This window comes from Streptomyces sp. NPDC057543 (assembly GCF_042801895.1).
Classification (GTDB): Bacteria; Actinomycetota; Actinomycetes; order Streptomycetales; family Streptomycetaceae; genus Streptomyces.
The window spans coordinates 1-91347 of sequence record NZ_JBHVFF010000002.1; the positions used below are offsets into that span (position 1 = coordinate 1).

At 70.2% G+C, this 91347-nt stretch carries 92 protein-coding genes and 4 pseudogenes; 53 read left to right on the top strand and 43 right to left on the bottom strand.

The annotated features are described in order from the left end of the window. Positions 1–351 precede the first annotated feature (351 nt). On the top strand, positions 352–2595 hold the full coding sequence (locus ACFU8Q_RS00555) for a PQQ-binding-like beta-propeller repeat protein (protein ID WP_384446244.1): 2244 nt from the start codon (positions 352–354) through the stop codon (positions 2593–2595). Positions 2596–2642: 47 nt separating this feature from the next. Here ACFU8Q_RS00555 and ACFU8Q_RS00560 read toward each other — a convergent pair whose 3' ends face one another. Together ACFU8Q_RS00560 and ACFU8Q_RS00565 are read right to left on the bottom strand one after the other, a co-directional pair. Then, on the bottom strand, positions 2643–2798 hold the full coding sequence (locus tag ACFU8Q_RS00560; RefSeq protein WP_384446245.1) for a hypothetical protein: 156 nt from the start codon (positions 2796–2798) through the stop codon (positions 2643–2645). 443 nt (positions 2799–3241) lie between these two features. Then, the gene (locus ACFU8Q_RS00565) at positions 3242–3802 is read right to left on the bottom strand and encodes a nucleoside-triphosphatase (RefSeq protein WP_384446247.1); all 561 of its coding nucleotides are present in this window, start codon (positions 3800–3802) and stop codon (positions 3242–3244) included. Positions 3803–3913: 111 nt separating this feature from the next. Here ACFU8Q_RS00565 and ACFU8Q_RS00570 point away from each other — a divergent pair, with 111 nt between their 5' ends. Further along, positions 3914–4366: a YbhB/YbcL family Raf kinase inhibitor-like protein gene (locus ACFU8Q_RS00570; protein WP_384446249.1), complete on the top strand. Its 453-nt coding sequence runs from the start codon at positions 3914–3916 to the stop codon at positions 4364–4366. Between the two features lie 4 nt (positions 4367–4370). On the opposite strand, the gene ACFU8Q_RS00575 is transcribed toward ACFU8Q_RS00570, so the two are convergent. From ACFU8Q_RS00575 to ACFU8Q_RS00585, 3 genes and pseudogenes are all read right to left on the bottom strand, one after another. Continuing rightward, positions 4371–5015, bottom strand: coding sequence for a protein-L-isoaspartate(D-aspartate) O-methyltransferase (locus tag ACFU8Q_RS00575; RefSeq protein ID WP_384446251.1), 645 nt, complete (start codon positions 5013–5015; stop codon positions 4371–4373). A gap of 10 nt (positions 5016–5025) precedes the next feature. After that, positions 5026–5457, bottom strand: a pseudogene (locus ACFU8Q_RS00580) (hypothetical protein); the annotation flags it as partial. 130 nt (positions 5458–5587) lie between these two features. Continuing rightward, positions 5588–6685, bottom strand: a complete 1098-nt coding sequence (locus ACFU8Q_RS00585; protein WP_384446252.1) for a hypothetical protein — start codon at positions 6683–6685, stop codon at positions 5588–5590. Positions 6686–6919: 234 nt separating this feature from the next. Between ACFU8Q_RS00585 and ACFU8Q_RS00590 the strand changes: the two genes are divergently transcribed. Both ACFU8Q_RS00590 and ACFU8Q_RS00595 read left to right on the top strand, forming a co-directional pair. Further along, a complete protein-coding gene (locus ACFU8Q_RS00590; protein ID WP_384446399.1) occupies positions 6920–7507 on the top strand; it encodes a GNAT family N-acetyltransferase in 588 nt (195 codons plus the stop codon). 330 nt (positions 7508–7837) lie between these two features. Further along, entirely contained in the window at positions 7838–9082 is a 1245-nt protein-coding gene (locus ACFU8Q_RS00595; RefSeq protein WP_384446254.1) for an MFS transporter, read from the top strand. Positions 9083–9252: 170 nt separating this feature from the next. Here the strand turns inward: ACFU8Q_RS00595 and ACFU8Q_RS00600 are convergent, their stop codons facing one another. From ACFU8Q_RS00600 to ACFU8Q_RS00610, 3 genes are all read right to left on the bottom strand, one after another. Beyond that, complete coding sequence (locus tag ACFU8Q_RS00600; protein ID WP_384446256.1) at positions 9253–9492, bottom strand: hypothetical protein; 240 nt, start codon at positions 9490–9492, stop codon at positions 9253–9255. Positions 9493–9653: 161 nt separating this feature from the next. Beyond that, positions 9654–10058, bottom strand: a complete 405-nt coding sequence (locus tag ACFU8Q_RS00605; RefSeq protein WP_384446258.1) for a MarR family winged helix-turn-helix transcriptional regulator — start codon at positions 10056–10058, stop codon at positions 9654–9656. 180 nt (positions 10059–10238) lie between these two features. After that, positions 10239–10439: a hypothetical protein gene (locus tag ACFU8Q_RS00610; RefSeq protein ID WP_384446260.1), complete on the bottom strand. Its 201-nt coding sequence runs from the start codon at positions 10437–10439 to the stop codon at positions 10239–10241. Between the two features lie 133 nt (positions 10440–10572). Here ACFU8Q_RS00610 and ACFU8Q_RS00615 point away from each other — a divergent pair, with 133 nt between their 5' ends. After that, positions 10573–11070, top strand: coding sequence for a MarR family winged helix-turn-helix transcriptional regulator (locus tag ACFU8Q_RS00615; protein WP_384446262.1), 498 nt, complete (start codon positions 10573–10575; stop codon positions 11068–11070). Positions 11071–11492: 422 nt separating this feature from the next. On the opposite strand, the gene ACFU8Q_RS00620 is transcribed toward ACFU8Q_RS00615, so the two are convergent. Both ACFU8Q_RS00620 and ACFU8Q_RS00625 read right to left on the bottom strand, forming a co-directional pair. Further along, positions 11493–12233, bottom strand: coding sequence for a class I SAM-dependent DNA methyltransferase (locus ACFU8Q_RS00620; RefSeq protein ID WP_384446263.1), 741 nt, complete (start codon positions 12231–12233; stop codon positions 11493–11495). A gap of 128 nt (positions 12234–12361) precedes the next feature. Further along, positions 12362–12967 carry a TetR/AcrR family transcriptional regulator gene (locus ACFU8Q_RS00625; RefSeq protein ID WP_384446265.1) on the bottom strand — a complete coding sequence of 202 codons (606 nt, stop codon included), beginning with the start codon at positions 12965–12967 and terminating at the stop codon, positions 12362–12364. A gap of 168 nt (positions 12968–13135) precedes the next feature. On the opposite strand from ACFU8Q_RS00625, the gene ACFU8Q_RS00630 reads away from it, so the two are divergent. The 3 genes from ACFU8Q_RS00630 to ACFU8Q_RS00640 all read left to right on the top strand — a co-directional run bounded on the left by ACFU8Q_RS00630 (position 13136) and on the right by ACFU8Q_RS00640 (position 16629). Beyond that, positions 13136–14551 carry a purine-cytosine permease family protein gene (locus ACFU8Q_RS00630; RefSeq protein ID WP_384446267.1) on the top strand — a complete coding sequence of 472 codons (1416 nt, stop codon included), beginning with the start codon at positions 13136–13138 and terminating at the stop codon, positions 14549–14551. A gap of 80 nt (positions 14552–14631) precedes the next feature. Then, entirely contained in the window at positions 14632–16284 is a 1653-nt protein-coding gene (locus ACFU8Q_RS00635) for an amidohydrolase (RefSeq protein WP_384446269.1), read from the top strand. 114 nt (positions 16285–16398) lie between these two features. Next, a complete protein-coding gene (locus ACFU8Q_RS00640) occupies positions 16399–16629 on the top strand; it encodes a hypothetical protein (protein WP_384446271.1) in 231 nt (76 codons plus the stop codon). Positions 16630–16887: 258 nt separating this feature from the next. Here ACFU8Q_RS00640 and ACFU8Q_RS00645 read toward each other — a convergent pair whose 3' ends face one another. After that, positions 16888–18198 (bottom strand): PP2C family protein-serine/threonine phosphatase, encoded by a 1311-nt coding sequence (locus tag ACFU8Q_RS00645; protein ID WP_384446401.1) that lies wholly within the window; start codon positions 18196–18198, stop codon positions 16888–16890. Positions 18199–18581: 383 nt separating this feature from the next. Here ACFU8Q_RS00645 and ACFU8Q_RS00650 point away from each other — a divergent pair, with 383 nt between their 5' ends. Next, positions 18582–19016 (top strand): transposase, encoded by a 435-nt coding sequence (locus ACFU8Q_RS00650; RefSeq protein ID WP_384446273.1) that lies wholly within the window; start codon positions 18582–18584, stop codon positions 19014–19016. Positions 19017–19065: 49 nt separating this feature from the next. Here ACFU8Q_RS00650 and ACFU8Q_RS00655 read toward each other — a convergent pair whose 3' ends face one another. Both ACFU8Q_RS00655 and ACFU8Q_RS00660 read right to left on the bottom strand, forming a co-directional pair. Next, the gene (locus tag ACFU8Q_RS00655) at positions 19066–19830 is read right to left on the bottom strand and encodes a GNAT family N-acetyltransferase (RefSeq protein ID WP_384446274.1); all 765 of its coding nucleotides are present in this window, start codon (positions 19828–19830) and stop codon (positions 19066–19068) included. 139 nt (positions 19831–19969) lie between these two features. Then, entirely contained in the window at positions 19970–20431 is a 462-nt protein-coding gene (locus ACFU8Q_RS00660; protein WP_384446276.1) for a hypothetical protein, read from the bottom strand. A gap of 215 nt (positions 20432–20646) precedes the next feature. Here ACFU8Q_RS00660 and ACFU8Q_RS00665 point away from each other — a divergent pair, with 215 nt between their 5' ends. Beyond that, a complete protein-coding gene (locus tag ACFU8Q_RS00665; protein ID WP_384446278.1) occupies positions 20647–21435 on the top strand; it encodes a hypothetical protein in 789 nt (262 codons plus the stop codon). Between the two features lie 141 nt (positions 21436–21576). On the opposite strand, the gene ACFU8Q_RS00670 is transcribed toward ACFU8Q_RS00665, so the two are convergent. Continuing rightward, complete coding sequence (locus ACFU8Q_RS00670; RefSeq protein ID WP_384446279.1) at positions 21577–22557, bottom strand: aldo/keto reductase; 981 nt, start codon at positions 22555–22557, stop codon at positions 21577–21579. Between the two features lie 91 nt (positions 22558–22648). Here ACFU8Q_RS00670 and ACFU8Q_RS00675 point away from each other — a divergent pair, with 91 nt between their 5' ends. The 4 genes from ACFU8Q_RS00675 (at position 22649) to ACFU8Q_RS00690 (ending at position 25604) form a co-directional block, all read left to right on the top strand. Further along, complete coding sequence (locus ACFU8Q_RS00675) at positions 22649–22825, top strand: hypothetical protein (protein ID WP_384446281.1); 177 nt, start codon at positions 22649–22651, stop codon at positions 22823–22825. A 101-nt stretch (positions 22826–22926) separates the two neighbouring features. Continuing rightward, positions 22927–23622 carry an esterase/lipase family protein gene (locus ACFU8Q_RS00680; RefSeq protein WP_384446283.1) on the top strand — a complete coding sequence of 232 codons (696 nt, stop codon included), beginning with the start codon at positions 22927–22929 and terminating at the stop codon, positions 23620–23622. A 323-nt stretch (positions 23623–23945) separates the two neighbouring features. After that, entirely contained in the window at positions 23946–24419 is a 474-nt protein-coding gene (locus ACFU8Q_RS00685; protein WP_384446285.1) for a carboxymuconolactone decarboxylase family protein, read from the top strand. Between the two features lie 261 nt (positions 24420–24680). Further along, a complete protein-coding gene (locus tag ACFU8Q_RS00690) occupies positions 24681–25604 on the top strand; it encodes an RNA polymerase sigma-70 factor (RefSeq protein ID WP_384446287.1) in 924 nt (307 codons plus the stop codon). 73 nt (positions 25605–25677) lie between these two features. Here the strand turns inward: ACFU8Q_RS00690 and ACFU8Q_RS00695 are convergent. Continuing rightward, positions 25678–25997: pseudogene (locus tag ACFU8Q_RS00695) on the bottom strand (IS5/IS1182 family transposase); the annotation flags it as partial. Positions 25998–26246: 249 nt separating this feature from the next. On the opposite strand from ACFU8Q_RS00695, the gene ACFU8Q_RS00700 reads away from it, so the two are divergent. From ACFU8Q_RS00700 to ACFU8Q_RS00715, 4 genes are all read left to right on the top strand, one after another. Next, positions 26247–27356, top strand: a complete 1110-nt coding sequence (locus ACFU8Q_RS00700; protein WP_384446289.1) for an alpha/beta hydrolase — start codon at positions 26247–26249, stop codon at positions 27354–27356. A 200-nt stretch (positions 27357–27556) separates the two neighbouring features. Continuing rightward, positions 27557–28795: a sensor histidine kinase gene (locus tag ACFU8Q_RS00705; protein ID WP_384446291.1), complete on the top strand. Its 1239-nt coding sequence runs from the start codon at positions 27557–27559 to the stop codon at positions 28793–28795. Then, positions 28767–29462: a response regulator gene (locus ACFU8Q_RS00710; protein ID WP_384446293.1), complete on the top strand. Its 696-nt coding sequence runs from the start codon at positions 28767–28769 to the stop codon at positions 29460–29462. The genes ACFU8Q_RS00705 and ACFU8Q_RS00710 overlap by 29 nt, the downstream gene beginning before the upstream one ends. Before the next feature lie 146 nt (positions 29463–29608). After that, positions 29609–29986, top strand: a complete 378-nt coding sequence (locus ACFU8Q_RS00715; RefSeq protein WP_384446295.1) for a zf-HC2 domain-containing protein — start codon at positions 29609–29611, stop codon at positions 29984–29986. A gap of 242 nt (positions 29987–30228) precedes the next feature. On the opposite strand, the gene ACFU8Q_RS00720 is transcribed toward ACFU8Q_RS00715, so the two are convergent. From ACFU8Q_RS00720 to ACFU8Q_RS00730, 3 genes are all read right to left on the bottom strand, one after another. After that, positions 30229–31335, bottom strand: coding sequence for a C45 family autoproteolytic acyltransferase/hydolase (locus ACFU8Q_RS00720; protein WP_384446296.1), 1107 nt, complete (start codon positions 31333–31335; stop codon positions 30229–30231). After that, entirely contained in the window at positions 31332–32963 is a 1632-nt protein-coding gene (locus ACFU8Q_RS00725) for an amidohydrolase (protein ID WP_384446298.1), read from the bottom strand. Before ACFU8Q_RS00725 ends, ACFU8Q_RS00720 begins: the two co-directional genes overlap by 4 nt. Positions 32964–33069: 106 nt before the next feature. Then, positions 33070–34503, bottom strand: a complete 1434-nt coding sequence (locus ACFU8Q_RS00730) for a purine-cytosine permease family protein (protein ID WP_384446299.1) — start codon at positions 34501–34503, stop codon at positions 33070–33072. An 87-nt stretch (positions 34504–34590) separates the two neighbouring features. Here ACFU8Q_RS00730 and ACFU8Q_RS00735 point away from each other — a divergent pair, with 87 nt between their 5' ends. Continuing rightward, on the top strand, positions 34591–35223 hold the full coding sequence (locus tag ACFU8Q_RS00735) for a TetR/AcrR family transcriptional regulator (RefSeq protein ID WP_384446301.1): 633 nt from the start codon (positions 34591–34593) through the stop codon (positions 35221–35223). Positions 35224–35351: 128 nt separating this feature from the next. On the opposite strand, the gene crcB is transcribed toward ACFU8Q_RS00735, so the two are convergent. From crcB to ACFU8Q_RS00750, 3 genes are read right to left on the bottom strand one after another with little or no spacing between them, the layout of a single operon-like run. After that, positions 35352–35726, bottom strand: a complete 375-nt coding sequence (gene crcB / locus ACFU8Q_RS00740; protein ID WP_384446303.1) for a fluoride efflux transporter CrcB — start codon at positions 35724–35726, stop codon at positions 35352–35354. Continuing rightward, the gene (locus tag ACFU8Q_RS00745) at positions 35723–36079 is read right to left on the bottom strand and encodes a DUF190 domain-containing protein (RefSeq protein WP_384446305.1); all 357 of its coding nucleotides are present in this window, start codon (positions 36077–36079) and stop codon (positions 35723–35725) included. The genes crcB and ACFU8Q_RS00745 overlap by 4 nt, the downstream gene beginning before the upstream one ends. Beyond that, positions 36076–36540 carry a fluoride efflux transporter FluC gene (locus ACFU8Q_RS00750; protein WP_384446307.1) on the bottom strand — a complete coding sequence of 155 codons (465 nt, stop codon included), beginning with the start codon at positions 36538–36540 and terminating at the stop codon, positions 36076–36078. Before ACFU8Q_RS00750 ends, ACFU8Q_RS00745 begins: the two co-directional genes overlap by 4 nt. 439 nt (positions 36541–36979) lie before the next feature. Here ACFU8Q_RS00750 and ACFU8Q_RS00755 point away from each other — a divergent pair, with 439 nt between their 5' ends. Further along, a complete protein-coding gene (locus ACFU8Q_RS00755) occupies positions 36980–37495 on the top strand; it encodes a SixA phosphatase family protein (RefSeq protein WP_384446309.1) in 516 nt (171 codons plus the stop codon). Between the two features lie 242 nt (positions 37496–37737). Here ACFU8Q_RS00755 and ACFU8Q_RS00760 read toward each other — a convergent pair whose 3' ends face one another. From ACFU8Q_RS00760 to ACFU8Q_RS00770, 3 genes are all read right to left on the bottom strand, one after another. Beyond that, positions 37738–38238, bottom strand: a complete 501-nt coding sequence (locus ACFU8Q_RS00760) for an inorganic diphosphatase (RefSeq protein WP_384446311.1) — start codon at positions 38236–38238, stop codon at positions 37738–37740. After that, positions 38223–38462, bottom strand: coding sequence for a hypothetical protein (locus tag ACFU8Q_RS00765; RefSeq protein ID WP_384446313.1), 240 nt, complete (start codon positions 38460–38462; stop codon positions 38223–38225). The genes ACFU8Q_RS00760 and ACFU8Q_RS00765 overlap by 16 nt, the downstream gene beginning before the upstream one ends. Positions 38463–38724: 262 nt before the next feature. Beyond that, positions 38725–39123: a DUF6221 family protein gene (locus tag ACFU8Q_RS00770; protein WP_384446314.1), complete on the bottom strand. Its 399-nt coding sequence runs from the start codon at positions 39121–39123 to the stop codon at positions 38725–38727. A 275-nt stretch (positions 39124–39398) separates the two neighbouring features. Here ACFU8Q_RS00770 and ACFU8Q_RS00775 point away from each other — a divergent pair, with 275 nt between their 5' ends. The 6 genes from ACFU8Q_RS00775 to ACFU8Q_RS00800 all read left to right on the top strand — a co-directional run bounded on the left by ACFU8Q_RS00775 (position 39399) and on the right by ACFU8Q_RS00800 (position 46536). Beyond that, entirely contained in the window at positions 39399–40169 is a 771-nt protein-coding gene (locus ACFU8Q_RS00775; RefSeq protein ID WP_384446316.1) for a dienelactone hydrolase family protein, read from the top strand. 227 nt (positions 40170–40396) lie between these two features. Next, entirely contained in the window at positions 40397–42274 is a 1878-nt protein-coding gene (locus ACFU8Q_RS00780; protein ID WP_384446318.1) for a transketolase, read from the top strand. Between the two features lie 206 nt (positions 42275–42480). Continuing rightward, positions 42481–43443 (top strand): alpha/beta hydrolase, encoded by a 963-nt coding sequence (locus tag ACFU8Q_RS00785; protein WP_384446320.1) that lies wholly within the window; start codon positions 42481–42483, stop codon positions 43441–43443. A 161-nt stretch (positions 43444–43604) separates the two neighbouring features. After that, a complete protein-coding gene (locus tag ACFU8Q_RS00790; protein ID WP_384446321.1) occupies positions 43605–44276 on the top strand; it encodes a response regulator in 672 nt (223 codons plus the stop codon). 354 nt (positions 44277–44630) lie between these two features. After that, on the top strand, positions 44631–45365 hold the full coding sequence (locus tag ACFU8Q_RS00795) for an FkbM family methyltransferase (protein ID WP_384446323.1): 735 nt from the start codon (positions 44631–44633) through the stop codon (positions 45363–45365). A 16-nt stretch (positions 45366–45381) separates the two neighbouring features. Next, positions 45382–46536 (top strand): glycosyltransferase family 4 protein, encoded by a 1155-nt coding sequence (locus ACFU8Q_RS00800; RefSeq protein WP_384446325.1) that lies wholly within the window; start codon positions 45382–45384, stop codon positions 46534–46536. 64 nt (positions 46537–46600) lie between these two features. Here the strand turns inward: ACFU8Q_RS00800 and ACFU8Q_RS00805 are convergent, their stop codons facing one another. Beyond that, entirely contained in the window at positions 46601–46999 is a 399-nt protein-coding gene (locus tag ACFU8Q_RS00805; protein ID WP_384446327.1) for a DUF5997 family protein, read from the bottom strand. A gap of 58 nt (positions 47000–47057) precedes the next feature. Between ACFU8Q_RS00805 and ACFU8Q_RS00810 the strand changes: the two genes are divergently transcribed. Then, complete coding sequence (locus ACFU8Q_RS00810; protein WP_384446329.1) at positions 47058–47858, top strand: LysR family substrate-binding domain-containing protein; 801 nt, start codon at positions 47058–47060, stop codon at positions 47856–47858. A gap of 32 nt (positions 47859–47890) precedes the next feature. Here the strand turns inward: ACFU8Q_RS00810 and ACFU8Q_RS00815 are convergent, their stop codons facing one another. From ACFU8Q_RS00815 to ACFU8Q_RS00825, 3 genes are all read right to left on the bottom strand, one after another. After that, on the bottom strand, positions 47891–49237 hold the full coding sequence (locus tag ACFU8Q_RS00815) for a geranylgeranyl reductase family protein (RefSeq protein ID WP_384446330.1): 1347 nt from the start codon (positions 49235–49237) through the stop codon (positions 47891–47893). A 786-nt stretch (positions 49238–50023) separates the two neighbouring features. Next, on the bottom strand, positions 50024–51235 hold the full coding sequence (locus ACFU8Q_RS00820; protein WP_384446403.1) for a serine/threonine-protein kinase: 1212 nt from the start codon (positions 51233–51235) through the stop codon (positions 50024–50026). Between the two features lie 477 nt (positions 51236–51712). Next, on the bottom strand, positions 51713–52198 hold the full coding sequence (locus ACFU8Q_RS00825; protein WP_384446331.1) for an Lrp/AsnC family transcriptional regulator: 486 nt from the start codon (positions 52196–52198) through the stop codon (positions 51713–51715). 296 nt (positions 52199–52494) lie between these two features. Here ACFU8Q_RS00825 and ACFU8Q_RS00830 point away from each other — a divergent pair, with 296 nt between their 5' ends. From ACFU8Q_RS00830 to ACFU8Q_RS00845, 4 genes are all read left to right on the top strand, one after another. After that, positions 52495–53658 (top strand): acyltransferase, encoded by a 1164-nt coding sequence (locus ACFU8Q_RS00830; RefSeq protein WP_384446333.1) that lies wholly within the window; start codon positions 52495–52497, stop codon positions 53656–53658. Positions 53659–53668: 10 nt separating this feature from the next. Then, on the top strand, positions 53669–54988 hold the full coding sequence (locus ACFU8Q_RS00835; RefSeq protein WP_384446335.1) for a sensor histidine kinase: 1320 nt from the start codon (positions 53669–53671) through the stop codon (positions 54986–54988). Between the two features lie 285 nt (positions 54989–55273). Continuing rightward, positions 55274–56779, top strand: a complete 1506-nt coding sequence (locus ACFU8Q_RS00840; protein WP_384446337.1) for an FUSC family protein — start codon at positions 55274–55276, stop codon at positions 56777–56779. A gap of 129 nt (positions 56780–56908) precedes the next feature. Next, positions 56909–57988 carry a lactonase family protein gene (locus tag ACFU8Q_RS00845; protein WP_384446339.1) on the top strand — a complete coding sequence of 360 codons (1080 nt, stop codon included), beginning with the start codon at positions 56909–56911 and terminating at the stop codon, positions 57986–57988. A 145-nt stretch (positions 57989–58133) separates the two neighbouring features. Here the strand turns inward: ACFU8Q_RS00845 and ACFU8Q_RS00850 are convergent, their stop codons facing one another. Beyond that, positions 58134–59057, bottom strand: coding sequence for a sirohydrochlorin chelatase (locus ACFU8Q_RS00850; protein ID WP_384446341.1), 924 nt, complete (start codon positions 59055–59057; stop codon positions 58134–58136). Between the two features lie 119 nt (positions 59058–59176). After that, the gene (locus ACFU8Q_RS00855; RefSeq protein ID WP_384446342.1) at positions 59177–60271 is read right to left on the bottom strand and encodes an N-acetylglucosamine kinase; all 1095 of its coding nucleotides are present in this window, start codon (positions 60269–60271) and stop codon (positions 59177–59179) included. Between the two features lie 133 nt (positions 60272–60404). On the opposite strand from ACFU8Q_RS00855, the gene ACFU8Q_RS00860 reads away from it, so the two are divergent. Then, positions 60405–61082, top strand: coding sequence for a uracil-DNA glycosylase (locus ACFU8Q_RS00860; protein WP_384446344.1), 678 nt, complete (start codon positions 60405–60407; stop codon positions 61080–61082). A gap of 147 nt (positions 61083–61229) precedes the next feature. On the opposite strand, the gene ACFU8Q_RS00865 is transcribed toward ACFU8Q_RS00860, so the two are convergent. Further along, positions 61230–62318: a WD40/YVTN/BNR-like repeat-containing protein gene (locus ACFU8Q_RS00865; RefSeq protein WP_384446346.1), complete on the bottom strand. Its 1089-nt coding sequence runs from the start codon at positions 62316–62318 to the stop codon at positions 61230–61232. 183 nt (positions 62319–62501) lie between these two features. On the opposite strand from ACFU8Q_RS00865, the gene ACFU8Q_RS00870 reads away from it, so the two are divergent. Next, complete coding sequence (locus tag ACFU8Q_RS00870; protein WP_384446348.1) at positions 62502–63218, top strand: cupin domain-containing protein; 717 nt, start codon at positions 62502–62504, stop codon at positions 63216–63218. Here ACFU8Q_RS00870 and ACFU8Q_RS00875 read toward each other — a convergent pair. Together ACFU8Q_RS00875 and ACFU8Q_RS00880 are read right to left on the bottom strand one after the other, a co-directional pair. Further along, the gene (locus tag ACFU8Q_RS00875; RefSeq protein ID WP_384446350.1) at positions 63206–63751 is read right to left on the bottom strand and encodes a GNAT family N-acetyltransferase; all 546 of its coding nucleotides are present in this window, start codon (positions 63749–63751) and stop codon (positions 63206–63208) included. The two genes, ACFU8Q_RS00870 and ACFU8Q_RS00875, sit on opposite strands and share 13 nt — an antisense overlap. A gap of 79 nt (positions 63752–63830) precedes the next feature. After that, the gene (locus ACFU8Q_RS00880; protein WP_384446351.1) at positions 63831–64889 is read right to left on the bottom strand and encodes a LacI family DNA-binding transcriptional regulator; all 1059 of its coding nucleotides are present in this window, start codon (positions 64887–64889) and stop codon (positions 63831–63833) included. Positions 64890–65102: 213 nt separating this feature from the next. Here ACFU8Q_RS00880 and ACFU8Q_RS00885 point away from each other — a divergent pair, with 213 nt between their 5' ends. The 9 genes and pseudogenes from ACFU8Q_RS00885 to ACFU8Q_RS00925 all read left to right on the top strand — a co-directional run bounded on the left by ACFU8Q_RS00885 (position 65103) and on the right by ACFU8Q_RS00925 (position 73635). Continuing rightward, positions 65103–66350, top strand: coding sequence for an extracellular solute-binding protein (locus tag ACFU8Q_RS00885; protein WP_384446353.1), 1248 nt, complete (start codon positions 65103–65105; stop codon positions 66348–66350). Between the two features lie 2 nt (positions 66351–66352). Next, positions 66353–67285 (top strand): carbohydrate ABC transporter permease, encoded by a 933-nt coding sequence (locus ACFU8Q_RS00890; RefSeq protein ID WP_384446355.1) that lies wholly within the window; start codon positions 66353–66355, stop codon positions 67283–67285. A 4-nt stretch (positions 67286–67289) separates the two neighbouring features. After that, a complete protein-coding gene (locus ACFU8Q_RS00895) occupies positions 67290–68189 on the top strand; it encodes a carbohydrate ABC transporter permease (RefSeq protein WP_384446357.1) in 900 nt (299 codons plus the stop codon). 52 nt (positions 68190–68241) lie between these two features. Further along, the gene (locus tag ACFU8Q_RS00900; RefSeq protein WP_384446359.1) at positions 68242–70623 is read left to right on the top strand and encodes a glycoside hydrolase family 3 N-terminal domain-containing protein; all 2382 of its coding nucleotides are present in this window, start codon (positions 68242–68244) and stop codon (positions 70621–70623) included. A 166-nt stretch (positions 70624–70789) separates the two neighbouring features. After that, a pseudogene (locus ACFU8Q_RS00905) lies at positions 70790–70933 on the top strand (hypothetical protein); the annotation flags it as partial. A gap of 55 nt (positions 70934–70988) precedes the next feature. Then, entirely contained in the window at positions 70989–71408 is a 420-nt protein-coding gene (locus ACFU8Q_RS00910) for a hypothetical protein (protein ID WP_384446361.1), read from the top strand. A gap of 71 nt (positions 71409–71479) precedes the next feature. After that, positions 71480–72577 (top strand): NADH:flavin oxidoreductase/NADH oxidase, encoded by a 1098-nt coding sequence (locus tag ACFU8Q_RS00915; RefSeq protein ID WP_384446363.1) that lies wholly within the window; start codon positions 71480–71482, stop codon positions 72575–72577. Positions 72578–72756: 179 nt separating this feature from the next. Beyond that, a complete protein-coding gene (locus tag ACFU8Q_RS00920; RefSeq protein WP_384446365.1) occupies positions 72757–73173 on the top strand; it encodes an acyl-CoA thioesterase in 417 nt (138 codons plus the stop codon). 90 nt (positions 73174–73263) lie between these two features. After that, positions 73264–73635 carry an ArsR/SmtB family transcription factor gene (locus ACFU8Q_RS00925; protein ID WP_384446366.1) on the top strand — a complete coding sequence of 124 codons (372 nt, stop codon included), beginning with the start codon at positions 73264–73266 and terminating at the stop codon, positions 73633–73635. Between the two features lie 215 nt (positions 73636–73850). On the opposite strand, the gene ACFU8Q_RS00930 is transcribed toward ACFU8Q_RS00925, so the two are convergent. Beyond that, a complete protein-coding gene (locus tag ACFU8Q_RS00930) occupies positions 73851–75275 on the bottom strand; it encodes an FAD-dependent oxidoreductase (protein ID WP_384446367.1) in 1425 nt (474 codons plus the stop codon). 77 nt (positions 75276–75352) lie between these two features. Next, a complete protein-coding gene (locus tag ACFU8Q_RS00935; RefSeq protein ID WP_384446369.1) occupies positions 75353–76039 on the bottom strand; it encodes a DUF305 domain-containing protein in 687 nt (228 codons plus the stop codon). 158 nt (positions 76040–76197) lie between these two features. Here ACFU8Q_RS00935 and ACFU8Q_RS00940 point away from each other — a divergent pair, with 158 nt between their 5' ends. Next, the gene (locus ACFU8Q_RS00940; RefSeq protein ID WP_384446370.1) at positions 76198–77688 is read left to right on the top strand and encodes an LVIVD repeat-containing protein; all 1491 of its coding nucleotides are present in this window, start codon (positions 76198–76200) and stop codon (positions 77686–77688) included. 134 nt (positions 77689–77822) lie between these two features. Here ACFU8Q_RS00940 and ACFU8Q_RS00945 read toward each other — a convergent pair whose 3' ends face one another. From ACFU8Q_RS00945 to ACFU8Q_RS00970, 6 genes are all read right to left on the bottom strand, one after another. Further along, entirely contained in the window at positions 77823–78002 is a 180-nt protein-coding gene (locus ACFU8Q_RS00945) for a hypothetical protein (protein WP_384446372.1), read from the bottom strand. Positions 78003–78071: 69 nt separating this feature from the next. Further along, entirely contained in the window at positions 78072–78773 is a 702-nt protein-coding gene (locus tag ACFU8Q_RS00950) for an HAD family hydrolase (protein WP_384446374.1), read from the bottom strand. Between the two features lie 19 nt (positions 78774–78792). Further along, entirely contained in the window at positions 78793–79491 is a 699-nt protein-coding gene (locus ACFU8Q_RS00955; protein ID WP_384446376.1) for a phosphatase PAP2 family protein, read from the bottom strand. A gap of 33 nt (positions 79492–79524) precedes the next feature. After that, positions 79525–80460, bottom strand: a complete 936-nt coding sequence (locus ACFU8Q_RS00960; RefSeq protein WP_384446378.1) for a M56 family metallopeptidase — start codon at positions 80458–80460, stop codon at positions 79525–79527. A gap of 106 nt (positions 80461–80566) precedes the next feature. After that, the gene (locus ACFU8Q_RS00965) at positions 80567–81145 is read right to left on the bottom strand and encodes a DUF5134 domain-containing protein (RefSeq protein WP_384446380.1); all 579 of its coding nucleotides are present in this window, start codon (positions 81143–81145) and stop codon (positions 80567–80569) included. 387 nt (positions 81146–81532) lie between these two features. Next, the gene (locus ACFU8Q_RS00970) at positions 81533–81919 is read right to left on the bottom strand and encodes a VOC family protein (RefSeq protein WP_384446381.1); all 387 of its coding nucleotides are present in this window, start codon (positions 81917–81919) and stop codon (positions 81533–81535) included. A gap of 78 nt (positions 81920–81997) precedes the next feature. Between ACFU8Q_RS00970 and ACFU8Q_RS00975 the strand changes: the two genes are divergently transcribed. Further along, on the top strand, positions 81998–82582 hold the full coding sequence (locus ACFU8Q_RS00975; protein WP_384446383.1) for a GNAT family N-acetyltransferase: 585 nt from the start codon (positions 81998–82000) through the stop codon (positions 82580–82582). Positions 82583–82624: 42 nt separating this feature from the next. On the opposite strand, the gene ACFU8Q_RS00980 is transcribed toward ACFU8Q_RS00975, so the two are convergent. Next, positions 82625–83308: a glycerophosphodiester phosphodiesterase gene (locus ACFU8Q_RS00980; RefSeq protein WP_384446385.1), complete on the bottom strand. Its 684-nt coding sequence runs from the start codon at positions 83306–83308 to the stop codon at positions 82625–82627. Between the two features lie 270 nt (positions 83309–83578). Here ACFU8Q_RS00980 and ACFU8Q_RS00985 point away from each other — a divergent pair, with 270 nt between their 5' ends. The 5 genes and pseudogenes from ACFU8Q_RS00985 (at position 83579) to ACFU8Q_RS01005 (ending at position 88235) form a co-directional block, all read left to right on the top strand. Then, entirely contained in the window at positions 83579–84976 is a 1398-nt protein-coding gene (locus ACFU8Q_RS00985) for a DUF6421 family protein (RefSeq protein WP_384446386.1), read from the top strand. A 26-nt stretch (positions 84977–85002) separates the two neighbouring features. Then, positions 85003–85770, top strand: coding sequence for an SDR family NAD(P)-dependent oxidoreductase (locus ACFU8Q_RS00990; protein ID WP_384446388.1), 768 nt, complete (start codon positions 85003–85005; stop codon positions 85768–85770). Then, complete coding sequence (locus tag ACFU8Q_RS00995; RefSeq protein ID WP_384446390.1) at positions 85749–86828, top strand: threonine aldolase family protein; 1080 nt, start codon at positions 85749–85751, stop codon at positions 86826–86828. The genes ACFU8Q_RS00990 and ACFU8Q_RS00995 overlap by 22 nt, the downstream gene beginning before the upstream one ends. An 85-nt stretch (positions 86829–86913) precedes the next feature. Continuing rightward, positions 86914–87513, top strand: coding sequence for a transglutaminase domain-containing protein (locus ACFU8Q_RS01000; RefSeq protein ID WP_384446391.1), 600 nt, complete (start codon positions 86914–86916; stop codon positions 87511–87513). Positions 87514–87539: 26 nt separating this feature from the next. Beyond that, positions 87540–88235, top strand: a pseudogene (locus ACFU8Q_RS01005) (B3/4 domain-containing protein). Between the two features lie 62 nt (positions 88236–88297). Here the strand turns inward: ACFU8Q_RS01005 and ACFU8Q_RS01010 are convergent. Beyond that, positions 88298–89020, bottom strand: coding sequence for a lysophospholipid acyltransferase family protein (locus ACFU8Q_RS01010; RefSeq protein WP_384446393.1), 723 nt, complete (start codon positions 89018–89020; stop codon positions 88298–88300). A gap of 218 nt (positions 89021–89238) precedes the next feature. On the opposite strand from ACFU8Q_RS01010, the gene ACFU8Q_RS01015 reads away from it, so the two are divergent. The 4 genes from ACFU8Q_RS01015 to ACFU8Q_RS01030 all read left to right on the top strand — a co-directional run bounded on the left by ACFU8Q_RS01015 (position 89239) and on the right by ACFU8Q_RS01030 (position 91257). Beyond that, entirely contained in the window at positions 89239–89565 is a 327-nt protein-coding gene (locus ACFU8Q_RS01015) for a thioredoxin family protein (protein ID WP_266744700.1), read from the top strand. Between the two features lie 72 nt (positions 89566–89637). Continuing rightward, positions 89638–89718, top strand: a complete 81-nt coding sequence (locus ACFU8Q_RS01020; protein ID WP_384446404.1) for a putative leader peptide — start codon at positions 89638–89640, stop codon at positions 89716–89718. A gap of 44 nt (positions 89719–89762) precedes the next feature. Next, positions 89763–90269 carry a flavin reductase family protein gene (locus ACFU8Q_RS01025; RefSeq protein WP_384446395.1) on the top strand — a complete coding sequence of 169 codons (507 nt, stop codon included), beginning with the start codon at positions 89763–89765 and terminating at the stop codon, positions 90267–90269. Positions 90270–90471: 202 nt separating this feature from the next. Further along, positions 90472–91257 carry an electron transfer flavoprotein subunit beta/FixA family protein gene (locus ACFU8Q_RS01030; protein ID WP_384446397.1) on the top strand — a complete coding sequence of 262 codons (786 nt, stop codon included), beginning with the start codon at positions 90472–90474 and terminating at the stop codon, positions 91255–91257. The last annotated feature ends 90 nt before the right edge of the window (positions 91258–91347 follow it).

Below are 91347 nucleotides of genomic sequence, written 5' to 3' on the forward strand. Positions count from 1 at the left end.
GAAGCGACGCGGAGCGTCGTTGACCGACGACAACGCCGGAGGCGGAGTCGCAGGGCGTCGGGAGCCCGCTCTCTATCGCGGGTGAGGTCGTTAGAGGCCACGAACCCCCTCGGCTTGTGCGGACGGGGTTCTGCGTGTGGCGATGGGCCGCACCGTGCGGTGTTCCACGGCACGACCAAGCCCCGCCATGCTCCTGGCGGGGCTTCGTCGTGTGCGGCACGGGAGCAGCCCTGGGCTCCCTGTTCGTCACCCGCTTTACTCTGCCGTACTGCTCAGCGGCTAGTTTGTGCGCAGGACAGGTACGCAGGCCCGTGGCGGCAGAGGTGCACGGGGGACGGGAGGTCGGGAAGAGTGTCGCTACGCGGAGGTGATCCAGCCGAGATCGGCGGCTATCCGCTTGAGGCGCGGCTCGGCTCGGGGGGCATGGGCACGGTCTTTCTGGCCCGTACGAGCTCGGGGCGACCTGTCGCGATCAAACTGATCCATCAGCAGTTCGCGGGGGACGACGAGTTCCGCATCCGTTTCCGGCAGGAGGTGGCGGCGGCGAGGCGGGTGAGCGGAGCGTTCACCGCCGCCGTGGTCGACGCTGCCCCTGAGGCCGAGCAGCCGTGGATGGCGACGACCTATATCGAGGGGCACACGCTCGCCCAACGCATCGCGACGAAAGGCCCGCTGAACGGAGCGGAGCTGAGGAGGCTCGCCATCGGGCTGGCGGAGGCGCTGCGCGACATCCACCGGGTGGGGGTCGTCCACCGTGACCTGAAGCCCTCGAACGTCGTGCTCTCGCCCGAGGGCCCGCGCGTCATCGACTTCGGCATTTCGCGCGCCGTGGACCAGCAGACGCTGACGATGACAGGGCGGGTCATCGGTACGCCGCCCTTCATGTCGCCGGAGCAGTTGCAGGCGCCGCGTGGTGTGGGGCCGCGGTCCGATGTCTTCTCGCTGGGGACGCTGCTGGTGTACGCGGCGACGGGCCGCGGGCCCTTCGACGCGGATAGCCCATACATGACGGCGTATCAGGTGGTGCATGAGGAGCCGTCGCTGGATGCCGTGCCGACGGCCTTGCGCGCGGTCGTCGAGTCGTGCCTGGCCAAGGAGCCGAAGGGGCGCCCCTCGGCGGACGAACTCCTCGTGCTGCTGCGGGACCTGCCGGCCGACCTCGGCGGGACCGACGCGAACGGGGTTGGCGCGGGCCGCACCCGCGACATGATCACCCAGCATCACTTCGCGACGCGGGCCACCCCGGCGCCGACTGCTTCGACCACCGCCCCGGCCGGTCCCGATACAGGGAGCACCGGCACCCCCATCGGCCGCCGTCTGCGTCGCCGATGGCGTCCCGTGCTCGCGGCCGCGGTCGCGGTGGCAGCGATCGGCGGGGGAGTCGCCGTGCTGAAGGCGGGCGGCTTTGGGGGGAACAGCGGCGGCGGCAAGGGCAACAGCGTAGCGGCGCCGGGTGCCGCACTTCCGGACGGCTTCGAGCCGTGGCGCAAGACCGTGCAGGGCGGTCGCGAGGACATCCCCGACGAGTTGCGTTGCGTCGCGCGCGGCGACGCGCTGTTCTGCGGGGGCGGCAGTGTTGTCGCGACCCGTATCAGGGCCTCGGACGGCTCGCGGGTGTGGACGGCGAAGAGCCCGGGCGTCCCCGTCCAGGGCATGCACATGGTGGGCGCCACCGATGACACGGTGCTCGGTTACCGCTTCGCCGCCCAGGACGCCCCGCAGGACCCTCCCAGCGAGGTGGTGGCCATCGACGCGGACAACGGCCGGGAGTTGTGGTCCGTGCCGTCCGGCGCCCAGTCGAAGGCCGTCACGGGTCGGACTCAGGACGCCGTCGTGGTCGGCTCCGCCGTCGTGACGGTCGACGCTTCCAATTCCCGCTTCGAGGCCCGGGACGCGCACAGCGGTGAGGTCACCTGGACGACGTCGTTCCCCGCGGGTACGCAGTGCGCTCCCGTCCCGGCGGGCCCACAGCTCCTCGCGATGTGCGCGGCGGACACGGAGGTGGATGCCTTGGAGGTGCGCCACCCCACCCTCTACACGGTCGACCGAGCCTCGGGGACACTGGGCAGGCCCATCGCGGTTGACGGCCCCGCCGTGCCGATGGGCGTTGCCGACGGCAGGCTCGTACTCCTTCAGGTACGCATGGAGGGACCGGCGCTGGCCGGGTACGACGGGGTGGCGCAGGCCGACCCGGCCTCGCGGAAGGTCACGTACTCCCGACTGGCCAAGACGTACGCGGGGACGCCCGGCATGGCGGACGGCACCGTCTACGTGAGCAGGCAGACCGGTCTCGTCACAGCGCTCGACCCCGCGACCGGCCGGGAGAAGTGGTCGCGGCAGACTGGCGTGGAGGGTGCGTCGGGCCCCGTGGCGGGAGCCGACGCGCTGTATTTCAGCTCGGCCACCGGCCGGGTGGTCGCGCTGTCGCCGTACGATGGCAAACCCCTGTGGACAACAGATCCGCAGGCCGATGGTTTGACGGGCGAGCAGGGCGCAAGTCCGCGCGTGACCGTTGCGGGGCGTGCGGTGTTCGTGGCTGCGGCCAAGAACACTCTCTTCGCCTTCGACGCGCAGAAGCCGCCGAAGTCGGGCTGACCCGGGCGGCACCGGACGCCGGCCGCTTTCCTTGCCATGCGGACACCTCAGCGGCTCACGCGGTCGCCTACGCAGCCGGCGACGAGGTGCCCTTCCACCTTCCACAGACCCACCTGGATGAGGTCGATGTGGAGGTCCTGCCTCCTGCGCGACAGGAAGTCGCGGTGCGCCTGGGCCAGGGTGCCGAGGCCGAACCGGGACACCGGAGCGGCGAGGCGGATTCCGTAGCGCCGGCGCCGATTTCACATCAGTGACGCATCCTCACCTTCACCCGGCTTCTTCGGCGTACGAACTCCGGTGGTGCGTCCCACGCGTTGCGATGCGTGCGCAGCCACCAGACGAACAGGTAGTTGCGGAAGGTCCGGAACCGGGTGGAGTTTCCGGCAGGGTTCGTCGGCCGGGCATACCTGGCGCAGGGCATCGCCGCAGTCCCTGCGACGCCCCCTAATGCCTCCGGGAGCGTCGGGCGGCACAGCGGGGCGGCCGGGGAGGGACCGGCGCCGAACCGGGTGGTGAAGGCGATGCCGGCCGCGTACTCGGTGGGCAGGCGCCGACCCTTGGTAGTGGGCGCCGCCGGTCGCAACGACCGGGCGATTTCGCATCCTGTCGCCCCGGCTCTGCTTTCAGCGGGTCGGAGGCCGTTCCCTCATCCGTGAGAGGGAGGCCTCCCGTCCTGCCGGGGCTGCTGCAGCCGGGCCGCGAGCTCCCTGGGCAGGACGTCCCGGTTTGTCGGAGTGAGCTGGACGACCTCGATGTCGGTGCGCCGCTTGAGGACGTCGGTGAACGGATCGCGGTGCGTGTGGACCGTGGCGACGACGTCGATCTCCGCGACGAACAGCTCGTCGATCGCGTGCCGGAACGCCGTGCACGCCAGTTCCATCCGCCCCAGCTCGTCGATGAGCACCAGCTGCCCCGTTGCCTCCTCGGTTGCCGCCGGCCGAAGCGACGGCAGCGCCAGTCGTTCCATGACGCCCAGGTCGACGCCGTATTTTCCTACCCGTGGCGGACCGGGCAGGTCGACATGGGCGAGCACCTCCCGGCGGCCTGCCAGGGTTTCCAGAGCGAAACCGACGCGGGCGCCGGATTGCCGGATCTCCTCCGTGGTGAAGCCAGTGGCCGCGTGGGTGGGCAGCAGCGCGGCCAACCGGCGGAGAGCGGTCGTCTTGCCTGCGCCGGGGCGGCCCTCGAGCAGGATCCTTGTCGGCACACTGCCATCTTCACCCCGGCTTCCGGAGGTGGCCCGGGTGGGCTCGGCCGAACGGGGGGTTTTCAGGTGCGGACCGGTGCCGGTGCCGCCATTGCGGGTAGGGCGGCGCGCATGAGCGGAATTGAAATCAGCAGCACCGCGTTCGACGACAAAACGGTGATCCCCCGTCGGTACAGTGGCGAGGGCGAGAACATCTCACCGCCGCTGACCTGGTCGGGGGTGCCCCACGAGGCCACGGAGCTGGTGCTCCTGTGCGAGGATCCGGACGCGCCGGGGACGACCTTCCTGCACTGGCTGGTGACCGGCATCGATCCGAGGACCACCGGGGCGGCGGAGGGCCAGAAGCCCACGGGGGGCCTGCCGTGGCCCAACGGCTTCGGCCACGTGGGCTGGGGAGGGCCGATGCCTCCACCGGGGCACGGGCCGCACCGCTACTTCTTCCGCCTGTATGCCCTGTCCGAGCCGCTGCCGCTGCACGACCACCCGGGCGCCGAGGACGTGCACCGTGCCCTGAAGGGTAGGGAGCTGGCCTCCGGCACCCTGGTCGGGACCTATCAGCGCTGACGCGTCACCGCTGGTCGTAGCCGTGGGCGCCGTACAGCCGGACGAACCGGGCCGCGGTGACCGTCCTGCGGTGCACCAGGCCGCGGACCTGCCGCTCGTACAGCTCGACGCGCTCCTGCCCGCCCTGCCCGATCGGCTGGACGAGCCGGCCACCGGTGCGGAGCTGATCCACGAGCGGCTCAGGCACCCGCGGGAAGGCCGCGCAGACGATGACGGCGTCGTACGGGGCGCGGGACGGCATCCCGAGGGTCCCGTCGCCGAGTACGACCTCGGCATTGCCGACGCCCTGCCCGGCCAGCCGGAGGCGAGCCTCGTCGACCAGGTCGGGCCAGCGCTCGACGCTGACGACGTACGCGGCCGAGCGGGCCAGCAGCGCGGTCTGCCAGCCGTATCCGGTCCCGACCTCCAGGACCTGTTCGTTTCCGGTGAGTCCGAGAGCGGAGACCATCATGGCGATCAGCGAGGGCTGGGTGGTCACCTGCCCGTGGGGGAGCGGAACGGGCGTGTCCCGGTACGCGGACGCCACCTCGTCCGCGGGGACGAATTCCGCCCGGGGGATGCTCCGCACGGCCTCCAGGAGACGGTCGTCGGTCACGCCCACGGCGTGGGCCGCGCGGACCAGGTCCTCGGGAGTGCGTTCACGAGCCATCGGACCGCGGGGCCGCGTCCCAGCCGATGGGCTCGTAGTGGTCCGAGCCGGGCCGCTCGACCATCGGCAAGGTGAGCCGGCCCTGCTGGTTGAGCCACCGGGTGGATCGTTCGGCCGGCTCGGAGACCGGGTGCTCCCGGAAGAACCCGGCCGTGATCCGTCGTGACGTCGCCTCGTCGCTCACGTGCTTGGCGGCGTTCTCGCAGTACTCGTTGCGGTGCCGGTGAGCGGGGTCCGGTTCCGGCCGGGCGCAGCCCGGGCAGTCGAAGCCCTTGGTCTGGTCGAGGTTGATCAGCGCCAGTGTCGGCGCAGTACGACGGACCGTCGTTTGTTCCGGCGGGTACCACAGCGCGTTGGCCATCGCCGGCACGTCTACGGCCCAGGTCTTGGGCGGGGTGATCGAGACATCCGTCTCCTCCGCGCCGCTCCTGTTCCCGTCCATGTGCCCCATCCGCCGTTCATCCGCCGTGCTGCCGCCCCGGTCCAGTGTCGACACGTTCCGCGCGCGGCGCGATCCGGGGCGGTCGGGCGCAAGGGGTGACCCGTGATCCGCCAGGCGCAGCGCGTCGGCGTCACGACAGGGTCCCCGGGTCGGTGTACCGCAGCAGAGCGCCCACGCCCTCGTGCAGCCTCAGCCGGCTCTCCGGTACGGCGACCAGTTCGGCACCGGTGCCGACGAGGGCCCGGACGAGGGCCTCGTCGGCACGTTCCTCGTGCGGGGCCCGCACGCCGAAGGACATCAGCTCCACCTCGGTCAGGGCGAGCTGAGTGGGCTGGGAGCCCGCCCAGAGCCGTAGCGAAGACCCTGGCGGCCGGTTCAGCAGCAGTGCCGCGACCTGGCCGCGTTGGAGGGCGGCGACGGTGGCGGCCAGCCCCTCCGTCATGGGTCCGTCCAGGGCACGCCGGCCGATGAAGATGTCCACGAGCTCCCGGTCGTGCGCGGCCATGTGGCCGCGGAAGACGCTGTCGAGCTGAGGCTCCAACAGGGCGCGTCCGGTGTTGGTGGGGGTCCGGCCGCCCACGCGTACGACCTTGTCCCGCAGGGTGTGCGGCAGGCGGCGGATCAGCACGTTGCACGCCCACTCGTCCCCGCCCACGACGACGGCGTCGGCATGGGCGCGCCGCGCCCGTTCGTCCAGCCGGTGGCCGAGCCGGACGGAGGTGCGGTGCCAGGTCGCCACCGCGACCCTGCGGTGCAGCCGCTCACCCGGCGTGACGGTGGACGCGGGCCAGGTGCCGGTCTCCGCCTCCAGAGTCACCCAGCCGTGGGTCTCGGCGGTCGGAAGGCCGCCGTAGTGGACGACTACGGCCATGTAGGGGATCTCCGGAACGTGCTGGGTGACCAGGGGCATTGCGTCCGGGAGGGTGCTGTAGCGCGCGGAGTCGTGCTCGGGCGGCCTGGGTAGCTCCCCGTCCAGGACGAGCGTGCCGTGGGCGGCGAAGATGGCCTGACCGTGCACCCCCGGCACCGCGTTGTCGGCGCCGACCGCCTCCTCCAATACGTTCAGCAACGCCTGGTCCGAGCCCTGACGGGACAGACTCTCGCGCAGCCGCCGCCAGCGCAGCGCGATCGCCCGCTCGGGATGCTCGACGTCCCGGGAGGTGTCCAGGTACACGGAGGCGAACGGGCCCGGCTCCGCGTAGAGGTGTTCAAGGAACGACAACCTCATCGCCACTCCTCGTCCATGGTTTCCCCTCCTTCATGATGCGCGCCCCCGCGGCGATGGAGCTCGACGAGCGCAAAGCGGTGCGGAACGCGGGGCGGTCAGGCGCCGGCCCGGCAGCAGCCGGCCCATCGTGAGCGCAGGCCCGGGACCGCGGCCTCCATCGTCGCCATGGATCACCCATCGGGGCTGCGGCAGGTCTATCGGTAGGGTCGGGGTCGTCTTTGCGGAGGTTGCCTGATACGAACAGGTGGGCCGCCGACGGCATTTGGGAACGGAACTCCGCCGCCGTCCTGGCCGCGGCAGACAGGTGAGCGGACTCACCAGCATGCGGCCGGAGCCAGGAAGGGGGCGCCCGGCCGGTCCGAACCCGGTGATCACGCACTCGGACGCTCTCGCTCCCTCACCGCGACGCGCGAGCGTATCGAACGCGACAGTGACGACGGCGATCGCGACGACTTCCTCGTCCTGCTCCCTGACAGCACTCCTATCGGCCATATTGCACTGAGCGGCCAGAACATCGTCAAGGGCACAGCACAGGTCGAACTGATGCTGGCTCCTGAGCATCGCGGGCACGGCCACGGCACCGACGCCTTCGAGGCCCTGGTGGACCTGGCGTTCGGCGAACTCCCGATGCACCGCCTCACGGCAGAAACTCACACCGACAATGCCGCCGCCCGCGCCGTCCTCGCCAAATCCGGCTTCGTGCACGAAGGCTTCAGCCGCGCCGCCTGTCTCCATCGCGGCCGCCGCCACGACCTCGCCGTGTTCTCACTGCTCCGCCCCGAATGGGAAGAGCTGAACCGCCCTCGCGCCTGGGATGCCTGACCAGACGGAAAGCACTTGCCCAGTTCCCAGCCCAATCCGGCGCGCACCCCGCAGAGCAGGCAAGTCGACGATCGCCCGCCGAGTCAACCGACCGCTGTTCGCTGCCAGAGAGGCATTGTTTCGCGCTGGGAAGTTCGCCAATGACCGACCCGGGGCCACGCGTAGCTGATCTCCCGACGTTGGACGACAAGCTTGATGGCATGTGGGCACCTCGAGTCCCGAAGGCCGTACCGGGCCGACGGTCTGAGCCGCCGAAGCCGAGCATCAGCCGCCGGCCCGTGGCCACCGGAGCCTTCGATGCCCACGACGTTTCGGCATACCATCTGCCGAATGCTGGATGGACGGATCAACGATGTGAGAGGCCGCACCTCCGGTGCCTCGTCGGTCTGGCGGGCGCCGGGAATGCCGGCCCTGCTCGGTTCGACCGCGCTCGGTTTCGCCGGCACAGCGCTGCTGATGCCGGTCGCTCCCCTCTGGGTGCTCGACGGCGGGGCCGACGAGCTGGGCGCGGGCGCGGTCAACGCCGTGATGATGCTCTGCACGGTGATCGCCCAGTTGCTCGTGGGACGAGTGCTTGGACGCCTCGGCTGGCGCTGGACGCTCACGCTCGGGGCATGCCTGCTCGGAGCTCCCGCACCGGCGCACCTTCTCACCGACGACGTGTGGGCGGTGACGGCACTCGCGGCGGTGCGCGGCCTCGGTTTCGGGATCGTCACCGTCTGCGGCGCCATGGGGGTCGCCGTGCTCGTCGAGCCCGCGCGTCGCGGCCGCGCCGTCGGAGCCTACGGACTGGCGATCGCGGCCCCGCAGTTCCTGCTCATCCCCATCGCGCCCTGGCTTGCCGAGCGGGTCGGGTACTGGCTGGTGTTCATGCTCGCCGTCGTTCCGCTGCTCGCGATTCCGCTCGCCCTGCCCGTGGCCCGGGCCCTGCGCACCTCGGACCGGCCGACCGCCGACCCTGCCCGACCCGGCAAGCGGCGCGATGCCGCCGGACTCCGCCGTGTCCTGGCGGGGCCGATCGCAGCGTTGCTCGCGATCACCTCGGCAGGCGGCGCCGTGCTCACGTTCACGCCGCGTCTGGATCCCGACCCGACCACGGTGTATCTGGCGCTCCTGGTGTTCACCGGGACCTCGGCACTGTGCCGCTGGGCCTTCGGAGGTTTCGCGGATCGCCGGGGCGCCGCCCCGGCGATCGCACCGCTCCTCTTCGTCGGCGCCGCCGGACTCGCTGCCATCGGCGTGGGGACGGCGCGCGGTCCTGACATGGCCGGGAGAGTCCTTCTGATCGCCGGCATGCTCGTCGTGGGCGTCGCGTACGGCGGTCTGCAGAACCTGACCCTCGTGCACGCCTTCGCCGCCGCGGGGGAGGAGTCGAGATCGTCCGTCGGCACGGCGTGGAACGTCGGCTTCGACGCGGGCACGGGGCTCGGTGCCCTGGCGGTCGGTGCGGTCGCCACCTCGACCTCCTACCCGGTCTCGTACGCCGTTCTCGCAGTCGTCACCGCGCTGGTGGGTCTCGGGTGGGCGGGCTCCCGTTGGCGGGGCGCAAAGGGATGCCGGGAGTCTTCCGGTTGATGATCCGGGAGACGACGCCCAGCTAGCGCCTGCTGTCATCTGCTGCCGGGCGGGCCCACCGGAGGGTGGACCCGCTCCGCTGTTCAGCCTCCCCGCATCTGACTGGCCCGCAGGGCGCCTCGTTCTTACGATCCGTTGCCTTCACCACCGCAGCCCTTCGGATGCTCTGCTCAGCCGTGAGGCCCGGGCCAGTGCGCCAGGCCATCGAGCGACGGTGCCTGGCATGTCGCCTGCTGTGGTGAGTTGTAGAACTCGTACGCCTTGCCGAGACCGCCAAGTTCAATGAACTTCATCATCCGGGCGGAGGGGTTCGCGATCCGCAGAGATCCTTCGTGCTCCCGACCGGTCCAGCCGTTCACCGTGCCGTAACCGATGGCGACGTGCTCGGTACGGATGATGGCCGTTCGCATGGCCAGGGCCCTTCGCGGCTCCGAACAGCACAGGAAGCCCCGGCGACGCATGGCAAGGCTGCCCAGGCGTGGCTGAACTGCCTGCAGTTGCCGCCCGATTCCAGCGGCACCGGTCGGTGCATCCGTGATTGTTTCCGGCACCGGCGATTCCGATCTTCCGGTCAGTGGTTCTCGAGGTTTGCGGTCATCCGTTCGAGCACATTGACCGCCGTGCGGTAGTCCTCAATGGTGATGCCGGCTGTGGACAGCTCGCGAAAGGTGCCCACGCGCTCGGCAACGGAGTTGAGGCGCCGTCGGCCTTGCGGTGTGAGGGTGAGGCGGTCGGGCGCTGGGCGGGTCGCCCAGCCGTCCGCGAGGACGGCGTCGATGGCGGTGGCCAGGGTGCAGGCGTCGGCGTTGGCCGCGAGGACCGAGAGGACCTCGGCGTCGCGGATGCCGGGGGTGTCGCGGATGGTATTGAGAACCTGCCAGGCGATGCGAGTGAGGCCGAACTCGGCGAGCAGGCCGTCCATGTACTGCGTGAGGGCTCGGTCGGTGCGGTTGAGCCAGTAGCCGATGGGCTTCATGATGATGATCCTTCAGCGCGTGAGGAAGGCGGCGGAGTTCTCGGACGCCCACTGCCGGAAGCTGCGGGCGGGCCGGCCGAGCAGGGGCTCGGTGGGTGTCGGCGACGGCGGCGGGACCGGCGGTCGCGGCGGCCCACAGGGCGAGCAGCGAGCCGGCCGTCGGAGTCGGCATGAACTGGCTCATCTGCCGCTCGGCCTCCGCGTGGCTGATCCTCTCGACGCGGATTTGCGACCGAGGACATCGGCGATCTCGACCCCCGCGGGGACGGTCGGCTCGGCCGGGTTGGTGCCGGCCGCGCGGACCGGTGGCACGGCGGCGTGCGGGCGATCGGCGACAGCGCGGCCGACCTTGCCGCGTGCACCGGTGATGAGGATGGTCATGACGTTCCCCCTGGGGCTGATGAGCTGTGAGCTCTGCGCTTCCCGGCGTGTCATTCGCATATGCATGCTTGCATGCACGTAATTTCATGTCAACACATGCTTTCTCGAAGTCATGGAACTACACTCTGGCGGCATGACGACGAATGGGCCGCATACGGCCGAGGACCTGCTGAACGCCGTGGGCCCGGCGTTCTCGAAGCTGCGCCGCACCTCGCTGCTGGAGGTCGCGAACCCCATCTCGGCCAAGGATCTGAGCCGGACCCTGGTCCTGAACATCGTCCAGGAGCACACCCGCGAGTCCGGGGCCGAAATCACCGTAGGCGCGGTTGCCGAGCTGCTCGGCGTGGACCCATCGGTGGCCAGTCGGATGGTCAGCGACAACATCAAGGCCGGCTACCTGGTCCGGGCTGCCTCCCAACAGGACGGCCGTCGCACGGTTTTGCGGCTCGGCCCGGAGGGCACCGAGCTCATGAGTCGCCTCAGGCGCCACCAGCGTGAGGCATTCGACTACATCACCGACGACTGGGCCGACGAGGACCGCCTCGAATTCGCCCGCCTCATGCTCAAGTACGTCGACTCGCTGGCCCGGCTCCGGGACCGCGACCCGGCCGGGGACGCCAAGCGCCCTTGAATCGGGGCGGTGGGGCGACAACCTGCAGGCCGAACGATCACCGGCCGTCGCTGCGGATGGGCCGGGTCGACCGTCGGGCGCGCGGGCAGCAGCGCCGCGAACTGGTCCCGGAGTGGGTCAGTCAGCCATGATGGCGGCACGGGAGCACAGGTTCCCCCGGTGATCACAGAGCGTCGCAACTCCGTGATCACCGACCAGGGCCTCAGTGAACGGACAGGAGATCCTGAGGGCGTCGCCCACCCGCAGATCCACCACACGCCCCCTGCCGTTGTACCCGACGTCGCGGGAGGTGACCGTAGCGCCCGGTTACGACAGCCGAGGCGCCGATGCAGCGTTTGGAATGATCAAGTGCGGTTCGGTTCAGTGTGTCTGGGCCCATGGTTCCGGGTCCGGCCCACGGGTGGGGCGGGGAGGGGCTCGCCTCAGGCCGGCTTGCGCCACACGGAGATGTGCTGTGCGGAGTCTTGGGTGAATGGCGCCCTGTCCCAGTCCGCGACGCGTAGTTCGAGCTCCAGCCCCGCGATCCGTGCCATGAGGTCGAGCTCTGCCGGCCATGCGTACCGGTGCCGGGAGTTCGTGCGGCGGTAGTGGCCGTCGTCGGCGCCGCGCGCGAAGTGGTGCGAGACGAGGATCTGTTCGACCAGGTCGAAGGTGTCGAAGCCGAGATGCCGCTCGGAGACGTCGAACGGCACCGCGACCTGCCCGGGCGGCAGAAACCGCAGCGGCGGCACGCCCAGCTCGATGACGAACCGGCCGCCAGGTGCCAGGTGCCGTGCGGCGTTGCGGAAGCACTCGACCTGCTCGTCCTGCGTGAGCAGATTCGTGATGGTGTTGTAGACGAGATACACCAGGGCGAACTTGCCGGGGACGACGGTCGTCGCCATGTCCCCGATGGCGACCGGGAGCGTGTCCTCGTCGATCTTGCGCCGCAGGACCGCTGCCATGTGTTCGGACAGTTCGATGCCCACCACTGGCACGCCGCGTTCCCGGAGCGGGATCCCCACTCGTCCGGTTCCGATGGCGAATTCCAGGGCCCGGCCGTCTCCGGCGAGTCCTGCGAGGAAGCCGAGAGTCGGTCCGAGAAAGGTGGCCGAGGACTTTTCGCTCTCCTCGGCGTCGTAGCGGTCGGCGGTCGCCCGGGTCCACAGCTCGCTGCTCGTCATGGGCGGTCACTCTGCAGGGCGCGGCGCGGCGCTGTCGACGTATTTACCTTCCACCGCCTCCGGTCGAGGCCCCCGCCCGGTGGGAAGTCTCCCGGCCAAGGCCCTCCGGACCGACGTGAGCAGTCGGCTCAGCTCCGCTCCACCAGCCGCTCGGACACGGACAGTGCCATGCGCAGCGCACTGTCCCGGTCCGCGCCGTGCTGGCCGAGGACGACGCGCGTACTCAACCCGTCGAGCAGGGCGAGGAGTTCGGAAGCACGCGCTGACGCGTCCAGGTCCGCGGCGAAGCGGCCCTGTCGCACACCCTTGGCGAGGAGTGACTCGAGGTCCTCCTGCCAGCCGCGATCGATCTCGGCCTGGGCCTGGCGCAGTGGCTCGTTCGACGCCGTGCGTGCCCATAGTTCGATCCACAGGGTCCAGCGCGGGTCCCGCGGTCCATGGGGGAGGTACAGCTCCAGGAAGAGGCGGAGCTTGCGTTCGGTGCCGACCCGACCTGCCAGCAGTGCCCGGCGTTCATCGGTGAGCGCGCTCTCGCTCCACCGCAACGCCTCCAGGAGCAGGCGGTCCTTGCTGCCGAAGTAGTAGAGGATGTGGCCGCCGCTGGTGCCGAGGCGCTTGGCGAGCGCCGACATGGTGAGCGTGGCCAGGCCGTCCTCGGCGATGGCCGCCATCGCCTCTTCCAGCATCCGTTCCTGGGTCAGGTGCCCGTCACGCCGTCGCGCCGTCGCTGCCACGCCGCGCCTCCTCCTCCGTGTGCCCAGTGATGACCTTAGCGGCCGATTTCCGCAGAGGTCTTGACGGGGCACCGGAGACGCATCTTGAATGCCGTTCTAACTCTTAGAACGGCATTCAAAGTAACGTGCCCGGGCTTCCGGGACACACACGGACGAGGGGTGGGTCGCATGACGCAGCAGGACACGACCGCGAGAGCGCCCGGCGGAACGATGGCCGCCGACCAGGTCTTCCAGGTGGAGACGCACGGCATCGACCCGATTCCCGACGAGGATCGCCATGGCAGCGCGAAGGACTTGTTCTGGCTGTGGTTCGGCTCCAACCTCACCTTCACCTACGTCATCAACGGCGCCCTGGCCGTCGCCTTCGGCCTGTCCTTCTGGCAGGCGACCGGTGTCGTGGTCCTCGGTGGCCTGTCGTTCTTCGCCATCAGCGCCGCCGGACTGAGCGGTGTCCGTACCGGCACCGCCACTCTGGTGATCTCCCGCGCCCCCTTCGGTGTGCGCGGCAACTGGCCTGCCGGAATGCTCAACTGGGTGGTCAGCATCGGCTACACGATCCTCAATACGGTCGTCGGCACGCTCGCCCTCGAAGCGTTCTTCATCGATCTGGGATGGGAGTCCGGCCGCGCAGGGCGGGCTCTCGCGCTCCTGATCACACTCGCGCTGACCTTCGTCGTCGCCCTGTGGGGCCACGCCACCGTCCAGTTCGCCGAGCGGTGGATCGCGTACGTTCTCGCCATCGGCTTCGCCGTGCTCCTGGTGTTCCTGCTGCCGGGCGCCGAAACGGGCCAAGTGGCCGCCCTGCCCGGTGTGTCCGGGTGGAGCCTGGCATTCGTCGTGATGCTGGCCGGTCCGTTCAGTTACGTTCCGATGCCCGCCGACTACACGCGCTACCTTCCGAAGACGACCTCGCTGCGGTCGCTCACCTGGTACGGAGCCCTCGGCGGCTTCGTGTCGTCGGTCGCTCTGGGCGTGGCGGGGGTGGCCGCCGCCACGCAGACGGACATGACCGACGCCGTGGCGGGCACCGAGAAGCTGCTGCCGGGATGGTTCCAGCCTCTCTTCCTCGCCCTCGTCCTCGGTGGCTCGGTCACCAACTCGATCGTCACCCTCTACTCGTCGAGCCTGAACCTTCAGGTGCTCGGCATCCCCTGGAGCCGCTCCAAGGCCATCATCATCAGCGCGGCCGTCACTGCGGCGGGCTCGCTCTGCGCGCTCTTCCTCACCGACTTCACCAGCTCACTGCTGTCCTTCCTCTCCCTGCTGATCATCGTCTTCGCGCCCTGGGGCGGCGTGTTCCTCACCGACATGCTGATGCGCCGCTGCCACTACGACCCACCGGCCCTGCACGCCGGCCCGGACGGCGCCTACTGGTACCGGTCCGGCTACCACCCCGCCGGTGTCGCAGCGCTCCTCGTCGGCATGGCCTTTGCCGCGCTCACCTGCGACTCGGAGCTGTGGACCGGCCCGCTGGTCGCGCCGCTGGGCGGCTCCGACCTGACCCTGCTCGGCTCGCTCGTCTCGGGGCTCGTCTACTGGCTGCTCGCCCGACGGACCGTCGTCCCGCACACCGACCTTTCCTGAACGGCTTCCACGCGGCGTCCACATCGGGCCCGCGTGGCAACGCCCTGCCGAAATACCCGAACCATCAGGAGTTGCCTCACATGGCCATCGCCGCTCACCCCGCCCACCTCGTCCTGCGCAACGCCCGTATCCATACTGTCGACCCGGTGCTGCCCGAGGCACAGGCCATGGCAGTGGTCGACGGCCGTATCGCCTGGCTCGGCTCCGACAAGGACGCACAGGGGTGGACGGGGCCCGACACACGGGTGATCGATGCCGGCGGGAAGCTGGTCCTTCCCGGTTTCATCGATGCCCACAACCATGTCCGGCTGGGCTCGGACGATGCCTGCGTCCAGCTGTCCGGCGCCCGTACACTTGACGAAATCCACGCCCGCATCCATGCCTGGCGCACGGCCCACCCCGACGCGGAGTGGATCGAGGCGGAAGCCTTCGATTACTCGGCCATCCCGGGGGGTCGGATGCCGGCCGCCGGCGACCTCGACCAGGTCACCGGCGATGTGCCCGCCTTCGTGTTGAGCTACGACGTGCACACCGCCTGGGTGAACACCGCGGCGATGCGCCGGCTCGGCATCGACCGCGACCACATCCGTCCGCCCTTCGGTGAAGCCGCCATCGACCCGGCCACAGGCGAACCCACCGGTTTCATCACGGACTTCGCCGTTAAGGGCCTCTCCCGTGACGGCCACCGGGCCCTGCAGAAGCTGGGCCTGCCATGGGCCTCGCCCGACCGGCAGTACGGACGCCTCACCAAGTCCCTGGACGATGCCATCGGCTTCGGCATCACCACAGTGGTCGAGCCCCAGAACTCGCTCGACGACCTGGCCCTCTTCGAACGCGCACGCGCCGAAGGGCGGCTCCGGTCCCGGATCGTCGCGGCCCTCTTCCACCCGCGCGGCACCACGGCCTCCGACCTCGACGACTTCGCCGCCGCCGCGCGCCGGTACGCCGACGACCGGCTGCGGGTCGGACCGCTCAAGCTCTACATCGACGACGTCGTCGAGCCGCGTACCGCAGCCCTCCTCGAACCCTACGCCGGCTGCCGTCACCACCGCGGAGACACCTTCTACCCGCCTGAGGAGTTCGCGAGCCTGCTGACGAGGCTGGACGCCCGCGGCTTCCAGTGCTTCGTCCACGCGACCGGCGACAGGGGGATCCGTACCGTCCTCGACGCCGTCGAGCACGCCCGTGACGCCAACGGGCCGCGGGACGCCCGCCACCAGGTCGTCCACGTCGAGTGCCTCGACCCCGACGACACACCGCGCTTCGCCGCACTGGGCGTGGTTGCGTGCATGCAGCCCCGTCACAGCGCCCCGGAAGTAGCGGGACCCGGCAAGGACTGGGCGGAGAACATCGGCGCCGATCGCTGGCACAAGGCATGGCCCCTGCGCAGCCTGCACACGGCCGGGGCGGTGCTGGCGCTCTCCAGCGACTGGAACGTGGCCGAGATGGACCCGATGGTCGGCATCTACACCGCCGTCACCCGGCGCCCCCTGGGCGGCGGTGAGCCCTGGATGCCGCAGGAGACGATCAGCGTGGAGGACGCCGTCCACGGATACACGATGGGTTCGGCGTACGCCAACTTCCTTGAATACGAACGCGGTTCGCTGACGGTCGGCAAAGCCGCCGACTTCGTGGTCCTGTCCCGTGACATCCTGCGCGCAGCACCGGAGGACATCCCCGGCACCGTGGCGGAGACCGTAGTGGTCGCAGGCCTTGTCGAGCACGGCGGCTGACCGCGGATGACGTCGCGCAGCGCCATGTGCCGTAACGGTGGCAGCAACACCTTTAGAATGCTGGTGACTTGGACGGGTGTCGGCGGCAGGCGCAGTGAACCATGCCCGCCGGCCATGGCGTTGGCGAGGGCGTGCGAGACCACCGACGACCACAGCGAGCCGACGACCTCGACCGTGCGCGCCACACTGGCGGTGCCTCGAGGTGCCCGCGGCACCTACCGAGTGGGCCTGGCCCTGCCCGACCCGCGCTTCCCCGGGGCCGCCGACGCGGTGCGCTGTGCGAATGCGACGGTCGACTGGGTGAGCGGCGTCAACATCGTGGCCGGCGTACGGATCGGTCGCTGACCGCGGTACGCCGGGCGATCGCAACGTTCACCCGACGGGGAGTGGCGACCACCGCGTCGCCACGCATGACCCAAGTCCGGTCGGCAGGCGTCGGATCCCGAGGCCTGCTGCACCGCTGTCGCAGCTCTCGCAGGGCCCTGGCCTTGCATTCCTGCTCGCCAGTGAATGGTGGTGGTCCACGATGGCGTACGGCTCGTTCCGGGCCTGTGAGAATGCGTAAGGGCCGACTGCGGGCGGAGTGGTCGCGGTCTTGAGGTGTCATGAGCGGGCGTAGCCCGTGAGGGGTGGGGTGCGCAGGGCGATGACCGCTATGTCGTCGTGGCCGTCGCTGGGGTGGTGGTCGGCGAGTGCCCGGCACAGCTCCTCCGGGGGTCGGCCCGCGTGCTGGGAGGCGGTGACCGCCAGTGCGTCCAGGCCCTGGTCCAGCGGCTGGCCGGGGGATTCCACCAGGCCGTCGGTGTAGAGGATGACGGTGCTGTCGACGGGCAGCACCTGGCAGTGGTCGGGACGAGGCAGCTCGGTCGCAACCCCGAGGGGAACCCCGGGATCGGTGTCCAGGTAGCGCACGCGGCCGTCGGGTAGCAGCAACAGCGGCGGCGGGTGTCCGGCGCTGCTCCAGTGCAGCCGCCAGCCGCCGTCGGCGGGTTCCAGGCGGGCTACCAGGACGGTGGTGATGGGGGCGTCGCCCCAAGCGTCCATAATGCGGTCGAGCCTGGTGAGGACGGTGCTGGGCGCGGTGCGCCCGTCGTGGCACAGGGCCCGCAGCATGCTGCGGATCTGCGACATGTTCGCCGCGGCCCGCAGGTCGTGCCCGATAACATCCCCGATCAGCACCGCGCAGGCGCCGTCGGGCAGCAGCACGGCGTCGTACCAGTCCCCGCCCAGTGCGGCGGGGGCGCTGGCGGGGCGGTAGACCGCTCCCGCCGTAAAGGGGTGCAGGTCCGGCAGATGGGGCAGCAGCAGCCGCTGGAACTGTTCGGCGCTGTGGCGGACCTGCTGGTAGAGACGGGCGTTCTCGATGGCCACCCCGGCTGTGCCGGCGAGTGCCAGGATCACGCCCTCGTCGTGCCGGTCGAAGGGCCGCCCGTCCTTGCGTTCGGAGAGGTAGAGGTTGCCGTAGATCCGTCCGCGTACGCTGATGGCGACGCCGAGCAGGGAGTGCATGGACGGGTGGCCGGGCGGAAAGCCGGCCGATTCCGGGTGCGTGGCGATGTCCTTCACCCGCAGCGGCTCGGGGTGGTGGATCAGGTGGCCCAGCAGGCCCCGCCCGCGGGGGAGCTCGACTCCTTCCAGGTGCGCCAGCTCATTCGCTGTGAGTCCTAGCGGGATGAACTCGGCCAGGAACCTGCCCTCCTCGTCGAGCACTCCCATGGCGCCGTAGCGGGCGCCCGCCAGGTCCATCGCGGTGCTGACGATGCGGCGCAGGACCGCGGCCAGTTCCAGTTCGCCGGTGATGCTCAGCACAGCCTGAAGCAACCCCTGAAGGGTGCCCTGAGCGCGAGCCAAGGCGTGCAGTTGTTCGCCGATGCGGTCGAGGTCAGAGCTGAGCGGCAGGTTGAGCAGAGACATGTAGGACGCCCCGGCCGGTGTCTCCTCCCGGGCGGCGTCCCGGTCCTGCGGGGCGTCGTCATCCCGGCCTCCCGGTTCCTGCCGGTCCTCCGCCATCGCCACCGCCTCGCTTCCGCGTCCACTCCGGGTATCCCCGTTCCTCATCTGAACCGCGGACCAGCCCCACCGGCCATCGACTGGCCGCACAGTGTCCGCAGACACCCATTCGGCGCAGATGCCTCCCCCGCCGGGCTCAGCGCTCCTGGCTCACCGGTCTTGAAGCCGAGGAGCATCGACCGAAGGGTCTGACGAACTCATTCGCTCCCCCTGGCGGCCGTATCACCGTCGAGCCCGACGACCACGGCCTCGGTCGCTCGCGCGGCGGCCTGACGACCAAGCTGCACTTGGCCGTCGAGCAGGGGCAATGGCCCATGTCCATCGTGATCAACGCCGGACAGCACGGCGACTGCCCTCAGCTCGAGTTCGTTTTGAAGAAGGTCCGTGTCGCGCGCCCGGGTTCGGGGCGTCCGCGGACCCGGCCCGACCGGCTCCGCGCCGACAAAGCGCATGCGTCCCGAAAGAACCGCGCCTACCTGTGCCGACGCGGTATCCGCTGCACCATCCCGGACAAGGCCGACCGGGCCCGCAACCGCAGGAATCTCGGCTCGCGTGGTGGCCGGCCGCCCAAGTTCGACGCCGAGGACTACAAGGCTCGGCACGCGGTCGAGTGTGGCCTTGATCGCCTCAAAAGGCACCGCGCTGTGGCCACGGGATACGACAGGCTCGCGGTCCGCTACGAGGCCACTGTCCTCGTAGCGGCCATCAACGAGTGGCTGTGACCAGCACCGTCAGGAAACGCGGGCGGAGGGCCAGTGGAGTTTAGGTCGTTCAGGGGTTGATGGTGTGTTCGGTGAACTGGCCACAGGAGCGGAACCCCAGGCGGCGGTAGACGGGCTCGCCGTCGGCTGACGCCTGCAAGACCGCGATGCGGTGATCTCGGTCGCGGGCCGTGCGGAGTGCCGCGAGCGTGATGGCACCGCCGTAGCCACGTCGGCGGTGGGCGGCCAGGGTGGAGATGTTGTAGATGCCGGCGACCCCCGCGTGATGAAACACTTCAGCCGAACAGACCGGACGGCTCTCCACGTAGCCGACCAGGTACCGGGCCGGGCAGTGCGCGGCCAGTGCCTGCGGGGCGGCCTGGGCGAAGAAGCGGCGGACGGTGTCGGCAGGCGGGTCCCAGTTCGCGGCGAGAACCGTGGCGTAGTCGGCAAGCTGTTCGGGTGTGGCCACCGTCTGGATGTCCAGTCCTTGGGCGGCGGGCAGTGGCAGGGTGTCGTCCAGCTCGGCCCACATGGCCGTCTCGCGTTCGGACGCCGACAGACCGGCCGCCGTCAGCCGGGCGGTGAGGTCCAGTGGTGTCGAGGCAGGCCCCACCCACCAGGAGAAACGGCGTCCGGTGCGAGCCAGCGTCCGAGCGGTCTCGGTGATACGTGCCGGGGCGGTGGCAGCGGTGAAGCGGGCCGCGGCAACGATGTTGAAAGTGTCGTCGTCCAGGCCACTGTCGGCGACCAGGAGGTCACCAGCCTCTGTGACGGCCGCACCAGTCATGCTCCGATGCAGGTGACAAGCATGTTCCGCCAGGTTCCGTTCCATCCTGTCCATCAAGTCGGCTTCATTGAGGAAATGATCATTCATAGCGATTGATCCCAGCATCACCGGGCGAAGATCGCACGCGAGTTTGGGTTGTCCGCCGACAGTGTCGCGCCGGCGACCAGCACATTCGATACACGGCCTAGCTGTGCATCGCGGTGCTGTAGACGTACAGGGCGATCACACCGGCGACACAGGCGAGGATCACCCATGAACCGAAACTGGTGTGTTTCCCAGTGCCTTTGGGTCGCGTGGCCTTCCCGGAGTGCTTGGACCGCCCGGGCGCTGCCCGTCGCGGCACGCCCGGCGCCGCATCGGCCGCCGCCTCGGCGAGCAGGCGACGGCAGGTCGCGGCAAGCACGCCTGTACCGGCGGAGAGGGGCACCACGGCCTCCGAACGCGCCGGAGCGGTGGTGCCGCCGTCCAGGATGCGCCCCGCGCGTACGAGGACCTCGTCCCGGCCGCCCGCCGGAGCGAGGCTGATCCACCGCCGTACATGCTCACCCCGGATGACCACACCGCCGGACCGCTCCCGGTACACGGTGTGTTCCCGCCACAAGATCTCCGCCAACTCTCCGGCGACGTCTCTCAGTTGTGCGCTCACAACCCCTCCCCCTCCGCCTCGCGGCGAATCGAACAAGCATCGCACTCTAGCGGTAGGCGCAGAGCGGGGGTCCAGCAGTACCCCCAGCGGCCGTGCCCGCCCCCGGGCCAGGTCGCAGAGGCAGCCGGCGACCAGGAGGCGGCGGCCCGGCGCATCGCCGCGCGATGGGGCCGCACTACTGTCGAACAAAGCCAACCAAGTGAACAGAAGGCACGATGACACGCATCCCCGGACCGTCGCCTGAAGCGATACTCGCCGCGCTGCCCGAACTCGCTCCGTACGCACGCGACGCGGTCGTGCTGCACCCCGAGCGCGGAAAGCCGGAGGCGGGCAGCAGTTCGATCGGCGGCCCGCTGCTTTGGCCGGGCGACGAGGCGTGGCCCGAGTGCTCCTGGCCCGACGAAGAATGCCCTGCAGGCGTGCCTGCCACCCCCATGGTGCCGGTTGCCCAGATCTACCGACGCGACATACCGGGGCCCTGGTGGCCCGCCGACACCGACCTCCTGCAGATCCTTTGGTGCCCCAATGAACACTGGGATCCTCCGGCCCAGCAGGCCGACGGCAGCCCCGTGCTGGAGGTGCGCTGGCGGCGGGCCGCCGACGTGACAAGCCGGTTGACGACCCGGCCTGCGCCCTTGCGGTTCGAGGAGGACGGATACCTGCCCCAGTCATGCTCCGTCACTGCTGAGTACCTGACCGACTTCCCCTTCCGAGACGAATTGCCGCCGGAGCTTCGGCCGCGGCTGGAGGAACTGGTCCGACGGACCGGCGACGGCGGCGATGCCATTACCCGTCTCGCGGGCTGGAAACTGGGCGGCTGGCCAACCTGGCACCTGTCGCACCCCACCGTGTTTCGATGCGGAGAGTGCGGCGAGGGCATGACGCTGCTGTTCACCGTGGCCAGCGACGACGAGACAGGGGTCGTCGTCGGCAGATGGGGCGACCTGCGAATCTTCACCTGCCCCGTCGACCACCGGCACGATTTTCAGGCAGACCTGCACTGACGCGGACTCACCACCCGCGCCACCCGCCCTGACGGCGCCCCGCTCCGACCGTTCCGGCGCCGTGGGTCAGGATCTCAGTCAGCAGGACCGCCGGTCACTTGATCCGGGCGGCGCGAGCGGCACGGAACTCGGCCTGACCTCTCACTGCAGCAGCTCAGCGACCTCGGAGAGTTGGGCCTTGGACAGGGGGCCGCGCTGGAGGGCCATGGCATTCTCCTCGGCCTGGGCGACGCTACGGAAACCGGGGATCGGCACCGTCCGCGGGCTGCGTGCCCACAGCCACGCGAGGGCACCCTGTGCAAGCGTGCGGCCGTCGGCGGTGAGCACGTCCCGTACGGCATCGACGCGCGCCCTCCATTGGGGTGCGGGCACGCCGCCTTCGTCGAACCAGCGCAGCCACGCGGGCGGCAGCGAACGGATGTCGCCCGCTGAGCCTCGGTCGGGAGATGCCTGCTTTCCGGTGAGCAGGCCCATAGCGAGCGGGCTGCGCACGATGGACGCGAGTCCACGCTGCTCGCACAACGCCAGCATCTCAGGCGCATCCACCAGCACATTGCACGCGTGCTGGACGCCCGCACAGTGCTCCCCCTGCGCGAAGAGCGCCGCTCGCCCGGGATCGTCGGTACTCCAGGCGTACGTACGGATGAGCCCCTCTCGTACGAACTCCTCGCATACTTCGCGCAGTTCAGCCACCACGACCAATGGTGCGTCGCCCAGATGCAGCTGGTACACGTCAATCCAATCGGTACCCAGCCGCCGCAACGACGCGGTCAGTGCCCGGCGCGCGTATGCGGCCGTCGTGTCCTCACCGATCAGCCTGCGCGTCGCCTCGTTGAAGACATTGCCCCACTTGGTGGCGATGACCACCTCGTTCCGCCGCCCCGCGAGCGCCCGCCCCAGCACCCGCTCGCTACGGCCGGTGCCGTACACGTCCGCAGTGTCGAAGAAGGTAACCCCGAGTTCCGTCGCCCGCCGGATCGCCGCGACGGACTCCTCGTCATCCACAGTGCCCCATCCAAGGGGGTTTCCGTCGGTGTCCTGCCACTCACCGCCGATGGCCCAGCAGCCGAATCCCAGTGCACTGACCGCGATCTCGCTGTCTCCCAGCGTCCTGTTCTCCATGCCTGGGGACACTACGAGTTGGAGTGCACACGACGGCAAGGCCGACGAGTGCTCCAGAAGATCCATGGCCCGCCCGTCCTGAACAAGGTCCGTGTCCCGCGTTGTCGGCCGGGCAGGCCGCGCACCCGGCCGGATCGCGTGCGCGCCGACACGCGTACGCCTCCTCGATCGCTTCGAGGGGCACCGGGCTGTGGCCACGCGATACGACAAGCTCGCCGTCCGCTACGAAGCCGCCGTTCTCATCGCCGCCATCAACGCGTGGTTGTGAACGGCCGTGATGTGACGGCGCGTGAGCCTCTTCGAAGTGAACCGTTCTGCTGTCGGCTGACACTGGCGCTCCTGCGACGGTACGGGCGACAGGATCGTCACATGCAACCGATCTTCGTTCTCGTGCACAGTCCGTCCGTAGGTCCCTCGACGTGGCACCCTGTGGCCGAACGCCTGACGGCGGCGGGATACCAGGTACGGGTGCCATCCCTGCTGCACGTAGGCGCCGGTGCTCCGCCCTTCTGGCCCCGCATCGCCGACGCCGTCCGCGACGACCTCAGGCAGGTCTTGGCCGGCAGCCCCGTCACATTGGTGGCACACAGCAACGCAGGCTTGTTTCTCCCGGCGATCCGCTCGGGCCTCGACCATCCGGTGACCAGCTCGATCTTCGTCGATGCCGCGCTGCCGGCCCGGACCGGACCGACCCCTGTCGCCTCAACCGAATTGCTGGAGTTCCTGCGCCCAATGGCGGTGAACGGCAGGCTGCCGCGCTGGACCGACTGGTGGGACGAGGCAGACGTCGCACCCATGTTCTCCGATCCGGCGGTGCGTCAGACAGTCATCGAGGAGCAGCCCACCCTGCCGCTGTCCTACTACGAGCAGCACATCCCGGTCCCCGACGGCTGGGACGACCACCCCTGCTCCTACTTGCTGTTCGGCCCTCCGTATGAAGACCTTTCCGCCGAGGCGCGCGAACGCGGCTGGCGCGTGGCACACCTGCCCGGCGCACACCTCCATCAGATCGTCGATCCTGCCGGTACAGCCCGGCACCTCGTCGAACTAGCCAGTACGACTTGATCCACCTCCGAGTGATGTCCCGCCAGTGATATGCGATGGTCTTGTGTTGCGGCTGGTGTGATCACAGCGTCGAGCCGTCATGGACAGCCCCTTTCACCGGGCTGAGCCCGCGTACCTTCGGCAGGTTGTCGACTCGGTTGGCCGGTACGGGCGCCGACGCGCCGGGCCGGGACCGTCCCTGGAAGCTCCGTGGACGGCCAGTGATTCGACGGCCGGCGGGCGCCGACGGCGGGGAGATGCGGGTCACATTCGTCCATGTCACAGGAGGTCGGGCTACCTCGTCTCAGGGGGTGTAGCCACTGACGACCGCAGAGGAGCACACCATGGACGCGCGACTGAACTACTTCGCCGGCCCGACCGCCGGCAAGGCCCTCAAGTACTTCATGTCGGTGGGCAAGGCGCTCAAGGACTCGCCGCTGCCGGCCGCGACGCAGGAGCTTGTGGCGCTGCGTGTGAGCCAGATCAACGGCTGCGCCGCCTGCATCGACATGCACACCAAGGAGGCCGCCGCTGCCGGTGAGGCCCCGGTGCGGCTGAGCCTGGTCGCGGCGTGGCGGGAGGCCACGGTCTTCACCGCTGCCGAGCGTGCCGCGCTCGAACTGGCCGAGGAGGGGACCCGGGTCGCGGATGCGGCCCGTGGGGTCAGCGACGAGGTGTGGGCGCACGCCGTCAAGCACTACGACGAGGAGCAGCTCACTGCCCTGGTGGTCCTGGTCTCCTTCATGAACTCAGTGAATCGGCTGAACATCATCACCCAGCAGCCGGCCGGCAACTACGAGGTCGGGCAGTTCCACTGAGAGGTGGAGGACCGATGTCGGACGCCAGGAATGTGACCTCATGAACGTTGCGCTGTGGATCGGTGCCGGACTGCCGGCTGGGTCCTGCTGATGGTCGGCGAGATGATCACCACGGCCGACGCGGTGGCTCGGGCCCGGCCGCGGGCTCCGAGCTGCCGGGTTCGGGGGCGATACTCTGCCCTGCCGTCGGACGATCACCAGAAGATGCCCGCGCCGACGGGTGCGGCCGGATATGGGGCGTAACGAGAAGGGGGAGGCGGCGTGAGCAAGGCCGAGGAGTTCCAGGAACTGCGGCCGCTACTGTTTTCGATCTCATATCGGATTCTGGGCAGCGTGGGCGAGGCCGAGGACGCGGTGCAGGAGACATGGCTGCGCTTTGACGGCTCGTCGACCCGGCCCACGTCGACCAAGGCCTTCTTGTCGACCGCGGTGACACGGATCTCGATCGATGTGCTGCGCTCCGCACGGGTACGGCGGGAGGAGTACGTGGGGCCGTGGTTTCCCGAGCCGCTGCTGAGCGATCCGTATCAGGATCCGGTGCAGGCGGTGGAGCTGGCCGACTCGGTATCGATGGCGGCGCTGCTGCTGCTGGAGCGGCTCAGCCCGCTGGAGCGGGCGGTGTTCGTGCTGCGGGAGGTCTTCGCCTTCGAGTTCGACGAGGTCGCCGCGGCGGTGGGGCGTTCGGAGGCGGCATGCCGGCAACTGCTCGTGCGGGCGCGGCGGCACATGGAGGCCGGGCGGCCGCGGTTCGAAGCGGACCGGCAGGAGCGGCACGAGCTGGCGGCGCGGTTTTTCGACGCGCTGAGGAGTGGTGATGTGGGCGGGCTGCAGAATCTGCTGGCCGCCGACGTGCAACTGGCCGGGGACGGTGGCGGAAAGGCCCCGCAGCTGGCCAAGGCTGTCATGGGCGCGGAGAACGTGGCCCGGGTGCTGGGCACAGTCTTCCCCTTGATGAGCCGGATCGACGTAACGTTCGAGCCGCACGAGGTCAATGGCCAGCCCGGCGCGATCTTCCGGGACCGGGACGGCAAGGTGCTCCACACGCTGGCCCTCGATGTGCTCGACGGGCAGATTCAAACCATCCGCGCGGTGATCAACCCCGACAAGCTCGGCCACATCGGGCCGGTCGCCGACGCCTGGGCCATCGACCGCGAGGTGAAGCAGGCCCGCCGACGGACGAGCTGACCTCGGAAGTCGTGTGGACCGGCTCGTTCACCGGCAGCTCATGGCAGCGCCCGCCGGGTGGCCAGTTCGCCCATCGGGCGAGGTTGAGGTTGTGCAGATGGGCGACGCCGGGCAGGGCGTGGTGGACGCCGTCGCCGTGGAGGCGGCAGAGCGCGAGATCTTCCGGGTCTGCATGTGCGCGACGACCTGCTCGACGCGGGCCCGGACCTGCTTGTGCAGTCGGGGAGTTCTTCGTCCGCGTTGCGCGGGGGTGAGGGATGACCGGTCCCGTTCCACGGTAGCCGCCATCGGTAACTGCTTCGGACTTCCGCCTGCATCCTTCGCGCCGGACCCGGCCCAGGCCCGGCAGTCGTTGCGGTTGCCCGGAAGCGGCCGGCCGACCACGACCGTCAGGAGTTATGGACTGAGCGATTGATGTCTACCAGGACTTCCACCGCTCTGATGGCGACATTCGGAATTCCCTACGGCTTGATCGGGTCACGGCCTTGGCGTGTGGTCTGGGCGGCGGTGCTGCCTGACGTTGTGATTGGCTACGTGTATGGGTCTCAGGCGAGTGTTCCCGGTTTGTATGTGTGTGCAGCCGAGCTGTTTCAGCGGGACCGCCGGTCGGTATCCCGCCGTTCGACCGGGGGAGGGGAGGCGATGAGTGTCCGCCGTACGCCGTCGGAGTCCGGCCCTGTCCCGACACCGAAGGCAGTGCCCCCGTTCGACCCCGAACTGAGCGTTGTGCTGACTGCGTTGGGTAAGGAGTCGAGGGAGCCCATCACCCCGGGCAACCTTGAGGCCCGGCAAGAGCGGGACGTCGTCAGCCGGCCCAGGCCGACGGCCGAGGATCTCCGCGCCGACGGCCGTTTCGAGGTGGCGGAGCTCTGTGTGCCGGGACCGCCGGACGGACCGGACGTCACTCTCGTGAGCGCGCGGCCGGCCGGGCTCGTCGGGCCACTGCCCCTGCTGTACTACATGCACGGAGGCGCAATGGTCATGGGCAACGCGTGGTCCGTGCTTCCGCGAATTCTTCGCGAGTGGGCGCTCCCGCTGGAACTGGCTGTCATCTCGGTCGAGTACCGGCTGGCGCCGCGGACGCAGTACCCGGGACCACTGGAGGACTGCTACGCCGGACTCGTCTGGGCGGCGGGGCACGCGGCCGAACTGGACATCGACACGGACCGCGTCGTCATCGGCGGGAAGAGCGCCGGCGGCGGGCTCGCCGCCGCCCTCGCCCTGCTGGCCCGTGACCGCGGCGGTCCTGAGGCACTGGGGCAACTGCTGCTGTGCCCGATGCTCGACGACCGCGGCAGCACCTTCTCCAGCCATCAGATGACGGGCGTCGACCTGTGGGACTCCACCTCCAACACGACGGTGTGGAAGGCACTGCTGGGCGACCGCTACGGCGCTGCGGACCTGCCGCCCTACGCGGCTCCCTCCCGCGCCACGGATCTTTCCGGACTCCCCCCGGCCTATATCGATGTCGGGTCGGCCGAGATGTTCCGGGACGAGGACGTGGCCTACGCGAACGCGATCTGGCAGGCCGGCGGCCAGGCTGAACTGCATGTATGGCCCGGTGCTTACCACGGCTTCGACGGCTTGGCACCGCGGGCGGCCCTCAGCCAGGACGCACGCAACGCCCGTACCCGCTGGCTCCAGCGCCTCCTCGCGCAGTCCAGGACGAGGGCCCCGAGGCGTTCGACACCGCGCATGTCGCCGGAGAAACCCTCCTCCAGCTCGACGGTGTCCGGGTCGGCTCCGAGGTAGACCGGAATCACCTCGTGCCGCGGACGGAAGATCACCGAGGAGCTGTCGAACCCGAATCCCGTTCCGCCGCCTCAGCGAGGCGTTTGATGTTCGCCAACCGCCGCCCGGGGGATCTTCGCAGCGACCCACCGCGTTCCCGGGGGCACATCCTGCCGTGGCGAGACGATGCCTGATTCGGCCATCGACCCTACGGTGGGGGTATGGCGGTGATCAACGGTTGGAAACCGGGAGCACAAGCCCGGATTCGCGTGGTGGACGCGGTGGGCGCGTTCGTGCTGTTCGTGCTGTCGGTCGTGGCTGCCTCGGTCGTACCGCACGAGCGTGAGTTCTTGTTGCGTTGGCCCGCAGTGCTGGTGGCAGCCGTCGGCTGCTCCGCGCTGGTGTGGCGTCATCGTCACCCGTTCGGCGTACTGGTCGTCACCATTGGCTGCGGGGTGATCTTTCAGGCACTCGGGATTCGGGACAGCCCGCTGGTGGCCAGCCCGGTTCTGGTGTCCGTCTACAACGTGGCCGTGCGGACCGACCGGCGTACCGCCTGGACCGCGGCATCTGTCTCGGCTTCCGTTTTGATATGCGCCGCCAAGGTGTTCACCTCGAATTCGTGGCTGGACCCGGACACGGTTGCGATGCTGGCCTGGACGGCTCTGCCGGTCGCAGTCGGGGACGGGGTGCGCTCACGCCGCGCCTATGTGGCGGCCGTGGAGGAACGGGCGGAGCACGCGGAGCGCACCCGCGAGCAGGAGGCACAGCAGCGAGTGGCGGCCGAACGTGTCCGGATCGCCCGCGAACTGCACGACATCGTCGCGCATCACATCGCCTTGATCAATGCGCAGGCAGGCGTCGCCGTCCATCTGGTGGACCAGCGGCCGGATCAAATCCTCACGGCTCTGGAGGACATCCGGGACACCAGCCGCTCCGTCCTGGACGAACTACGGGTGACCGTAGGCCTGCTCCGGCAGTCCGACGATCCGGTGGCGCTGCGCGATCCGATGCCGGGCCTTGCGCAGGTGCCGGCCCTGCTGGCGTCGTTCGAACGCGCCGGGCTGGCCGTGAGCCACACCCGGTGCGGCGACACCGAACCGCTGGAGCCGGCGGTCGACCTGGCCGCGTACCGCATCGTGCAGGAGTCCTTGACCAATGTGCGCAAGCACGCCGGAGCCGACCATGCCCGGCTGTCCCTGCACTACCACCGTGAACGGCTTACGATCACCGTCGAGGACGACGGGACCGCCGGAGCGCACCATCCTCCCCCAGGGGTCGGTCACGGGCTCATCGGCATGCGTGAGCGGGCTGCCACGATCGGGGGCAGCCTGCACGCGGGACCACGCCCCGAGGGCGGATTCACCGTGACGGCCGAACTGCCGCTGCGCTCCAGCCGCCCCGGCCCGGCATGGGATCGGAGAGATGGGCATGACGATTCGCGTACTGCTTGCCGATGATCAGGCCCTGCTACGGGGCACCTTCAGAATGCTGTTCGACGCCACGGATGACATGGAGACCGTGGCGGAGGCGTCCAACGGACGCGAGGCCGTCGAGCTGGCCGGCGCAGAGCGCCCGGATGTGGTCCTGATGGACATCCGTATGCCGGAGATGGACGGCCTGGAGGCGACACAGCTCATCAGTGAGTCCGAGGACCTCGCAGGTGTGAAGGTGCTCATCCTGACGACCTTCGAGAACGACGAGCATGTCGCCGAGGCGCTGCGTGCGGGTGCGAGTGGCTTTCTCGGCAAGGGTGCGCGACCCGAGGAGCTTCTCGAAGCCGTCCGCACGGTCGCCGGCGGCGAGGCGTTGCTGTCCCCGACGGCGACACGGGCGTTGATCACTCGGTTTCTGGCCCAGCCGGATCCATGCCCCGTGGCCGTGCACGAGCGGCTGGAGTGCTTGACTCCGCGGGAGCGCGACGTCACGAGCCTCGTCGCACTGGGCCTGTCGAACGACGAGATCGCCGATCGCCTGTTCGTCAGCCCGCTGACCGCCAAGACCCACGTCAATCGGGCGATGACCAAGCTGGCGGCGCGTGACCGTGCCCAGCTCGTGGTCGTCGCCTATCAGTGCGGGCTGGTCAGTCCGTCGGCCGAGCCAAATCCTCCAGAGGTGCCCGCGTAAGCGTCTGCACGCTGTTCTGCGTGGGGTTCCAGCAGTAGTCGGGCGTACCGGATACCGCAGCCGTGGTAGTCGGGAATCACTGTGGGGGGACGACGCGCCAGGGGCCGTCGCTGGGCGAAGGTGAGACCAGGAACGGAGGTTTCGCCATGAACGAAGCCCACTGCTTGACCAAGATGTCCGTCGAGAAGCCCGTCGTCGAGGAATGCCGCAGGATCCGTGGACTACTGGCCGGATACGCACTCGAGATCCTCGCACCCGATGAGGCGAGCGCCGTGGCGGCTCACCTGGCGGCTTGCGACACGTGCCGGGACGAGCGCGACTGCCGTGCAGCTGTGCCCGCACACCTGACCCTTCTGCGTGACGCCCTGGCTAGCGGCCAGGGCCGAAACAGGCGGGCGTCCGCGGCCACCGGGGCCGATGGCGGCCAGGCATCCTCCCGTCACCGCAGGCCGGGCGGGGCCGCCCCGACGACGCAGATCACCCTGTCCCAGTGGGTCAGCAAGACCACGTCGTACGTCAGGTGAACCGACCTGGTGGAGGCGGCGACGTGCCCTGGGGCACAACGGCACCGGCCCTGACGGGTCCCTTCGCGGGCCTGGACGGGCCGGCCGCGCCGGCCGCCGTCAACGCCCTCGCGGGCCACGAAATGACGCCGGGAACCGGGCCGACAGGCTCACGGGGCAGCGCCTGGCAGACCTTGACCAACTGGGTGCGCGCGGGTTTGCGGCAGCCCGCCCATGCCGTCCACGGGCGGGCTGCGTCCGGATCAGCCGGCGGTGAGGATGCGCCAGTCGCGCGAGCCGATGTCGGCGGGTGTGCCGTCGAGGATTCTGGCGGTGCGTGTCGCTGGTTCGAGGGTGACGGTCGCCAGGCTCGCCCAGCGCTGGCCGAGCGGTTTGTCCAGGTCGGGCAGGCAGGTCACCGGCGGCTCACCGTCCCCGGTCACGAGGTGGCCCGTGAGGTCGTCGAGCGTGGCCGGCGATTGTGGACGCGTGAGACGTGCGCGGACGAAGTCGTAGCGCTCGCCCGAATCGGGCTGGTAGAGCCACGCCTTCTCGTCCGCGGCGGGGATCGGCGTCAGGAAATGGTTGGTGCGGACGAGCGTGTCGTGTTCCGGCTGCATCGAGAACACGCCGACCGGACTCAGGTCGAGGAGGACCGCGTCCGTCTCGTCGAAGAGGGCGAACGAACAGGACGACGTGAGGGGCGCGCTGCGGACGATTTCGACGGCCTCGGCCACGCTGCCCGCCTCTTCCAGGACGATCGCCGCGAGCACGTGCACCGGGATGCCGCCGATGCTGTCGCGGACGTGCCCGAGGATGTTGAAGTGGAGGGCGAGTCCGGCACTGTTGATGCCGATCTTGCCGAGGATGCCGTCCTCGGTGAGGCCGACGAAGTCGTGCCGGCCGCCGCGTACCTCCAGCGTGTGCCACAGGGCGCTCAGTTCGATGTGCCAGTCCCATGTCTGGACGCCGAACGTGCGTGGCGCCGACGCGCCGGCGCCGGTGATGCGGCGCACGATCGTGGTGCATTCGCCGGGCGGCACGGTGGCGCTGCGTGCCAGGATCTCGGTGCGCGCGTTGAGGGCGGCGACGTGCCACGGCTCGGTGCCGGACCCGAGGGCGATGCCTTCGATCTCGGCACGCGTTCCCGGGCGGAACCGTCCGATGATGTCGAGGGCGCGCTCGGCGTCCTCACGTACCTGGGCGGGGGCGATGGAGCCGAGGGCGAAGAGCCGGTCGTATGCGTCGATCGCGGCGGGGATGCCGTCGCGCAGTTGCTCGCCGCGCGCGACACCGCGGGCGTGCGGGTCGGCGTCGGCGACCTCGACGTGGCGGCGGTGTTCGGGGCGGGGGATCGACGTCGCGGTCACGAGCGTCCTTTCGCGGTGTTCGTGTGGAGCTGCACGGCACCGCCGACGATCGTCGCGAGGACGGCGTTGCCGGGCTGTGCTTCGGGGGCGAGGTCGAGTGGGTTGGCCGCGAACACGGTGAGGTCGGCGAGACAGCCGGGCGCGATCCGCCCGAGTTCGGCGGACGCGCCGGCGGCATACGCCGCGGCGGCGGTCATGCCGGTGTACGCCTCGCGCGCGGTGACTGCCTGGCCGGGCTGCACGGGCGCCGCGTCGGACTCCTCGACCGGGCGGCGCAACTGGCAGTCGGCCAGGCCGATGCGCGGATCGCCGGGGCCGATGGGCCAGTCGGAGCCGAGCGCCACGACGGCGCCGTGGTCCAGGAGATCGCGTGTACGCCAGCCGTGGGCGACGCGGTCGGGCCCGATGCGCCGCGACCAGTTGTCGGTGCCGTCGGCGCGCGTGTGCCGGGTCGCGTGCACGGGTTGGAGACTTGCCACGACGTCGAGTTCGGCGAACCTGCCCAGCAGATCGTCGGGGATGGACTCGATGTGCTCGATGCGGTGCGGGGCGCGGGCGGCCGGGCCGGCTTCCTCGATGACGTCGAGGGCGAACCGGACGGCCTGGTCGCCGATCGCATGGGTGGCGGTCGGGATGCCGCGCTCGGTGAAGAAGCGGATCGCGTCGCGGTACGCGTCGATGTCGCGCCACAGCGGCTCGCGGTTCTCGCCCTGGATGTCCGGGCGATCGAACCATGCCGTGCCGTTGTCCGCCGTACCGTCGAGCATGAACTTCGCACCCTCGACGTGCCAGCGCCGCCCGTGCCGGCCCTGGAGATCGGCGACGTGCTGCCAGACTTCCGGCGGCGAGTCGGCCGGCACCAGCGGAGAGCAGCGGATGCGCAGCGGCAGGTCCCCGTGTTCCTCGATGCGCTCGTACACCGCCTCGGAGGGGTCGGAGAAGTCGAGTGCGTGCAGGCCGGTGAGTCCGCTGCGCGCGAGCTGTTCGAGCTGGTGGCGTACGTACGAGGCGGCCGTGTCCACGGGGACTTCGGGATAGTGGTCGAAGACCAGGTCCATGGCCTGGAGTTCGACCACGAAACCGGTCGGGCGGCCGTCCGGGCCGACCTCGATCGACGAGGCGTCGGTGAACGTCTCATGGCCCGTCAGGCCGACGAGTTCCACGACGCGGGGGCTCACGACGAGAGCGTGCGCGTCGCGGGTCATCAGCGAGATCGGCCTGCCGGGGAAGCGCTCCGCGAACACGATGCCGGTCGGGTCGCCGTCGAACACGTTCACATCGAGGTCGTATCCGGTGATCCACTCGCCCGTCGCCCGTGCGTCCGCAGCCCCGGTCAGGCAAGTGAACACCTGTTCGAGGGTCGATGCGCCGGACAGGTCCACGCCGCTGCCGATCGAGATCGACCCCCACACCGGGTGCGCGTGGACATCGGTGAGGCCGGGCAGGATCGTGGCGCCCGGGAAGTCGTGTACGGCCGTTCCGGGACCCCGCAGCGGTTCGAGGCCAGGCGCGTCGCCGACGGCGATGATACGACCGCCCGCGATCGCGACCGCGTTCGCGGACGGGTCGACGGTCTCCCCGGCCAGATGTTCGATGTGGCGGGCGAGCACTATGACGTCGGCGTGCACAGGTTCCTTTTCCTTCTGTTCTGCTGCGTTCGATGTACGGGGTATAGGGGGAATGGGAATACGGGGGCGTTTCATGCGCACAGGGCTGCTCGATCGGGAGCATGCGTCAGTTGCGCGGGATGCTCCGAAGGGCGCGGGTCGTCGCCCAGTAGACGGTGGCAGCGGCGATCATGCCGGACGGGATCGCCAGGTCGACGTCGCCCAGGGCCTCGGCGACCGGGCCGGTCCAGAAGCTGGTGTTCACCCACATCGCGGACGTGAGGCCGCCGGCAACGAGTGCGAGGAATCCGGCCCAGTGGACGCCGCGGTGGTACCAGAACGGGCCGCCGCGCCGCTGCTCGAGAAGATCGGCCCCGTTGTAGCGGTTGCGCCGCAGGACCAGGTCGGTCACGGCCACGGCCATGGCCGGGCCGGTCACGACGACCACGAGCTGGAGCATGGTGTTGACGCTGGTCAGGAAGTCGAAGACCAGGATCGCGTACAGCGTCGTGATCGTGCCGAGCACACCGATGATCAGGACGGCCGGGATGCGCGCGAGACGGACGCCGACCGACTGGATGGACAGACTGGCGCTGTAGGCCGTCATGCCGTTGTTCGTCATGGTGTTGACGACGACCGCGATGACGAAGACGGGGATGAACCAGCCCGGCAGGATGCTCTCCAGCGCGGCTTCCGGGTCGCTCATGTCGAGGCTGGTGGCCGCGAGCGCGCCGACCATGGTGAAGATGGTGCTCGGCAGGTACGCGCCGAGCGCCGTCCACCCGGCGATGGCGACCGGGCTGCTGTCGCGGGGCAGGTAGCGGGCCAGGTCAGGGCTGTTGCTGTACGAGAGCGGAGTGGACGCGATGATGGTGAAACCCGTGCCGAGTGCCATGGCGAGCGCGGTCCCCTTGAGCGGCTCGGCCGGAGCGTAGGACCAGTCGGTTCCGGCGAGCACGTACCCCGTGACGACGATGAACACCACGGTCAGGAGAACGCTGAGCGCGGTGTAGAGGCGGACGATCGTCGCGTATCCGTAGATCGCGATCAGCAGCGTTCCCCCTGCGATGACGCAGATGACGGCCGCGTCCACGGCCGAGTTGTCCGGCAGGCCGAACCGCCCTGCGAGTCCGATGCCCGCGACCGAGGCGGCCGACCAGTTCAGGGCGAGGTAGGCGGCGGCTATGAGCCAGCCGGTCAGGACGAGCACGATCTTGTTCCCCACGACGCCGTACATGGCGCGAGAAATGACCGACCCGCTCGTGCCGGCGGCCGGACCGCTCGCCGCGACGACGCCCGTACAGATCCACAGCAGGTTTCCGGCGAGGATCACGCCGAAGGTCTGCGGGAGCGTGAGGCCCATGAGGATCAGCGTGGCACCGACGACGAAGCTCAGGTAGCTCACGTTCGGCGCCGCCCAGACCGCGAACAGCCGGCGCGGTCGCCCACCGCGCTCGTCCGCAGGAACCAGGTCGATACCCCTTGTTTCCACATGCCCCGTGCGCTCGGAGCCGTGTTGGTCGAGCGGGCTCGCGGAGGAGCTGGGATTCGTCGTCGTCATCGGGGCCTCTCGGGTCCGCCGGCCGTGAGCCACTATTGGGCAAATGGCCAACTGCATGTTGGGCACACATCCAATAGCGTGTCCTCCATGACGTCAAGACCTCAGCCGACACGAACCCGGAAGCTGCCCGGCGAGCGTCGCGCGGAAATCGTGCAGACCGCAGCGAGCATCGCGCTGGAAGAGGGGCTGGAGCGCATCACGCTCCGGCGCGTCGCCGACGAGCTGGGCGTCCGCCCCGGGCTCATCGGCCACTACTTCCCGGCCGCGGACAACCTCGTGAGCGAGGCGTTCTCCCACGCCGCGACGCAGGAACGCGAATCGCTCCTGCCACGGGACGAACACGGGCTTCCGCCGGACGAGCGGCTCGCGCGCTTCCTCGTGCGCCTCACCGACGGCGAATACCGCGACCTCAGCCGACTGTGGCTCAACGCGCGGCACGTCAGCAGATTCAAGACGGGGCTGCGCGCGGCGGTGAGCGCGCAGGAGTCCGAGACGCGTACCGCCCTCGTGGACCTCATCGAGGAAGGCCGTCGCACCGGGGACTTCACGACCGACGACGCACTCGGAGCGGCCCTGTACATCCTGGTCACCGTCGACGGTCTCGGTGCGTACGCCAACGACGACACACAGGTGGACCATCCGGTGCTCGAAGACATGGCCATCGCAACGGCCGAACGTCTGCTCGGCCTCACGAGAGGCACCCTCCGTACCCGCGCCTGACACACCCGGACCGGGTCCGGGCCCCGAGCGCCCCCGACCACCCTTCGTGGCCTGCTGCGCGACGCCAACCACCGTGCCGGTTGCGGGCGTTGGCGTCGTCGCGCAGCAGTGTCCTGCGCGAGGAGCGGCTATCCCCAGATGGCCTGGGCGAGTGCCGTGCCGGTGAACGCGGCTCCGAGCCCGGCCACCACACTTCCCGCGATGTTCGCCGCGGCGTAGAACCGGGCACCGTCCTCCGCAAGGCGCAGCGTTTCGTAGGAGAAGGTGGAGTACGTCGAGAGCGCCCCGCACAGGCCGGTGCCGACGAGCAGTTGTACGTCGGAGGAGGCCGCTCCGGCCGTGGCCATGCCGGTGAGCAGACCGAGGACAAGACAGCCGACGACGTTGACCGTGAAGGTGCCCCACGGGAAGAGGCTGTCGTGCCTGGACTGGACCGTGCGGTCGGTGAGATAGCGCAGCGGGGCTCCGACCATGGCGCCCACGAGCACGAGCAGCCAGTTCACTGCCCCTCCTCGGCGCGGACGTGCCGGCCCGTGTAGCGGATGACTTCGCAGTCGTCGAGGACGACGAGCCCCTCGGTGACGAGTTCGTCCAGTTGCGGCAGGAAGGCCCGGATCCGGTCATCGGTGTCGACGATCACGATCGCGACCGGCAGGTCCTCGCTCAGGGACAGCAACCGCGTCGTGTGGATCAGGGAGGAGGCGCCGAAGCCTTCGATACCGCGGAAGACGGATGCGCCGGCCAGGCCGGCCTTGTGGGCCCGGTGGACGATCTCGGTGAACACGGGTTTGTGGTGCCACATGTCGTTCTCGCCGATGAAGATGGTGGCGCGCAGCGCGGAACCGGTGAGCCTCATGGCTGCCTCCATTCGATGACACGTCGCGTCGCGGTGACCGCGATCCACACGGAGGCCATGGCGGCGAGCAGCGTGAGGGCCAGGTACGCCAGGCCGGTGCGTGCTTCGTGCCCGTCGACCAGGCGTTGGATGTCGGTGGCGTAGGTGGAGAAGGTGGTGAAGCCACCGAGAACGCCGGTGCCGAAGAAGGGGCGTACGAGCCGGTGGGCCGCCCAGACATCGGTGATCACGACCATGAAGACGCCGATGACCGCGCAGCCGACCGCGTTGACGGCCAAGGTCGTCCATGGGAAGGCATCGGCCGCGGTGGGCCACAGGAGCGAGGCCCCGTACCGTGCGGCCGTCCCCACCGCGCCGCCGAGCGCGACAGCGGCCACCACGGGGCCTTGGCGCAGCCGGAGTTCTCTGTGCTGCGCGGGACTGTGGAGATCGACATCGGGGTCGACGGGTTCGTTCACCATCGGGGGGACAGGTCTCCGGGACTCTTCCACGTACGTCTCCTACTCGCCGGGCACGGGCATGCGTGAAGTGCGCGTCGCAAGTAGGGACCGTTGGCGGCGTTGTTGCCGCGGTTCGGATACGGCGGGCCCCACCGCCGTGCGGTGCGTACTGGACCACCGCCTCGGCAAGTTTAGCGGGTGCCGGGGACGTTCTCCTGTCCGGGCGGGGGTGGGGGAGAGGTGCGGCGGTTGTCGTGCCCGCACCCGCGCGGGACACTGGACATCCGGCGATGAGGCTCGCCGAAACGGCGCCGCATGGTGCCGATGGCCACTGCGTGATCCAGCCCGTATCCGACATGTCGCCTCGCCCCGGAGGCCGGCCCGCAGGCAGGGGGTGCGTACGGCTTTGGCTGTCCGGACCGTATCCCGGCCTGTAACGCCGCCGTCGGCGAGGCTGATCGTGCTGCGGCACGCCAAGTCGGCCTGGCCGGAGGGCGTACCCGATCATGAACGTCCGCTCGCGGGCCGGGGCCGTCGGGATGCCCCGGCGGCCGGACGGTGGCTGTACGAGGCGCAGTGCGTACCCGACCTGGTCATCTGCTCGACCGCCCGGCGTACCCGACAGACCTGGGATCTGGTCGCGGCGGAACTGGGCGCCGCGCCGGAGGTGGTGTTCGAGCCGCGGGTGTACGAAGCGAGCGCGTCCGCCCTGGTCTCCGTCGTGCGCGAGGTCCCGGAGCGGCGGCGCACCGTGCTGTTGATCGGCCACCAGCCGGGAGTGCAGGACATGGTCCTGGCCCTGGCGGAAGACGGGGACGACGAGGCACTCACACGGGCCCGCGTGAAGTTCCCGACCGCCGCGCTCGCGGTGCTGATGCTGCCCGGCACGTGGGCCCGGCTCGCTCCGCGCACGGCGACGCTCACCGATTTCGCGGTACCGCGCGGCGTCCACGGCAGACGTTCGAACGACGCGTAAGGGCTGTCCCGTAGTCCCTGGTGGATCAGCGCGCGGCGTCAGATGCGGTGCATCGCAAGGCGGAGGGGACTGGCTGTATTCGGGCGTTCCGACAACGCGGCGAGGTGCCGTAGCTGTCGTCGTGCGCCCGCCAGGGATGACGGGACAGCCCTTAGGCTGCCGCGCGGATCAGCTCAATGCCGGCGCGCCGCCTGCTGCTCGCTGCGACGTCAGGATCAGCGCGCCCGCAGGGCGCGCAGTGGTCACGAGGGCTCTCCGGTGCTCCCACCGACGGCGCGTACGCGGGATGCCTCGATCTCCGCGTACGCCGGTTCCCGTCCTTCCCAGTGGGATCCTTCGACGGATTTGCCGGGTTCGAGGTCCTTGTAGACCTCGAAGAAGTGGGTGATCTCCAGCTTGTCGAAGGTGGGAATGTCGTCGATGTCCTGCATGGCGGCGTAGCGCGGATCATGGGCGGGCACGCAGAGGACCTTCTCGTCGGGCCCCTTCTCGTCCTTCATGACGTACATGCCGACAGCCCGGCACTCGATGGTGCAACCGGGAAACGTCGGCTCTCCGACCAGTACGAGAGCGTCGAGCGGATCACCGTCGCGGCCCAGCGTTCCCTCGATGTAGCCGTAGTCCGCCGGGTACTTGGTGGACGTGAAGAGCATCCGGTCCAGGCGCATGCGGTGCAGTGTGTGGTCCATCTCGTACTTGTTGCGGGACCCCCGAGGGATCTCCACCATCACGTCGAACTCCACAGCTGCCTCCTGGCGACGGGGTGTTGGTTCTTCGGCGCGTCACCGGAGCGCCCCGGGACACCTTCGCGCGGGGTCGGCGGTCCGCCGCGGGCCCGTCCGTCGAACACGGTGGGTGCGCGTCGGCCCACGCCGCTCCCGGCGCTCTCGGCCTCGTGACGGGAGCGCCGGCCCTGCTTGCGCAGCAGGGCAAGGACGTGGTGCAGGCAGATGCCTTGCGGGCACATGAGCCGCGGGTGCGGCGCGGGTCGCGGCGTATGCGGACATGATCACCGGCACGACCGACGCACGATTCAAGTGTGCGCCTGCCCCATGCATCCAGCAGCGCGGAAGGGCGGTGGTGCGGCCGAGCGGGGACGAAACAGCCGTACAGGACCCCGGTCAGGGCTTTGCCCGCCGGGCGGCGGCGTCACGGAACGCCCCCGGCAGTCGCTGCCGCGGGCGTTCCGGGATCCGGCAGCGTCTGACGTCCGCGGCAGGCGTCGGACGCTACTGGATGAACCGCGGCAGCCACTTGGCCCGGTAGTCGGGGTGGCCGGCGTGCTCTGCGGCCATCTGTCGGACGGCGAAGCCGAGTCCGACGGCACGGCCGGATGAGAAGTCGTGCTCCGGGCGGTCGGCGTCCTTGTCGGCGACCTCCGCATACTCATTGAGCAGGACCCTGCTCGTCTCGATGCGGCGGCATGTGTGCGCAGGGTCCTGGTGAGCGATGTGCTGGTCGAACCCGCGATTCCGCACGATGAACGCGATGGCGCCGGACCGGTCGTGGACCTCGCCGGGCACGCCGGCCGGACACCGCCAGTTCTCTTCGCCCGCCGCTCGCGCGATCTGTTCCTCCTCGGCGAGGCGCGCCCGAACAAAGTCGATCATGTCGGAGTTCTCTGTCATCGGGATTGCGAGTCCTTCACCGTCTTGGCTCCCTGCCGGGAACTGCACCTACTGTCCGCGTGAGTGCTGTTCGTTCGTGTCGTACGCCTCGTTCACCGGGGCTGCCGGACGACGATACCGAGTCGGAAGACCGGTACAACGTCCCAGACGACGTGCCCCGGCCACGGCCGGACAATCGGCCGAACGATCACCGACCGTCTACGATCGCTGACCGCAACCGCACACCTCCTGCCACCGGGCACGGAGGAGCGTCCGACGAGAGAAGAGAACCGCCCATGTCCTCAGTGCGCGGAACATCCGTGGACATTCCCACACAGGACGGCACTGCCGATGCCTACCTGGCCCATCCCGATGACAGCGGTCCGCACCCCGCGGTCCTGCTCTACATGGACGCCTTCGGACTCCGTCCCCAGCTGAAGAAGATGGCCGACCGCCTTGCCGGATTCGGTTACACCGTCCTGGTCCCCAACGTCTTCTACCGCCATGGGCGGGCGCCGGTGGTCGAGCTGCCCGAATTCATCGATACGGCCCGACGGCCGGACATCTTCGAGCGTCTCGGCCCGATCCTGCGCTCACTGACACCCGATCCGGCGATGCGGGATGCCGACGCCTATCTGAACTGGCTCGCGGACTGCCCCCTGGCCGCCGACGGGCCGGTCGCTGTGACGGGCTACTGCATGGGTGCCGGCCTCGCTCTGCGCACCGCAGGCACGTACCCGGAGCGGATCGCGGCCGCGGCCGGCTTCCATGGCGCGAACCTGGCCACCGACTCCGCGGACAGCCCGCACCTGCTCGCCGACCGGATCACCGCGGAGCTGTACCTCGGTCACGCAGACCAGGATCCTTCGATGCCCCCCGAGCAGGTCGACCGCCTCGACGAGGCGCTCACCGCATCGGGCGTGCGCCACCACAGTGAGGTCTACACCGGGGCGCACCACGGTTTCACCCAGGCGGACACCGTCAGGTACGACAGCGCAGCGGACGATCGCCACTGGACGGCGCTGACCGCACTCCTGGACCGCACCATCGGGCCGGCACGCGTGTGAACCGCGGCCCTCGCCGCCTTCCGGCCGCCGCCTTGCGGCCGCCGCCGACTCCCGACCCGCCGATTCCCGGCCCCCGCTGAATCGCGGCCCCCGCGCCATGGACATACCGTCGGCAGGGGGCCGCAGACGCCGCGTTTGGTTCCTGCGCCCGCTCCGCGAGCCGGCGGCCGCCGAACGCCCGGGTCGGAACGCCCGGATCAGAAGGCAGGACGAGAGAGGAAACCGCGATGACGGCCCAGAACACCCACACTGTCTCCCTCGGGCCGGACAGCGGCCTCGACCAGGTCTTCCAGCTGGCTCAGCAGCTGCGAGTGGACTCCGTCCGCGCCAGCACCGCCGTCGGTTCGGGCCACCCCACCTCCAGTCTGTCCGCCGCGGATCTGATGGCCGTCCTCATGACGCGCCAGTTGCGCTACGACTGGCAGAACCCGAAGAACCCGGCCAACGATCACCTGATCTTCTCCAAGGGCCACGCCTCCCCCTTGTTGTACGCGATGTTCCTGGCCGCCGGTGCGATCGGCGAAGAGGAACTGATGACCACCTACCGCCGAAATGGCGCTCGACTGCAGGGTCACCCGACTCCGGTCCTGCCCTGGGTGGACGTGGCCACCGGTTCGCTGGGCCAGGGCATCGCGTACGGCGTCGGCATCGCGCTCGCCGGACGCGACCTGGAACACCTGCCGTACCGGGTATGGGTGCTGTGCGGCGACAGCGAAATGACCGAAGGGTCGGTGTGGGAGGCCTTGGACAAGGCGGGCCGCCACCGCTTGGCCAACTTCGTCGCGATCATCGACGTGAACCGTCTCGGCCAGCGGGGACCCACGGAGCTGGGCTGGGACACCGGCGCCTACGCCCGCCGGGCCGAAGCCTTCGGCTGTCGCGCCCTCGTCGTCGACGGCCACGATCTCGCGGACGTCGAGCGTGCTCTGGCCGTCGCGGGAGACGGGCAGGCCCCCACGGTCGTCGTCGCCAGGACGGTCAAGGGCCAGGGCGTCTCCGAGGTCGCGGACGCCGAGGGCTGGCACGGCAAGGCGCTGCCCGAGGACCTTGCCGCGCGCGCCATCGCCGAACTGGGCGGCGTACGCCACCTCACCGTTCGCGGCCACCGGCCGCCCGCCGCCCCCGCCGCCGCCCCGGCCGCCCCCGTGCAGGTGACGCTGCCGCAATTCCGGATCGGCGAATCCGTCGCCACCCGCGTCGCCTTCGGCAAGGCGCTCGCCGCGATCGGCGCCAGGCCCGACATCGTGGCCCTGGACGCCGAGGTGGGCAATTCCACCCACGCGGAGGACTTCGGCAAGGCCCACCCCGAGCGGTACTTCCAGACCTACATCGCCGAGCAGCAGATGATCGCCAGCGCCGTCGGTATGGCCGTGCGCGGCTACCGCCCGTACGCCACCACCTTCGCGGCCTTCCTCACCCGAGCCCATGACTTCATCCGCATGGCGGCCGTCTCCCAGATCTCCATGAGCCTGTGCGGGACCCATTGCGGTGTCGAGATCGGTGCGGACGGACCGTCCCAGATGGGCCTGGAGGACCTTTCCATGATGCGGGCCGTCCACGGTTCCACCGTGCTCTGCCCCAGCGACGCCACATCCGCCGCCGCCCTGACCGCCGCCATGGCCTACCTGGACGGCATTTCCTACCTCCGCACGACCCGGGGCGCCTACCCCGTCCTCTACGGCCCCGACGAGACGTTCCCCGTCGGCGGGTCCAAGACCTTGCGCGCGAGCGACCGTGACCGGGTCACTCTCATCGGCGCCGGCGTCACCGTCCACGAATGTCTCGCAGCTGCCGACCAGCTGGCCGCCGACGGCATCCCCGCCCGGGTGGTCGACCTGTACTCGGTCAAGCCGCTGGACCTCGACACGCTCGCCCACGCCGCCCAGGAGACGGGCGCGCTGATCGTCGTCGAGGACCACCACCCCGAAGGCGGCATCGGTGAGGCCGTGCTGTCCGCACTCGCCGCACAGCGACTCGCTCCCGCATGCGCCCACCTCGCCGTACGCAATCTTCCGGGCTCCGGAACCACCTCGGAACTCCTCGACGCCGCAGGCATCTCACGCACCCACATCATCCGAACCGCCCACGACCTCGTCGGCCGCTGAGCGCTGCCGATCCGGGGCCCGTGCGTCCTTGCGAGTGGGGCCCGGATCGGCAGCGCGCGAGCCGGCGGTCGACCCAATCAGCCTCGTACCCCCGTACTTCAGAACTACGCGCAAGGTTCACTCCCCGGCGGGACGCCGACTACGAGGTGTGATCCATAGCTTCGTACCGGAATCGAGAATGACATCCGGTACGGAAGGAACCACCTGTGGCGTCCCGCCCACGCAGAAGACGTCTGTGCCGCGCCCTGCTCACCGCACTGGTCGTCGCGTCGGTGGCCGTACCGGTCTCGGGTGCGGTCAGGCCCACCGACGTACCGGCGCCCGCACCCACCGTCCCGGGCACGCTGCCCGCCGCCACCCCGAGCGCCCTCACCGCGCGGTACGCCGCGACCCGCGCGGACATCGGAGCGGCCGCGCGGGCGGCCCACGACCACGGCGACGACAAGCGCGCCGAGGCGCTGCGCGTGCTGGCCGGCCCCGCGCGCCACCTCCTCTCCTTCGACGGACGCCACGGAGGCCGCGCCGTCGAGGTGGTCGGCGATCTGTCCCGGGCCGACCGGATCGCCGTGCTGGTCCCGGGCGCGGGCATGAGCGTCGACAACTACTGGCGCCTGAAGGGGGGCGCCAGGGCGCTGCGGAGGCAGTTGGGCGACCGGGCCGCCGTCGTCGCCTGGCTCGGATACGAGACGCCGGCCACGGTGAGCCTGGCCGCCGCGACCTCACGCCGAGCCCAGGACGCCGCTCCGGAACTAAGGGAATTCATAGGGGAGTTGAGAAGGGTCAAGCCCGCCGCCCGAACCTCCCTGCTCTGCCACTCCTACGGTTCCGTCGTCTGCGCACGGGCCGCGGCCGGACTGCGGATCGCGGATCTCGTCCTGTACGGCAGCCCCGGCGTCGGAGTCGATGACGTGGCCGGCCTGCATACCCCGGCCGCTGTCTGGGCGGGCCGGGGCGGCGACGACTGGATCGCCGACGTGCCGCACCTGCGCCTGCAACTCCCTTACACAGAAGTCGGTTTCGGTACGGACCCGGCGTCCGAAGGCTTCGGCGCCCGGATCTTCGACGCGGGCTCCGGTGGGCACAGCGATTATCTCGAGCCCGGTTCCGTACCCCTGAAGAACATCGCCCGGATCGTGGACGGACAGATCCCTGATGCCCCTCGTGCCTGATCCGGTGGCTGCGCGAGGATCCTCTGCAGGGGGCCGTTGACGCAGGGCCCGCACGGGCGCCCAGGTACATGGCACCCTGGCTTTCGGCGCCACCCCGACGGAGGATACGAAGTGATCGCGATGCTGCCCGCCGAACCCGCCGACCTTGCCGAGGACAACCAGTGACGACCACCCGCGTGCTGATCGCCGACGACCAGATGATGGTTCGCCAGGGCTTCACGGTGCTGCTCGACGCCGAACCCGGCATCGAGGTCGTCGGCCAGGCCGTGGACGGCATCGACGCCGTCGCCAAGGTCGCCGAACTGACCCCCGACGTCGTACTGATGGACATCAGGATGCCCGGGGTCGGCGGCATCGAGGCGACACGCCGCATCGTGGCGTCACCCGCCGACACCACCAAGGTCCTCGTCCTGACCACGTTCGACCTCGACGAGTATGTCTACGAGGCGCTGCGCGCCGGTGCGTCCGGGTTTCTGCTGAAGGATGCGTCCGCGGCCGAACTCGCCCATGCGGTAAGGGTGGTGGCGGCCGGTGAGGCCCTGCTCGCCCCGAACATCACCAAGCGCCTCATAGCCGAGTTCTCGCGGATGGCCGACGTCCCCCGCAGCCCGGTCAAGGGCCGCAGCGGCAATCTCACGGAGCGCGAGACCGAGGTCCTGTCGCTGATCGCGCAGGGCCTGTCGAACGCGGAGATCGCCGAGCGGCTGGTGGTGGCGGAACAGACCGTCAAGACCCATGTGAGCCGGATCCTGGTGAAGCTGAGCCTGCGCGACCGCACCCAGGCAGCCATCCACGCGTACGAGACGGGCCTGGTGCGCCCCGGCGGATACTGATGCCTCTGAGGGGGGCGGCGACCGTTGTGCTCGTCGAAGCAGAAGGAAGTGCTTGCTCGCCCGGCCAGGGTGTGAAGCCATGGTCTGTGTTCCTTCATGACGGTTTCGGACCTGCGGTTCCAGACCTGAGATGTACATCTCAGGTCTGATGCGCGGGCCAATCTGCTTCTGAAGAAGGATGGGATCACCCCGCATCCGATGATGCGATGGAACGCCGACCGCGTGTGGCGTCGCTCCGGCAACAGAACCCGTGCGCCCGTGCAGGCTGAAAGGCGTTTGATGAGCGGCAGGTTGACCCGTCGGCCGGATCCCTCGGCCCCCCGGTCCGGCGCTCGCCCACAGCCGGGACTGCGCGTGGTGTCGGTCGCGCTCGCGTTGCGCTGGGCATCCCCGCGCTGGGAATTCGTGGAAGACGAAGTGGCGGGACTGCGGCCGTTGGTGCGGCCGGGCGCTGTCTGCCTCGACATCGGGGCCGAGTACGGCCTCTACACCTGGAGCCTGTCCGCGCTGGCCGGACCGTCGGGGAAGGTGCACAGCGTCGAACCGCTGCACGGCCCCGCGCAGTGGCTCAGGACCGTGGCCGCCGCCCTCGGCTGCGACAACGTCACCGTGCACCGCATGGCGCTCGGCGAGCGCGCGCACGAAGGAACGATGAGTCTGCCCCGGCGTCGCCTGCTGCCCGTCCACGGCCGCGCCTACCTCACCGACGGCGCCTCGGGACCCGGTCCCAACGTCGAATTCGCCACCTCCCGCCCCGTGCCCACGCCGGTGCGGACGGTGGACGGGCTCTGCCACCACATGGGCCTGGACCGGGTCGACTTCATCAAGGCCGATGTCGAAGGGGCCGAGGCAGCCGTGCTGTCCGGCGCCCGGCGCACACTGCTGCGCCACCGGCCCGCCCTCCTGCTGGAGATCGAGGACCGGCACCTCGAGAAGTACGACATGAAGGCGGCCCACCTCGTCGGCCGGCTCGCCGCGCTCGACTACGCCATGTATCGCTGGCAGAAACGGAGTTGGGTACGTGTGGCCGACGTGACCGACGACTGCCGCAACTACCTCTTCACGGCTCGCTCGACCCCATCCAGTTGAAGGATCCAACACGTTCATGGGCTCCACCCTTGTCATCACCAACGATTTCCCGCCGCGTCAGGGAGGCATCGAGACCTTCGTGCACGCGATGGCGACGCGGATACCGGACGACGACGTGGTGGTCTACACGTCGCGCGAGCCCGGTGACGCCGCCTACGACGCGGCTCTCCCCTTCCCTGTCGTACGTGACACCAGCGGCACGCTGCTGCCGACCGGGCGGGTCACCCGCAGGGCGGTCGAGATAGCCAGAGCCCATGACTGCGACCGGGTCTGGTTCGGGGCCGCCGCGCCGCTCGCCCTGATGGCGCCGGCGCTGCGCCGCAGTGGCATACGGCGCATGGTGGCGACCACCCACGGCCATGAGATCTGGTGGGCCAGGACGCCCGGTGCACGCCGGATGATGCGCCGCATCGGTGAGGGCGTGGATGTCGTCACGTATCTCGGCCAGTACACGCGGGCTCGGATCGAGCCGTCCCTCGGTCCGCGTGCGCGGATGAGCCGTCTGGTACCGGGGGTCGACGCGGAGGTGTACCGGCCCGACGCGGACGCCGGGTCCGCCCTGCGGGCCGAGCTCGGTCTGCAGGGCAAGCGGGTGATTCTGTGTGTGGCCCGGCTGGTCCCGCGCAAGGGCCAGGACATGCTGATCCGGGCTCTGCCACTGATCCGCCGGGAGGTGCCCGACGCGGTGCTCGTCGTGGTCGGACGCGGCCCGGACGAGGCACGGCTACGGAAGCTGGCGCTGCGCCACGGCGAGGGGGCGGTCCGCTTCGTGGGCGGGAAGTCGCACACCGAGACGCCGGCGTACTACGCGGCGGCGGACGTCTTCGCGATGCCGTGCCGCACCCGGAAGGCGGGACTGGAGGCGGAGGGGCTGGGGATCGTGTTCCTGGAGGCGGCGGCGAGCGGTCTGCCGGTGGTCGTCGGCGACTCGGGCGGTGCTCCGGACACGGTGCTCGACGGCCGGACCGGCCGCGTCGTCGACGGCACCGACACCACGGCGGTCGCCGGTGCGCTGACCCGGATACTCCTCGACGCCGACCTGGCCGCAGAGATGGGAGCCGCGGGCCGCGACTGGGCGCGGGAATCCTGGTCCTGGGACGCCTCGGCCCGCCATCTGACCCGGCTGCTGAACCCCGAGAACATCCCGGCGGTCACGCCGGGGCAGGAGTAGGCCCGGCGAACGGCGACGGCCCCCCGTACCGCAACCCTCTTGGAGGGGGGCCAGGAGCCAGAAGTCAGGAGCGCGCTCCGCGGGCCGCGTCCTTCTCCTTCTTCTCCTTGATGCGCACCGCTTCCTTCCGGACCTCGGCCTGGGTGGTGCGCTCCTGCTGCAGCCAGTCGGGGTTGTCCGTCTTCAGCGCTTCGATCTGCTCCGTGGTGAGGGCGTCCGTGATTCCGCCCCGGGCGAGACCCGAGATGGAGACGCCCAGCTTGGCCGCGACCACCGGCCGGGGGTGCGGGCCGGTGCGTCGCAGTTCCCGCAGCCACTCGGGCGGATCGGACTGCAGTGCGTTCAGCTCGGTGCGCGTGACGACACCCTCCTGGAACTCGGCGGGGGTGGCCTCTAGGTACACACCCAGCTTCTTTGCCGCGGTCGCGGGCTTCATTGTCTGGGCGGTCTTGTGCGACGTCATGGTGTCAAGGGTATCGAGCATGTGCGCTACCTCTGACCAGGGCCGGTAACCTGGCGGAGTGACAAGCTCGGATGAAACCCCTTCGTTCCGGCTCGCGTATGTCCCGGGGGTGACACCCACCAAGTGGGTGCGGATCTGGAGCGAGCGGCTGCCCGGCGTCCCCCTGACCCTCATCGGGGTGTCGGCCGCCGAGGCGTCCGACGTGCTGCGGGGTGGTGGCGCCGACGCGGGTCTCGTACGGCTGCCGATCGACCGGACGGGCCTCAGCGCGATCCCCCTCTACACCGAGACGACGGTCGTGGTGGTCCCGAAGGACCATGCCGTCACGGCGGTCGACGAGGTCCGTGCCGAGGATCTCGCCGATGACATCGTGCTCCACCCGCTCGACGACACCCTCGTCTGGGAGCACCGGCCGGGACGGCCCGCGATCGAGCGACCCGCCACGACGGCGGACGCCATCGAGCTGGTGGCGGCGGGAGTGGGCCTCCTCGTCGTCCCGCAGTCGCTCGCCCGCCTGCACCACCGCAAGGACCTCACGTACCGGCCGGTGTCGGACGCCCCCGAGTCGCGCGTCGCGCTGTCGTGGCTGGAGGACGAGACGACGGACCTGGTGGAGGACTTCATCGGGATCGTCCGGGGCCGGACCGTCAACAGTTCCCGGGGTCGCCCCAAGTCCCCGGCACAAACGAAGGAATCGAAGACCGATCGCCCCGGTACGGGCACCACACGGCGCAAGCCCGGCACCGGGAAGGCCGCCGGGAAGACAGCCGGCAAGGCGTCCGGGAAGAGCCCGCGGAGCGGTTCCGGCGGTGTCGCCAAGGGCGGCGGCAGGCGCGGGAAGCCCCGCCGCCGGTCGTAGCCACGGGCACCCGCATGGGCCCGCCGGGCCCGTCAGCGCCTGCGTCGCACCTTCGGTTCCGGGACGAGGCGCACGACCCCGTTGAGCAGATGGTCGATCAGGTCGTGCGAGGGCTTGTCCGTGAGGTTGGTGAGCAGTCGGGCCAGGGTGTCGAGCAGGAACGGCGACCCCATGACGTAACGGTTGAGGACCGGCTGGAAGCCGGAACGGCTGAAGACGAGGTCGGCGGCCGTGTTCCCCAGCCGGTAGTAACGCCCCCAGCGGCGGTTCATCTCGACGGGGTAGCCGTGCAGCGCCCGCTCCCGGCCGGGTCCCCTGGGGAGCGCGAGGGCGAGCGTGGCGGTCTCGGCCGCGACTTCACCGGCTTCCATGGCCTGGCCGATGCCCTCGCCGTTCCAGGGGCTGATCATGCCTCCGGAGTCGCCGACGAGGAGGAGCCCCCGGGCGTAGAGGGGATGACGGTTGAAGCCCAGCGGAAGGGCCGCGCTCCGGACGGGGCCCTCGGCGTTCTCCTCGCGCAGTCCCCAGGCGTGCGGGGTACGGGCCAGCCACTCGTCCAACGTGGCGCGCAGGTCCGCCTTCCCGTGCCGTCGGTGCGGCAGCGCACCGAGACCGACGTTGACGCGGCCGTCGCCCATGGGGAAGATCCACCCGTATCCGGGCAGGTAGTGATCACTGCCCGGGAAGCGGAGGTCGGCCCACAGCTCCAGGTACTCCTCCCGGGAGCGCTCCGGGCTGCGGTAGTAGCGGCGGGCGGCAGTCGCGATCTGCCTCTTCCGGTCCCGCTGCAGGCCCATGGCGAGTGCGAGGCGGGCGGAGGCACCGTCGGCGGCGATGACGATCGGTGCGTGGAAGGCGACCGGCTCCTTCGCTTCGGTCGTGGCACCGACGCCGGTGATACGACCGGTGCGGTCGGTCAGGGGCTGGGTCACCTTGACGCCGGTGCGCAGCCGGGCTCCGGCGGCGACGGCGTGCCGGGCCAGGATGTCGTCGAAGTCGTGTCGGCTGCGCGAGAGCCCGAAATCCGGGTACCGCCCGAGCGCGGGCCAGTCGATGTGCACCTGATGGTCCCCGGCCACCCATCGCATCCCGCGCGAACGCGTCCACCCCGGAGCCTTGATGTCGACGCCCATCCGGATGAGCTGATACACGGCCCGTGGAGTCAAGCCGTCCCCGCACACCTTTTCCCGGGGAAAGCGGGACTTCTCCAGGAGCAGGACATCGACGCCCGCCCTGGCGAGGTGGAAGGCCGCGGCCGAGCCCGCCGGCCCTGCTCCCACCACGATCACCTGGGCATCCTCGTCCGAGCCGTGGACGGTCGGACCGTCCGACGGAGACCGGTCGTCCGACGGAGACCGGTCCGGCGTCGTTTCCCGCATGGCGAACCTCTTCCTGTACCCGGGACAGCAGGTGCCGTACCGAGAACGACGGCCCCGGGCATCATCATCGATCAAGGAGAGCCGGTACGGAACCAGGCCCGGACACCGGGCTCCGGCCTGACGCGTGGTCAACCGCTGTGCGCTGAAAGCCGGGTGCGCCGGTTTCGAGATGCGACAGGGCGGAGATCGCGACAATTCCTTCCCCGCGCCGAGATCATCCTGATGGGCGTGGAGGAACGGCCGGTGCCTCATCCACGCGCCCGACGAAAGCGTCGACCCCACCGAGATCCAGCACATGGCCCATGTCGAGGTCCTGTTCCGGCGGCGGTACGCCGAGGCGCTGCGGGGCCGGGTCAGTACGGCAGCGGGCGGCCGGACGGGGTCCGCAGATCGAGGGGCGGCGGCTGCGACGGCCGCTGTGGGCGTCGGACGATCCTGATGCGGCCCATTGCCACCACCCCCCTGACGGTTACCCGTCATATGCCCGGTGGGCCGCCCCTTCATGCGGTTTCGACCGTCCAACCGGCCTGCCGGACAAGGGGGTTGCGCGAACCGGGCCCACAGTACGCGGCGAACCGCGGCAGGGCGGGGGAAGTCGCCGTCTTCCCGCCGCATCGGGGACAGCGCGCGCACGCGCTCGTGCTGCGCCGCCCACCTGACATCGACGCAGCCGGTCTCCTTGCCGGAGGCGATTTCGGTCAAGCCGTGGTGGTGGGATCGCGCAACGATCCCGGATCGCGGAAGGGCTGCTTCAGGCCGGAGGGCCGGGCGGCGCCGGAGCGGAACTCAGTCCTGTTCGTCGCCCCCGCTGTCCCCGTTGCCCTCGTCGTTCCCGTTGTCCTGCGCCGGCTGGCCGGGCGCAGGTGCATCGGGGCCGGTGGTCGCGGTGGAGCCGGTGTCCGGCGTGCCGGCCGAGCTGGAATCCGGCGAGAACAGGTTCATCCCCAGGTACACGGCCGCGAGGAAGGCGACCGTACCGGCGATGGCGCTCGCCACTCTGGGCCGACGTCTGATGGCCTCGCGGGCACCGGTGCGCCGTACAGTCGGCGCGGCCCGCTCCGCCGCACGCCGTCTGTGCCCACCGGCCTGAGGTATGCGGTACGTCGTCGAGCCCTCGGCCTGCTGCGTGGCAGCCGGCGCCGGGGCCCCGCCGAACGCGGCGGCGGATGAAGGGGGACGGGGGACGCCGGGCGCCATCGGAGGAGGGGCGGGGGCGTACCTCGGCAGGGGCTCCGGCTGTCCCCGCCACGCGTCGCTCTGGAACCAGTCGGCGACCTGCTGGGCGGTGGGCCGGTCCTCGGGCTGCTTCGCCAGCAGCCCCAGCAGATAGGAGTCGAAGGCCGGGGACAGGGCGACGCCGCGCTGCCCGAGCGGCACGGGCGCGGTATCGACATGCTGATAGAGCGTGGCGGTGGCCGTGTCGGAGCGGAACGGTGGCTCGCCCAGCAGGAGTTGGTAGATCACACAGCCGAGGGAGTACATGTCTGACGCCGCACCGGCCGTACGGCCCAGGGCGCGTTCCGGGGCGAGATAGAGGCTGGTGCCGACAATCTGTCCCGTGGTGGTCAGCGCGGCGGAAGGGTCGTCGACGAACTGGGCGATGCCGAAGTCGCCGATCTTGACGGAACCTTCGGCGTCCAGCATCAGGTTCCCGGGTTTGATGTCGCGGTGCACGATGCCCTGCCGATGGGCGGCGGCGAGCCCCGCGGCGGCCTGACCGGCGATCTGGGCGACCTGCTCGGCGCCGAGCCGCTCCTCGGCCGCGAGCAGATCGCCCAGGCTTCTGCCTTCGACGAGCTCCATCACGAGGAAGAAACGGTTCTCCCAGGAACCGAAGTCGAACACGGCCACCAGATGAGGGTGGCTCAGGCGGGCCGCCGTCTGCGCCTCCAGGCGGAACCGGGCCGTCGCCGACTCGTCCGCGTGGTCGCCCAGCAGCAGCTTCACGGCCACCGCCCGGCCGAGCACTTCGTCGGAGGCTCGCCACACCTCACCCATGCCGCCGCGGCCGATGGGGGACGTCAAGCGGTACCGACCAGCTACCAGCACCTGTGCACCAATCTCGAATTGTGGGCCGTTCGACTGCCACGACTGCGTCCCGACGGGGGTCGGGGCGGGTAGGGACGCGCGGCATGATCAGGATATCGGGCCGTCGGACCTCGATGGCACGCCGCGTGGCCATCCCGCTGCTCTCAGGTGCTCCACAGGGCCGTGGCACCGCGGATTCCGCACTTTGGGTATGGCGTTCGGCCCCGTACAAGATCCTCCGGAGCGAGGGTCTTTCGCTGGAATGAGGCCGGATCAGGCCGGATCAGGACGCCGGAACCGGCCGGTGCGCAGGACCGTCAGCGCCTCACGGTTGCTGAGCCGAGGAACAGGGTGCTCTGCGTCACCAGCGTGCCGTCGAGGTCGAAAGAGGCCGAAGAGGCCGGAATGTGTGGTGAGTTCAGGGAATCCGGCGGGCCGGCGCGGTGATCACTTCGGGCCGCCGGGGACCGAGCGGCCCACCGATTCGACCAGCGGCAGCAGCCGGTGCGGCACCCGCTCGCGCAGCGCCACCTCGGTACGCGTCCTGACCACGCCGGGCAGCCGGATCAGCCGCTGGATGACATCCTCCAGATGCCCGTTGTCGCGGGCCACCACCCGGGCCAGCAGATCGCCGCCGCCCGTGGTCGAGAAGGCCTCGACGATCTCCGGGACCGCGGCGAGCGCCGCACCGACCTCGTCCAGATGCCCCTGGGTGACCTCCAGATGAACGAAGGCCAGCACCGGGTGACCCAGCGCGGCGGGGGACAGGACCGGTCCCGTACCGGTGATCACGCCGTCCCGCTCCAGCCGGTCGATCCGGGCCTGGAGAGTGCCCCGGGCGACGGAGAGGATGCGCGCGTACTCACGGACGCTGGTACGCGGTTGCTCGATGAGCAACCGCAGGATGCGGGTGTCGAGGGCGTCCACCGCCATGGTCCGTTGGTCACTTCCTGGTAGGCCGATCCGGGCTGCGACTGTACCAACGGCCCGTCGGCCGCCCGTTCACACCGATCCGGCGCAGCCCCGGCTCCGGTCCCGTGCCCGTCTCATACCCGTAGTCCTCCAGACCTACGAAACAGGTTCACACCCCGGCGTGACGCGGACTACGAGGCCCCGTCCATAGCTTCTGTACCCGAATCACCGCAAGCCGTCCGGTACGGAAGGAACCCTCGCCATGGTCCGGATTGTGGCCGGAACGGCCATGCCCGCAGAGCCCTCGGGAGAGCGTCATGCGTGACTTCGTCCGGCGGATCGAATCCGCCACTCCCGCCGACCGCGACCGTGCCGTCGACGCCCTGCGCGCCCTCGCCATCCTCGGCGTCATCCTCGGCCACTGGATGGTGACCGCGCTGGTCGTCGACAGCGGCACCATGCACGGTTCGAGCCCGCTGCACTACATGCCCCGATTCACCCCGGTCTCCTGGGCGTTCCAGACCCTTGCCGTCTTCTTCCTGGTCGGTGGACAGGTCGGTGCGAAGAGCTACGCATCCGCCCGGGCCCGGGGCGAGAACTACGGCCGGTGGCTCCGCACGCGGATGGCCCGGCTGCTGCGGCCGGTCGTCGTCGTGCTGCTCGTATGGACCGTGGCGGCGGGCACGATGCTCGCCTCGGGAGCGGACCAGGACACCGTGCGCGCGCTGTGCAAGCTCGTGTGGTCCCCGCTCTGGTTCCTGGTGGTCTTCGCGGTGCTGACCGCGGCGACCCCGCTCGTGGCGAGGCTGCATCCACTGTGGCCGTTCGCCGTCGTGCTGATCAACGATCTCTGCCGGTTCGGCCTGGACGCCCCCGGCGGGTTCGCTTCGGTCAACGTGCTGGCCGGCTGGCTGGTTCCGTACTGCCTGGGCGCGGCCTGGGCCCGGGGCGACCTGTGCGGCCGCAGGACCGGCTGGGTGCTGCTGATCGGCGGAGCCGCCGCCACCGCCGGACTCGTGCTCCGGGCCGGCTACCCCGCGGCGATGGTGGGAGTGCCCGGCGTGAGGATCTCCAACCTCGACCCGCCGACGCTCGCCGTGGTCACCTTCGGCCTCGCCCAGTGCGGAGCGGCGCTGCTGCTGCTCGGCCCGCTGCGCCGGGCGCTGCGACGCCCGGCCCTCTGGGCGGCGGTGGCGACGGTGAACCTCTCCGCGATGACGATCTTCCTGTGGCACCAGACAGCGCTGATCGCGGTCACCGCCACCGGCCTCCTGGTGGGCGGGACCCTGCAGGGCCTGCACACCGTCCCCGACGACCCCGGCTGGGTACTCGCCCGGCTGGGCTGGCTGCTCGCGTTCGCCGGGGCGCTGTTGATCTGCTGCGCGGCGTTCCGCGGTCACGAGCGGGGCCGGGCGCGGAGCAACAGCCTGGTCGTCCGCGAACGGCGTCCCGCACGGGCGGAGGCGGCGCCGCATGTCTAAGGTGCGGTCCATGAAACGGGGAGACATGGCCAAGCGGTCGGCACAGATGCTGCGGGCGGTGCCCCGTACCCTGCGCGCGGATCTCCTGACGTCGTCGGCCGACCCGAACGGGCAGCCGGGGCAACCGCGTTGGCTGGACTGGCGGCCGGTGATCGCGGTGCCGCTCGGCATGGCCGCAGTGGGCATGTTCATCGTCCAGACCAACCAGTTCGCCTTCCGCTACGGGACGGGCATACAGCTCGGCATCCTGTTCGCCGGGATCCAGTCGGCGGCGGTCGTCGCCGCGCTGTTCCGCCCGGTCCAGGCCTGGTGGGCTTCATTGCTCGTCATGGTCGTGGTCACCCCGTTCGCCGCGGCTTCCACCCCCGGTCCGGTCGCCGCGGTCGCCGTGCCCGGCGGCATGACGTACCCCTGGGACGCGGCCGGGATCGTGCTGCAGACCGCGGTGCTGTTCCTGCTCGCCCTGCGGGTCCGACCCCGGATCGCGGCCGAGACCCTGACGATCACCCTGCTGGTCGGACTCGCCTGCGGCGCGAGCAGACGCTGGCCCGACCTCGGCAACGTGCGTCTCGCCCTAGGGGTCCTCATCATCTCGGTGGTCGTCGGGGCCGCGCTCCGCGGTCTCGGAGTGGCCCGTACGCAGTTGGTCGTACAGGAGGAACTCACCGCGGGGGAGCGCGCGCGGCGCACCCTTCTGGAGGAACGCAGCCGGATCGCCCGCGAACTGCACGATGTGGTCGCCCACCACATGTCGGTCATCTCCATCCAGGCGCAGGTCGTTCCACACCTGGTCGAGAACCCGTCCGACGAGCTGAAGGAGAACGTCGAGGGCATTCGTAAGAACGCGGTCGACGCGCTCACCGAACTGCGCCGGGTGCTCGGCGTGCTGCGGTCCGAGGACCCCACGCCGCAGGCCGCCCGGCACGCCCCCCAGCCCACCCTCGACCGGCTGGACGAACTGATCGCCAATGCGCGCGGCGCCGGGCTCACCGTCGCCACCGAGACCACCGGAGAGCCTCGCCCCCTGTCACCGGGCGTCGAGCTTTCGGCATTCCGCATCGTGCAGGAGGCCCTCAGCAACGCCCTGCGTCATGCCCCGGGTGCGCAGGTGCGGGTGGGGATCGACCACCACGCGTCAGGCGTCACGGTCCGGGTCACCAACAGCCCGCCGGACCGGGCCGCCCCGCCCTCGGCGGGCGCGGGCCACGGCCTGCTCGGCATGCGCGAGCGCACCGCGATGCTGGGCGGAGAACTCGCCGCGGGAGCCACCCCCGACGGCGGCTACGAAGTGACCGCGATACTGCCCGCGCAGCCCTCTGTCCAGTACTGATGGGCACCCGCCCGGCCGAGGTGGCATCGAGTCGTGCGCCACGCGACGGCCACATACATGCATGCCGGGGTGTTACGGGTGGTGTTCGGTCCCGTTCCGGTCCGTTGGCCTATCCGTGGCGCAGACAATTGCCTGGAATCTGGGCCAATGGTCCAGTGATCTCCTGTCGGGTTGAGCCACAGGTCGCAGAGATGTTGTGATGGACCCGTCGATGGCGCTGCGGATCCCCGCGGCGCCTTTTTCATGCCGGTGCGCAGGACCGGTGTGCAGAAGCGGGAGCATGCGGTGCTGAAGAGGATGTTCGTTTCCCCGGACCCGGGCCGACTGCGGCTGCGCAGCGGTGTCCGGGCCGTCCTCGGCATCGGGTCGGCCGTCGCGGTGTGCGGCCTGGCCGGTCACTCGCTCGTCGGGGCGATCACCGGCGGTCTCGCCGCGCTGCTGGCCCTGTTCACGGTGCTGGACACCACGGTGCGCGCCCAGGCGATCACCACCGCCCTGCTGCCGGCCGCCGGTTTCCCCGTGCTCGCTCTCGCCGCCGTACTGCACGACCACCCCCTGGCGCGGGACACGGCGTTCCTCGCCGTCATGGGCCTGGGCGTGTACGCCAGGCGATGGGGGCCACGCGGTCACTCGCTGGGCGTCTTCGCGTTCATGGCCTTCTTCACCACGCAGTTCCTCCACACACTGCCCGGACAGCTGCCCGAGCTCTACTCCGCGGTCGCCGTCTCCCTGCTCGCCTCGTCGACCGTACGCTTCGGACTGTGGTGCTACGAGCGACGGCTGCCCGCCGCCCCCGTACCCGTCCCGGTGACCGGTAAGGGGCTGGCCCGCGCGACCACACGCCAGGCGATTCAGGCGACCACCGGGGGAGCCCTGGCGCTCGTGGCGGGGCTGCTCCTGTCCGAGCAGCGCTGGTACTGGGCCGTGGGCGCCACCTGGTGGGTCTTTGTGAACACCGCCTCGCGAGGCGAGACGCTGGTACGCGGCTTCCGCAGGATCCTGGGAACACTGATCGGCATCCCCGTCGGCCTGGCCGTCGTCGTTCCGCTGCACGGATCGGGCGTGCCCAGCGCGGTCCTCGTCGCGATCGGTGTCTTCGGGATCTTCTACACCGCCGCGGTCTCCCACACCTGGATGGTGTTCTCGGTGACGGTGATGGCCGGGGCGCTCTACGGTCTCCTCGGCGTGCTGGACCCGGCCCTGCTCGTGCTGCGGCTCACCGAGACCGCAGCCGGAGCGCTCGGCGCGATGCTCGCGGTGCTCCTCGTGCTGCCGGTCACCACACACGCGACGACCGACGCGTGGATCCAGCGGGCCCTGCGCTGCGTACACACCTGTACGGCCGAGGGCGCGGCGCGGCTCTCGGGCTCGCCGACCGCCGATCCCGCGCCCCGGATCGCCGAGTTGGAGGCGCTCCTCGGACGGGTGCGGCTGTCCCTGGCCCCGCTGGTGCACCCGCTGAGTCCGCTGCGCGCCCGCAAGGCCCGTGCCCGGCAGGTACTCGCCCTACTGGACACCTGCGCCCGGGAGGTGCGGGGACTGGCCTCCGTCGCCGCGGACCCGGAAGCGTCCCACGACGCCCGCCTCGCCGCCGCCTGCTGGCGCGTCGAGGCCGCCGTGGAGGCACTGACGGACTCGGACCGGTCGCACCGGGCGAGCTCACCGAGCGTCCCGGACCACCGGGCCGTCGCGGAACCCGCGCTCGCCCACCTGCACGGTCTGGAGCGGGCCCTCGCCGAACTCGCCACCCCGCTGCGCAGCGATCCGCGCGCCCCACTGATCAGTGTGTGAGGCCGCCCGAGGACCCCGCCGGCAGTCGAGTTCGTGGTCTAGACCTCGAAGGACCGACTGCTACCGTCGCCCCCGGAAGATCACGACGGCGAGAACCGCCGTGGTCACTCGGCGAAGAGGGGCAGTGCGATGACAAGCAGTGCGGCGGGCAACGGCGCGGGGCGGGCATTCATCGGGTCGTTCACCTCGGCGGGCGGGCGGGGAATCACCGTCGCTGCCGTGGACCAGGAGACCGGGGCGCTGACGGCCCTCGGCGCGACGGACACCGTCCCCGATCCCTCGTATCTCCTCCTGGGGCATGGGCCGGGGCCGGGCGGCAGGGTGCTCTACACGGTCAGTGAGACCGAACGCGGCGCGGCCGCCGCCCTTGACATCACCGGCGATGTGCCGCAGCCGATCGGTGAGATCCGACCGGTCGAAGGCAGCGGTCCGACCCACCTCGCGCTCGCGTGCGGGCATCTGCTCACCGCCAACTACGGCTCCGGCAGCGTGAGCGCCCTGTCCGTGCGGGCCGACGGCTCCCTCGGCGAGGTCACCACCGTGCTCCGGCACGAGGGCAGTGGTCCGCACCCCGGCCGCCAGCACGCCCCGCACGCCCACCAGGTGCTGCCGGACCCCTCCGGGAACTGGGTGCTCAGCGTGGACCTCGGCACCGACTCCGTACGGATCTGCGCACTCGACCCGACCAGCGGGGTGCTGCGGAAACACGGCGAGACGGCCCTGCGGCCGGGCACCGGCCCACGCCATCTGGCCTTCCACCCCGCGGGCGGTCATGCCTACGTCCTGAACGAACTCGAACCGACCGTCACCGCATGCAGGTGGGACGCCCCCACGGGAGTCCTCGAACCGGTCGGTGAAACCTTCCTGCTGCCCGAGGCACCGGCCGGCGGCACGGCCCCGGTGACGTACCCGTCGGAGGTGGTCGTCTCGCGCGACGGACGGTTCCTCTGGACCGCCAACCGGGGGCACGACAGCATCTCCGTTCTCGCGCTCGACGCGACGGGTGAGCAGGCGACCCTGGTCACGACAGTGGGCTGCGGCGGGCACTGGCCGCGCGACCTCGCGCTCGACCCCACCGGCCGATGGCTGTACGCGGCCAACGAGCGGTCCGGGAACGTCAGCTGGTTCGCCGTCGACCCGGCGACCGGCGTTCCGCACCACGAGGGCGCACTGGAGGTCCCTGCCGCGTCCTGCGTGATCTTCGCCTGAGCTCGCGACACCACTGCGCCGCGCACCGTGCGATCGCCGGACGGGTCAGGAGATTCCTGTCTGTCCGGCGATCGAGGCACACGCACCGCCAGGGTCCGCGAGCCCGGCACATCCGGACGAGGGGCCCGGACGCACCGGCACCGGGTCAGTGCGCCTGCGCACCCTGCGGCGCAGCCGGCGCGATGCCGAGCGTCGTCGTGTACATCGACAGCACGAGCTTGCCGATCGCCGGATACGCGCCGAGCGGCTCGGCCGTCGCGCAGCCCGCCTCCTTCGCGGCGGCGTCCAGCAGCCCCTCGGGCACCTCGGGGCCGACGAGGTACGGAGCGAGCGCGAGCTGCGCCGAGCCGGAGCCCGTCAACTGCTCGGCGATCGAAGCGACGGAACCCTCCACGTCGAGTGCGGCGGCCATCACCGGTACGGCGAGCCGGGCGGCGAGCAGCATGCCGGTGATCCCGGCGGCCTGCACGGCCTCCTCGCCCCCCACCGTGGCCAGCACGATGCCGTCGGCGGCCGTCGCCACGGTGAAGAGCCTGGCACGGTCGGCGCGGGCCAGACCGGCCTCGGAGAGCCGTACGTGCAGCGCCTCGGCGAGCAGCGGGTGGGGGCCGAGCACATCGGTCAGCTCGACCTGCGTACCGCTGTCCATCACGGCCTGCCGTATGCGCCGGATCAGAGCGCTGTCCGGCCCCGCGAGCAGCGGCACCACGACGGCGGACGGCCCCTCGGGCTCGGCGACCTCACGGCCGACGGCCAGCGCCTGTTCGTAGCGCGCGACGCGCTCGGCGGCGCTGTGGGTGAGTACGGACGACAGCGTGGGGTACTCGGCATCGTCGCCGTCGAGGTAGCCGATCCGGGCATTGAGGCCGGGCAGCTCGGAACGGGCGATGCTGATCACCTCTTCGGCCAGGCTCCGCGTGGCCGAAGAGGGGGTACCGGGAACGGCGAGAACGAGCGCGGCAGCGCCCTCGGGTGCGACCACGGGCTCCGGGCGGCGGTGCCGTCCGGACTGGCGAGGTCGCGGCATTCGTACAGGCAGGCCGGAAGCGGGCCCAGTGGGGGTGCTCATGGCGCCGCATGCTACTGGTTTTGGGTACCCCTCCGTTCGGGGAGGGGGCAGTCGGGCGTCATCTGTCCACTTTTATCCGTTGAGCGGCTTACTGGCTGACTATCCTGCTCTGTCGGTACCTATCCGGGCGCCTGTCCCGGCTCCTTCCCGGGCCCTTCACCGGGTACGTGGAGCAGCGTCGGGTGGCGGGGCAGTCGCAGATCGCCGGTGGCCAACGCCTGGGCGATGGACAGCGCCCCGGCCAGTGGATCACCCGAACCGGGGACCGGCCGTGCCTGCGGGACCTGCCGGGACAGTTCCTCGCGCAGCGGTACGAGCAGCGGATCGCCCATCCGGAACAGGCCGCCCGTCAGGGCCACTTCGCATGGTTCGTCGTCGGCCCCGGCCTTGGGGCACACCGCGGCGGCCGCCGCCGCGATATGTCCGGCGGCTTCGCGCAGAATGCCCGCGGAGACCGGATCGTGCCCGGCACACACGGCCACTTCGGGCGCGAACGAGGCCAGCACGGCAGCCCGGTCGGTACGCGGATAGAGCAGCCCCGGCAGCTCCTGCGCAGGCCCGAACACGGCCTCCAGCCGGGCCAGCAGCGGGGCGGACCCACCGCGCCGCCCGTCATGGGCGCGCATGGCCGCATCGAGACCGGCCCGCCCGATCCAGGCGCCGCCACCGCTGTCACCCAGCAGATGACCCCAGCCATCGGCCCGGCGCCAGCTCGTCAGATCCGTACCCAGCGCGATCATGCCCGTGCCGCCGGCGACGACCGCCCCCGGACGCTGACCGACCGCACCCGCGTACGCGGTCACGGCATCGGCGGCGAGAGCCAGCAGGCGCACCCCGAGTGCCTGCTCCAGGGCCGAGGGCAGTTCGGCGCGCAACTGCCCGCCGAGCGTCGCCATACCGGCGGCGCCGATCGCCACGGAGCTGATCGTGAAGCCCTCGGCGCTGCCGCTGCCGTGCCGCTCCAGCAGAAGGCGCGCGGCGGGCAGCAGTTGTTCCAGCAGATGGTCCGCGTCGATGCCCGCAGGTCCGGTACGTACCGGCTCGGCGCAGACCGTCGTACCCACTGCCGCAGACCTGTTGAGGACGCCCAGCGCCACCCGCAGACCGGAACCGCCCGAGTCCACGCCGAGCACGAACGGCCCCGACGCACCCGACTCCGCGCCCGGACGCACCCCGGCACCGCTGCTTTCCGGCGAATGCCTGCGTGAGCTCATGGACCGGCTCCAGGGAGAAGAGGAATGACGGCGGCAGCCTATCCCTAGCTCCGCGGGCCCGGACCTGGGGTGTGGATGACCTGCGGGACCGCCCGTCGGGGGCGGGGCGTGTACGCCGGTAGAGTGATGTTTTGTGGCACCACGACCGTTGAACGAAGTAGTCGAGTCCGGATGGGCCGAGGCGCTTGCCCCGGTGGCCGGACGCATCGCCGCGATGGGCGATTTCCTGCGTGCGGAGGTCGCGGCCGGCCGCACCTATCTGCCCGCCGGAGCGAACGTCCTGCGCGCGTTCCAGCAACCCTTCGACGAGGTACGCGTCCTGATCGTCGGTCAGGACCCGTACCCGACACCCGGGATGGCGGTGGGCCTGAGCTTCTCGGTGGCCCCCGATGTGCGTCAGCTGCCCGGCAGTCTGGAGAACATCTTCCGCGAACTGCACACGGACCTGGGGCTTTTGCGACCGTCCAACGGCGATCTGACACCGTGGACGCGCCAGGGCGTGCTGCTGCTGAACAGGGCGCTCACGACGGCACCCCGCAAGCCGGGCGCGCACCGAGGCAAGGGCTGGGAGGAAGTGACCGAGCAGGCCATCCGGGCGCTGGCCGCGCGCGGCAAGCCGCTGGTGTCCGTGCTGTGGGGGCGTGACGCCCGTAACCTGCGTCCGTTCCTCGACGGCTTCCCGGCGATCGAGTCCGCGCACCCCTCGCCCATGTCGGCGGACCGCGGTTTCTTCGGCTCGCGCCCCTTCAGCCGTACCAATGAACTCCTGCTCCGCCAGGGCGCCCAGCCGGTGGACTGGCAGTTGCCGTAGCAGCCGGATCTCCACCTCGACGTGGCACCGGCCCCGAGAGGAGCAGGTGCCACGTCCTCGGATCACCCCGCGGCGCGTCCCGTGTCACGGCGTGTCCCGCACGGTGGCGCCCCGGCGACGTTCGCCGCGTGGATCAACCGCCGGCGGTCACGAACCGATGACCGCCGCCCGGACGCAGAGGACATCCGGCAGATGCGCGGCGAGTCGCTGCCAGCTGTCGCCGTCGTCCGCGCTCGCGTACAACTCGCCGTTGCGATTGCCGAAGTAGATGCCCGCCGGGTCGGCGTCGTCCGTACGGAGCGCGTCGCGCAGCACCGTGCCGTAGTGCGTCTCCTCGGGCAGGCCTGCCGACAACGGCTCCCAGGTACGGCCCGCGTCCTCGGTGCGGAACACCCGGCAGCGGTGTTCGGCCGGGACACGGTCGGCGTCGGCGTTGATCGGGAAGATGTACGCCGTGTCCGCGCGGTGCGGGTGCGCGGCTACGGCGAAACCGAAATCGGAGGGGAGGTCCCGGCCGATGTCCGTCCAGTTGTCCCCGGAGTCGTCACTCCGGAAAACCCCCCAGTGGTTCTGGAGGTAGAGCCGGTCGAGATCGACCGCGTCCCTGGCCACCTTGTGGACGCACTGGCCGAACTCCGGGTTCGGGTCGGGGAGGAACACCGCCGACACGCCCTTGTTCGCCGGGGCCCAGCTGGCGCCGCCGTCCTTGGTGCGGAACACCCCGGCCGTGGAGACCGCGACCGTCACCTCCCGAGCGTCCCTCGGGTCCGTGAGGATGGTGTGCAGACCCTCACCGCCGCCGCCCGGCACCCACTTCGAACGCGTCGGATGCTCCCACAGCGGGCGGACCAGCTCGAAGGACTCCCCGCCGTCCTCGGAACGGAACAGCGCTGCCGGCTCCGTCCCCGCGTACACGACATCGGGCGCCTCGGGGCCCGCCGGGTGCAGCTGCCAGACCCGCTCCAACGATGTCCCGGTGAACTCCGGGAACTTCACGGCCGGTTGCTTCGGCTCGACCCAGGTGGCGCCCAGGTCGTCGGAGTGGAAGACCGACGGGCCCCAGTGGGCGCTGTCCCCGCCGACCAGCAGCCGGGGAACCTCCCGGCGGGTGTCGATGGCGATCGAATAGATCGCCTGGGCATTGAAATGCGGGCCGTCGAACTCCCACGCGCCGCCGCGCCTGCGGCCGATGAAGAGTCCCTTGCGGGTGCCTACGGTGAGAAGTACGTCGGTCATGGCCGAACCTCCCGATACGCCGTTGTGCCGGATACGCGCCAGTCTGCACCCCACCACTGACAGAGGCCCGCAGGGCGGCCCCGGAGATCCGGACCCTGTTGCTTCCACGGTCGGCGGCGGTACGGTGCAGCACATGTGGAAAGCGCTTGCCGAACGCTTTCGCGGAGCGATCTGGGAGCACCTGTGCCGACCTTCGAAGGGCTGCCCGGCGCCGTCGCCGTGTCCCACCTGCGGGTCTACGACTGGCCCGCCGTGGACGGCCTGCGCGGCGGGACACCCCATCTCCACCTCACCTGCTCCGAGGGGTATGTGGTGATCGGGGGCTCGGGCTCGGTGCAGACCCTCACCACGTCCGGGTTCCGGCAGACGCCACTGGCCCCCGGGGCACTGGTCTGGTTCACGCCGGGCACGATCCACCGCCTCGTCAACGAGGATGGGCTGCGCATCATCGTCCTCATGGAGAACAGCGGACTGCCCGAGGCCGGTGACGCCGTCCTCACTCTGCCGCCCCGCCACCTGGCGGACCCCGAGGCCTACCGGGCGGCCGTCGTCCTTCCCGCCGACGGTTTTGAAGCGGAACAGGAACGGGCCGCCCGCGCCCGCCGGGACCTCGCCGTCGAGGGTTTCCTCGCGCTGCGCCGGGCCACCGAGGCGGGCGACCCCGAACCGCTCGCCGCCTTCCACCGGGCCGCCGCCGCACTCGTACGCCCGAGGGTCGAGGACTGGCGGGAGCGCTGGCGGAAGGGGGCCGCTGCCGCGTCCGAGGTGACCAGTAGCCAGCTCGACGCCCTGACCCGTGGTGACGGCGGACACCTCGCCGATGCCCGCGTACACGCCGAACAGCCCTTCGCGCTGGGGAAGTTCGGCATGTGCGGGCGCCTGGACGTCTACCGCGGCTGACCGGCCCCGGCGCCGTCACCACCGGCGGAGCAGCTCAGGACCCGGGTCGTGCTGCCGTCGTCCTCCACCGCGTCCCGGACGTGCCGGAAGCCGATCCGGCCCAGCAGCGCCAGCGAGGCGTCGTTCTCGGCGGCCACCGTCGCGTGCACTTCGGTGAGCCCGAGGGCGCCGAACCCGTACGAGGTCAGCGCCTTCGCGACCTCGGTGCCGAACCCCTGCCCCCATGCGGCCGGAGCCAGGGCGTAGACGATCTCGTGACCGTCCACATCCGGGGACGGGGAGGGCTTGATCTCGGCGTGGCCGACCAGACGGCCGCCATGGCGTACGGCCCATACGTCGAAGAGTTCCTGGGCGTACACCTTGCTGAAGATCCGCCCGAACAGGGCGCGGTCCTCGGCCTCGGTCTGCGGACCGTCACCGATCCACCGGGACACCCGGGTGTCCTGGAAGAGCGCCACGAAGCCTTCCTCGTCCGCGGGTGTGTACGGCTCCAGGAGGAGCCGCTCGGTGTGCAGGGTGGGAGTGGTCGTCATGACGGGGGACGGTACGCGGGGCCGGCCCGGCCCACAACGGAAATAAGTGCAGGCCGGGCCGGGTGAGCTGGGTGCGGGGTCAGCGACCGGGCGCGGCGGTGCTGCTGCGGACCACCAGCTTGGTGGCCAGGTCGACGCGAGTGGTCGCGGGCCGATCACCCCGGGCGAGGTCGAGGACCAGGCGGGTGGCGGTCTCGGCCATCTCGATGAGCGGCTGGCGCACCGTGGTGAGCGGCGGGCCGATCCACCGGGTGAGGGGCAGATCGTCGAAGCCGACGACGCTCAGGTCCTCCGGGATGCGCAGCCCCAGTTCGCGGGCGGCCTCGTAGACGCCGAGGGCCTGGAGATCGTCGCCCGCGAACAGGGCGGTGGGCGGGTCGGGCAACCGCAGCAGTCCGAGGGCCGCCGCGTAGCCTGCCTCGTGGCGGAACTCGCCTTCCCGGATCAGTTCCGGATCGATGGGTAGTCCCGCGGTCTCCAGCGCCGCCCGATAGCCGTCGACGCGGGCGCGGCTGCACATCATGCGGGACGGGCCGCTGATGACGCCGATCCGGCGGTGTCCGAGCCCGGTCAGGTGGCGGGTGGCGGCCAGGCCGCCCTGCCAGTTGGTGGTCCCGACCGAAGGTACGTCGTCACCCGGGTCGCCCGCCGGGTCGACCACGGCGTACGGGATGTTGCGGCTGGTCAGCTGGGCGCGCTGGGCGGCCGTCAGGTCCGAGAGCACCAGGATCACCCCGACCGGCCGACGGGCCAGCACGCCGTCCACCCAGGTCTGCCCGGGGGTCGGCCGGCCGGCGCTCTCGGAGAGCACCAGGCTCAGCCCCTCCTCCCGGGCGACGTTCTCGACGCCTCGGACGACCTCCATGGCCCAGGAGCTGTCCAGCTCGTGGAAGACGAGGTCGATCAGCTGGGACCGGGCCGTGGAGCCACGCCTGCGGCGGTAGCCGTGGCGCAGCAGCAACTCCTCCACCTTGGTGCGGGTACCCGGGGCGACGTCGGCGCGTCCGTTCAGCACCTTCGAAACTGTCGGAGCCGATACTCCGGCGGCCCGGGCGATTTCCGCCAGCGTGGCGTTGCCTTCCGACGGCTCGCCGATCGGCGTTTTCTCCTGTTGGGGGTGGGCATTTGCGGGGCTCATACGGGAATCGTAGCCTCCCGCCGCCGCGATCGGGTGGGCCGCTCCTCCTGTGTGAATGCCTCGCCACACCTCTTGACGGCCCCAAAACGCGACCGTACGGTTCCGGCAACATTCGAGGCGTTCTTCGAAACATTCGACAGAGGTGTGGTCATGCGGTCGGGCATATTCACTCAGGGGACGCGAGCAGCGAGATGGACCGCGGCAGGTGCGGCCATGGTCATGGCCGGACTGCTGACCGGCTGCGGTTCCGGCGGTATCAGCGGCAGCGGCGGCGGAACGATCACCGCCTATGTGTACGGCGACGACTCGGTCAAGATCCAACAGGCCGCCGTGAACGAGTTCAACAAGACCTCCGAGGTCAAGGTCAAGCTGGTGTCGGTCCCCGGCACCGACTACGTGAACAAGCTGCGCAGTTCCATGGGCTCGCCCAGCGCCCCGGACGTCTTCTTCAACTGGGGCGGCGGATCCATCAAGCCCTACGTCGACGCCGAGCAGTTGGTCGACCTCAGCGAGACGGTCAAGAACGACGCCACGCTGAAGGACGGGTTCCTGCCGTCGATCATGACGGCGGGCGGTCTCGACGGGAAGATCTACGGGGTGCCGATGCGCGGCATGCAACCCGTGATGCTCTTCTACAACAAGTCCCTCTTCGCCGAGAACGGCGTGGCGGCCCCCAAGACCTGGGAGGACCTGCAGAAGGTCATCACCACCTTCAAGAGCAAGGGCATCACACCCTTCGCGCTCGGCGGCTCCGACAAGTGGCCCGAGCTGATGTGGATGGAGTACCTGCTGGACCGGATCGGCGGCCCCGACGTCTTCCGGAAGATCCAGAACGGCGACACTTCCGGCTGGGGCGACCCGGCGGTGCTCAAGGCGGCACAGACCGTCAAGGAGCTCGTGGACCAGGGCGCGTTCGGCAAGAACTTCAACTCGGTCGACTACGGCAACGGCGGCGCCCCCACCCTGCTCAACAAGGGCAAGGCCGCCATGCACCTGATGGGCTCGTGGGAGTACTCGACGCAGCTGGGCAAGGCGCCCGGGTTCGCCAAGAAGGACCTCGGCTGGACCGCCTTCCCGACGGTGGCCGGAGGCGCCGGTGACCCGGCGAACGTGGTGGGCAACCCCACCAACTACTGGTCCGTCAACGCCGTTACGAAGCACAAGGACGCCGCCATCGCGTTCCTGAAGACGATGGCGTCCCAGAAGTACGCCAAGTCCCTGGTGGACAACGGCGACATCCCCACCACCTCCGACGCGTCGTCGATGCTGAGCTCCTCGCCCAACCCGCAGTTCGCCGCCGACCAGTACCAGATGGTCCGGAAGGCCCCCAGTTTCACGCTCTCCTGGGACCAGGCGCTGGAGTCCCGGTACGCCACCCCCCTCCTCACCGAGATCAGCAAGCTGTTCGCCGGCCAGACCACGCCCGAGCAGTTCGTCGCAGCGATGAAGGCCGTCAAGTAGAGATGTCGCACCACACTCCGCACCCGAGGACGCGCGGACGGGGGAAGGGGACGGCCGCCGGCAACGTCGGCCGTCCGCCGGTCGGCTGGGCCGCCCCGGGCATCCTGTTCTTCGCCGTCTTCGCGATCGTCCCGCTGGCGATCGCCGTGTACCTCTCCTTCTGCCAGTGGGACGGCCTCAACTCCCCGGCTCTGACCGGCGTGGGCAACTGGACGCGGCTGTTCAAGGACCCCGAATTCCGCCAAGCCGCCTGGCTGAGCCTGCTGCTCACCACGATCAGCTGGGCCTTCCAGACCCCCGTGGCCCTGCTGCTCGGCGTCTGGGCGGCGGGCCGGCAGCGCAGCCGGACCGTGCTCTCCGCGGTCTTCTTCATCCCGCTGCTGCTCTCCACCACCGCGATCGCGATGCTCTTCCACGCGCTGCTGGACCCCAATTTCGGGGTGATCAAGGAGATCGGGCCCTGGTTCGGGATCGACCCGAACATCATGGGCTCGTCCACCGGGGCGCTGCTCACCGTGGCGTTCGTCGGCGGCTGGCAGTTCATGCCCTTCCACACCCTGATCTACCAGGGCGGAACGCGCCAGATCCCGGAGGTCCTCCACCAGGCGGCGGCCATCGACGGCGCGGGCATGGTGCGGCAGTTCTTCCACATCACGCTGCCGCAGCTGCGCAACACCGTGACGACCTCGTCGGTCCTGATGATCGTCGGCTCGCTGACCTACTTCGACACCGTACTGATCATGACCAAGGGCGGTCCCGGCACGGACACCACGGTCCTGCCCTACCTGATGTACCGGACCGGATTCCAGACCTACGACCTGGGCTACGCCGCGGCCATCGCCACGGCCCTGGTCGTCGTGGCCACCGGCCTGTCGCTGATTCTCGTCCGCTTCAGCGGCTTCGGGAACATGCGCTCCACCCGGGAAGGTATGTGACGCCATGTCATACGACACCCGCTCGGCGACGACGACGCGCCCCGTACGCCGCACCGCACACCGTCCCGCAGGCTCCGCCCGCCGCTGGAGGCCGCGCGGCAACCCGCTGGCCGGACTGGGCTCGCTGGTCTGGCTGGTCATCGTGATCGTGCCGGTCTACACGCTGATCTCCTCGTCGCTGATGCACCAGGACCAGGCACTCAACGGCGATCCGCTGGCCTTCCCGGCACACCCGACGCTCGACAACTACAACACCGTGCTGCACAGCGGCTTCATCTCGATGCTGGCCAACACCGCGATCGTCGCGGTGGCCACCGTGGCCATCGTGCTGGTGCTCTCCGTGCCGGTGGCCTACGTGGCGGTACGCACCCGTGGCCGGCTCTCGTCGCTCGCGTTCCGGACCTTCCTGCTCGGCGTGGCGATCCCGGCGCAGGCCGTGATCGTGCCGCTCTATCTGCTGATCGGCAGGATGGGGCTCTACGACACCCTGCCCGCGATCATCCTGCCGACCGCGGCCTTCTCGATGCCCGTCGCGGTGCTGGTGCTCAGCGGCACCATGCGCGACGTGTCCGAGGAGATGTACGAGGCGATGGCGCTCGACGGCGCCACGCCGGTGCGCATGCTGCTGCAACTGGCCGTCCCGATGTCCCGGGCGGGCATCAGCACGGTGGCGATCTACACGGCGATCCAGGCATGGAACGGCTTCCTCTTCCCGCTGATCCTGACCCAGTCGGAGGAGAACCGGGTCCTGACCCTTGGCCTGTTCAACTTCATGACCCAGTTCGGAGTGAACATCCCCGCCACCTTGGCAGCGATCGTCCTCTCCGTGGTGCCCATCTTCGCCGTCTACCTCGTGGCACGGCGGGCGCTGATCAACGGCCTGATGGGAGTGGGCGGCAAGTAGCTCTCCCACGCCGCCCCGTACCACCGCATTCACGAGAGGAACCGCTGCCGCCATGGCAACCCAACCCGTCCCGCACGTCCGCAGGGCCGACCCCGATCCCGCGGTCGACGGCCCCTGGCGCGACCCTTCGCTCACCCCCGAGGAGCGAGTGGCCGACCTCGTGCCCCGGATGACCCTGGAGGAGAAGGCCGCCCAGCTGTACGGAGTCTGGGTGGGCGCCGACGCCGACGGCGACGGAGTCGCGCCGCACCAGAACGACATGGACCCCGTCGACTGGGAGGACGTCACCGCCCACGGACTCGGCCAGCTGACCCGGCCGTTCGGCACCGCACCGGTCGACCCCGGCGTCGGCGCGGTCGCACTGGCCCGCGCACAGCGCCGGATCACCGAGTCCGGCAGGTTCGCCATCCCCGCCCTCGCCCACGAGGAGTGCCTGGCGGGCTTCACCGCGTGGGGCGCCACCGCCTACCCCGTGCCGCTGTCGTGGGGCGCCTCCTGGGACCCGGAGCTGGTGACCGAGATGGCCGGCCGGATCGGCCGCGACATGCGGTCGGTCGGAATCCACCAGGGCCTCGCTCCCGTCCTCGACGTGGTGCGCGATCTGCGCTGGGGGCGCGTCGAGGAGACCATCGGCGAGGACCCTTACCTCGTCGCCACCATCGGCACCGCCTATGTCCGCGGCCTGGAGTCCGCCGGAATCGTCGCCACCCTCAAACACTTCGCCGGATACGCCGCGTCGGCGGGCGCCCGCAACCACGCGCCGGTCCGGGCCGGGGCACGCGAGATGGCCGACATCGTCCTCCCGCCCTTCGAGATGGCGCTGCGCGAAGGCGGCGCCCGCTCGGTGATGCACTCCTACGCGGAGATCGACGGACTGCCCGCGGCCGCCGACCCGGCCCTGCTCACCGGACTCCTCCGGGACACCTGGGGCTTCACCGGCACCGTCGTCGCCGACTACTTCGGTATCGGCTTCCTGGAGACCCTGCACAAGATCGCCGCCGACCGCGCCGATGCGGCCCGCCTCGCACTGGGCGCCGGGGTCGACGTGGAGCTGCCGACCGTCCGCAGCTACGGCGAGGTGCTCGTGACCGCCGTACGGGACGGCGCCGTGGCCGAGGAACTGGTCGACCGGGCGCTGCGCCGGGTACTGCTCCAGAAGTGCGAGCTCGGACTGCTCGACCCGGACTGGACCCCGCTGCCCGCCGTGCTCCTCGGCACCGACCCCGAACAGGTCCGCGCGACGGTGGACCTCGACCCGCCGGAGAACCGGGCCCTGGCCCGGAAGCTGGCGGAAGAGGCGTGTGTCCTGCTCGCCAACCCCGCCGGCGCGCTGCCGCTGCGCGGCGACGGCCGGATCGCGGTCGTCGGCCCGCGCGCCGACGACGCGCTCGCCATGCTCGGCTGCTACTCCTTCCCCAGCCACGTCGGCGTCTCGCACCCCGAGGTGCCGATGGGGATCGACATCCCGACCGTGCTCCAGTCGCTGCGCGCGGAGTTCCCCGCGGCGCAGCTGTCCTCGGCGCGGGGCTGCGACGTGGACGGTACGGACACCACGGGCATCGCCGCCGCCGCGGAGCTCGCCCGGGACGCAGACGTCTGCATCGCGGTGCTCGGCGACCGGGCCGGACTCTTCGGTCGCGGCACGTCCGGCGAGGGCTGCGACGCCGCCGACCTGTCCCTGCCCGGCGTCCAGGGCGAACTGCTGGACGCGCTGCTGGCGACCGGAACCCCGGTGGCCCTGGTCCTGCTGACGGGACGTCCGTACGCGCTGGGCCGCTGGGCGAGCCGGACGGCCGCGACCGTCCAGGCGTTCTTCCCCGGCGAGGAGGGCGGTCCGGCGCTGGCCGGTGTGCTGTCCGGCCGGGTCAACCCCTCCGGGCGGCTGCCCGTCGGCATCCCGCACGGCCCGGGCGGTCAGCCGTGGACGTACCTCCAGCCGCCACTCGGCCTGGCGAACGAGGTCAGCAACCTGGACCCGACACCGCTGCACCCCTTCGGGCACGGCCTGTCGTACACCACCTTCGACTGGGAGCCCGGCGAGCCCGCACCGGGCGAGATCCGCACCGACGGATCCGCCGACATCGAGGTCACCGTACGCAACACCGGAGACCGCGAAGGGGCAGAGGTCGTGCAGCTCTACGTCCACGACCCGGTCGCCCAGACCACCCGCCCGCAGGCCCGGCTGATCGGCTACACCCGGGTGGAACTCGCGGCCGGACAAGCCCGGAAGGTCACCTTCCGGTTCCATGCCGATCTGGTCTCCTTCACCGGCATCGGTGGCAGGCGGATCGTCGAACCCGGCGACCTGGAACTGCGGCTCGCCGCATCGAGTGCCGTTCGCGACATCCGGCAGACGGTACGGCTGCGGCTCACCGGCCCCGAGCGCACGGTCGATCACCGGCGTCGGCTGGTCTGCGAAACCACCGTCGAGTAGGCGGCGCAGTTCCCGGCCGCGACCGGGAACTGACCTGGCGCCCTCTTCCCCGTTCCGAGAACCTCCCCGCACAGGAGCCCCGCCTTCCCGCCGGCTGTGCGGGGAGCTTCTCGAAACTTTCGAAATCTCCCCGTCGCGCCTTCATCGACCCTGGTAGGGACCGGCCGACGTCAATGTCACCGGTACGGTGCACCGGATCGGTCGAACCGGCGTCCACGTGTTCAAATTCTGGATGGTCGACCCGACGGTGGTGCTGTGGAACCCGGTGGTCGACACCGGCGGCCTCTGGCCCAGCTACCTGGGCCCGCCGGGAGCCTCCGGCCGAACCGGGCCGAAGGGTGTACGGGCAAGGGGAGAACAGAACGATGACGCATGGGATCGAGGACCACGACGGACACGCCGCGTCCCTGGAGGTGACCTCCGTCGGGGCGGGGGTCCGGATCCGGGGCGTGGCGCCGTCGGGTGAGATCGCTGTGATCTGCACCCCGACCCGCGCCCGGGAGCTGGCGGCGGCTCTCGCCCGCGCGGCGGACGAGGCCGAGAGCGCGCAGTCGGCGCAGCCCGTCACCGTGAAGGCGGGCGAGCTGCGCCGCGGGGACGTACGGGACGGCGACCGGGTCATGACGGTGGAGAGCGTCAGGGTCGACGGCGCCACCGCCCGGGTCACCTGGAAGTCGGGCGCCGGACGCAGCTGGACCCAGGAGTACGACGCGGAGGCCGCGATCACGCTCGCACGGCGCGGGTGGACCGGGAACGGCGGCTCGCTTGTACGAGGAACGTCGTAATTTGACGGGTGTCGTAGTACGAAGAGTATCGTACTAGCGATTCTTCCGTACCCGTCGAAACGGAGTCCGACGTGAGTGCCCTCTTCGAGCCCTACACCCTGCGGTCGCTCGTCATTCCCAACCGGGTGTGGATGGCGCCCATGTGCCAGTACAGCGCCGAACCGGTCGGGCCGAACGCGGGTGTCCCGGGCGACTGGCACTTCGCCCACCTCGCGGCGCGCGCCATCGGCGGAACCGGGCTCATCCTCACCGAGGCGACGGCCGTCAGCCCCGAGGGCCGGATCAGCCCGGCGGACCTCGGCATCTGGAACGACACCCAGGCCGCCGCCTTCCGGCGGATCACGGACTTCGTCAAGGCGCAGGGATCGGTTCCCGGCATCCAACTCGCCCACGCCGGACGCAAGGCGTCGACTGCGGCCCCCTGGCTGGGCGGCGGCCCCGTCGGTCCGGACGCGCACGGCTGGACGCCCGTCGCCCCCAGCCCGCTGCCGTTCGACGACGATCACCCCGTGCCGCACGAGCTGACGGTGGACGAGATCCAGGGCATCGTCGGCAGGTTCCGGGAGGCGGCCCGCCGCGCCCTCGACGCGGGTTTCGAGGTCGCCGAGGTGCACGGAGCCCACGGATACCTCATCGGCCAATTCCTCTCCCCGCACAGCAACCGGCGGGCGGACGAGTACGGCGGCAGCTTCGAGAACCGCGTCCGCTTCGCGCTGCAGGTCGTCGACGCCGTGCGGGAGGTCTGGCCGGACGAACTGCCCGTCCTCTTCCGGATCTCCGCCACGGACTGGCTCACGGAGAACGACGAGGACGAGCGCGAGGGCTGGACCGTCGACGAGACCGTGCGGCTGGCCAAGGAGCTGCGGGCCCACGGTGTCGACCTGCTGGACGTCTCCAGCGGCGGGAACGCCCCGCGCGCCCGCATCGAGACCGGGCCGGGCTACCAGGTTCCCTTCGCCGAGCGGGTCAGGGCGGAGGCCGCGCTACCCGTGGCCGCCGTCGGCCTGATCACTGAACCGCAGCAGGCCGAGAAGATCATCACCGAGGGCCGGGCGGACGCCGTCCTCCTCGGCCGCGAGCTGCTGCGGAGCCCGTCGTGGGCCCAGTACGCGGCCCGCGAACTGGGCGGCGATGTCCGTACGCCGGAGCAGTACCTCCGCGCGGTCTGACGCACGGTCCGACCATGCGGTCCTCGCCGGGACGCGCCCCGCACCGAGCCGCGCCCCGGCGAAGTCGCCCGCAGCCGCGCCGAGTTCGGGTCTCCCCACCTCACCCCGAACCCGGTCCCAGCCCGGATGCCGCGACCGCCGGACGGGAATGCCGGAATACGCGGTGATGTTGGTACGGCATGACCTTTTCTGTGGACGTGACCGTCCGGGGCTACGAGCTCGACACGCAGGGGCACCTGAACCAGGCCGTCTACCTGCAGTACGCAGAGCACGCGCGCTGGGAACTGCTGCGCGCGGCCGGCCTGCCGCAGGAGAAGCTGCTGGCCAGTGGCGTCGGGCCGGTGGCCCTTGAGACGACGGTGAAGTTCCTGCGGGAACTGCGCGGCGGCGATCGGGTTCGGGTGACCTGTCGGTTCGTATACGGCAAGGGGAAGACGTTCGAGGTCGCGCAGCAGATCCTCAAGGAGGACGGCACGGTCGCGGCGCAGGTCACGGGTGTGGCGGGACTGCTCGACCTGACGGCCCGCAAACTGATCGCCGACCCGGCGGGACACCTCGCCTCACTCGCCGGGAACCCGGACCTGCTGAGCGGCTGACCGGCTGCTCACCCCGGCACACGGCGGATCCCGAACTACGATGGGTCTCGTATTATGGGATGCCGGACCGGACCAGGAAGCGGAGCCATCATGACCCCAGCCAGCGCCCCCGCCACAAGCGCCGCTGCGGTCGGTGGCCGCGCGCTCGACCACCCCACGCGCGACGAGATCCGCATCGAGGGAGTGCTCCACGCGCTCTCCGATCCGATGCGGCTGCGTGTGGTCCGCGAGCTGGCAGCCTCCGAATCCGAGCTCAGCTGTTCCTGCTTCGACCTGCCGGTGTCCAAGTCGACGTCCACACACCATTTCCGGGTGCTGCGCGAGAGCGGCATCGTCGAGCAGATCTACCGCGGTACGGCCAAGATGAACGGGCTGCGCCGCGATGATCTGGAAGCGCTGTTCCCGGGCCTGCTCGACAGCGTCCTCGACGCCGCGAACCGGCAGGCGCGGCGCGACGGCTAGTGCCTGTCCGGCGGATCAGGTCGGACAGGGCGCGGCGTCCGGTGCGGGTGCATCGCAAGGCGCCGGAGCGTCCTGAGGTGGGGTCTCCCCTGCTCGAACGGAGTTGAGAGCTTGGCGAAGGAGCTGTTCGGGCGTTTCGGCAACGCCGCGAGGTGCCGTGCCAGGTGTCGCGACCCAGGCCATGATCCGCCGGACAGGCACTGGGGCCGGTAGCTTCACGATCCGCCCGGGGCGCCACCCTGCGCGGCGCTCAGCAGTCCCGCCCAGTCCGGGATCTTCACCGGTCCCCGGCCCAGCGACCTGCCCAGCGCCGCCTCAGCCCGCTCGATGGACAGCCAGCCCTCCCATTCCACCGGACGCAGCCCCCACGCCCGCAGCGCGGCCACGGGGTCGGGCGCCGACGGGCGCGCGGCGAGCAGCGGGGCGTCGTCGAGCAATGACCCCACCGTCTCCTTCGCGCACGACCGGTTCGAACCGATCACCCCGGTGGGCCCGCGCTTGATCCACCCGGCGACGTACTCCCCGGGCGACGGCACCCCGTCCCGCAGCACCCGCCCCGCCAGATGCGGCACCGTTCCGCGCACCATGTCGAACGGCAGGCCGGACGGCGGCATCCCGCGGTAGCCGACGGCCCGCAGCACGAGCTGGGCGCGAATGTCCTCGTACGTACCGGAGTCGCGTACGCCTCCGCTGCCGTCCGGCACGGTACGGGCGAACCGCACCCCGGCCACCCGGCCGTCCCGCTCCAGCAGCTCGACGGGACGCAGAAAGAACCGCAGCCGGATCGTGCGCACGGGACTTCCTTCCGTGGCTCCCGCCGCGCCGACACCCGAGGCCCCCGCCGCGGCCCAACCGCGCAGGACCTCGACATTGCGCCGCGCCGCCGCGGTCAAGGGCGGCGCGTTCGGCGGTGCGGAACGGGCCGAGGGGGGAGACGGATCGACGTACGCCGGGTCGAGAGCCAGCTCCGCCTCGTCCACTACCACCCGTGCCTGCGGCAGCGCGCCCAGCTCCCGCAGCTCCTTGGTGGTGAACCTGGCCTGCGAGGGGCCGCGCCTGCCCGCCATGTGGACCTCGTGAACCCGGCTCCCGGCCAGTATCCCGAGCGCGGCGTGCGGTACGTCGGTGGGGTGCAGCTCCGGCGCGCTCCGCGCGAGGATCCGTGTCACGTCCACCGCCACATTGCCGGCCCCGATCACCACGACCGAACGGGCCCGCAGCGCAAAGCTGTTGGCGGCGGCGTCCGGGTGCGCGCTGTACCAGGAGACGAACTCGGTCGCGGAGAAACTGCCGGGCAGGTCCTCGCCGGGGATCGCGAGGCCGCGGTCGGTCGCCGCCCCGACGCAGTAGACCACCGCCTGGTAGAGCTCGCCGAGCCGTTCGGGCGGGATCCCGTCGCCGCCCACCTCGACATTGCCGAGAAAGGTGATCCGCTCGTGCTCCAGGACGGCCCGCAGACCGTTCTGCAACGACTTGATCTTCTCGTGGTCGGGGGCGACGCCATAGCGCACCAGGCCGTACGGGCAGGGGAGCCGGTCCAGCACATGGACCCGGACACCGGGCACCTGGTCCTGCCCGACCAGGGCCTGGGCGGTGTAGACCCCGCTGGGACCGGAGCCGACGACGGCGACACGGAGCACGGCGCACCTCTTCCCACAGGCTCAGTCCAGCATGACACCGGCGGCCGGTGCGGGGGAGAGGCGCGCCCGGGACGCGCTCAGGACGACATCGCGCGCATTCGGTCGATCTCCGCCGTCTGCTGGGCGACGACGTCCCCGGCCATCTCCTCGACCTGCACGTCGTTGCCCTGCGAGAGCACGTCGGTCGCCATAGTGATCGCCCCCTGGTGGTGGGTGGTCATCAACTTCAGGAAGAGCTTGTCGAAGGCCGCGCCGTCCGCCGCCCGCAACTGCTCCAGCTGCGCCTGGGTCGCCATTCCCGGCATCGCCGAGTGATCGTGGCCGGTGGTGCGCTTCTCTCCGCCGTTGTGCGTGAGCCATCCTTCCATCGCGCCGATCTCAGGCTTCTGGCCCGCGGTGATGCGTTCGGCGAGGCGCTTGACCGCGGCGGAGTCGGAGCGGGCGGCGACGAGGCCGGTCAACTCCAGTGCCTGGGCGTGGTGTTGGATCATCATCTGCACGTACCGGAAGTCGGCCGAATTAGGGGCATTGTTTCCGGCGGCCTTCACGGCCTCCTCCGCGGACAGGGTCCGTGCGGGCTCTCCCGGTTTGCCGGGCGCAACCACCGAAGGCCCGCCGCCCGACTGCGCGTTCGTGCCAGTGTCACCACTTCCCGCATCGCACGCGCCCAGTGCGAAAGCGGCGGCCACTACGGCCACGACGAGCACGGATCTGCGTACACACATGGTCTGACGGCGAATCAGCAAGTGGACCTCCATTGCCATATGGGGCGGTTGTCAACCGTCTTAACACGCTTCCGCACGACAGTGATCAGAAACTTTCATTACGTCTCTGTTGCCATCTGTTGGGACAGCCGTGGGAAGGACGATACTGCCGGGGTCCGTGAACCGTTCAACTACGTTCGGATACATGGGAGGACGCAGTGATTTCGTTGCACACGAGCCCGGTGCGGCGCAGACGCCTGGGCGTGGCGGCAGCAGCCGCCGGCCTGCTGGCCACTCTGCTGATGGCCGGTCCCGCAGCCGCGACGCCCGAACCGGATGACGCGAGCGCCGCCCGTACCGATGTCTCCGCCGCCCAGGAAGCCGCAGCCGCGGCCGCCATCACGAGCGGCGAAATACCCGGCGTGGACGAGATCGTCCACAGTGGCAACATCACCCATCTGGCCAACGTCCCGAAGGACGCGCTCAAGGGGCTGAACACGGACCTGGCCTTCCAGGGGACGTACGCCTACGCCGGAAACTACGACGGCTTCCGGATCTTCGACATCAGAGATCCGAAGGCCCCGAAGACGGTCGCGCAGGTCCTCTGCCCCGGCTCGCAGAACGACATCTCGGTCTCGGGGAACCTCCTCTTCCTGTCCACCGACTCCTCGCGCAGCGACAACTCCTGCACCAGCACCACCCAGCCCGCCACGGAGAAGTCCTCCTGGGAGGGCATGAAGGTCTTCGACATCAGTGACAAGCGCAACCCGAAGTACGTCGCCGCAGTCGAGACCGCCTGCGGATCGCACACGCACACGCTGGTCCCCGACGGCAAGAACGTCTACGTGTACGTCTCCTCGTACTCGCCGAGCGAAGCCTTCCCCGACTGCCAGCCGCCGCACGACGGGATCTCCATCATCAAGGTGCCGCGCAACGCACCCGAGAAGGCCGCGGTCGTGAACTTCCCGGTGCTCTTCCCGGACGGCGGTAATCCGGGCGCTCCGACCAATCCGGGTGTCTCCAAGACCACCGGCTGCCACGACATCACCGTGCTGCCCTCGAAGGACCTGGCGGCCGGTGCCTGCATGGGTGACGGCCTGCTGTTCTCCATCAAGGACCCGGAGAACCCGAAGATCATCGACCGGGTGCAGGACAATGTGAACTTCGCGTTCTGGCACTCCGCGACCTTCAACCAGAAGGCGGACAAGGTCGTCTTCACCGATGAGCTCGGCGGTGGTGGCGCGGCCACCTGCAACGAGGAGATCGGCCCGAAGCGCGGCGCCGACGGCATCTACGACATCGTCGGCAAGGGAGACCACCGCAGGCTGGTCTTCCGCAGCTACTTCAAGATCGACCGCCCGCAGGCCGACACCGAGGTCTGCGTCGCACACAACGGTTCGATCATCCCGGTCAAGGGCCGCGACGTGATGGTCCAGGCCTGGTACCAGGGCGGGGTCTCGGTGTGGGACTTCACCGACTCCTCGAAGCCGAAGGAGATCGGCTACTTCGAGCGCGGCCCCGTCAGCACGGATGCGGTCACCACGGCCGGCTCCTGGTCGGCGTACTACTACAACGGCTACATCTACTCCAACGACATCGCCAAGGGCTTCGACGTCCTGAAGCTCGACGACCGGCGGACCGACCCGGCGAAGCGGGTGCGGCTGAACGAGCTCAATGTCCAGACGCAGCCGGACTACTTCGACCGCTGATCCCGCCCGGTCAACCGCTCGACCCGCACCGTCCTGCTCCACCGCGCGCTGCATGTGTCCCGCCGGGCCGGTCCCACGGTCCGGCGGGACGCGCCGCAGCCGACGGCGCAGGGGTACGGCATCCGGCACCCGGGTCAGGCGGCGGACCTTGCGTTCCCGCCGGTCGCTTCCGCCCATTCCACGAGCAACCGCTGGTACTGCTCCTCGTCCTCCGGGGACAGGCAGCCGCCTGAGCGCTCCCACAGGTCACGGATCTCTTTGTTCACCACGGCGGCGGTACGCATGGAATCGGAGGAGCCGGGTCGACGGGGCATACATACAGGCTAAGGCCACGATGTGATAATCCGACCCATTGCGCGTCAGGGACATCTCTCACATGTCTCTCAGGCAACGCCCGGCACCAGTCCGAGCGTCCGCAGCCCGTCGGGCCGCTGCTCCACCGGTAGATGGTGGACAAAGCGTACGTCGCAGCCCAGCGCCGCCGCTCCGCCGTCCGCGTGCCGGTCGTCGCCGACCATCACCACATTCGCCGGATCCTGTCCGAGAAGTGTGCAGGCTCTGTGGAAGAGGCGTGTGTCCGGCTTCTGGATGCCGTGCTCGTACGACAGGACGTAGGCGTCGATGAGGGCGTCCAGACCGTGCGCACGGAAGACCGGCCGCAGGTCCCAGCCGATGTTGCTGACGACGCCGATGCGGATGCCGCTGTCGCGCAGTGCGCCGAGCACCTCCGCCGCGTCCGGGTACGGCAGCCAGGCGGCGGGTGACCTGTGCCGCTCGTACAGCGCGTCGTACAGCCCCGGATCCGGCAGGGACACCTGCCGGGCCAGCCCGGTGTACGCCTCCCGGTGGAGGTCCATGCTCTCGTCTCGGGTGGCCCACACATCGGCGAGCCGGTCGGGAACGTGCCGGGGAAGCGGACCGCCCGGCAACGCACCGGCAGCCTCCAGCCCTCGCGCGTACCGCTCGAAGTCGGCCTCGCTCACCGCCACCTCCCGCTCGGCGAGGACCGCGCGCAACCAGGATTGGACCGATTCGATACGGAAGAGAGTCCCGGAGAAGTCGAAGAGCACACCCTTGATCTGCATGGACGCGATCCTCCCCGGTTCAGGAGATCCGCGGCAAGGCCGGTCCGCCGCGCTCCTCGTACCGGGCGAAACCGGCGATGGAGAACCCGACCAGAGCCGCTCCCAGCAGCCAGCCGCCCAGTACGTCGCTCGGCCAGTGCACCCCCAGGTAGAGCCGGGTGACGCCCACTCCGATCACCGAGACCCAGGCCACCACCAGCGCCGCCCGCCACACCCGGGGTCCTGTGCCGTGCCTGCGCAGCAGCCAGAGAAGCAGACCGCAGCTCACCATCGCCGTCATGGCGTGACCCGAGGGGAACGCCGCGTAGTGAGCGGAATCCACCGGGTCCGGCCACCGGGGCCGCTCCCGGCCGACCGCGGCCTTCAGCCCCTGCTGCAGGAGAGCCGACAGCACGCTCGTCGCGGCGATCCACACCGCGAGCGCCTGCCCCCCGCGCCACCACAGCACCACCACGGCCACCGTGATCAGGGCGCGCATCGTCCACGGATCCCATACCCAGTCGGTCAGGACCCGGTTGGCGTGGACGAGGCCGGGTTCGGTGACCGCCCTTCGGTGCAGGGCGTCCGCGACCGTACGGTCCAGCGTCATCAACGGCGACCAGCGTCCGGCGACCAGGATCAGCAGGACCAGGGCGAGAGCGGTGCAGAACACGGCCGTGCCGAACGGGCTCACGCGGAATCGTGTGTGGGCCGGCGGGACCGGCGACGGGGATGACATGGGGCGATCTTCGCGGAAGTTCCGCGTCCCCGGCTATCCCAGCGCTGTGAGTCCTGGAAGGAAGGCCACCAGAAGAGGAACCACCGGCACCAGGGCGGCCGCTGCCGTCAGCCGGAGCCGACGGCCGGCCGTGAGCCGCTCCACCGGGGTCAGCAGTCGGTTCACCCGCAGCGGGAGTTCCGCGCCCGGCGTCGGGCAGGGGCCGAACACGCCCCGGTCCTCGTTGAGTTCCACCAGGGCCAGGGCGATCGTCAGCCGCCCGAAACGCCTCGACGCCACATCGTCCGCGGCCAGTTCGACCAGCCGGTGCATCTCGTCGCGGAAGGCCGCGAACACCGGCACCTGGGGAAACCCGGTCGCGAGCGCGCCGGAACAGTGCAGCAGCCAGTCGTGCCGGGCCTTCGCATGGCCCTGCTCATGAGCGAGCACCGCATCCAGCTGACGGCCTTTCAGGCGGCCCAGCGCCGCGGTGGTGATGACCAGTTGAGGCGCCGCACCCGGCAGCCACCAGGCGTCCGGGCGCTCTCCCTCCAGCACGACGAGCCGGCCACTGCCGGGCTCCTCCCCGGGCATCAGCGGGGAACGCACCAGCAATTCGGCCCGGCGCCGCCTGCGACGCACCCGGGCGCGACGGATCTCCCGGGTCAGCATCGCCGCCGTCCACACCCCGCCGAGCGCCAGCAGCACGGCCATGGCGGCGGACCACCGCCCGTGTCCGCCCAGCGCATACGCCTCCACCACGGCACGTGGCGCCGGCGCGAACACATGCCCGCGCACCGCTTGCCAGGCCGCGGCCGCGCTGAACGTCATGGAGAGCGCGAAACAGAGCAGCACCCCGGCCACCACGCACTGCCACACCCACAGCGCGACAACGGGCTCACGCTCCGGCCATTGGGCCCGCGCCATCAGACGCGGGGTCACGACGGCGGCCAGTGCACCGAGCAACAGCAGCGCGAGGGAGACCAACATGGCGTCAGCCTATGAGCGCCGTGGTACCCACGGGTATGGCTCTGCACGGCAAGTGATGTACGCCACGGTTCGGCCCACTCGCTCTCTCGGAGATCCGGCAGATCTCTCAGAGAGCGAGCAGCATCGCGAACATGGCTATTCCCATGGTCAGCCGACAGGCGAGAGCCAACTCGGGTCGACCGGCCCAGCCGCCACCGCCCGGCCCGCTACCGCCCGCCATGGTGGCCACCGGTATCAACCGGGTCCCCGACCTCAGTACATACGCCGCGTAGTAGGCCAGCAGCAGTCCGGTCAGCAGGGGTACACCCCCGGCCGTCGCCGCGACGCCGTGGCCCGCGTGCCCGCCATGAGCTCCTCCGCCGCCCGGTGCCATCGCCACCGCCATGTACACCATTGCCGACGACCCGACCAGATGGTGCAGATGGTGCGCGCTGTGCCGGGCGAACCACAGCGCGCGCAACGAGGCCAGGCCGAACAGCACCGCGTACACCGCCCACCCCCACACCGGTGGTGTCACGACAGCAGCCGGCACCGCCATGGCGGCCATGCCGAAGCCCATCAGCGCCTCGGCCCGCGCCGCCCTGCGTTCCTCCCCGGTCTCGCCGCGCGTGCGCAGCAGGCAGTACGCACCCGTCACCCCGCACAACGCCATCAGCAGCCAGCCGGACACCGCCGGTCCGTGCACAGCGCACCTCCCCCTGGACGTACGACTTGGGTCCCTCTTGGTCGATGCCCGGGCCGGGACCGTCATACGCGGCGCACTGAGGTACAAGGGAGCGCGCGGAGGGGGTGTTCCCGGCCGCGCGCTGTGCCGGCACGGCCCGGTCGGCCGAGGGCGAGGGACTTGAAGGCGCGTACCTGATCGGTGATGGCGCTCGGTGGGGAGCCGTTCCATGGACGAGGCGCCGAGGGAGCCGGCTAGCCTCGCGTTCGCGGACCACGACGGGGGCCTGGAGAAGGCTTTGCCCGTGCTCATCGACTGCGCGGAAAGAAGCCGCGCCGCGCGCTGAGAGAGGCCGCGTCCCGGGCTCGAGAGAAGCCGCGCCCCGCGTTGACGGCGCGAGCGGTGCCTCTAGGGGCGGTGGCGCAGCGGATGGTCCGCCGGCACTTCCACCATGACGATCCGGTGCCCGTCCGGATCGCGGATCCACATCTCGACGAGCCCCCACGGCTCACGCACCGGCGGCCTCAGCACCTCGACACCGCGGGCCGACACCTCCTCGTGCGCCATCCGGACGTCCGCGACCTGCATCCACAGTTCGAGTCCGGGCACCGGCGGGGTGGCAGCGCGCCCGGAGACCTCCAGGAAGCCACCGCCGAGGAAGTAGACGGTGCCCCGCTCGGGACCGGTGCCGAACTCCCGGTAGACGGGCAGCCCGAGCGACTCCCCGTAGAAGATCCGTGACCGCTCGGGATCGGCCGGACGCAACAGGATCCGGCTGCTCAGCACATGAACCATGCGCCCGACCATAGGCCCCGAGCATGCGGGATACGCTGCTCCGGCACGGCCACAACAGAGAAACGGAGAGCCACCGCCATGGACACAGCCCCTGCCCAGGACCCGGGACAGCTGACCTTCCGCGATGCGGCCGACGCCGATGTGCCCGAACTTGTGACGCTGATCGAGTCGGCGTACCGGGGGGACTCCAGCCGGGCCGGATGGACCACCGAGGCGGACATCCTGCAGGGGCAGCGGACCGACCCGGACGGCGTCCGCGAGGTCGTCGAAGCGTCCGGCAGCCGACTGCTCGTGGTGGAGCGCGACGGTGCGCTCGTCGCCTGCTGCCAGCTCGAACACCGGGGTGAAGCCGCCTACTTCGGGATGTTCGCGGTCCGTCCCGAGCTGCAGGGAGCCGGTCTCGGCAAGGTGATCATCGCGGAGGCCGAGCGCACCGTCCAGGAGAGCTGGGGGGTGAGCGAGATGCACATGACCGTGATATCGGTGCGCGAGGAGCTGATCGCCTGGTACGAGCGGCGCGGCTACCGCCGTACAGGAAAGCTCAGCCCGTTCCCGTACGGCGACGCGCGCTTCGGCATCCCGCAGCGCGACGATCTCGCGTTCGAGTTGCTCGTCAAGGACCTGGCCGGTCCGGTCGGACGACCGACCGGACCGGGTCGTTGATCGATCCGGCAGAGCCGGAGAACGGTCCCGCCGGTCGGGTGATCAAGCGGTGAAGCGGCCGGCGCGGCGGATGTCCGGGTAGTCGGTGGTCGCGCCGTCCAGCCGCAGGGCGCGTACCAGCCGCAGATGGTCCTGGGTGTTCACCACCCAGCCGATGACCTTCAGTCCTTCGGCGTGCGCCTGCTCGACCACCTCCAGGGTGAGGCGGCGGATGTTCAGCGCCAGCGTCGCCGCACCCACCGCCTTCGCCCGCTCCACCACATCGCTCCGCCAGCGGCTCGCGATGAGTACGGTCCGTACTCCCGGCACCAGTTGGGCGATCTCGGCTACCGCCTCGTCGTGGAACGACGACACCTCCACCCGGTCGACGAGACCGCGCCGCCGCATCACTTCGGCCAGGGCGCGGGCCGCCGCCACATCCTTGATCTCCGCCTGTACGGGGGACCGTACGGCGTCGAGCACCTCCTCGAAGACCGGCACCCGCTCACCCTGCCCGGCATCGAGCTCGCGCAGCTCGGACAAGGTCTTCTGGGCGATCGGACCGCTGCCGTCCGTCGTACGGTCGACATCGGCGTCGTGCATGACGGCCAGCGCGCCGTCCTTGCTCAGATGAAGGTCCAGCTCGATGGCGTCCATCCCGGCCCGTTCCGCATGGACGAACGACCGCAGGGTGTTCTCCGGCTCCACGCCCATCACTCCGCGATGACCGATGGTGAGAAAAGACAAGGCAACTCGCTTCCGTCGACGGTGTCCTGCCCGCGTGCGGCTCCTACCCACCCGGCGGCACGGCACTACGGCAGCCTAATGGCCCACCTCCCGCCGGCCGCCATCGAACCACGCCCTGTCGACGGAAGTGGTCGCGGAATGGATGCAGTGCAGGAAGAATCGCGGTGACGGCGGGGGGTCGGCAGGATAATTTCCTGAAGCCCACTTGTCCGAAGGAACCGCGCATGGATACGGTTGCTTGACGCGAGGTTCTCCCGTGGAGGAAGAGTTATGACGGAAATTCTTGAGCACGACGTTGCCGTAGGTGACATAACTACAGACCGGCGGGTGGTCGAGCACCCGGCCTGGCCCACGCTCAAGAATGCCGTGGAGGAGATCCGGCCCTGGCAGTCGAAGGACGGTTCCATCGACTTCGACGCCGAGGGCGCGCCGTCCGGGGAGGCTGCCCGGGCCACGCTGGACCGTGTGGTCGCCGCGATCGAGGAGCTCTCCCCGCTGCTCCCGCACGACGCGGCCTACCACCGTGCTCTGGTCGTGGACCTGCGTCGCTGGGCCGCGGACGGTTTCGGTGTGCCGGACTTCCTCGACTCGCTGCTCGCGTTCCAGCCGGCCAAGGGCCGCGCCGACGGGCTGCAGCACCTGGTCGTCTTCGCGATGTACACCCAGAACGGCAACCCGGACCGCAACCTCGAAGCGGTCGTCCTGCGGATGGTATGGCCGGACTGGCTGGCCGAGCTCGAAGCCACCCGCTACGACAACCCGCTGTTCTGCGGCATCACCTTCGAGGACTTCACCTCGGGCTACGACACCAACTCCGCGGTGCTCTTCCCGGAGACCGTCGCCATGCGCGAGGCCCCCGAGCGCTTCAGCTGGGGCGGAATCTTCTGCGATCGCGAGGCCGCCCGGTTCCGCCGGGTCACCGAGGCCGCGGTCGAGCTGCTCGGCGTCGAGCTGCCCGACGACATCCGTGAAATGGTCGGCGACCAGCAGCGCTGCGAGCAGGCCTTCGTGCTCTGGGACATGGTCCACGACCGGACGCACAGCCACGGTGACCTGCCGTTCGACCCCTTCATGATCAAGCAGCGCCAGCCGTTCTGGATGTATGGCCTGGAGGAGCTGCGCTGCGACCTCACCGCCTTCAAGGAGGCCGTGAAACTGGAGGCCGACGGCTTCCCGCAGGGCCGCGACGTGCAGTACGCCGTGCTGTTCGACCGGATGTTCCGCTTCCCCGTCACCGGCGAGCGTGTCCGCAACTACGACGGCCTCGGCGGTCAGCTTCTCTTCGCGTACCTCCACAAGCACGACGTGATCCGTTGGACGGACAACACGCTGAGGATCGACTGGAGCCGTGCGCCGCAGGTCACCAATCAGCTGTGCGCCGAGATCGAGAAGCTCTACCGGGACGGCATCGACCGCCCCAAGCTCGTCCACTGGTTCGCCGCGTACGACCTGGTCGCCACCTATCTCGCACCGCACCCGGGCTCCCGCTGGGCCAAGGGTCCGGACGCGCTGGATCTGTCCCAGCCGCCGCGTAAGCTCGTCGACGATGTGCTTCCGGACGAGTTTCCCCTGAGCATGTTCTATGAGGCGCTCTCCAAGAAGCTGAAGAACGTGATCGCCTCGACCAAGGGGATCACCGCCGCGGATGCCGAGCAGGCAGCCGCGTGAGCGCCGGGCTTAAGGAGGCGGTGGCCATGAACGGAAACGGCAAGGGCAACGGGAGCGGTGCTCTCGAAGGTGCCGTGGTCGCGGTCGCCGGAGCCGCGGGCCCGGCCGGGCGGGCCACGCTGCTGAGGCTCGCCGAGGCCGGTGCGACCGTCGTCGCCTCCGACGCGGACGCCACCCGCCTGGCCGAGGCGGTCGACGCGGCGCGTTACGCCCACGGCGGAGCGACCGTCACCGGAGACACCGTCGACCTGCTGGATCTCGCCGCCACTCGCGAATGGGCGGACAAGACCGAGAAGGAATTCGGCCGGATCGACGGCTTGGTCCACCTCGTCGGCGGCTGGCGCGGCAGTGCCGGCTTCGCCGAGACCGACCTCGCCGACTGGAACCTGCTCGAGAAGCTGCTGATCCGTACGGTCCAGCACACCTCGCTGGCCTTCCAGGAGGGGCTGCAGCGCAGCGACCGGGGTCGCTATGTGCTGATCAGCGCGGCCGGGGCAAGCAAGCCCACCGCGGGAAACGCGGCCTACTCCGCGTCCAAGGCCGCCGCCGAGGCCTGGACCCTCGCCCTCGCGGACGCCTTCCGCAAGGCGGGGGGCGACGAAGGGCCGAAGACCGCGGCTGCGATCCTGATCGTCAAGGCACTGGTGCACGACGCGATGCGCGCCGAGCGCCCGAATGCGAAATTCGCGGGCTTCACCGACGTCAAGGACCTGGCCGAGGCCATCGTCGGCGTCTGGGACCGGCCCGCCCCGGAAGTGAACGGAAAGCGCCTGTGGCTGACCCCACAACCGTAAGGACCGACGCGCGACGCCACCACGACCCGCAGGTACGCGGCTTCGCCAGTGACAACTACGCGGGCACGCACCCGGAGATTCTCGCGGCCATCGCCCTGGCCAACGGCGGTCACCAGATCGCCTACGGCGAGGACGACTACACCGAGCACCTCCAGCGGGTCATGCACAGTCACTTCGGCCCCACCGCCGAAGCCTTTCCGGTCTTCAACGGAACCGGCGCCAACGTCGTCTCCCTCCAGGCGATGACCGACCGCTGGGGCGCGGTGATCTGCGCCGAGTCCGCCCACATCAACGTCGACGAGGGCGGCGCCCCGGAGAGGGTGGGCGGCCTCAAGCTGCTCACCGTGCCGACCCCGGACGGCAAGCTCACTCCCGAGCTCATAGACCGGCAGGCGTACGGCTGGGACGACGAGCACCGGGCCATGCCGCAGGTCGTCTCGATCACCCAGAACACCGAGCTGGGCACGGTCTACACACCCGACGAGATCCGCGCCATCTGTGACCATGCCCACGGTCACGGCATGAAGGTCCACCTGGACGGGGCCCGGATAGCCAACGCCGCGGCGTCGCTGGACGTACCGATGCGTACGTTCACCAACACCGTCGGCGTCGACGTCCTCTCCTTCGGCGGCACGAAGAACGGGGCGATCTTCGGCGAGGCCGTGGTCGTCCTGAACCCGGACGCCGTCCGGGCCATGAAGCACCTGCGTAAGCTGTCGATGCAGCTCGCCTCCAAGATGCGCTTCGTCTCCGTGCAGTTGGAGGCGCTGCTCGCCGGCGACCTCTGGCTGCGCAACGCCCGGCACGCCAACACCATGGCCCAGCGGCTCGCGGAGGGTGTGCGCGCGGTGGACGGTGTGGAGATCCTCCACCCGGTCCAGGCCAATGCCGTCTTCGCCCGGCTGCCGCACGACGTGAGCGAGCGGCTGCAGAAGCGCTTCCGCTTCTACTTCTGGGACGAGGCCGCCGGTGATGTGCGCTGGATGTGCTCCTTCGACACGATGGAGCATGATGTCGATGCATTCGTCCTGGCGCTGAAGGAAGAAATGGCGAAGTAGGCAGGCCGGAAGAGAGTCGAATAGGTATGCGGTCGACTGGATAGTCATTGACATCCGGTCGGTCGCATACCTACGCTCAACGGCCATGGAGCTGATCCAGCAGATTCCGCAACTTTCTGCCTATCTCGCCGCGGACGATGCCATCGACCACGAGCATCCGCTGGTACGGGAGACGGTCGCCGGTCTCCGCAACGACACCACCGACGCATACACATACGCGGCCGCCGCCTACGCCTTCGTGCGGGACACCATTGCGCACTCCGCCGATTCGGGCGACATGCGGGTCTCCTGGCGCGCCTCCGACGTCCTCGCGACGCGCAACGGAATCTGCCACGCCAAAGCCCATGCTCTGGCCGCCCTTCTCCGCGCGGCGGGTATCCCGACCGCGCTCTGCTATCAGGCGCTCGGTGAGGAGGACGGGGATCCGGGTCCCGTACACGGACTGATCGCGGTACGGCTGCCCGGCCGTGATCGCTGGGACCGCCAGGACCCCCGGGGCAACAAGCCGGGCGTCGACGCCCAATTCTCGCTCGACGAGGAACGGTTGGCGTGGCCCGTCCGGCCGGAGTTCGGTGAAGTGGACTATCCGGTACTTCATGCCGCACCGCATCCGGCGGTGCTGCGTGGACTCAAGTCCGCCGAGGACCGCCGGCAGTTGTGGCGCACTCTGCCCACAGAGCTCTGAGATCCCGTCCCGAGGCAAGGCGGCCGATGCCTCTGACGTTCACCGTCGCCGACGACGTACGCACCCTCGCCCCCGGCTTCACCCACCTCGCCGTCGAAGCGCGTGGCCTGCTCAACGTGCTGCCCAGCAACGACAAGAGTTCGGCCCTCCTGGACGAACTGACCCGCTGTCTGTCCGAGCGGCTCGACGGTCGGGCCCCCGCACGAGGACCCCCACCTCGCCGCCTGGCGCGACGCCTGCACCGCCTCCGGCGCCAAGCCCTCGTGCACCCGCAACTCCGCCGAAGCCCTGGCCCGGCGCGCGCTCACCGACGCCGGGCTGCCGCGCATCAATCTCCTGGCCGACCTCTGCAACGCCATCGGCGTCGCCCACCTGATCCCGGTCGGTGGCGAGGACACCGACCGGATCAACGGCGAGACGCTGCTCGTACGTTCCACCGGCCAGGAGCCCTTCTCCACCGTCGCGGGCGGCGAGGAGACCGTGGAGCACCCCGAGCCCGGCGAAGTCGTCTGCTGCGACGACGAGGGCGTCACCTGCCGGCGCTGGAACTGGCGAGAGGGGTGCGCACCCGGCTCACCGAGGAGTCCGTGAACGCCTTGTTCCTGCTGGAGCGCCTCGCGCCCATGACGATCGGCGAACTCGAAGCCGCGGGCGCCGAAATCGCCGAGCGGCCGGCGAAGCTCCGCCCGGAAGCGTGGATCACCGTCGGTACCCCGGAGTGACGTTCAGCCCGAGTGAGGTTTCGCCGGAGTGACGTCTCGGCCGGGGCCGTGAGCCGGCCGCGTCAGCTCCTCTCGCGTACCTCGGCCGGCGTCGGAGCGGTACCGCCGAGGTGCGCGGGCACCCACCAGGTGTCGCTCGCGTCCTTCGGGCGCACGGGATAGGCGCGCTGAGCCGCTTCCAGGAGCTCCTGGACCCGCTCCCGCAGCCGCCGGGTGATCGCGCCCGCGTACTGGTCGGTGGGCGCCTCCACCGGCTCGCCCACCCGGATCGTCACCGGAATGTGGTTGCGCTTGAAATTGCGCGGCCGGCCCTTGGTCCACAGCCGCTGAGTCCCCCACAGGGCCATGGGGATCAGGGGCACTCCGGCCTCCTGGGCCAGGCGGGCGGCGCCGGACTTGAAGCTCTTCAGCGTGAACGACTCCGAGATGGTGGCCTCGGGGAAGACGCCCACGATCTCGCCGGAGCGCAACGAGTCGAGCGCGTGCGCATACGCGTCCTCGCCCTGCTTGCGGTCGACGGGAATGTGCTTCATGCCGCGCATCAGCGGCCCGGACACCTTGTGCCGGAAGACCGATTCCTTCGCCATGAACCGGACGAGCCGCTTCTGCGGCAGCGCCGCGAGCCCGGTGAAGATGAAGTCCAGATAACTGATGTGGTTGCTCACCAGGACCGCGCCACCGGTCTTCGGGATGTGCTCGGAACCCTGAGTGTCGATCTTCAGGTCAAGCGCCTTGAAAAACGTACGAGCGGCGCCGATGACCGGTCGATAGACGAGTTCTGCCATCTCGGGAAGACCCTTCTTCAGCGCCTGGGGAGGATTCTCCCGGCGGAAGTTACGCAGCCGTAGGTTTGCGGCATTGGGCCGATCGTGCCCCATGCGCGACGCGGTGGCCAGTCTCGGAGGGCGCGGGGCGCGAGATTCTCGTCACGTGGAACCGCCGGGAATGTCTCGCCGCCCGGCGGTGCTGACCCCTTGCGAAGAGCTCTGGCAGGAGGCCGAAGATGGACGGGCGGACACGCCGGGGAACGCTGGGCGCGGCCCAACTCGGCGCGGAATTGGGGGAGCGGGCAACTCTGGTGCAGTTCTCCAGCGCGTTCTGCCAGCCCTGCCGGGCCACCCGGCGCACCCTCGTCGAGGTGGCGCGCATGGTGGACGGCGTCGCGCATGTGGAGATCGACGCCGAGGCGCATCTCACTCTGGTGCGCGAGCTGGAGATCAGCCGGACGCCGACCGTACTCGTCCTGGACGCCACCGGCCGGATCGTCCGCCGGGCCGTCGGGCAGCCACGCACCGTCGACGTGGTCGCCGCTCTGGGACAGGCGATGTGACGGACCGTGATGCATCTCCCACATTGCGGAACGCTCTTGACTGCACCGGCCACGCATCGTCAGTGTGACGCTATGCCGCAAGAACTCCTTCTCTACGGCCGGGTCCACGTGGATCTCGCCCGCTACGCGAGTGCGCGCTGTCCGGGTGTCTGAGCAACCACGGCCCTGCACGCCATCCTCCGTAGAAGGACCTTTCCATGACGGCATCGCCCGAGCTCGGCACCTCCCGCACGGCATCCCCCGACCTTCTCCGTTCGGTCTTCCGGCAGCACGCCGCCGGTGTGGCAGTGATCACTGCCACAGGTGACCGGCCGGTCGGCTTCACCGCCACCTCGCTCAACTCGGTGGCCGCCGAGCCGCCGCTGATCTCGTTCGGTGTGGGGACCTCGTCCTCCAGTTGGCCGGTCGTGGCCGAGGCCGAGCACATAGGCGTCCACGTACTCGGCGAGCACCAGCGGGATCTGGCCGCCACTTTCGCCCGCAGCGGCGCCGACCGGTTCGGCCCGTCCACCTATTGGCGCAGTGGGCCCGAAGGTGTGCCGATTCTCGACGGTGTGCTGGCGTGGCTGGTCTGCCGCGTGGTGGCCCGGGTTCCGGCAGGCGACCACCGGATCGTGATCGCGCAGGCCGTGGTCGGCGACCCGGCCGGAGGCGGTCGACCGCTGCTCTATCACCAGGGCCGCTTCACCGGCTTGCGGGACTGAGATCTCCCAAGCGGCACTTGGGCGGCGCACGTAGGCCAGATCACAGTTCCAAGCGCTTGCTCATGGGTAGGACACTGGGTGTACTGGCTAGTAATATTTCCGGTCGGAGCGTCGGTCGCCCCGACCGGAATCCGCCCCATCAGGCGCCTATGCTGCGAGCAACAAGGCAGCCCGGAAATGACGATGCAGTAGGAGACCCGGCGTGAGCTTGAGGATCGTTGTCTGTGTGAAGTACGTGCCCGATGCCACGGGGGACCGGCATTTCGCCGATGACCTGACGCTGGACCGTGAGGATGTCGATGGTCTGCTGTCGGAGCTCGACGAGTACGCGGTGGAGCAGGCGCTGCAGATCGCGGATGAGGCGGACGATGCGGAGATCACTGTGTTGACGGTGGGTCCGGAGGATGCCAAGGATGCGTTGCGCAAGGCGTTGTCGATGGGTGCGGACAAGGCTGTTCATGTCGAGGACGACGGTCTGCACGGTACGGATGCCATGGGCACGTCGCTGGTGCTGGCGAAGGCGGTCGAGAAGGCTGGTTTCGACTTGGTGATCGCGGGCATGGCGTCGACGGACGGCACGATGGGTGTGGTTCCCGCGCTGCTGGCGGAGCGTCTGGGTGTTCCGCAGGTGACGTTGCTGTCGGAGGTTTCGGTGGCGGACGGGGTCGTGCGGGGTCGTCGGGACGGTGACACGGCGTCCGAGCAGCTGGAGGCTTCGCTTCCGGCGGTGGTGTCGGTGACGGACCAGTCGGGTGAGGCGCGGTATCCGTCGTTCAAGGGGATCATGGCGGCGAAGAAGAAGCCGGTGGAGTCCTGGGATCTGGAGGATCTGGGGATCGAGGCGGACGAGGTCGGTCTGGCGGGTGCGTGGACCGTGGTCGATGCGGCGTCGGCGCGGCCGGCCCGGACGGCGGGCACGATCGTCAAGGACGAGGGCGAGGGCGGCAAGCGGCTGGCCGAGTTCCTGGCGGGCCAGAAGTTCATCTGACCCCGGTCTCGGGCCCGGCCCCGGACCCCGGCCGGGGTCCCGGTCCCGCGTTCCGCGTTCCGGTCCCGCGTTCCGCGTACCGTACCCCCG

Excerpts from the sequence above, each read along its gene's own strand:
- ACFU8Q_RS00570 (WP_384446249.1), top strand. The coding sequence starts at position 3,914 with ATGAGCGGAATTGAAATCAGCAGCACCGCGTTCGACGACAAAACGGTG.
- ACFU8Q_RS00575 (WP_384446251.1), bottom strand. The coding sequence starts at position 5,015 with ATGGCTCGTGAACGCACTCCCGAGGACCTGGTCCGCGCGGCCCACGCC.
- ACFU8Q_RS00585 (WP_384446252.1), bottom strand. The coding sequence starts at position 6,685 with ATGAGGTTGTCGTTCCTTGAACACCTCTACGCGGAGCCGGGCCCGTTC.
- ACFU8Q_RS00595 (WP_384446254.1), top strand. The coding sequence starts at position 7,838 with ATGCTGGATGGACGGATCAACGATGTGAGAGGCCGCACCTCCGGTGCC.
- ACFU8Q_RS00600 (WP_384446256.1), bottom strand. The coding sequence starts at position 9,492 with ATGCGAACGGCCATCATCCGTACCGAGCACGTCGCCATCGGTTACGGC.
- ACFU8Q_RS00605 (WP_384446258.1), bottom strand. The coding sequence starts at position 10,058 with ATGAAGCCCATCGGCTACTGGCTCAACCGCACCGACCGAGCCCTCACG.
- ACFU8Q_RS00610 (WP_384446260.1), bottom strand. The coding sequence starts at position 10,439 with ATGACCATCCTCATCACCGGTGCACGCGGCAAGGTCGGCCGCGCTGTC.
- ACFU8Q_RS00615 (WP_384446262.1), top strand. The coding sequence starts at position 10,573 with ATGACGACGAATGGGCCGCATACGGCCGAGGACCTGCTGAACGCCGTG.
- ACFU8Q_RS00620 (WP_384446263.1), bottom strand. The coding sequence starts at position 12,233 with ATGACGAGCAGCGAGCTGTGGACCCGGGCGACCGCCGACCGCTACGAC.
- ACFU8Q_RS00630 (WP_384446267.1), top strand. The coding sequence starts at position 13,136 with ATGACGCAGCAGGACACGACCGCGAGAGCGCCCGGCGGAACGATGGCC.
- ACFU8Q_RS00635 (WP_384446269.1), top strand. The coding sequence starts at position 14,632 with ATGGCCATCGCCGCTCACCCCGCCCACCTCGTCCTGCGCAACGCCCGT.
- ACFU8Q_RS00640 (WP_384446271.1), top strand. The coding sequence starts at position 16,399 with ATGGCGTTGGCGAGGGCGTGCGAGACCACCGACGACCACAGCGAGCCG.
- ACFU8Q_RS00645 (WP_384446401.1), bottom strand. The coding sequence starts at position 18,198 with ATGTCTCTGCTCAACCTGCCGCTCAGCTCTGACCTCGACCGCATCGGC.
- ACFU8Q_RS00655 (WP_384446274.1), bottom strand. The coding sequence starts at position 19,830 with ATGGAACGGAACCTGGCGGAACATGCTTGTCACCTGCATCGGAGCATG.
- ACFU8Q_RS00665 (WP_384446278.1), top strand. The coding sequence starts at position 20,647 with ATGACACGCATCCCCGGACCGTCGCCTGAAGCGATACTCGCCGCGCTG.
- ACFU8Q_RS00670 (WP_384446279.1), bottom strand. The coding sequence starts at position 22,557 with ATGGAGAACAGGACGCTGGGAGACAGCGAGATCGCGGTCAGTGCACTG.
- ACFU8Q_RS00680 (WP_384446283.1), top strand. The coding sequence starts at position 22,927 with ATGCAACCGATCTTCGTTCTCGTGCACAGTCCGTCCGTAGGTCCCTCG.
- ACFU8Q_RS00685 (WP_384446285.1), top strand. The coding sequence starts at position 23,946 with ATGGACGCGCGACTGAACTACTTCGCCGGCCCGACCGCCGGCAAGGCC.
- ACFU8Q_RS00700 (WP_384446289.1), top strand. The coding sequence starts at position 26,247 with ATGAGTGTCCGCCGTACGCCGTCGGAGTCCGGCCCTGTCCCGACACCG.
- ACFU8Q_RS00705 (WP_384446291.1), top strand. The coding sequence starts at position 27,557 with ATGGCGGTGATCAACGGTTGGAAACCGGGAGCACAAGCCCGGATTCGC.
- ACFU8Q_RS00710 (WP_384446293.1), top strand. The coding sequence starts at position 28,767 with ATGACGATTCGCGTACTGCTTGCCGATGATCAGGCCCTGCTACGGGGC.
- ACFU8Q_RS00715 (WP_384446295.1), top strand. The coding sequence starts at position 29,609 with ATGAACGAAGCCCACTGCTTGACCAAGATGTCCGTCGAGAAGCCCGTC.
- ACFU8Q_RS00730 (WP_384446299.1), bottom strand. The coding sequence starts at position 34,503 with ATGACGACGACGAATCCCAGCTCCTCCGCGAGCCCGCTCGACCAACAC.
- ACFU8Q_RS00735 (WP_384446301.1), top strand. The coding sequence starts at position 34,591 with ATGACGTCAAGACCTCAGCCGACACGAACCCGGAAGCTGCCCGGCGAG.
- ACFU8Q_RS00745 (WP_384446305.1), bottom strand. The coding sequence starts at position 36,079 with ATGAGGCTCACCGGTTCCGCGCTGCGCGCCACCATCTTCATCGGCGAG.
- ACFU8Q_RS00750 (WP_384446307.1), bottom strand. The coding sequence starts at position 36,540 with ATGGTGAACGAACCCGTCGACCCCGATGTCGATCTCCACAGTCCCGCG.
- ACFU8Q_RS00765 (WP_384446313.1), bottom strand. The coding sequence starts at position 38,462 with ATGTGCCCGCAAGGCATCTGCCTGCACCACGTCCTTGCCCTGCTGCGC.
- ACFU8Q_RS00770 (WP_384446314.1), bottom strand. The coding sequence starts at position 39,123 with ATGACAGAGAACTCCGACATGATCGACTTTGTTCGGGCGCGCCTCGCC.
- ACFU8Q_RS00775 (WP_384446316.1), top strand. The coding sequence starts at position 39,399 with ATGTCCTCAGTGCGCGGAACATCCGTGGACATTCCCACACAGGACGGC.
- ACFU8Q_RS00780 (WP_384446318.1), top strand. The coding sequence starts at position 40,397 with ATGACGGCCCAGAACACCCACACTGTCTCCCTCGGGCCGGACAGCGGC.
- ACFU8Q_RS00800 (WP_384446325.1), top strand. The coding sequence starts at position 45,382 with ATGGGCTCCACCCTTGTCATCACCAACGATTTCCCGCCGCGTCAGGGA.
- ACFU8Q_RS00805 (WP_384446327.1), bottom strand. The coding sequence starts at position 46,999 with ATGACGTCGCACAAGACCGCCCAGACAATGAAGCCCGCGACCGCGGCA.
- ACFU8Q_RS00815 (WP_384446330.1), bottom strand. The coding sequence starts at position 49,237 with ATGCGGGAAACGACGCCGGACCGGTCTCCGTCGGACGACCGGTCTCCG.
- ACFU8Q_RS00820 (WP_384446403.1), bottom strand. The coding sequence starts at position 51,235 with ATGGGTGAGGTGTGGCGAGCCTCCGACGAAGTGCTCGGCCGGGCGGTG.
- ACFU8Q_RS00825 (WP_384446331.1), bottom strand. The coding sequence starts at position 52,198 with ATGGCGGTGGACGCCCTCGACACCCGCATCCTGCGGTTGCTCATCGAG.
- ACFU8Q_RS00830 (WP_384446333.1), top strand. The coding sequence starts at position 52,495 with ATGCGTGACTTCGTCCGGCGGATCGAATCCGCCACTCCCGCCGACCGC.
- ACFU8Q_RS00835 (WP_384446335.1), top strand. The coding sequence starts at position 53,669 with ATGAAACGGGGAGACATGGCCAAGCGGTCGGCACAGATGCTGCGGGCG.
- ACFU8Q_RS00845 (WP_384446339.1), top strand. The coding sequence starts at position 56,909 with ATGACAAGCAGTGCGGCGGGCAACGGCGCGGGGCGGGCATTCATCGGG.
- ACFU8Q_RS00850 (WP_384446341.1), bottom strand. The coding sequence starts at position 59,057 with ATGAGCACCCCCACTGGGCCCGCTTCCGGCCTGCCTGTACGAATGCCG.
- ACFU8Q_RS00855 (WP_384446342.1), bottom strand. The coding sequence starts at position 60,271 with ATGAGCTCACGCAGGCATTCGCCGGAAAGCAGCGGTGCCGGGGTGCGT.
- ACFU8Q_RS00865 (WP_384446346.1), bottom strand. The coding sequence starts at position 62,318 with ATGACCGACGTACTTCTCACCGTAGGCACCCGCAAGGGACTCTTCATC.
- ACFU8Q_RS00875 (WP_384446350.1), bottom strand. The coding sequence starts at position 63,751 with ATGACGACCACTCCCACCCTGCACACCGAGCGGCTCCTCCTGGAGCCG.
- ACFU8Q_RS00880 (WP_384446351.1), bottom strand. The coding sequence starts at position 64,889 with ATGAGCCCCGCAAATGCCCACCCCCAACAGGAGAAAACGCCGATCGGC.
- ACFU8Q_RS00885 (WP_384446353.1), top strand. The coding sequence starts at position 65,103 with ATGGTCATGGCCGGACTGCTGACCGGCTGCGGTTCCGGCGGTATCAGC.
- ACFU8Q_RS00890 (WP_384446355.1), top strand. The coding sequence starts at position 66,353 with ATGTCGCACCACACTCCGCACCCGAGGACGCGCGGACGGGGGAAGGGG.
- ACFU8Q_RS00895 (WP_384446357.1), top strand. The coding sequence starts at position 67,290 with ATGTCATACGACACCCGCTCGGCGACGACGACGCGCCCCGTACGCCGC.
- ACFU8Q_RS00900 (WP_384446359.1), top strand. The coding sequence starts at position 68,242 with ATGGCAACCCAACCCGTCCCGCACGTCCGCAGGGCCGACCCCGATCCC.
- ACFU8Q_RS00910 (WP_384446361.1), top strand. The coding sequence starts at position 70,989 with ATGACGCATGGGATCGAGGACCACGACGGACACGCCGCGTCCCTGGAG.
- ACFU8Q_RS00920 (WP_384446365.1), top strand. The coding sequence starts at position 72,757 with ATGACCTTTTCTGTGGACGTGACCGTCCGGGGCTACGAGCTCGACACG.
- ACFU8Q_RS00925 (WP_384446366.1), top strand. The coding sequence starts at position 73,264 with ATGACCCCAGCCAGCGCCCCCGCCACAAGCGCCGCTGCGGTCGGTGGC.
- ACFU8Q_RS00935 (WP_384446369.1), bottom strand. The coding sequence starts at position 76,039 with ATGGCAATGGAGGTCCACTTGCTGATTCGCCGTCAGACCATGTGTGTA.
- ACFU8Q_RS00945 (WP_384446372.1), bottom strand. The coding sequence starts at position 78,002 with ATGCCCCGTCGACCCGGCTCCTCCGATTCCATGCGTACCGCCGCCGTG.
- ACFU8Q_RS00950 (WP_384446374.1), bottom strand. The coding sequence starts at position 78,773 with ATGCAGATCAAGGGTGTGCTCTTCGACTTCTCCGGGACTCTCTTCCGT.
- ACFU8Q_RS00955 (WP_384446376.1), bottom strand. The coding sequence starts at position 79,491 with ATGTCATCCCCGTCGCCGGTCCCGCCGGCCCACACACGATTCCGCGTG.
- ACFU8Q_RS00960 (WP_384446378.1), bottom strand. The coding sequence starts at position 80,460 with ATGTTGGTCTCCCTCGCGCTGCTGTTGCTCGGTGCACTGGCCGCCGTC.
- ACFU8Q_RS00970 (WP_384446381.1), bottom strand. The coding sequence starts at position 81,919 with ATGGTTCATGTGCTGAGCAGCCGGATCCTGTTGCGTCCGGCCGATCCC.
- ACFU8Q_RS00975 (WP_384446383.1), top strand. The coding sequence starts at position 81,998 with ATGGACACAGCCCCTGCCCAGGACCCGGGACAGCTGACCTTCCGCGAT.
- ACFU8Q_RS00985 (WP_384446386.1), top strand. The coding sequence starts at position 83,579 with ATGACGGAAATTCTTGAGCACGACGTTGCCGTAGGTGACATAACTACA.
- ACFU8Q_RS00990 (WP_384446388.1), top strand. The coding sequence starts at position 85,003 with ATGAACGGAAACGGCAAGGGCAACGGGAGCGGTGCTCTCGAAGGTGCC.
- ACFU8Q_RS01000 (WP_384446391.1), top strand. The coding sequence starts at position 86,914 with ATGGAGCTGATCCAGCAGATTCCGCAACTTTCTGCCTATCTCGCCGCG.
- ACFU8Q_RS01010 (WP_384446393.1), bottom strand. The coding sequence starts at position 89,020 with ATGGCAGAACTCGTCTATCGACCGGTCATCGGCGCCGCTCGTACGTTT.
- ACFU8Q_RS01015 (WP_266744700.1), top strand. The coding sequence starts at position 89,239 with ATGGACGGGCGGACACGCCGGGGAACGCTGGGCGCGGCCCAACTCGGC.
- ACFU8Q_RS01020 (WP_384446404.1), top strand. The coding sequence starts at position 89,638 with ATGCCGCAAGAACTCCTTCTCTACGGCCGGGTCCACGTGGATCTCGCC.
- ACFU8Q_RS01025 (WP_384446395.1), top strand. The coding sequence starts at position 89,763 with ATGACGGCATCGCCCGAGCTCGGCACCTCCCGCACGGCATCCCCCGAC.